Source organism: Yoonia sp. 2307UL14-13 (genome assembly GCF_037572755.1).
GTDB lineage: Bacteria > Pseudomonadota > Alphaproteobacteria > Rhodobacterales > Rhodobacteraceae > Yoonia.
Genome location: NZ_JBBIFZ010000004.1, coordinates 115,139 through 227,833, shown reverse-complemented (window position 1 = coordinate 227,833; position 112,695 = coordinate 115,139). Strand labels below are relative to the sequence as shown.

The 112,695-nt window shown below is 58.8% G+C and carries 113 protein-coding genes, 1 tRNA gene, 1 pseudogene and 1 riboswitch (1 of these 116 running past the window's edge); of the genes and pseudogenes, 62 read left to right on the top strand and 53 right to left on the bottom strand.

Annotation, left to right across the window (positions count from 1 at the left end; all coding sequences use genetic code 11):
- The 6 genes in view from V8J85_RS12395 to V8J85_RS12370 are tightly spaced (each overlapping or abutting the next) and all read left to right on the top strand, a layout consistent with a single transcriptional unit that may run on beyond the window.
- Positions 1-845, top strand: partial view of an oligosaccharide repeat unit polymerase gene (locus V8J85_RS12395; protein ID WP_339954061.1) — the 3' portion only. 493 nt of this gene lie to the left of the window's left edge; the window shows 845 of its 1,338 coding nt (coding positions 494-1,338); its start codon lies beyond the left edge, outside the window; its stop codon occupies positions 843-845.
- Positions 835-1,419, top strand: a complete 585-nt coding sequence (locus tag V8J85_RS12390) for an acyltransferase (protein WP_339954060.1) — start codon at positions 835-837, stop codon at positions 1,417-1,419. Before V8J85_RS12395 ends, V8J85_RS12390 begins: the two co-directional genes overlap by 11 nt.
- Positions 1,416-2,546 (top strand): glycosyltransferase, encoded by a 1,131-nt coding sequence (locus V8J85_RS12385; protein WP_339954059.1) that lies wholly within the window; start codon positions 1,416-1,418, stop codon positions 2,544-2,546. Before V8J85_RS12390 ends, V8J85_RS12385 begins: the two co-directional genes overlap by 4 nt.
- On the top strand, positions 2,543-3,079 hold the full coding sequence (locus tag V8J85_RS12380) for an acetyltransferase (protein ID WP_339954058.1): 537 nt from the start codon (positions 2,543-2,545) through the stop codon (positions 3,077-3,079). The genes V8J85_RS12385 and V8J85_RS12380 overlap by 4 nt, the downstream gene beginning before the upstream one ends.
- Positions 3,076-3,987 (top strand): glycosyltransferase family 2 protein, encoded by a 912-nt coding sequence (locus V8J85_RS12375; protein ID WP_339954057.1) that lies wholly within the window; start codon positions 3,076-3,078, stop codon positions 3,985-3,987. Before V8J85_RS12380 ends, V8J85_RS12375 begins: the two co-directional genes overlap by 4 nt.
- Complete coding sequence (locus tag V8J85_RS12370) at positions 3,984-4,733, top strand: glycosyltransferase family 2 protein (protein WP_339954056.1); 750 nt, start codon at positions 3,984-3,986, stop codon at positions 4,731-4,733. The genes V8J85_RS12375 and V8J85_RS12370 overlap by 4 nt, the downstream gene beginning before the upstream one ends.
- On the opposite strand, the gene V8J85_RS12365 is transcribed toward V8J85_RS12370, so the two are convergent.
- The 5 genes from V8J85_RS12365 to V8J85_RS12345 form a co-directional block, all read right to left on the bottom strand.
- Entirely contained in the window at positions 4,730-5,671 is a 942-nt protein-coding gene (locus V8J85_RS12365) for a phosphatidate cytidylyltransferase (protein WP_339954055.1), read from the bottom strand. The genes V8J85_RS12370 and V8J85_RS12365 overlap by 4 nt on opposite strands.
- Complete coding sequence (locus V8J85_RS12360) at positions 5,671-6,309, bottom strand: lysophospholipid acyltransferase family protein (protein WP_339954054.1); 639 nt, start codon at positions 6,307-6,309, stop codon at positions 5,671-5,673. Before V8J85_RS12360 ends, V8J85_RS12365 begins: the two co-directional genes overlap by 1 nt.
- Positions 6,310-6,426: 117 nt before the next feature.
- Complete coding sequence (locus V8J85_RS12355; RefSeq protein ID WP_339954053.1) at positions 6,427-6,711, bottom strand: hypothetical protein; 285 nt, start codon at positions 6,709-6,711, stop codon at positions 6,427-6,429.
- 36 nt (positions 6,712-6,747) lie between these two features.
- Entirely contained in the window at positions 6,748-7,425 is a 678-nt protein-coding gene (locus V8J85_RS12350) for a PspA/IM30 family protein (protein ID WP_339954052.1), read from the bottom strand.
- Between the two features lie 103 nt (positions 7,426-7,528).
- Complete coding sequence (locus tag V8J85_RS12345; RefSeq protein WP_339954051.1) at positions 7,529-8,125, bottom strand: TetR/AcrR family transcriptional regulator; 597 nt, start codon at positions 8,123-8,125, stop codon at positions 7,529-7,531.
- A 131-nt stretch (positions 8,126-8,256) separates the two neighbouring features.
- On the opposite strand from V8J85_RS12345, the gene V8J85_RS12340 reads away from it, so the two are divergent.
- Positions 8,257-8,529, top strand: coding sequence for a hypothetical protein (locus tag V8J85_RS12340; RefSeq protein ID WP_339954050.1), 273 nt, complete (start codon positions 8,257-8,259; stop codon positions 8,527-8,529).
- 83 nt (positions 8,530-8,612) lie between these two features.
- Here V8J85_RS12340 and V8J85_RS12335 read toward each other — a convergent pair whose 3' ends face one another.
- A complete protein-coding gene (locus tag V8J85_RS12335; protein WP_339954049.1) occupies positions 8,613-9,836 on the bottom strand; it encodes a mandelate racemase/muconate lactonizing enzyme family protein in 1,224 nt (407 codons plus the stop codon).
- Between the two features lie 27 nt (positions 9,837-9,863).
- On the opposite strand from V8J85_RS12335, the gene V8J85_RS12330 reads away from it, so the two are divergent.
- Positions 9,864-10,304: a GNAT family N-acetyltransferase gene (locus V8J85_RS12330; RefSeq protein ID WP_339954048.1), complete on the top strand. Its 441-nt coding sequence runs from the start codon at positions 9,864-9,866 to the stop codon at positions 10,302-10,304.
- A gap of 19 nt (positions 10,305-10,323) precedes the next feature.
- Here the strand turns inward: V8J85_RS12330 and V8J85_RS12325 are convergent, their stop codons facing one another.
- The 7 genes from V8J85_RS12325 to V8J85_RS12295 all read right to left on the bottom strand — a co-directional run bounded on the left by V8J85_RS12325 (position 10,324) and on the right by V8J85_RS12295 (position 17,396).
- Positions 10,324-11,400, bottom strand: a complete 1,077-nt coding sequence (locus V8J85_RS12325; RefSeq protein ID WP_339954047.1) for a zinc-binding dehydrogenase — start codon at positions 11,398-11,400, stop codon at positions 10,324-10,326.
- Between the two features lie 71 nt (positions 11,401-11,471).
- Entirely contained in the window at positions 11,472-12,683 is a 1,212-nt protein-coding gene (locus V8J85_RS12320; protein WP_339954046.1) for a TCR/Tet family MFS transporter, read from the bottom strand.
- Between the two features lie 38 nt (positions 12,684-12,721).
- Complete coding sequence (gene pcaD, locus V8J85_RS12315; protein ID WP_339954045.1) at positions 12,722-13,498, bottom strand: 3-oxoadipate enol-lactonase; 777 nt, start codon at positions 13,496-13,498, stop codon at positions 12,722-12,724.
- 241 nt (positions 13,499-13,739) lie between these two features.
- A complete protein-coding gene (locus tag V8J85_RS12310) occupies positions 13,740-14,939 on the bottom strand; it encodes an endonuclease/exonuclease/phosphatase family protein (RefSeq protein ID WP_339954044.1) in 1,200 nt (399 codons plus the stop codon).
- Entirely contained in the window at positions 14,936-15,904 is a 969-nt protein-coding gene (locus V8J85_RS12305; RefSeq protein WP_339954043.1) for a threonine ammonia-lyase, read from the bottom strand. Before V8J85_RS12305 ends, V8J85_RS12310 begins: the two co-directional genes overlap by 4 nt.
- On the bottom strand, positions 15,901-16,719 hold the full coding sequence (locus V8J85_RS12300; protein ID WP_339954042.1) for an alpha/beta fold hydrolase: 819 nt from the start codon (positions 16,717-16,719) through the stop codon (positions 15,901-15,903). The genes V8J85_RS12305 and V8J85_RS12300 overlap by 4 nt, the downstream gene beginning before the upstream one ends.
- Positions 16,719-17,396 (bottom strand): haloacid dehalogenase type II, encoded by a 678-nt coding sequence (locus V8J85_RS12295; protein ID WP_339954041.1) that lies wholly within the window; start codon positions 17,394-17,396, stop codon positions 16,719-16,721. The genes V8J85_RS12300 and V8J85_RS12295 overlap by 1 nt, the downstream gene beginning before the upstream one ends.
- Before the next feature lie 125 nt (positions 17,397-17,521).
- On the opposite strand from V8J85_RS12295, the gene V8J85_RS12290 reads away from it, so the two are divergent.
- Entirely contained in the window at positions 17,522-17,956 is a 435-nt protein-coding gene (locus tag V8J85_RS12290) for an FKBP-type peptidyl-prolyl cis-trans isomerase (RefSeq protein WP_339954040.1), read from the top strand.
- A gap of 140 nt (positions 17,957-18,096) precedes the next feature.
- Here the strand turns inward: V8J85_RS12290 and V8J85_RS12285 are convergent, their stop codons facing one another.
- The 3 genes from V8J85_RS12285 to fabA all read right to left on the bottom strand — a co-directional run bounded on the left by V8J85_RS12285 (position 18,097) and on the right by fabA (position 21,306).
- Entirely contained in the window at positions 18,097-18,888 is a 792-nt protein-coding gene (locus V8J85_RS12285) for an enoyl-ACP reductase FabI (RefSeq protein ID WP_339954039.1), read from the bottom strand.
- A gap of 4 nt (positions 18,889-18,892) precedes the next feature.
- Positions 18,893-20,122 (bottom strand): beta-ketoacyl synthase N-terminal-like domain-containing protein, encoded by a 1,230-nt coding sequence (locus V8J85_RS12280; protein ID WP_339954038.1) that lies wholly within the window; start codon positions 20,120-20,122, stop codon positions 18,893-18,895.
- Positions 20,123-20,796: 674 nt separating this feature from the next.
- Positions 20,797-21,306 carry a bifunctional 3-hydroxydecanoyl-ACP dehydratase/trans-2-decenoyl-ACP isomerase gene (fabA, locus tag V8J85_RS12275; RefSeq protein WP_339954037.1) on the bottom strand — a complete coding sequence of 170 codons (510 nt, stop codon included), beginning with the start codon at positions 21,304-21,306 and terminating at the stop codon, positions 20,797-20,799.
- Between the two features lie 163 nt (positions 21,307-21,469).
- Here fabA and irrA point away from each other — a divergent pair, with 163 nt between their 5' ends.
- The 3 genes from irrA (at position 21,470) to V8J85_RS12260 (ending at position 23,288) form a co-directional block, all read left to right on the top strand.
- Complete coding sequence (gene irrA, locus V8J85_RS12270) at positions 21,470-21,886, top strand: iron response transcriptional regulator IrrA (RefSeq protein ID WP_339954036.1); 417 nt, start codon at positions 21,470-21,472, stop codon at positions 21,884-21,886.
- Positions 21,887-21,988: 102 nt separating this feature from the next.
- Positions 21,989-22,714, top strand: a complete 726-nt coding sequence (locus V8J85_RS12265) for a hypothetical protein (protein WP_339954035.1) — start codon at positions 21,989-21,991, stop codon at positions 22,712-22,714.
- Between the two features lie 28 nt (positions 22,715-22,742).
- On the top strand, positions 22,743-23,288 hold the full coding sequence (locus V8J85_RS12260; RefSeq protein ID WP_339954034.1) for an REP-associated tyrosine transposase: 546 nt from the start codon (positions 22,743-22,745) through the stop codon (positions 23,286-23,288).
- Here the strand turns inward: V8J85_RS12260 and V8J85_RS12255 are convergent.
- Complete coding sequence (locus V8J85_RS12255) at positions 23,221-24,072, bottom strand: hypothetical protein (protein WP_339954033.1); 852 nt, start codon at positions 24,070-24,072, stop codon at positions 23,221-23,223. The two genes, V8J85_RS12260 and V8J85_RS12255, sit on opposite strands and share 68 nt — an antisense overlap.
- A 109-nt stretch (positions 24,073-24,181) precedes the next feature.
- Here V8J85_RS12255 and miaB point away from each other — a divergent pair, with 109 nt between their 5' ends.
- From miaB to aroA, 10 genes are all read left to right on the top strand, one after another.
- Positions 24,182-25,495: a tRNA (N6-isopentenyl adenosine(37)-C2)-methylthiotransferase MiaB gene (gene miaB / locus V8J85_RS12250; RefSeq protein ID WP_339954032.1), complete on the top strand. Its 1,314-nt coding sequence runs from the start codon at positions 24,182-24,184 to the stop codon at positions 25,493-25,495.
- Between the two features lie 179 nt (positions 25,496-25,674).
- Positions 25,675-27,720, top strand: a complete 2,046-nt coding sequence (locus tag V8J85_RS12245; protein WP_339954031.1) for an Ig-like domain-containing protein — start codon at positions 25,675-25,677, stop codon at positions 27,718-27,720.
- A 129-nt stretch (positions 27,721-27,849) separates the two neighbouring features.
- Positions 27,850-28,857: a PhoH family protein gene (locus V8J85_RS12240; RefSeq protein ID WP_339954030.1), complete on the top strand. Its 1,008-nt coding sequence runs from the start codon at positions 27,850-27,852 to the stop codon at positions 28,855-28,857.
- 3 nt (positions 28,858-28,860) lie between these two features.
- Positions 28,861-29,343, top strand: coding sequence for an rRNA maturation RNase YbeY (gene ybeY, locus V8J85_RS12235; protein WP_339954029.1), 483 nt, complete (start codon positions 28,861-28,863; stop codon positions 29,341-29,343).
- 6 nt (positions 29,344-29,349) lie between these two features.
- Positions 29,350-30,264: a transporter associated domain-containing protein gene (locus V8J85_RS12230; RefSeq protein ID WP_445285900.1), complete on the top strand. Its 915-nt coding sequence runs from the start codon at positions 29,350-29,352 to the stop codon at positions 30,262-30,264.
- Positions 30,257-31,756 carry an apolipoprotein N-acyltransferase gene (gene lnt / locus V8J85_RS12225; RefSeq protein ID WP_339954028.1) on the top strand — a complete coding sequence of 500 codons (1,500 nt, stop codon included), beginning with the start codon at positions 30,257-30,259 and terminating at the stop codon, positions 31,754-31,756. The genes V8J85_RS12230 and lnt overlap by 8 nt, the downstream gene beginning before the upstream one ends.
- 33 nt (positions 31,757-31,789) lie before the next feature.
- Positions 31,790-31,839, top strand: a riboswitch (SAM-SAH riboswitch).
- A gap of 7 nt (positions 31,840-31,846) precedes the next feature.
- Positions 31,847-33,028 (top strand): methionine adenosyltransferase, encoded by a 1,182-nt coding sequence (gene metK / locus V8J85_RS12220; RefSeq protein WP_339954027.1) that lies wholly within the window; start codon positions 31,847-31,849, stop codon positions 33,026-33,028.
- A 55-nt stretch (positions 33,029-33,083) separates the two neighbouring features.
- Positions 33,084-33,737 carry a hypothetical protein gene (locus tag V8J85_RS12215; protein ID WP_339954026.1) on the top strand — a complete coding sequence of 218 codons (654 nt, stop codon included), beginning with the start codon at positions 33,084-33,086 and terminating at the stop codon, positions 33,735-33,737.
- 40 nt (positions 33,738-33,777) lie between these two features.
- Positions 33,778-34,491 (top strand): tRNA (guanine(46)-N(7))-methyltransferase TrmB, encoded by a 714-nt coding sequence (gene trmB / locus V8J85_RS12210; RefSeq protein WP_339954025.1) that lies wholly within the window; start codon positions 33,778-33,780, stop codon positions 34,489-34,491.
- 105 nt (positions 34,492-34,596) lie between these two features.
- Complete coding sequence (gene aroA / locus V8J85_RS12205) at positions 34,597-35,946, top strand: 3-phosphoshikimate 1-carboxyvinyltransferase (RefSeq protein ID WP_339954024.1); 1,350 nt, start codon at positions 34,597-34,599, stop codon at positions 35,944-35,946.
- 130 nt (positions 35,947-36,076) lie between these two features.
- On the opposite strand, the pseudogene bchE reads toward aroA, so the two are convergent.
- Positions 36,077-37,411: pseudogene (gene bchE / locus V8J85_RS12200) on the bottom strand (magnesium-protoporphyrin IX monomethyl ester anaerobic oxidative cyclase); the annotation flags it as partial.
- Positions 37,412-37,477: 66 nt separating this feature from the next.
- Here bchE and V8J85_RS12195 point away from each other — a divergent pair.
- Together V8J85_RS12195 and V8J85_RS12190 are read left to right on the top strand one after the other, a co-directional pair.
- Complete coding sequence (locus V8J85_RS12195) at positions 37,478-38,095, top strand: (d)CMP kinase (RefSeq protein ID WP_339954023.1); 618 nt, start codon at positions 37,478-37,480, stop codon at positions 38,093-38,095.
- A 123-nt stretch (positions 38,096-38,218) separates the two neighbouring features.
- The gene (locus tag V8J85_RS12190; protein WP_339954022.1) at positions 38,219-38,737 is read left to right on the top strand and encodes a hypothetical protein; all 519 of its coding nucleotides are present in this window, start codon (positions 38,219-38,221) and stop codon (positions 38,735-38,737) included.
- A 36-nt stretch (positions 38,738-38,773) separates the two neighbouring features.
- Here V8J85_RS12190 and V8J85_RS12185 read toward each other — a convergent pair whose 3' ends face one another.
- Positions 38,774-39,337, bottom strand: coding sequence for a hypothetical protein (locus tag V8J85_RS12185; protein ID WP_339954021.1), 564 nt, complete (start codon positions 39,335-39,337; stop codon positions 38,774-38,776).
- A 63-nt stretch (positions 39,338-39,400) separates the two neighbouring features.
- Between V8J85_RS12185 and V8J85_RS12180 the strand changes: the two genes are divergently transcribed.
- From V8J85_RS12180 to V8J85_RS12170, 3 genes are all read left to right on the top strand, one after another.
- Positions 39,401-40,018, top strand: coding sequence for a CatA-like O-acetyltransferase (locus V8J85_RS12180; RefSeq protein WP_339954020.1), 618 nt, complete (start codon positions 39,401-39,403; stop codon positions 40,016-40,018).
- A 76-nt stretch (positions 40,019-40,094) separates the two neighbouring features.
- Positions 40,095-40,424, top strand: a complete 330-nt coding sequence (locus V8J85_RS12175; RefSeq protein WP_339954019.1) for a hypothetical protein — start codon at positions 40,095-40,097, stop codon at positions 40,422-40,424.
- A gap of 12 nt (positions 40,425-40,436) precedes the next feature.
- A complete protein-coding gene (locus tag V8J85_RS12170) occupies positions 40,437-41,234 on the top strand; it encodes a DUF2145 domain-containing protein (RefSeq protein WP_339954018.1) in 798 nt (265 codons plus the stop codon).
- A gap of 33 nt (positions 41,235-41,267) precedes the next feature.
- Here the strand turns inward: V8J85_RS12170 and V8J85_RS12165 are convergent, their stop codons facing one another.
- Positions 41,268-42,188, bottom strand: coding sequence for a type IV pili methyl-accepting chemotaxis transducer N-terminal domain-containing protein (locus V8J85_RS12165; protein ID WP_339954017.1), 921 nt, complete (start codon positions 42,186-42,188; stop codon positions 41,268-41,270).
- 72 nt (positions 42,189-42,260) lie between these two features.
- Positions 42,261-43,841, bottom strand: coding sequence for a phosphate ABC transporter substrate-binding/OmpA family protein (locus V8J85_RS12160; protein ID WP_339954016.1), 1,581 nt, complete (start codon positions 43,839-43,841; stop codon positions 42,261-42,263).
- 443 nt (positions 43,842-44,284) lie between these two features.
- On the opposite strand from V8J85_RS12160, the gene V8J85_RS12155 reads away from it, so the two are divergent.
- The 3 genes from V8J85_RS12155 to V8J85_RS12145 all read left to right on the top strand — a co-directional run bounded on the left by V8J85_RS12155 (position 44,285) and on the right by V8J85_RS12145 (position 47,330).
- Complete coding sequence (locus tag V8J85_RS12155) at positions 44,285-45,349, top strand: DoxX family protein (protein WP_339954015.1); 1,065 nt, start codon at positions 44,285-44,287, stop codon at positions 45,347-45,349.
- Positions 45,346-45,792: a hypothetical protein gene (locus V8J85_RS12150; protein ID WP_339954014.1), complete on the top strand. Its 447-nt coding sequence runs from the start codon at positions 45,346-45,348 to the stop codon at positions 45,790-45,792. Before V8J85_RS12155 ends, V8J85_RS12150 begins: the two co-directional genes overlap by 4 nt.
- Positions 45,793-45,911: 119 nt before the next feature.
- Entirely contained in the window at positions 45,912-47,330 is a 1,419-nt protein-coding gene (locus tag V8J85_RS12145) for a DUF1963 domain-containing protein (protein ID WP_339954013.1), read from the top strand.
- 63 nt (positions 47,331-47,393) lie between these two features.
- On the opposite strand, the gene rpsA is transcribed toward V8J85_RS12145, so the two are convergent.
- Positions 47,394-49,100: a 30S ribosomal protein S1 gene (gene rpsA, locus V8J85_RS12140; RefSeq protein ID WP_339954189.1), complete on the bottom strand. Its 1,707-nt coding sequence runs from the start codon at positions 49,098-49,100 to the stop codon at positions 47,394-47,396.
- A gap of 203 nt (positions 49,101-49,303) precedes the next feature.
- Entirely contained in the window at positions 49,304-49,999 is a 696-nt protein-coding gene (locus tag V8J85_RS12135; RefSeq protein WP_339954012.1) for a DUF6683 family protein, read from the bottom strand.
- A gap of 266 nt (positions 50,000-50,265) precedes the next feature.
- Here V8J85_RS12135 and V8J85_RS12130 point away from each other — a divergent pair, with 266 nt between their 5' ends.
- The 4 genes from V8J85_RS12130 (at position 50,266) to V8J85_RS12115 (ending at position 52,712) form a co-directional block, all read left to right on the top strand.
- Positions 50,266-51,120 carry a DUF2189 domain-containing protein gene (locus V8J85_RS12130; RefSeq protein WP_339954011.1) on the top strand — a complete coding sequence of 285 codons (855 nt, stop codon included), beginning with the start codon at positions 50,266-50,268 and terminating at the stop codon, positions 51,118-51,120.
- 219 nt (positions 51,121-51,339) lie between these two features.
- Positions 51,340-51,621 carry an integration host factor subunit beta gene (gene ihfB / locus V8J85_RS12125; protein WP_339954010.1) on the top strand — a complete coding sequence of 94 codons (282 nt, stop codon included), beginning with the start codon at positions 51,340-51,342 and terminating at the stop codon, positions 51,619-51,621.
- A 66-nt stretch (positions 51,622-51,687) separates the two neighbouring features.
- Positions 51,688-52,044: a LapA family protein gene (locus V8J85_RS12120; RefSeq protein ID WP_339954009.1), complete on the top strand. Its 357-nt coding sequence runs from the start codon at positions 51,688-51,690 to the stop codon at positions 52,042-52,044.
- On the top strand, positions 52,044-52,712 hold the full coding sequence (locus tag V8J85_RS12115; protein WP_339954008.1) for a phosphoribosylanthranilate isomerase: 669 nt from the start codon (positions 52,044-52,046) through the stop codon (positions 52,710-52,712). The genes V8J85_RS12120 and V8J85_RS12115 overlap by 1 nt, the downstream gene beginning before the upstream one ends.
- On the opposite strand, the gene V8J85_RS12110 is transcribed toward V8J85_RS12115, so the two are convergent.
- The 6 genes from V8J85_RS12110 to meaB form a co-directional block, all read right to left on the bottom strand.
- The gene (locus tag V8J85_RS12110; protein ID WP_339954007.1) at positions 52,709-53,137 is read right to left on the bottom strand and encodes an NUDIX hydrolase; all 429 of its coding nucleotides are present in this window, start codon (positions 53,135-53,137) and stop codon (positions 52,709-52,711) included. The two genes, V8J85_RS12115 and V8J85_RS12110, sit on opposite strands and share 4 nt — an antisense overlap.
- Positions 53,138-53,253: 116 nt before the next feature.
- Positions 53,254-55,659 carry an ATP-dependent helicase HrpB gene (hrpB, locus tag V8J85_RS12105; protein WP_339954006.1) on the bottom strand — a complete coding sequence of 802 codons (2,406 nt, stop codon included), beginning with the start codon at positions 55,657-55,659 and terminating at the stop codon, positions 53,254-53,256.
- Between the two features lie 31 nt (positions 55,660-55,690).
- Complete coding sequence (locus V8J85_RS12100) at positions 55,691-56,089, bottom strand: hypothetical protein (RefSeq protein ID WP_339954005.1); 399 nt, start codon at positions 56,087-56,089, stop codon at positions 55,691-55,693.
- 217 nt (positions 56,090-56,306) lie between these two features.
- Positions 56,307-56,591 (bottom strand): 50S ribosomal protein L28, encoded by a 285-nt coding sequence (rpmB, locus tag V8J85_RS12095; protein WP_339954004.1) that lies wholly within the window; start codon positions 56,589-56,591, stop codon positions 56,307-56,309.
- Between the two features lie 144 nt (positions 56,592-56,735).
- Positions 56,736-57,356, bottom strand: coding sequence for a phytanoyl-CoA dioxygenase family protein (locus tag V8J85_RS12090; protein ID WP_339954003.1), 621 nt, complete (start codon positions 57,354-57,356; stop codon positions 56,736-56,738).
- Positions 57,353-58,339, bottom strand: a complete 987-nt coding sequence (meaB, locus tag V8J85_RS12085; RefSeq protein WP_339954002.1) for a methylmalonyl Co-A mutase-associated GTPase MeaB — start codon at positions 58,337-58,339, stop codon at positions 57,353-57,355. The genes V8J85_RS12090 and meaB overlap by 4 nt, the downstream gene beginning before the upstream one ends.
- A 117-nt stretch (positions 58,340-58,456) precedes the next feature.
- On the opposite strand from meaB, the gene V8J85_RS12080 reads away from it, so the two are divergent.
- The gene (locus tag V8J85_RS12080; protein ID WP_339954001.1) at positions 58,457-59,134 is read left to right on the top strand and encodes a type 1 glutamine amidotransferase domain-containing protein; all 678 of its coding nucleotides are present in this window, start codon (positions 58,457-58,459) and stop codon (positions 59,132-59,134) included.
- A 1-nt stretch (position 59,135) separates the two neighbouring features.
- On the opposite strand, the gene V8J85_RS12075 is transcribed toward V8J85_RS12080, so the two are convergent.
- Positions 59,136-59,813 (bottom strand): NAD-dependent deacylase, encoded by a 678-nt coding sequence (locus tag V8J85_RS12075; RefSeq protein ID WP_339954000.1) that lies wholly within the window; start codon positions 59,811-59,813, stop codon positions 59,136-59,138.
- A gap of 139 nt (positions 59,814-59,952) precedes the next feature.
- Between V8J85_RS12075 and V8J85_RS12070 the strand changes: the two genes are divergently transcribed.
- Positions 59,953-60,636, top strand: coding sequence for a site-2 protease family protein (locus V8J85_RS12070; RefSeq protein WP_339953999.1), 684 nt, complete (start codon positions 59,953-59,955; stop codon positions 60,634-60,636).
- Positions 60,637-60,638: 2 nt separating this feature from the next.
- The gene (locus tag V8J85_RS12065; protein WP_339953998.1) at positions 60,639-61,067 is read left to right on the top strand and encodes a low molecular weight protein-tyrosine-phosphatase; all 429 of its coding nucleotides are present in this window, start codon (positions 60,639-60,641) and stop codon (positions 61,065-61,067) included.
- On the opposite strand, the gene V8J85_RS12060 is transcribed toward V8J85_RS12065, so the two are convergent.
- The gene (locus V8J85_RS12060; RefSeq protein ID WP_339953997.1) at positions 61,027-61,344 is read right to left on the bottom strand and encodes an arginine transporter; all 318 of its coding nucleotides are present in this window, start codon (positions 61,342-61,344) and stop codon (positions 61,027-61,029) included. The genes V8J85_RS12065 and V8J85_RS12060 overlap by 41 nt on opposite strands.
- A gap of 223 nt (positions 61,345-61,567) precedes the next feature.
- Here V8J85_RS12060 and V8J85_RS12055 point away from each other — a divergent pair, with 223 nt between their 5' ends.
- The 3 genes from V8J85_RS12055 (at position 61,568) to V8J85_RS12045 (ending at position 66,048) form a co-directional block, all read left to right on the top strand.
- Positions 61,568-63,151 carry a DUF4034 domain-containing protein gene (locus V8J85_RS12055; protein WP_339953996.1) on the top strand — a complete coding sequence of 528 codons (1,584 nt, stop codon included), beginning with the start codon at positions 61,568-61,570 and terminating at the stop codon, positions 63,149-63,151.
- Positions 63,152-63,315: 164 nt separating this feature from the next.
- Complete coding sequence (gene lepA, locus V8J85_RS12050; RefSeq protein WP_339953995.1) at positions 63,316-65,115, top strand: translation elongation factor 4; 1,800 nt, start codon at positions 63,316-63,318, stop codon at positions 65,113-65,115.
- 9 nt (positions 65,116-65,124) lie between these two features.
- Complete coding sequence (locus V8J85_RS12045; RefSeq protein ID WP_339953994.1) at positions 65,125-66,048, top strand: S1 family peptidase; 924 nt, start codon at positions 65,125-65,127, stop codon at positions 66,046-66,048.
- Between the two features lie 325 nt (positions 66,049-66,373).
- Here V8J85_RS12045 and V8J85_RS12040 read toward each other — a convergent pair whose 3' ends face one another.
- Positions 66,374-66,517: an entericidin A/B family lipoprotein gene (locus V8J85_RS12040; protein WP_339953993.1), complete on the bottom strand. Its 144-nt coding sequence runs from the start codon at positions 66,515-66,517 to the stop codon at positions 66,374-66,376.
- A gap of 156 nt (positions 66,518-66,673) precedes the next feature.
- A complete protein-coding gene (locus V8J85_RS12035; protein ID WP_339953992.1) occupies positions 66,674-67,411 on the bottom strand; it encodes an alpha/beta fold hydrolase in 738 nt (245 codons plus the stop codon).
- Positions 67,412-67,488: 77 nt separating this feature from the next.
- Here V8J85_RS12035 and V8J85_RS12030 point away from each other — a divergent pair, with 77 nt between their 5' ends.
- Positions 67,489-67,857 (top strand): hypothetical protein, encoded by a 369-nt coding sequence (locus tag V8J85_RS12030; RefSeq protein WP_339953991.1) that lies wholly within the window; start codon positions 67,489-67,491, stop codon positions 67,855-67,857.
- Here V8J85_RS12030 and V8J85_RS12025 read toward each other — a convergent pair.
- Positions 67,778-68,668, bottom strand: coding sequence for a DUF817 domain-containing protein (locus V8J85_RS12025; RefSeq protein WP_339953990.1), 891 nt, complete (start codon positions 68,666-68,668; stop codon positions 67,778-67,780). The genes V8J85_RS12030 and V8J85_RS12025 overlap by 80 nt on opposite strands.
- 125 nt (positions 68,669-68,793) lie before the next feature.
- On the opposite strand from V8J85_RS12025, the gene V8J85_RS12020 reads away from it, so the two are divergent.
- Positions 68,794-69,438 (top strand): LysE family translocator, encoded by a 645-nt coding sequence (locus V8J85_RS12020; protein ID WP_339953989.1) that lies wholly within the window; start codon positions 68,794-68,796, stop codon positions 69,436-69,438.
- An 18-nt stretch (positions 69,439-69,456) separates the two neighbouring features.
- Here V8J85_RS12020 and glyA read toward each other — a convergent pair whose 3' ends face one another.
- A complete protein-coding gene (gene glyA, locus V8J85_RS12015) occupies positions 69,457-70,752 on the bottom strand; it encodes a serine hydroxymethyltransferase (RefSeq protein WP_339953988.1) in 1,296 nt (431 codons plus the stop codon).
- A gap of 175 nt (positions 70,753-70,927) precedes the next feature.
- Between glyA and V8J85_RS12010 the strand changes: the two genes are divergently transcribed.
- On the top strand, positions 70,928-71,692 hold the full coding sequence (locus tag V8J85_RS12010) for an NAD kinase (RefSeq protein WP_339953987.1): 765 nt from the start codon (positions 70,928-70,930) through the stop codon (positions 71,690-71,692).
- A 47-nt stretch (positions 71,693-71,739) separates the two neighbouring features.
- On the opposite strand, the gene V8J85_RS12005 is transcribed toward V8J85_RS12010, so the two are convergent.
- The 3 genes from V8J85_RS12005 to V8J85_RS11995 form a co-directional block, all read right to left on the bottom strand.
- The gene (locus tag V8J85_RS12005) at positions 71,740-72,216 is read right to left on the bottom strand and encodes a YHS domain-containing (seleno)protein (RefSeq protein WP_339953986.1); all 477 of its coding nucleotides are present in this window, start codon (positions 72,214-72,216) and stop codon (positions 71,740-71,742) included.
- Positions 72,217-72,440: 224 nt separating this feature from the next.
- Complete coding sequence (locus V8J85_RS12000) at positions 72,441-74,720, bottom strand: NADP-dependent malic enzyme (RefSeq protein ID WP_339953985.1); 2,280 nt, start codon at positions 74,718-74,720, stop codon at positions 72,441-72,443.
- Between the two features lie 107 nt (positions 74,721-74,827).
- Complete coding sequence (locus V8J85_RS11995) at positions 74,828-75,037, bottom strand: DUF3072 domain-containing protein (RefSeq protein WP_339953984.1); 210 nt, start codon at positions 75,035-75,037, stop codon at positions 74,828-74,830.
- A gap of 114 nt (positions 75,038-75,151) precedes the next feature.
- Here V8J85_RS11995 and V8J85_RS11990 point away from each other — a divergent pair, with 114 nt between their 5' ends.
- The 5 genes from V8J85_RS11990 to upp are packed head-to-tail and all read left to right on the top strand — an operon-like array spanning position 75,152 to position 79,635.
- On the top strand, positions 75,152-75,544 hold the full coding sequence (locus V8J85_RS11990; RefSeq protein ID WP_339953983.1) for a cytidine deaminase: 393 nt from the start codon (positions 75,152-75,154) through the stop codon (positions 75,542-75,544).
- Positions 75,544-76,845 (top strand): thymidine phosphorylase, encoded by a 1,302-nt coding sequence (locus V8J85_RS11985; protein WP_339953982.1) that lies wholly within the window; start codon positions 75,544-75,546, stop codon positions 76,843-76,845. Before V8J85_RS11990 ends, V8J85_RS11985 begins: the two co-directional genes overlap by 1 nt.
- On the top strand, positions 76,845-78,020 hold the full coding sequence (locus V8J85_RS11980) for a phosphopentomutase (RefSeq protein ID WP_339953981.1): 1,176 nt from the start codon (positions 76,845-76,847) through the stop codon (positions 78,018-78,020). The genes V8J85_RS11985 and V8J85_RS11980 overlap by 1 nt, the downstream gene beginning before the upstream one ends.
- Positions 78,017-79,006 (top strand): adenosine deaminase, encoded by a 990-nt coding sequence (locus V8J85_RS11975; protein ID WP_339953980.1) that lies wholly within the window; start codon positions 78,017-78,019, stop codon positions 79,004-79,006. Before V8J85_RS11980 ends, V8J85_RS11975 begins: the two co-directional genes overlap by 4 nt.
- Positions 79,003-79,635 (top strand): uracil phosphoribosyltransferase, encoded by a 633-nt coding sequence (gene upp, locus V8J85_RS11970; RefSeq protein ID WP_339953979.1) that lies wholly within the window; start codon positions 79,003-79,005, stop codon positions 79,633-79,635. Before V8J85_RS11975 ends, upp begins: the two co-directional genes overlap by 4 nt.
- Here the strand turns inward: upp and V8J85_RS11965 are convergent, their stop codons facing one another.
- On the bottom strand, positions 79,636-80,619 hold the full coding sequence (locus V8J85_RS11965) for a hypothetical protein (protein ID WP_339953978.1): 984 nt from the start codon (positions 80,617-80,619) through the stop codon (positions 79,636-79,638).
- A 122-nt stretch (positions 80,620-80,741) separates the two neighbouring features.
- Between V8J85_RS11965 and V8J85_RS11960 the strand changes: the two genes are divergently transcribed.
- Positions 80,742-82,787, top strand: a complete 2,046-nt coding sequence (locus tag V8J85_RS11960) for an NADH:flavin oxidoreductase (RefSeq protein WP_339953977.1) — start codon at positions 80,742-80,744, stop codon at positions 82,785-82,787.
- Positions 82,788-82,868: 81 nt separating this feature from the next.
- On the opposite strand, the gene V8J85_RS11955 is transcribed toward V8J85_RS11960, so the two are convergent.
- The 9 genes from V8J85_RS11955 to V8J85_RS11915 form a co-directional block, all read right to left on the bottom strand.
- A complete protein-coding gene (locus V8J85_RS11955; RefSeq protein ID WP_339953976.1) occupies positions 82,869-84,482 on the bottom strand; it encodes an AMP-binding protein in 1,614 nt (537 codons plus the stop codon).
- Positions 84,483-84,542: 60 nt separating this feature from the next.
- On the bottom strand, positions 84,543-85,691 hold the full coding sequence (locus V8J85_RS11950) for an acyltransferase family protein (RefSeq protein WP_339953975.1): 1,149 nt from the start codon (positions 85,689-85,691) through the stop codon (positions 84,543-84,545).
- 202 nt (positions 85,692-85,893) lie between these two features.
- A complete protein-coding gene (locus V8J85_RS11945) occupies positions 85,894-88,089 on the bottom strand; it encodes a 3-hydroxyacyl-CoA dehydrogenase NAD-binding domain-containing protein (RefSeq protein WP_339953974.1) in 2,196 nt (731 codons plus the stop codon).
- Between the two features lie 52 nt (positions 88,090-88,141).
- Positions 88,142-88,591, bottom strand: a complete 450-nt coding sequence (locus V8J85_RS11940; RefSeq protein ID WP_339953973.1) for a hypothetical protein — start codon at positions 88,589-88,591, stop codon at positions 88,142-88,144.
- Positions 88,592-88,597: 6 nt separating this feature from the next.
- On the bottom strand, positions 88,598-89,809 hold the full coding sequence (locus tag V8J85_RS11935; protein WP_339953972.1) for an acetyl-CoA C-acetyltransferase: 1,212 nt from the start codon (positions 89,807-89,809) through the stop codon (positions 88,598-88,600).
- Positions 89,810-89,831: 22 nt separating this feature from the next.
- Positions 89,832-90,455: a glutathione S-transferase family protein gene (locus tag V8J85_RS11930; protein ID WP_339953971.1), complete on the bottom strand. Its 624-nt coding sequence runs from the start codon at positions 90,453-90,455 to the stop codon at positions 89,832-89,834.
- 246 nt (positions 90,456-90,701) lie between these two features.
- The gene (locus V8J85_RS11925; protein ID WP_339953970.1) at positions 90,702-92,480 is read right to left on the bottom strand and encodes an acyl-CoA dehydrogenase C-terminal domain-containing protein; all 1,779 of its coding nucleotides are present in this window, start codon (positions 92,478-92,480) and stop codon (positions 90,702-90,704) included.
- 40 nt (positions 92,481-92,520) lie between these two features.
- Positions 92,521-92,922 (bottom strand): MerR family transcriptional regulator, encoded by a 402-nt coding sequence (locus tag V8J85_RS11920; protein ID WP_339953969.1) that lies wholly within the window; start codon positions 92,920-92,922, stop codon positions 92,521-92,523.
- Positions 92,923-93,299: 377 nt separating this feature from the next.
- On the bottom strand, positions 93,300-93,668 hold the full coding sequence (locus V8J85_RS11915) for a MerR family transcriptional regulator (RefSeq protein ID WP_339953968.1): 369 nt from the start codon (positions 93,666-93,668) through the stop codon (positions 93,300-93,302).
- Between the two features lie 134 nt (positions 93,669-93,802).
- Here V8J85_RS11915 and V8J85_RS11910 point away from each other — a divergent pair, with 134 nt between their 5' ends.
- From V8J85_RS11910 to V8J85_RS11900, 3 genes are read left to right on the top strand one after another with little or no spacing between them, the layout of a single operon-like run.
- A complete protein-coding gene (locus V8J85_RS11910; RefSeq protein WP_339953967.1) occupies positions 93,803-94,243 on the top strand; it encodes a PaaI family thioesterase in 441 nt (146 codons plus the stop codon).
- Positions 94,240-94,734: a PaaI family thioesterase gene (locus tag V8J85_RS11905; protein ID WP_339953966.1), complete on the top strand. Its 495-nt coding sequence runs from the start codon at positions 94,240-94,242 to the stop codon at positions 94,732-94,734. Before V8J85_RS11910 ends, V8J85_RS11905 begins: the two co-directional genes overlap by 4 nt.
- The gene (locus V8J85_RS11900; protein ID WP_339953965.1) at positions 94,727-96,058 is read left to right on the top strand and encodes an MATE family efflux transporter; all 1,332 of its coding nucleotides are present in this window, start codon (positions 94,727-94,729) and stop codon (positions 96,056-96,058) included. Before V8J85_RS11905 ends, V8J85_RS11900 begins: the two co-directional genes overlap by 8 nt.
- Here V8J85_RS11900 and V8J85_RS11895 read toward each other — a convergent pair.
- A complete protein-coding gene (locus V8J85_RS11895) occupies positions 96,035-97,084 on the bottom strand; it encodes a quinone-dependent dihydroorotate dehydrogenase (protein WP_445285899.1) in 1,050 nt (349 codons plus the stop codon). The two genes, V8J85_RS11900 and V8J85_RS11895, sit on opposite strands and share 24 nt — an antisense overlap.
- A 2-nt stretch (positions 97,085-97,086) precedes the next feature.
- Positions 97,087-97,419, bottom strand: coding sequence for a DUF952 domain-containing protein (locus V8J85_RS11890; RefSeq protein WP_339953963.1), 333 nt, complete (start codon positions 97,417-97,419; stop codon positions 97,087-97,089).
- Positions 97,420-97,572: 153 nt separating this feature from the next.
- Here V8J85_RS11890 and V8J85_RS11885 point away from each other — a divergent pair, with 153 nt between their 5' ends.
- The 6 genes from V8J85_RS11885 (at position 97,573) to V8J85_RS11860 (ending at position 104,513) form a co-directional block, all read left to right on the top strand.
- On the top strand, positions 97,573-99,135 hold the full coding sequence (locus V8J85_RS11885) for a bifunctional metallophosphatase/5'-nucleotidase (RefSeq protein WP_339953962.1): 1,563 nt from the start codon (positions 97,573-97,575) through the stop codon (positions 99,133-99,135).
- Positions 99,136-99,247: 112 nt separating this feature from the next.
- A complete protein-coding gene (locus V8J85_RS11880; protein ID WP_339953961.1) occupies positions 99,248-99,562 on the top strand; it encodes a hypothetical protein in 315 nt (104 codons plus the stop codon).
- 88 nt (positions 99,563-99,650) lie between these two features.
- Positions 99,651-99,724 (top strand) — tRNA-Gly (locus V8J85_RS11875).
- Between the two features lie 91 nt (positions 99,725-99,815).
- A complete protein-coding gene (locus V8J85_RS11870) occupies positions 99,816-101,609 on the top strand; it encodes an ABC transporter transmembrane domain-containing protein (RefSeq protein WP_339953960.1) in 1,794 nt (597 codons plus the stop codon).
- A 112-nt stretch (positions 101,610-101,721) separates the two neighbouring features.
- On the top strand, positions 101,722-103,620 hold the full coding sequence (locus V8J85_RS11865; protein ID WP_339953959.1) for an acyl-CoA synthetase: 1,899 nt from the start codon (positions 101,722-101,724) through the stop codon (positions 103,618-103,620).
- A 20-nt stretch (positions 103,621-103,640) separates the two neighbouring features.
- Positions 103,641-104,513: an NAD(P)-dependent oxidoreductase gene (locus V8J85_RS11860; RefSeq protein WP_339953958.1), complete on the top strand. Its 873-nt coding sequence runs from the start codon at positions 103,641-103,643 to the stop codon at positions 104,511-104,513.
- A gap of 35 nt (positions 104,514-104,548) precedes the next feature.
- Here V8J85_RS11860 and V8J85_RS11855 read toward each other — a convergent pair whose 3' ends face one another.
- The 3 genes from V8J85_RS11855 to V8J85_RS11845 all read right to left on the bottom strand — a co-directional run bounded on the left by V8J85_RS11855 (position 104,549) and on the right by V8J85_RS11845 (position 108,385).
- Complete coding sequence (locus V8J85_RS11855) at positions 104,549-105,655, bottom strand: TRAP transporter substrate-binding protein (RefSeq protein WP_339953957.1); 1,107 nt, start codon at positions 105,653-105,655, stop codon at positions 104,549-104,551.
- 44 nt (positions 105,656-105,699) lie between these two features.
- Positions 105,700-106,725, bottom strand: a complete 1,026-nt coding sequence (locus V8J85_RS11850) for a hypothetical protein (protein ID WP_339953956.1) — start codon at positions 106,723-106,725, stop codon at positions 105,700-105,702.
- A gap of 103 nt (positions 106,726-106,828) precedes the next feature.
- A complete protein-coding gene (locus tag V8J85_RS11845; RefSeq protein ID WP_339953955.1) occupies positions 106,829-108,385 on the bottom strand; it encodes a phosphate ABC transporter substrate-binding/OmpA family protein in 1,557 nt (518 codons plus the stop codon).
- A gap of 380 nt (positions 108,386-108,765) precedes the next feature.
- Between V8J85_RS11845 and V8J85_RS11840 the strand changes: the two genes are divergently transcribed.
- From V8J85_RS11840 to V8J85_RS11825, 4 genes are read left to right on the top strand one after another with little or no spacing between them, the layout of a single operon-like run.
- Positions 108,766-109,440: a transglutaminase-like domain-containing protein gene (locus tag V8J85_RS11840; RefSeq protein WP_339953954.1), complete on the top strand. Its 675-nt coding sequence runs from the start codon at positions 108,766-108,768 to the stop codon at positions 109,438-109,440.
- A gap of 51 nt (positions 109,441-109,491) precedes the next feature.
- Positions 109,492-110,919, top strand: coding sequence for a circularly permuted type 2 ATP-grasp protein (locus V8J85_RS11835; protein ID WP_339953953.1), 1,428 nt, complete (start codon positions 109,492-109,494; stop codon positions 110,917-110,919).
- A 4-nt stretch (positions 110,920-110,923) separates the two neighbouring features.
- Complete coding sequence (locus V8J85_RS11830; RefSeq protein ID WP_339953952.1) at positions 110,924-111,865, top strand: alpha-E domain-containing protein; 942 nt, start codon at positions 110,924-110,926, stop codon at positions 111,863-111,865.
- Positions 111,866-111,873: 8 nt separating this feature from the next.
- On the top strand, positions 111,874-112,671 hold the full coding sequence (locus V8J85_RS11825; RefSeq protein ID WP_339953951.1) for a transglutaminase family protein: 798 nt from the start codon (positions 111,874-111,876) through the stop codon (positions 112,669-112,671).
- The last annotated feature ends 24 nt before the right edge of the window (positions 112,672-112,695 follow it).

Sequence of the window (112,695 nt, the reverse complement as noted above, 5' to 3'; positions counted from 1 at the left end):
TTGCGGGGCTTAAGACGCTGTTCATCGTCCCCAAATGCGCTTTTGTTCTGCTAATGGCTCATGCGATGGCAACCGGGCGATGCGCCGCGCGGGCGCAGGCCGTAACGCTAGGCCTCTTGCTGATCGCGATCGCCCTGATCTCGGGCGACCGGTTCGAACTAGTTGAGCTGGCGATCTATACGCTTGCGACCTTCGTGATCATGGGCGGGCGGATCGGGGCGAGATTCATCGTCAAGGGGGCGATTGGCCTTGTGATCCTCGGCACGCTCTCGGCCTACATGACGGCCCTTCGGCTTGAGGACAGCGCCGACGGTGACCTCTTCACGCAAATCGTGGGCTCCACTTATTTCCTCGATATCAACGCCGCGATCATGGTGGCCGACAGGGTGCAGACCACCGACATGCTCTGGGGTGAAAGCTATACGTGGTGGACCTTCGGCTGGGTGCCGCGCGCGTTTTGGGCGGACAAACCCGCCGTCGGTCTGGGGGTGTTCTTCAAGCGCGATATCATGGGCCTTTATACGGGCGGCGCATTCAACGTAACCGGCCCGGGTGAGGCGTTCATCAATTTCGGCTGGGGCGGCGTCGGGATCGGCATCATATTGGGCTGGCTTTACCGGCAGGGCGAGGTTCTGCTGCTCTCGCCCACCAACACGCTGCGACATGGCGCTTTCATCCTTTATCCGCTGATCTTCTACCCTTTCGTGCAGGCGACGCTGCAATCGTCGTTCAGTGCGTTCATCGTCGGTGCGGCGGCACAAATGCTGCTGCTGGCCTTGATGATCCCCGTCTTTCTGACCCGCTATCGACCCCACATGACACGAAGGCTTGTTCATGCTCACTAGACCCATTTTGAAATCCTTTTACTGGAGCCTCCGCGCCGCTGCGGCCCTCGCCCGACGCGCGGGCGGAGTATGGGCGACCGGGTTACACCGCGCGACGCTTGCGTCCGTCGGCAAAGGCACACGGTTTCAATCCAGCGTGCGTTTCGCCCAGCCCGGCATCGTCAGCGTCGGCGCGGGCTGCTACTTCTGGCGTGGCTGCGAAGCCTCGGCCGAGATCAAGGGCGCCCCCTTGATCATCGCCGACCACGTGCAAATCAACCGGGATGTGCAGCTCGATACGACCGGGGGACTGACGATCGGCGCGGGTACCATGATTTCGGAACGGGCGGTCATCTATACCCACGATCACGGGCATGATCCGCGTGCGGTACCGCGGATGATGCCCAAGACGATTGCACGGGATGTCTGGATCGGCGCGGGCGCGGTGATTCTGCCGCAATGCCAGTGGATCGGGCAGGGTGCCGTCATCGGGGCGGGGGCCGTGGTCACCGGGGATGTCCCAGCCGGTGCGATCGTCGGCGGAAACCCGGCGCGCATCCTCAACCACGCACCACGGACGCAGGTGGCGGCATGAAGGTTCTGCACGTCACGCCATCCTACTTCCCGGCCACAAAATGGGGTGGGCCGATCCGGTCGACCAAGGCGATCTGCGATGGGATCCACGCGACCCCCGGCATGAAAGTACAGGTCCTTACCACTGACGCGGCCAGCCCCGACCGGCACGATCGGGTCATTCCCGCCGCACTTCCCTATCCGGTGCATTTCGCGCGCCGTGTGGCCGGGCACAGCATCGCGCCCGGCCTGTTGGCGCGCCTGCCTGCGGCGATCACATGGGCGGACGTGGTGCATCTCACGGCGACCTACAGCTTTCCGACCTTGCCGACGCTGGCTATCGCCCGACTCCTCGGGCGACCGGTAATCTGGTCACCGCGTGGCGCGCTGCAGGCCACGGCAGAGTGGGACGACGCGCCGAATGCCCGCGCCAAACACCTGTTCGAGAAAGCGGCACAGGTCATCCGACCGGCCAATACGGTTCTGCACGTCACCTCCACCGTCGAAGCAAAGGGCAGCGTCGCCCGCCTGCCCGGCATCGCAACTACTGTCATTCCCAACTGCGTCGATATCCCGGCATTGCCGCCGAAAACATTGGGCGATGGGCTGCGGCTGATCTATCTCGGGCGTCTTCATCCGAAGAAGGGGATCGACCTTCTGCTGGACGCGATGGAAAGATTGCCTGCGACCACGACACTCGACATCTACGGCACCGGCACGCCCCGCTATGACGCGATGCTGCGCAGCCGTGCCGCCCGTTTTGCCGGGCGGGTGCGCTTGCACGGACATGTCGAGGGCCCGGCCAAATCGACCGCCTTCGCCAAGGCCGATCTGTTCGTCCTGCCCAGCCATTCCGAGAACTTCGGGATCGCCGTCGCCGAGGCGCTGGCGCATGCCATGCCGGTGATCACGACGACCGGTACTCCGTGGCAAGCACTCGATCACCAGGGTTGCGGGCGCTGTATCGACATGGTCAACGCCGACCTCGCCGCTGAAATCATCGGCTTGACCAACGGCGACCTGATCGCGATGGGCAGGCGGGGCAGGGCCTGGATGCAGCGTGATTTCTCGGCTGGCGCGATGAATGCCGCCTTCGCTGATCTGTACGAAGGCGTCACGGCCCCCGCTGGCGAAAGGGTGACCGTATGACGGTCCGACTGGACATCAGCGCGAACCGGCAAGCGCGAAAATGGAGCCACCGCACCCAGATCGCCCGTGTGCTCTGGGCGCTCTGCCGGCCGCTTTTCCGGCTCAGCCCGCGCCCGCTCTGGTTCTGGCGGGTGTGGCTACTACGGGCCTTCGGCGCGGAGGTTGGACGTGACGTGCATATCTACCCGACCGCCCGGATCACAATGCCCTGGAACCTGCAGATCCAGGATGACTCGGCGATCGGCGATGCCGCGATCCTTTATGCGCTGGGCCCGATTCATATCGGTGCCCGCGCCACGATTTCGCAATATGCGCATCTGTGCACCGGCACGCATGACCTGACCGATCCGGCCCGTGCCTTGATCCACGCGCCGATCCGTATCGGTGCCGATGCCTGGGTCTGTGCGGATGCTTTCGTCGGCCCCGGCATTCGGATAGGGCCGGGCGCGATCCTCGGCGCGCGGGCCGTCGCCATGAAGGATCTGCCCGCAGGCACCAAAGGGATCGGCAACCCCATGCAGGTGTGGCCATGACCGATCTGACCGTCATCATCCTGACAGGGGACGAGGCGTTGCATATCGCCCGCGCCATCGCATCAGTCCGTGCAATCGCAACGCGGATCATCGTCGTTGATAGCGGGTCCATCGACAGCACGGTCCGGCTAGCAAAGGAAGCCGGGGCCGAGGTCTTCCATCACACATGGACCAACTACGCGACCCAGTTCAACTGGGCGCTGTCCCAGATAACGGGTGATGGTTGGGTCCTGCGGCTGGACGCAGACGAGATCGTCACCCCCGCGCTCTCTCGCCAGATCAGCGCCGGTTTGCCCGATGTCGCGGGCGTCTATGTCGGGAGGCACATGCACTTCTTGGGCCAACCGGTGCGCCACGGTGGCCTCTTCCCCATCCGCGTCCTGCGCCTGTTTCGCAAAGACGCGGGTCGGTGCGAAAACCGTTGGATGGATGAACATATCATCGTGGACGGCCCCACTGCCGACCTGACGGGCGAAATCATCGACGACAACCGCAAAAGTCTCGATTGGTGGATCGGCAAACACAACAGCTATGCCAGCCGCGAGGTCATCGATATCCTGAACCGCACCCACCGCTTTATGCCGCAAGAGACGATCGGCGATATCCGTGCTGGCCAACAGGCCGCGATCAAACGTTGGATCAAAGAGCACCTTTACGCCCGCCTACCCGGTGGGCTACGGGCCGGGCTGTATTTCTTCTATCGCTACGTCCTCCGCCTCGGCGTTCTTGATGGGCGGCAGGCGCGAGCGTTTCACGTGCTGCAAGGCTTTTGGTATCGCTACCTCGTCGATGCGAAACTGGCCGAGGTCCAGCGCTACATGGCGGCCAGCGGTGCTCATCCGACCGAAGCCATCCGCGATGTCCTCGGCATCGACCTCAGCCCGGAAATCATAAGGAAAGCCGCATGAAAATCTCTGTCGTCACTGCCGTCATGAATGGGGGCAAGGCCCTGTCGCGCGCCGTCGAAAGCCTCAAGGCGCAGACGCATCCTGACATCGAACATGTCGTGCAGGATGGCGGATCGACCGATCGGACGCTGGACTACCTTGCTGATCACGGTCACCCGAACATGGCCCTCACCTCTACGCCCGACGGTGGCATCTACGATGCGATCAACAAGGGGATCGCGCGGGCGACAGGGGGTGTGATCGGGTTGCTGCATGCCGACGATATGCTCGCTTCGCCCGACGTGCTGGCGCAGGTTGCGCAGGCGATGGAGGACCCGGCGATCGACGGCGTCTATGGCGATCTCGAATACGTGTCGCGCGATGCGCCCGACCGTGTGATCCGCTATTGGCGCGCGGGGGAATACGCACCGTATCGGCTGAAACAAGGCTGGATGCCCCCGCATCCGACGCTTTATCTGCGAAGAGAGGTCTTTGCCGATGCCGGTATGTACGACACCAGCTATCGCATCTCGGGCGACTATGACGGCATGCTGCGCTGGCTGAGCAGTGGCCAAATCCGGTTGAAATACATCCCGCAAGTCATGGTCCGGATGCAGATGGGCGGCGCCAGCAATCGGTCCTTTGCGCAGATGATCCGCAAAAGCCGCGAGGATTATCGCGCCATCCGTCGGCACAAGGTCGGGGGCATGGGCACGCTGATCGCCAAGAACCTGTCAAAGCTGCAGCAGTTCGGCAAACGCGCCTAGGTGTAAAAGTACCGCGCAAAGTGATAGAAAATTGGCGCGGCAAAGATCACGCTGTCCAGTTGATCCACAAACCCGCCCTGACCCGGGATCAGATGCGACCAGTCCTTGACCCCCCGCTCGCGCTTGATCGCGGCGAAGACGAGGCTGCCCAGCATCCCAACAAATGACGCCAGCCCGGCCATCGCCATCGCGCCAAAGACGCCGAACGGGGTGATCCAGCTTAACAATGCACCGATCAGCATCGCGCTGACGACACCGCAGGCCACGCCTTCCCATGTTTTCGGTGACAGAACGGGCGCAATGCAGGTCTTGCCGATCCGGCGGCCAAAGAAGTATTCCAGCAGATCGCCCAACTGCACGACCATGACCAAAAAAGCGATCAACAGAACCGCACGGTGTTCATAGCCCGCGATCTCCAGATTGATCAGGGCGGGCACATGGCTAACGCAGAACACGGCAATCATCAGGCCCCATTGGGTTTCTGCCACGCGGGCCAGAAACCGTTCGGAGTTGCCACGCAAGGCGGACACGATGGGCAGCAGCAAGAACGCATAGACCGGGATGAACACGGTGTAGAGGCCTTGCCAGCCCATCCCGACAAACAAATATTGAAACGGCAGAACAACAAAGAAACCAAGCGCCAGCGCGATGTGATCGGCCTGCGTCTTGGTCGTTAGCGTCAGAAATTCGCGCAAGGCCGCGAAAGAGGCGAACGCAAACAGGGTCATGACCCCGATCTCGCCCAGTAACAAGGCCACGCCGATAAACGCGACCATCCCCCACCAGCTTTGCACCCGGGTCATGTAGGTATCGAGAACGGGGTTGATGTTGTCGACGCCCTGTTTGGCGCGCAGTACTTCGCCAAAGAAAGTCAGCGCCACAAGGATTCCGAAACTGCCGAAGGCCAGCAGCAGGATATCATTGGTCGTGCTATCCATCACCTCACCTCCGGCGCGAGTGCGGCCAGCGCATCTGATGCGCGCGCAAGAAAGTCATCCTTGCTCTCGCCCTCCTTCACATGGATCGGCTCGCCAAAGGTCACGGTGCAGATCAGCGGCAGCGGGATCACCTCGCCCTTGGGCATGATCGTGTTCAGGTTCGCGACCCAAGTCGGCACCAGATCAACCTCGGGCCGGGCGACGCCCATATTGTAAAGCCCCGCCTTGAACGGCAGCAGCAGGTCGTCTGTCATGTTGCGATTGCCTTCGGGAAAGATGATCAGCGATGATCCTTCGTCAAGGGCCGCGATGATCTTGTCCATCGGCTTGTCTTTCACCTCTGGCCTGCGGTCGACCAGCACGCAGTTGAACACCTCGGGGCCTACGAAAGCGCGCAGCTTGTTCTTCAGCCAGTAATCGGCGGCAGCCACGGGGCGGACCGAACGACGCAGGGCAGGGGGCAGACACGACCAGATCATCGGCATATCGCCATTGCTGGTGTGGTTTGCGAAATAGACCCGTTGTTTCGGGACCGGTTCGATCCCTTTCCAATCAGCCCGCACGGCGGTCACAGCACGGGCAAAGATGCGGATGGAATGGCCCACGATCCGGGCGGCGAACTGGCGAAGGAACTTCATGAGATAACTCTGGCGAAGGGAAGCGGTTTTGAAAAGGGGTGAGGCCCGCGCGGGAGAGGAAAGCGCGGGCCTCGGGGGATGCCTGCCGCGGGGACAAAGCGGCAGGCGGGGGACCTCTTAGATGTCCTTTTCGCTGCTCACATAATCCGACAGCAGCTTTTCGTTCTTGGCCTGTTCGAGGCGCATGATGCGGTCCTCGGAAATCCGGTCGTCAAAGCGGTATTTGACGAAGTTCACCAGAGCCAGGGTCAGAAGCAGGATACCGATACCCCAGTAACCTTTGGTCGACAGCGGCACCTCGTCTGTAAGGTAAAGCGACAGCCCCAGCATCCCGTAGGCCACCACAACAGCAGCACCGTTAAAGAACATGATCAGGGCGTTATCAGATTTCAGGTTTTCCATTGGTTTTCTCCTCATTCGTATTTGTGTTTGGGTTGGTTATTTTTTGGACGATTTCAGGCGGGTCAGAACATCGTCAGCGGTGGATCGGGTCGCGGCACCAAAGCCCGCATCCGCCATCCGGTCGGTGATCGTGTCGTGGTTCAGGTCGCGGTTGATATCGGCCAGAATCTCACTCCGTTCGAACGGGTCATCCTTGCCGATGACACGAGCGATCAGTTCTTCGGCCTCTTCGACGCTGCCGGTATCGCTGTGGATCGCCATGCGTGACTGCAACTGCTGTTCGCGGCGGACGGCGCGGGCCTGAATGGCGCCTTGTTTCAGGTCGATGATCCGGCGATGACCACTTTCAATGGAGGATCGCAGGCGCATCACTTTCTGTTCCAACCGATCCAGCGTGGCTTCGCGGACCGAGAGTTCATTTTCCATCGACGCGATCGCGCGGGCGGCTTCGGCAGCCATATCCTCGCGATCATTGTCCAGCGCTTCCTTCGCGCGCTTGGTCAGATCATTGATGCGCGATTTCAGTGTGCCGTGCTGGCGTTCTTCGGCGCGCTGACGCTGGATCAGGCTGGCAAGTGTCGCTTTCGCGGCGCGCAGGCTGTTTTCGCTTTCGCGGATTTTCTGGTCGATCAATTCGATGGCGAAGGCATCGCGCACGCGGTCTTCGGCCCGTGCATTCTGCCCGTTGATCAGCGTGGCAAGTGTCTTGAACATCTCTTATCTCCGTTTCGTTTCGATATGTGAACATCGTTCATGAAATAGAGATAGCAATCCGGGCTTGGCCGTTCAAGAGAAAAATTGAACATTGTTCAAAAAATCAAGCGGAGGCCGTCATCTGTCGTAAAACAAGGGCGATCATACGGTCCACATCCTCGGGCGGGACGCCCGCACTGGCCTCATCAAGGCCCAAAAGCACGATTCCATGCACCGAGGAGAACAGCGCGCGGGTTAAAAGCGCATGTTCATGCGGATCACGATTCGGAAAAATCACCGCCAACGGGTCCGAGATATAGGCGAACAGCCGCCCCATCTCTTCCAGATACCAATCGGGGGCGGCTTCTCCCGGCGCGCGGTCCACATCAAAGAGGGCCCGCCAGCTCAGGTGATTCTCCGCCGCAAAGCGATGATAGGCTTGCGCCATGATCACAAGTTGCTCCACCGGGTCCTGCGGCGCATCGGCGAGGGCTTCTGCCACATCCGCGCCCAGCCGATGGAAGGTGCGGGCATTCACGGTCAGGACCAGATCGGTCAGATCACCAAAGACATTGTAGATCGCGCCAACCGCACACCCGGCTTCCGAGGCCAGATCACGGGCCCGCAAAGCGGTCAGCCCTTTCTCGGCAATCGTGCGCTCGGCAATCAGAACCAAATTTTCCCGCAACGCCGCGCGGCGCTCAGCAACTTTCCCCGCCATGTAAACTCCCGATTGAACGTAGTTCAGTTGTAGGGGAGGTTTTGGGGGATGGGAAGGGGGCTAGACCAGTAGCGGTAGTCGCTCATTGTAAACGCGATCATTACTAAATTGTGGAAGAAGGGAACAGTAACTTGAGAAATTACTTCATTATTTTTTTGGTCATGCTTTCTTCGGTGGCCAACGCGGATGTTCGCATTCAATGTAATTCAAATGGCGCGGTCGTAACAGCTCCAGATGGCAACATATACTACCTTGGAAATGGCTGTGATGCTGCACGTGCCGGGGGTGGGGAAGGTAAATGGTGGTTTGCAGCCTCAGCGTTTATCGTTCAAATTGAAGGTGAGGATGGCATTCGGTTTTCTCGGGAGATGATCTGTGATGTCCCTTATTGCCTACCGAGCTAAAAATTATCGGCTCTTTTGGTTGAGATATTCGGCAACTTTGCAGGCCGCGTCACAAAACGTAGGGTTGCCGAATTCTTGGCACTCTACCGCGGCGCCCCACCCGCAAAGTTGTTCACCTGCGTGTAGCTGATCGCCTCCCCCTGCATCTCCAAATGCAGCCCATCCCCGTCATACGGATGCGCCCGCGCCAGTTCCTCATCAAAGTCGATCCCCAGCCCCGGCGCATCCGGCACCGGGATGTAGCCATCCTCCACCACAATCGACCCCTTAATCAGATCATGATGAAACGGCGTCTCAATCGTCTCGGCCATCAGGATATTCGGGATCGAGGCCGCGAACTGCACATTCGCCGCCCATTCCACCGGACCCGCATAAAGATGCGGGGCCATCTGCGCGCCATAGACCTCGGCGAGGGCGGCGATCTTCTTCGCCTCCCAAATCCCACCGGCACGGCCCAAAGCAGGCTGCAGGATCGACGCCGCCCCCTGCCGCAACACCTGCGCGAACTCGGCCTTGGTCGTCAGCCGCTCGCCCGTCGCGACCGGCACCCGCACGGCGCGCGCAACCTCTGCCATGGCGCTGACATCATCCGGCGGCATCGGTTCTTCATACCAAAGCGGATCATAGGCCTCCAACGCCCGGCCCATGCGGACCGCGCCCGCGACGCTGAACTGGCCATGGGTGCCAAAAAGCAAATCAGCCCGATCCCCAACCGCCTCGCGAATAGCCGCACAAAACGCCACCGACATCGCGATATCGCCCATCGCTGGCATATGCCCACCCCGTATTGTGTAAGGCCCCGCCGGATCAAACTTCACCGCCGTATATCCCTTTTCGACCATATCCAGCGCAACCTCAGCCGCCATATCAGATGAGGCCCAGAAGGCGGGCAGGGGATGGTCGTCGCGCGGATAGAGATACGTATAGGCGCGGATGCGATCATTCATCCGCCCCCCGATCAGCGCATGAACCGGGCGATCACGGTCTTTGCCCAAAATATCCCAACAGGCGATTTCCAGCCCCGACCAAGCCCCCATGACCGTCAGGTCCGGGCGCTGCGTGAACCCGGCAGAGTAAACCCGACGAAACATCAACTCGATATTCTCCGGGTTCTCCCCCACCATATGCCGTTCAAAGACATCTTTGATCACAGCGCGCATCGCCTCGGGCCCGACGGATGACGCATAGCATTCGCCGTACCCCACCACGCCGGTATTTGTCGTCACCTTCGGAATGATCCAATAGCGCCCACCCCAACCGGGCGCAGGGGGTGCCGTGACAATCACATCAAGATCGGCGAGTTTCATGGGTGGCACCTATGGGCGAGCAACAACATGACCGACACAATCAGCTTTCGGCATCTGGGTCCAGACGATCTGGACCTCCTGCTCAACATCAAAGAGGGGCTCTTCGACAACCCGATCCTGCCCACGCAGGCAAAGGCGTTCCTGAACGACCCGCTGCACGAAATGATCCTCGCCTTCGACGACACCAAAGCGGTCGGGATGGCCAGCGGCCAAATCCTTTTGCATCCGGACAAGATGCCCGCCTTCTTCATCGCCGAGGTCGGCGTGCGCGAAAGTCACCAAAAACGGGGCATCGCGAAACGGCTCTGCGCCGGCCTGCTGGACATCGCCCGCAAGCGCGGCTGCAAGGGCATCTGGCTGGCCACCGAAACCGACAACATCGCCGCCCGGGCGCTTTATCACGCGCTTGATGCGCGCGAGACGGATGGGATCGTCGTCTGCGATTGGGACGGCGCGATGGACACGTAAGGTGGGTCTCGACCCACCCTCACTCAAAGACGATCACGTTCCGCTTCGCTGACCCGGTTCGTGTGTCGGCAATCGCCTCGTTCACCTCATCCAGCGACCACCGGCCCGAGATCAGCTCATCCAGCTTCAGCCGCCCCTGCCGGTACAGGTCCACCATCCACGGAATATCCCGCGCGATCACCACATCGCCCATCTTCGACCCGATCATCCCCTGACCGGTCGCCGCCAAAATCACCGGCTCATAACTGGACAGCGCACCCGAATGCGGCATGCCCACGATGATCACCTTCCCGCCCGACGCCAGATAACGTGGCGCCTGATCATAAGCGGGGATCGCACCGACGGTCACAATCACCGCATCCGCACCACGTCCCGTCGCAGCTCGTGCGGCCTTCCACGGTTTGTCCTCGGTCGCCAGAACGCCGTCTGTCGCGCCGAACTCCCGTGCGATTGCCAGCTTCTCTTCCGACATATCCACCGCCACGATCCGCCGCGCCCCGGCAATCCGCGCACCCTGGATCGCGTTCAGCCCGACACCCCCCGCGCCGATCACGACAACATCCTGTCCGGCGCGCAGCCCGGCGGCATTCACCACAGCACCCACGCCCGTGATCACGCCACAGGCAAGCAGCGCCGCCGCCTCCATCCCCATATCATCGGGCAACTTCACCACCTGGCTTTGATCCACAACGACCCGCTCGGCAAAACCACCCGTATACATCGCCTGATTGATCGGCGCGCCGTCCGTCGTGCTCAGCGGACTACTGGCAAAGCCGGTCTCACACGCGACCGGGCGGCCCGTCGCACAAGAGGGGCAATGCCCACATGCGCGGATCAGGGTCACGACAACCGGATCACCCACCGTCAACCGCGCGCCATCGCCGACCGCAGACACCAGGCCCGCCGCCTCATGCCCGAAGACCGCCGGCAAGGCTCCACCCCATGCACCATCCATGAACGAGATATCGGAATGACAGATCGCACAGGCCTTCAACGTCACTTCGATTTCACCCGGGCCCGGCGCTGCCAGATCAACGTTTTCAATCGTCAGTTTTTCGCCAAAGGCATGGCACACGGCGGCTTTGATGTGGGGCATGTTGTATCCTGTCCGTCAACGTGGCCCAGCACTGCCATCCGGCTCAATGGCCCGGTGGTCCGATTGCGACATCATATGGCGCGGGCGCGCTTTGGACGCGGCGTTTGCATGAAAACCGCGATGCAAAAGATCGTCAGAACACCTGACAACAGGAACGGCGCGCCGGGCAGGTAATAGGGGTTCTCGGGCGCGGTGAAATACCAGAAGGTCTGCGTCACGACCAAAGGTGCCACGATCGTCGCCACCGCGTTGATCGACGTGACCGCGCCCTGCAACTCGCCCTGCTGATCGTCCGAGGCCGTGCGCGACATGATCCCTTGCAATGCGGGACCAGCGATTGACCCCAACGCCGTCAGCGGCGTCAGCGCCAGCGCGACCCAGCCATTCGTCACAAAGCCCAGCAGGACAAAGGCCAGCACATCGATCGCAAGCCCAAGGACCACCGCCTTCCGCTCTCCGATCCGGTTCAGGATCGGCTTGATCAACAGGCCCTGCACAATGGCTATGCCAATCCCAAAAATGCCGAGCGACAGGCCAATCATTCCCGGGCTCCACCCGAACCGCTCGGCCCCGAAATAGGCCCAGACGCCGGGATAGACGAAAAAGGCCACCGTATAGACAAAAGTGATCAGCATCAGCCGTTTCAGGCCGGGCAGGGCGCCGATATTCCTGAAGGCCCCCAACGGGTTCGCGCGGCGCCATTCAAACGGACGGCGAATGCGGTCGGTGACGGTCTCGGGCAGGACGAAATACCCAAAGATCGCATTGGCCGCCGCCAAAAAGGCCGCCGCCCAGAACGGCGCGCGTGTCCCATATTCAGCCAAGACACCGCCCAAAAGCGGCCCCAGCACAAAGCCAACGCCAAAGGCCGCCCCGATCAGCCCGAAATTCGCGGCCTTCTCCTCGGGTTTCGAGATATCGGCCATATACGCGGCCGAGGTCGATTGCGTCGCGGCCGTGATGCCGCCGATGATGCGCCCGATGATCAGCAGCCAAATGGTGCCGGCGACCGCCATCAGCACATAATCGAATGCCATGATCACCAGCGAAATCAGCAGGACAGGGCGGCGCCCGAAGCGGTCCGACAGATTGCCGACCGTCGGGCCGAAAAGGAACTGCATCGCCGCAAAGATCGTCGCCAGAACGCCACCCCAGACGGCCGCATTGGCCAGTCCGTCGCCCTCCACCTCTTGGATCAGGTCGGGCATGACCGGCATGATCAACCCGATCCCCATCGAGTCCATCACGACACTCAGCAAAATGAAAATGACCGGTAGATTCATCACCGCAGGATTAAACCGTTCGGTTCAGTTTGCAACCCTTACAAATGTCCGGTGTCGCGCATGAACTGAGTCAAATGTCGCGCATATCCATCCGGGTCCTCGACACAGGGTAAATGCCCAACCCCACGCATCAGCACGAACTGCGATCCCGGCACCAGATCGACCGTCTCGCGCACGAGGTCCGGCGGCGTCGCACCGTCCTCCGATCCGGCGATACCCAGTGTCGGAATACGCAACCTACTGGTCGAGGTATAAAAATCCGTGCCCGAAATTGCCGCGCATGTGCCGACATAGCCCTCGACCGATGTCGCCACCAACATCTCGCGCCACGGCGCGACATGGACGAAGCTGGGCGAAAACCACCGCTGCATCACTTCATCCGCGACACCATCCAGCCCAAGCCGTTCCACCGCCGCGATCCGATCCAGCCATAACTTCGGATGGCCGATCTTGGCGGCGGTATTCGACAGCACCATCGCGCGGATGATCTCGGGCCGTTTGACGGCCAAGCCCTGCGCGACCATCCCACCGACCGACAGACCAACGAACAAGGCATCGCGCACATCAAGCGCATCGCAAATGGTCTCGGCATCGCTGATCAGCTGGCCCATCGTGTAGGGTCCCGACGGCACCGAAGATTTCCCATGCCCGCGCATGTCATAGCGGACGATGCGCAGGCCATCGGGCAGATACCTCAAAACCTCATCCCACACATGCAAGTTGGTCCCAAGCGAATTGGCAAAGACGACCGGCACACCGTCGTCCGGCCCATCCACCTGTACATGCAGTCTGATATTGCCGCGTATGATCTGCATTCCATTCACCCGAAAAAGATCAAGCCGCGCATGGGCGTCCCACCCGGCGCGGCTCTCACTCGCTGCTGCGGCCGGAACATATCAGCCACCAGCAACCCTCCCACATAACAGAAACCTAAAATATGTGATTCCCCTCAACCTGTCCTTTTGGACAGGTTAGGCGGGGGTCAGATGTCGTCTTCGGGTCAGGCACGAAGACAACGGCGCAAGTTGGCGGGCGGCGTGATCCCACACACCGCTCCTAATCCTCCGCCTCCCCAATCAGCATATGCGCCATGATCTGCCCATGATCCGAGGCAAGTTTGTTATACGGCGCCTCCGGATGTGACCCGTCGGTCAGATGGTCGTTGAGTACGCTGAAATACTCCATCTCGCCGATGCGCAGCGCATAATCGGGGTGGAAATGGCGCGACACCAGGATCTGGTCTATGCTTTCGAACACGCCGCCAAAGGCGGACGTATAGACCATATCCCGCAGCGATTTCCGCACGAACAGCTTTTCCGCCGAATGCAGCCGCACGCGGTCGATCTTTTCCTGAATGACCTCGTTTTCTTCATCCGAGTACCGATCCCGCCGGTTCTCGGCATCATGCCTGCGCATCCAGGCATAGTTGCGGAAAGGGGCCTCGCCGGTGATGATCTCGGAACTGACCGCATGTTCGTTGTCGTTGAAATCACCCAGCACCATGACGGGGTTACCCGCCTCCAGCTCCTCAAGCACAGCTTGCCGCAGCACCCATGCCTCGGCCATCCGGCGTAGCCCCGCGCGTAAAGACCCCATCGCCCGCGCCGCCGGATCATAATTCACCAGATCGGCGGCAGGCGGGAAAGGGGCACCTTCGGGCCGCGGAAACTCACCCAGTTTCGATTTCAGGTGGCAGTTAAACACGGTCACAACCGTATCCCCGACCGGCACCCGCACCTTCAATACCGGGCGGCTCAGCCGTTTGATCCGGTAATGCCCGCCCTCATCTCCGTCCAGATCGGTGAAGGGAATGGCCAGCGGTTTGGGCAATTCCTGAATGATCTCGGGTGCGCCGACAAAGCCGAACCGCGACAGGATCGCGACACCGGGGCGGCGCTGGCCCGGCTCCCCGTCAAACAGGTTCGGCGCAAAGGCCAGCCCGGCCTCGGTATAGGGCTCATAAGCCAGCTTGCGAAAAATCGCCTTGCGGGCGTAACGTTTCGACCGGTCCGGGATATTCGCTTCATTTGCGGTCAACCCCATCTCATCGGTTTCGATGATCACGTCGCGCAGCGCGCTTTCGGTGAAAATCTCCTGAAAGCAGACGATATCGGCATTCATCGTCAGCAACTGATCCGCCAGCCAAACCCGTTTCCACGCATATTCCTCGGGCGTGTATTCCTCGAACCGGTAATATTCCTGCTCGGCCTCGATCAGGTTTTTGACGTTGAAACTGGCGATCGTGAAACGGGTCATAAAGTCTCCAATGCTTGGGCGAAAACCGCAGGGTCGACATTGCCACCCGTGGCGACGGCGACAACAGCGTCGCCTTTGAAAGTGTCCGGGTGGAAAAGCGCGGCAGCCAGTGCCGCCGCGCCGCCGGGCTCAACAACGATCTTCAACCGTTCGAACGCATGGGCCATGGCTTGCAGGCATTCCTCTTCGGTCACTACGATCCCCGGCCCGCAATGGGCTCGCATGATCGGAAACGTGATATCACCCGGTTGCGGGGTGATGATCGCATCACAGAGCGAACCCGACATGCGGTCATTCCGCTCAATCCGGCCATTGGCAAGCGACCGTGTGACATCGTCAAACCCCTCAGGCTCCACCGGCCTCACCCGCAATCCCGGCGCATCCGCCGCGAGCGCCAATGCAATGCCAGAGGTCAGCCCACCGCCACCGCAGCAGATCGCAACATCGGCCTCAGTCACACCAAGCGCGTTCATCTCAGCCGCAATCTCCAGCCCACAGGTCCCTTGCCCGGCAATCACCTCCGGCTCATCAAATGGCTTCACCAGCGTCAGACCACGTTCCGTTGCCAAATGCTCGCCGATCTCATCTCGGTCCTCATTCGCGCGATCGTACAGAACGACCTCGGCCCCAAGCGCCCGCGTATTCGCGATCTTGATCGCGGGCGCATCTGACGGCATCACGATCACCGCTGGCACGCCATGCTCTTTCGCCGCCAAAGCAACCCCCTGCGCATGGTTCCCGCTGGAGAACGCGATCACACCGGCTTTCAAAGCGTTGTCCGTCAGTGCCGACAACGCCGACCATCCGCCCCGAAACTTGAACGACCCGGTATGCTGCAAGCATTCGGCCTTCACGAACATACGCCGCCCCGCAATCTCATCCAGAAAAGGCGAGGTCAGGATTGGCGTCCGTCGCGCATGGCCGTCCAGCCGCTTTGCCGCCGCGCGGATCATGTCGATATTCATGTCATCCTATCCAACCATTCATGCAGCGCACCCAACGCCTCCGGCTCATCCAGAAACGGTACATGGCCGCGCCCCGGCACATCGACGCGGATCATATCGGGGCGGCGTTCTTCCATCCTGTCGGCGGTCGCGACGCTCAGCAGGTCGGAATTCGCACCACGGATCAGAGCCAGCGGTAAGCCGTGCAGTGCATCAAATAGCGGCCACAAATCAGGCGCAGGCTGCGCCCCGGCCTCTAGCACCGCATCGCGCAGCTTTGGATCATAGCGCAGAACCAACCCCTCTGGTGTCTCCTTATAGTGCGCCGTCACCTCGGCCAGCCAGCGTTCCATCGGGACATTCCTGAAATGGACCCAGTTCCGGTCCCGGAATTCCGCTGCCTCCGCATAGGTCTTCTGTGCCGGTGGCCGCCCGATATAGTTCTTGATGATGTTCAGCCCCGCCTCTGCGATCTCGGGCCCGATATCGTTCAGCGCCACCCCGATAAGCCGGTCCCGCGCCGTCGCCGCCAGCACCATCGCGATCAGCCCACCGCGTGAGGTTCCTAAAATCGCGGCTTTCTCAAGACCCAGATGATCCATCAGCGCCAGCACATCCTGCGCCTCGTTCGGGATCGTGTAGGTCCCGTGATCCGCCCAATCCGACCGCCCCCGCCCGCGATAATCCGGCCGGATCAGGCGCACCGGCAGATGCGGGGCCACATGGTCGAAGTCAGCGGCATTGCGGGTCAGGCCCGCAAGCGCAATCACTGGCAACCCCTCACCCTCATCCAGATAATGCAGGCGTGTGCCATCGGCGGTGTTGAAATAGGGCATCACACCAACTCCGGGATCGTGGTCAGGTCGGGCAGAATACTATCCGGCGCAGCGTAAAGCCGATCCTTAGGCTTGCCGCCACGGTTCACCCAAACGGTCTGGAAACCGTACCCGGCAGCCCCAGCCGCATCCCATCCATTTGAAGACACAAACAGCACCTCCTCCGGCGCGCAGCCAAAGCGCTGACAAACCATATCGTAAACCCGGACATGCGGCTTGAAGACCCCAACGTCCTCAACAGACAAGACGGCATCCAGCACATCACCAATCCCCGCCGAGGACACCGCGCCGTCCAGCATGGCGGGTGAGCCGTTCGACAAAATCGCTGTCGCCAGCCCACGCGCCTTCAACGCCTGCAGCATCGCAGGCACCTCCGGATAAGCGGCCAATTCCCAATAAAGCTCCAACAACCGCGCACGGGTCGCGTCATCGGACAAACCCTGCGCCTCCATCGCCCAATCCAACCCATCCTGCGTGACCTGCCAAAAGTCGCAGTGCTGATCGGCCACCGCCCGCAGCCATGTATATTGCAGCTGCTTCGACCGCCAATCGCGGGCAAGGGCGGGCCATACGGCAGCCAACGCGGCATGATCAGGCTCGGAAGCCGCCTGCGCCGCGGCGGCATTGACATCGAACAACGTGCCATAGGCATCAAAAACGCATGTGGTGATCGGCATCGGCCCCTCCATTCCGCGTCATGGTGTCACGGCCACAGGTGAACGAAAAGGGGCAAAGGCGTTTGCATCGCGCGGGTCACGCGCATAGCGTGACATAGGGACACGCATAGCGAAAGACGACCGCGATGAGCCAGGCAAAAAACGGCGATACCGTCCGTATCAACTATACCGGCACGCTCGATAACGGCGAAACCTTCGACAGCTCAGCGGGGCGAGAGCCGCTGGAATTCGTGCTGGGTTCTGGCCAGATCATTCCCGGCCTCGACGCGGCGATCCCCGGCATGGCGGTTGGCGACAAAAAGGTGGTCAACGTGCCCTGCGATCAGGCCTATGGCGCGGTCAACGAACAGGCGCGGCAGGCGGTCCCGCGGGGTGAGATACCGCCCAACATTCCTCTCGAACCCGGCACACGGCTGCAAATGCAGACGCCACAAGGACAGATGGTGCAGGTCACCGTGGCCGACGTCAGTGAGGATGAAGTCACGCTGGATGCCAACCATCCGCTCGCAGGGCAGAACCTGACATTCGACATCGAAATCATGGGGATCGACGCAGCCTAAAGCGATTTTACCGTTGCGCCGCCCGTTGCGTTAAACCGGGGTAGGGCGCCCGCAATAGTCCGATGGAATTCATATGCAATTCATATGATATTCCGATTGTTGAAAACGCTGCCAAAACAGGCGTTAACCAATGATTCGGATCAGATCAGGTGATCTGGCTGCGGCATTCCCAAAACATGGAAACCTCCATCGACCCGGATAATCTCACCACTCGTGCAGGCTCCGGCATCCGAGGCGAGGTATACGGCGGTACCGCCCACCGCCTCGAGCGTCGCATTCGCGCGCAACGGGGCGTTTTGTTCAGTGTGTTTATAGGTCTTCCGCGCCCCACCAATCGCCGCACCGGCCAGTGTTTTCATAGGGCCGGGGCTGATCGCGTTAACCCGAATACCCTGCGGGCCAAGGTCATTGGCCAGATAGCGCGTGGCACTTTCCAACGCCGCCTTGGCCACGCCCATGACGTTGTAAAACGGGGTCACGCGGTTGCTGCCCTGATAGGTCAGGGTCAGCAAAGCGCCGCCATCCGGCATCATCCGCGACGCCCGGTTCGCCACGTCAATGAATGAGTAGCACGAGATCGCTAGGGAATGTTTAAAGTTGTCGCGGGTCGTGTTGATGAACCGGCCCGTCAGTTCGTTTTTGTCTGAAAAAGCAATGGCATGCACTACGAAATCCAACGTTCCCCAACGCTCTTTCAGCAGCGCGAATGCGGCATCCATGCTGGCATCGTCGGTGACATCGACATCGACCATGATGTCCGACCCGACACTTTCCGCCAGCGGGGTCAGCCGTTTGCCAAACGCCTCACCCTGATAGGTGAACGCGAGTTCCGCACCCGCCGTATGCATCGCCTTCGCGATACCCCAGGCGATGGATCGTTCGTTCGCCACGCCCATGATCAGGCCACGTTTGCCCTGCAGCGAAATCGTCATCGGATTATCCTTGGTACTTCGACAAAAGCATGGACCCGTTGGTGCCACCAAACCCGAATGAGTTGGTCATGACGGTATCAAGCCCAGCATTTTCAACAAGTTGCGTGGCGATCTCTTCGGGCTTCAATGCCGGGTCCAGCGTTTCGACATTGATCGACGGTGCGATGAAATCGTCCTGCAGCATCAAAAGGCAATAGATCGCCTCTTGCGCGCCGGTCGCGCCTTGCGAATGGCCCGTCATCGACTTGGTCGAGCTGATCGGAGGGGTCGATCCTTCGCCAAAGACACGACGCACCGCTTCGACCTCACCCACGTCCCCGACGGGGGTCGAGGTGCCGTGCGCGTTGATATAATTGACGGATCGGCCGTCAGGCAAGGTCTTCAGCGCCCCGCGCATGGCCCGCTCGCCACCCTCACCAGAGGGCGCAACCATATCGGCGCCATCGGACGTCGCCGCGAAACCCGTGACCTCCGCGTAAACCTTCGCACCCCGCGCCACCGCGCTGTCGAGGCTTTCCAAAACCACGATCGCACCACCACCGGCAATGACAAACCCATCGCGGTTGGCATCGAAAGCCCGGCTCGCCCGTTCCGGTGTATCGTTATATTTCGATGACATCGCCCCCATCGCGTCGAACAGACAGGACAGGGTCCAATCCAGCTCCTCGCCGCCGCCGGCGAACATAATATCCTGATTTCCAAGCGCAATCTGACCCGCCGCCATGCCGATGCAGTGCAGTGACGTCGAACAGGCCGAGGTGATCGAAAAGTTCATCCCCTTGATCTTGAAAGCCGTCGACAGGTTCGCGCTGACCGTCGATGACATCGCCTTGGGCACGGCAAAAGGCCCGATCCGCTTGGTCGCGCCGGTGTCTTTCACCACGTTGTGGGCGGTCAGCAGGGCCGAGGTCGATGGCCCGCCGGACCCCGCGATCAGCCCGGTCATTGGATTGACGATCTGATCTTCGGTCAGCCCCGCATCCCCAATCGCCTGTTGCATCGCGATATGCGCATAGGCCGCGCCAGGCCCCATAAAACGCAAGGTGCGCTTGTCGATGTGATCCGCGATATCGATCTTGAGCGTGCCCGCGACACGACTGCGAAACCCGTGTTCCGTCATTTCGGGGCTGGCCTCGATCCCCGACGCGCCAGCTTTCAGCGCTGCGGTCACCTCATCAGCGCTATTGCCGATTGGGGACACGATCCCCAATCCCGAAACCACAACACGACGCATAGCTGCTCCCTCGACCTTGTTTGAGATTGTGTAGGGGACAGGACGCGAGGGGGCAAGTGTGGCTAGCAAGGGCGGCAGAGTAAGAGGGCCTTTCGCAATCTAAAAGATTATGCGCCTGCCGTTCTGCGCCGAGTGAGTTTTCTGTTCCTCAATCATTTCAGAAACTCTGCGAGGGTCGACACTATGAAAGCACTTAAGATCATTCCGGGTCATCAGAGCCTCAACCGCCCGGTATGCGACCTGTGCCAAAGGTCCCGGGCACCTGTTGTCGTACCATTCCCACTGCAACACATCACATGGATGTTCAAACTTGTCTTTTTTGTCGGTGCCTTGACGTTTCAGAGCGTTTACAAATATCTCAGCTTCCCGTGGATTATGAGCAAGGTACTTCATAATCATTCGCCCCGCCTGATGCATATCATGTTCGGATCGACATTCATCATTAACATTATCTGGATATGGGAGGTTTAAGGAATAAGCGAACCGTGCATAGTCATTCTGAAACAGTGGCTCTAGCAAAGCGGTCATAACATCGCTTTTCTGTGACGCATTACCACGGCGGTAGCCGCCGAAAATCGACCATCCGAGCCACACGAGTAATGATAGGCCATAGGTCGGCCAAGCCAAAAGCACCGCGAGCAATATCGATAAGTTCACCACAGTGAAAGTGAGCCTCAACTCTCGCTCAACGCCACCTTCATATCCCTAACCTGATAAATCACCTCGCCGTCCGCTTCAACGATCCCGTCGGCAACACCCATCGTCAGGCGGCGGGATTGAACGGCTTTCGTGAAATCCACCTTGTAGGTCAGCATCTTACGGTCGGGGCGGACCATGCCGGTCAGTTTGACCTCACCCACACCCAACGCATAACCGCGGCCTTGCCAGCCGCGCCAGCCAAGGTTGAAGCCGGTCAACTGCCAAAGACCGTCAAGGCCAAGGCAGCCGGGCATGATCGGATTGCCGGGAAAGTGGCAGTCGAAAAACCACAGGTCTGGGGTGATATCGAATTCGGCCAACACATGGCCCTTGCCGTGCGTGCCGCCGTCGCCGGAAACTTCGGTGATCCGGTCCATCATCAGCATCGGCGGCGCAGGAAGCTGGGCATTGCCCGGCCCGAAAAGCTCACCCCGGGCGCATTTCAACAACCCCTCCTTGTCAAAACTGCTCGGATAATCCGCCATGTGCTTGGTCTCGTTTTCTCTTTTGTCGGTCGAACGACCTCTAGCATCGGGCCGTTCGCAAGGGCAAGTGTATGGGCCTTGCGACGATTTGCGAACGAATAAGAATTGATCTGTAAGGGTCTTTTCCCATATGAAGAAACGTAGGCAGCAAAATGGGCAACCGATGTCGAGTACTGAGATCAAGCGCGGTTCTGATTGGCTTGCCGGGGCGGGGCTCCGGCCGACGCGGCAGCGTCTGGCTTTGGCGACGCTGCTTGTCGGCGACGGCAAAGACCGGCATGTGACGGCCGAAAGCCTGTTCGACGCCGCATCGGACGCGGATGAAAAGGTTTCGTTGGCTACCGTCTACAACACCCTGCGGGCGTTCTGCGATGCGGGCCTGATGCGTGAAATCACGGTGGATGGATCGAAAAGCTATTTCGACACCAACATGTCCGACCATCCGCATTTCTATTGGGAAGATACGGCGAAACTGACCGACGCGCCGGCGGAAGAACTGGAAATAAGCCGGGTTCCCGACGCGCCCAAGGGGGCCGAGATCGCGTCGGTCGACGTCGTCATTCGTCTGCGTCGCACCTAAGCCACAACGACAAAACATCCGAAAAACCTGACCTTGCGTCGCCTGCGCAGGGGTTCCATGCTGTGTCCGTCAGCTTACTTGGGATCTGGCGAGGCAAACGAAATGGGCGAACAGCAGCGGCAGGATATGGTCTTGTCCTATCACCGGGTGCGCACGGCGCTTGGGGTGTTGGGGATGTCTTTGCCGATGATCCTGGTGCTTGGTGGTATCCTCGATCACAAGGATATCGCGCCCACCATCAGCGATTTCTATCATACGACGTATCGTGACATCTTTGTCGGCACGCTGTGCGCGATCGGTGTCTTTCTGATCTGCTATCGCGGCTACAACCGCGCGCCGGGCGAGGTGATCGACGATGATTGGCTGGGCACCATCGCCGGTATCTCGGCCTTTGGCGTCGCACTTTTTCCGAATGAAAGCCCTACCGCGCAGATCGCCACGATGACGCAGAACATGGTGGGGATCGGGATCAGCCCGATTTTCCACTACAGTTCCGCGCTGGTCTTTTTTACCTGTCTGGCGGTGTTCTGCCTGTCGAAATTCGCGCGTTGCGTAAACCCGGTTCGGCGGCGGATTTACCGATTTTGCGGTACGGTGATCGTGCTGATGCTGGTCGGGATCGTGATCGCGTCGAGCATTCGTGTCTTCGGAGAGGGTCCGGCACGTGATCTGGTCATTCGCACCGACTTGATCTTTTGGCTCGAAGCGGTCGGGATTTGGGCCTTTGGCCTGTCATGGCTGGTCAAGGGTAAGGCCGATATCACACTGGTGCGTTTGACGAAGGACGGTGGATTGAAATCCACCTTACAGCAGCCTCGTTCAGAGTGAATTAACCCTAAGGGCCCAGATTGGGCCCATGGCAAACTGTACCCGACGCTATGTTCCCGGCGGCACCTACTTTTTCACCGTGCGACTGCAAAACCCGCAAGCAGACCTGCTGGTGACGCATATCGATTTGCTTCGCGATTCGACCCGGCTGTGTCGCAAGCGCTGGCCGTTCACGATCGATGCGGCGGTGATCCTGCCTAACAAACTGCATATGATCTGGACATTGCCACCGGGCGACGCGGACTTTTCCAAAAGGTGGCGGTTGATCAAATCCACCTTTTCGCGGCATTTACCCACCCCGCCGGACATCCCGGAAAACCACCGCAAACGGGGCGAAAAAGGCATCTGGCAGCGCCGATTTTGGGAACATGTGATCCGCGATGATCAGGATTTCGACCGGCACATGCACCTGATCGCAGCCGCGCCGGTGCAGGCAGGGCTGGTCAAAAAGTCTGGCGATTGGCCCTATTCTTCGTTGCGTAAGGTGGCTCTTGAGCCACCGACCCTCAAAACCACTGTCCCGGTTCCATCAGCCCCAAATCGAACAACTGCTGCGACTCCCATGCGAACTTGACCGAGTTCTGCCAGCGGAAATTGTCGATCACGTCGCGACTGCCGGGATTGCGCCGCAGTGCCTTGGCCGTGCGGAACGAACAGACCGCGGCGGTCATGTTATTATGCCATGGACAGGCATAGGTGTTGTATTCGGGGATGTTGAATAGCCGATCTGCCCGCATTTGCAGGCCCGGCGCGGCCCGAAACAGCGACACCCGGTCGATCCCGCGCCGCTTCCAGGGAACATGTTCCTCGAACCGCCAGCGCAGGCCGCCAAAGAAATCCATCTGTCGCTCGAGCGCGTTGCCCAGATCATCCTTGCGGGCCAGCGCATAATAGCCCGACCGATCAAGATACGCATCATCCCTGTCCACCGCGTCCGGCGCAGCCGACAGATCACCCGCGTAAAGATCGATGATATAGGTCAGAACAGAGTTCCGCCGCTCTTCCAGTGAAAAGGCGGTCATTTCAGCGATATTGCGGTGTTCACAGAACGGAAAGAATAGATATTCGGCGTTGTAGCAATAATGGATCCAAAGGCCAGGCGCTGCGTTGATCACCGCGTTGACGATTTCGACCAGATCGGCATCGCCCAGAACCGGGCGGTCCACCCTGTCAAAGGTCTCGGGCACCGCGATATCCGGCGCGGCAAAGGCGATTATGTTTGCAAAACCGCAGCGTTCAATGTGCGTCAATGTGCTGGCCACTTCGACGGTGTCTTCGATCATCACCAACGCGACCGGCCCTTTGGCAAGGGCGCGTTTGCGGTCGGTGATCAGGGCGGTAAGGTCTGGATAATGCATTGGTTCCGACGGTTTTGATCACCCATATGTCCGGCAACGCGACTTGCATTGCAAGCATTGGGTCAAACCGCTAGAAGGCGCTGTCTCATCCGATCTGAAAGCCCACCCGATGTCCGCGCCGAAAAAGCTGTTTATCAAAACCTATGGCTGTCAGATGAACGTCTATGACAGCGAACGGATGGCCGAGGCGCTGGGCGGGAAGGGGTATGTGGAAACGTCAAGCCCCGATGACGCCGACATGATCCTGCTGAACACCTGTCACATCAGGGAAAAGGCGGCGGAAAAGGTTTATTCCGAGCTGGGCCGGTTCAAGGGGCTGAAGGCCGCAAACCCCGACCTGAAGATCGGCGTTGCGGGCTGCGTCGCGCAGGCCGAAGGTGAAGAGATCATGCGCCGCCAACCGCTGGTCGATCTGGTGGTCGGACCCCAAAGCTATCACCGCTTGCCTGCGATGGAAGACGCGGTGCGATCGGGGGAAAAAGCGCTCGACACGGATTTCCCCGAGGACGACAAATTCGACACGCTAAAGACCCGCGCAAAGGTCAAGCGTGGCCCGACGGCGTTTCTGACCGTGCAGGAAGGTTGCGACAAATTCTGTGCGTTCTGCGTGGTGCCTTACACCCGCGGTGCCGAGGTGTCGCGTCCGGCAGAGCGTGTCATTCGCGAGGCGCGGGAATTGGTCGCGGCCGGTGTGAAGGAAATCACGTTGCTGGGACAGAACGTGAATGCCTATCACGGGCATGAAAAGGGGTTGGCGGGCCTGATCTGGGAATTGGATAACATCGATGGGTTGGAGCGTATCCGGTTCACCACCTCGCACCCCAACGATATGGACGATGCCCTGATCGACGCGCATGGCACCTGCGAAAAGCTGATGCCGTATCTGCATTTGCCCGTGCAGTCGGGCTCTGACCGTATCCTGAAGGCGATGAACCGCAAACACACCGCCGACAGCTATATCAAGTTGATCGACCGTATCCGCGCGGCCCGACCCGATCTGCTTTTGTCCGGTGACTTCATCGTCGGTTTCCCAGGTGAGACCGATCAGGATTTCGAGGACACGATGGATCTGGTCCGCAGCGTGAATTACGGGCAGGCGTATTCGTTCAAGTACTCGACCCGCCCCGGCACACCCGCCGCGGAAAAGCCGCAGCTGCCCGATGATGTGATGAACGACCGGTTGCAACGGCTACAGGCGCTTTTGCGTGAACAGCAGCAGGCAGCACAGGCGGCGATGGTCGGACGCGATGTGAAAGTGCTGTTCGAAAAGGCGGGGCGCGAGCCGGGGCAGATGATCGGGAAGTCCGAGTATCTGCATGCCGTCTACGCCGACGCCCCTGCGGATGTGCTGGGGCAGGTCGTGGCGATGCGGGTTGTGGAAGATAGCCCCAACTCTCTCAAAGGTGTCCTGCGCGATATCTGACGTTACGTCACAATCGACTTTCCCGGCGGATTCACGCCAGCGTATACATCGCGTGCAGCAGAAATCTGCTAGCTCTGATCGCCGTCCCCCACGCCAGTGGACAGAATTCCATTATCCTCCAGAACATTAGCACCACCATGCCGACGGGACCGGCAGGTGTTTTATGATTGGGGACGAAAATGGAACAAGATTTCAGCAATCACGATTGGAATACGTGCAACTGTTTTTCCGATCGGTTGGACCGCATGGCCAAAGAGGCGGAAACGCCTGTTCAAAAGCCCGCGGTCCAACAGGTCGAAGGCCCGCTACAGTTCTTTCTTGCGGATGTATCCGGCGGTGTCGGTCAACAGGAAATTGTTGCTGAATTGACGGATGGCGCCGTGATCGACCCCGCCTTGTTGGAAGGGCGCGAAGTGACGATCTTTGCGATCAACCCGGCGAAGGACGTCGGGTCGGTCAGGCTGTTTTTTCAGGAATTCGATGAGGCCGGCCGCCGCGTCGATGCCCGGTTCAAGGTCGAAAACGTCGAACCCTTTGCCCTGTTCGGGGACAACAACGGCGACTTCCGTAGCGGCCTTGATCTGGATGGCGGAACCTATTCTCTCTATTTCGATGCCTTTTCAGGCGATTTTGCCCGCGGGAATCTTCTGGATAGACAGACGATCAACTTTACCGTGGCCGAACCACCCGCGCCGGTGAACAACGCGCCCGTTGCAGTCGATGATGCGATCGCGCTTGCCAACGACGAAAGCGCCGTCTTCGACGCGCTCGCCAATGACCGGGATCCTGATGGCGATGCGCTGACCTTGACGCGCCTGATCGACGTGACACCCGGGTTGGTCGCGACAATTCGCGACGGACGGATCGCCATCGATCCGAACGCGGACTTTTCTGGCGACGCGACGATCCTGTACGAGGTATCGGATGGGAATGGCGGCACAAGTCAGGCAAATGTGTCGATCACCGTCGATGCGCCGCCACCCCCGCCGGACCCAGAGCCGGATCCTGTGCCGACACCCGATGCCGAACTGTCGTTCTTCCTTGTCGATATCCGCGGCGGGGTTGGCCAACAACGTATCCTCGCGGAATTGACCGATGGTGCCGTCATCGATGCCGATCTGCTTGGCAACGCGCCGGTTACGATCTTTGCGACCACCGACAATGCCGATCTTGAAAGTGTGCGCCTGTCGTTCTCTGGTCAAAGCGAAGAAGGGAACATCGCGTCGCTGGTGCGCGTGGAAAACTTCGATCCATACACCCTGTTCGGGGATAACAACGGTGACTTTACCCGTGGTATCGCGAACTTTGGGGAAGGCAGCTATACCGTCGGTTACGAGGCATTCGATGCCGACCGGGCCCAGGGGCAAAGCCTTGGGGGCGACACGATCAACTTTACGGTCGTCGATCGGACACCCGCGCCGGACCCTGATCCCGATCCGGCACCCGACCCCGATCCGACCCCGCCAAAGGGTGATCCGTTCGAAAACGGCGCGTTACGCACCTACACCAGCGGCGGTGAACGCGACACCAGCTTTAACATCGATTTGGTCTTTGACGGGCCGGGTTGGACCGTCGATATCCAGCGCGCATTTGTCCGGGCGAGCGAATTTCTGAGCTCGGTCATCATCGGCGATACGCAGGATACGGGCGCCCGCTTTGGCCGTGCCGCGGTTGACGACATTCAGATCAACGTCGATCTCGAAAACATCGATGGCCGGGGTGGGACGCTCGCCTTCGCAGGTCCACGCGCGACCGGACCCGAGGGCCTGACGAGCTACGGAGGCGCGACCTTCGACACCGCCGATCTGGCGGGCCTAAGCCGTTCGGGCGCATTGGATGATGTCATCGTGCACGAATTCTATCACGCGCTGGGCTTTGGGACGTTGTTCCGGAACAAGGGTCTATTGGAAAATAACCGCTTTACCGGCGAGTTTACGACCCAGCTCTACAATGATGAATTCCCCGAATTCTCCAACCGCGACGGCGGATCGCAATTCGGCCTGCCAACGCAGCGGGGCGGTGGCCATTTTGACGAGGGCATCTTTGGAGCGGAGCTGAACACGCCGTCACTGAACTTCCGCGACAACTTCATCTCGGGCCTGTCGATCGCAGCACTCGAAGATCTGGGATACGACACCTATCTGAACAATCCGTTCGATGCGAACGACCTGTTCGGTATCGCGCCCGAAAATACGATCACAGGTAACGATCTGTTCGTCGCCTAAAAAAACCGCCAAAGCAGTGTAAGGCCGGTCCCTCGTGACCGGCCTTTTTCGTCGCGAACACCTTTCCGTCCTTGCGCCGTCCAAGGGGACTTGCCACCATAGCCGTACATAGACTCAGAGGAGAGCTGTTTGGCCACAAGTGCCCTGACCCCGCCCGTTGACGACACATCGCAAGCGCTGTTGGAATTTCCCGACAACTTTCTGCTGATCGACCTGTGCGGCGAACATGACCGCAACCTTGCCACCATCGAAGAGAAACTTGGCGTGCAGATTATCCGGCGCGGCAATCAGCTTGCCTTGATCGGGGACGAGGATGCGCGGCAGGACGCGGCTTTGGTGCTGAATTCGCTCTACAGCCGCCTTGAGGCCGGGCGATCGCTGGAGCCCGGCGATCTGGATCGCGAATTGCGGATGGGTCCTGATCCGATGCGCGATGACGGCGACCAGATCGAGCTGTTCAAAGGCGAAACCACCCGGGTCGAGATCAAGACCCGCAAAAAGCTGATCGAACCACGGACGGATGCGCAGAAGGCCTATGTAAAGGCGCTGTTCGAAAACGAACTTGCCTTTGGCATCGGCCCTGCGGGGACGGGCAAGACCTATTTGGCGGTCGCCGTTGGCGTGAACATGCTGATCAGCGGCCATGTGGACAAGATCATCCTGTCGCGGCCCGCCGTCGAGGCAGGGGAAAAGCTGGGCTATCTGCCCGGTGACATGAAGGACAAGGTCGATCCTTACATGCAGCCGCTATATGACGCGCTGAACGATTTTCTGCCGGGTAAGCAATCGGCGAAGATGATCGAGGAAAAGGTCATTGAAATCGCGCCCTTGGCCTTTATGCGCGGTCGGACATTATCCAACGCCTTTGTCGTGCTGGATGAGGCGCAGAATGCCACGACCATGCAGATGAAGATGTTTCTGACCCGTCTGGGCGAAGGCTCGCGCATGGTGGTGACAGGCGACCGGACACAGATCGACCTGCCGCGCGGTGTCAGTTCCGGCCTGTGGGATGCTGAGCGGCTGCTGAAAGGGATCGACAAGATCGCGTTCAATTACTTCACCGCCAAGGATGTCGTGCGACACGCCTTGGTGGCGGCGATCATCGATGCATATGAGGCCGATGCCGAAAAAGGCTAGGCCATGAGCGTCGACGTCATCACCGAAGACGACCGCTGGACCGACATGGCAGCGCTTGCCCAAACCGCGACCGATGCCGCATTGGAGCGGCTTGGGCTGGAACCATCGGTTTTCGAAATCAGCATACTCGCCTGCGATGATGCGCGCATCGCGACGCTCAACGCCGACTTCCGTGGCAAGGCACGGGCGACCAATGTGCTAAGCTGGCCGTCGGACGAACGTGCAGCCGGGATCGACGGCGAAATGCCGCTGTTACCGGAACCGCAGACCGAATTGGGTGACATCGCCATCGCCTATGGTACTTGCGCACGCGAGGCGGCCGAGGCGGGTAAGTCAATGAAAGATCACACGATCCACCTACTGATCCACGGCACGCTGCATCTGCTTGGCTTCGATCATGAACGTGACCGCGACGCCGCGTTGATGGAGGGGTTGGAAACAGAGATACTTGGCAAACTGGGCATTTCTGACCCATATAGGGATTAGACGGGCGTGAATGCCCCCATAGGTAAGGAAACGATGGGCGATACCGGCGACGGTTCTTCTGTGGCAGCGCAAGGCGCGCCGCAGGACCAGACATCTCAGAAGCAGGGTCTTTTGGCCCGCCTTCGGAATACATTGCTTTCACAATCCAACGGCGACCTTGATGAACCCGCCCCGCTGAGCACCCAGAACGGCCCGGTGCCGATGCTGGGCATGCTTAACCTGCGGCGCATGCGGGTCGAGGACGTGGCCGTCCCCAAGACTGATATCGTCGCCGTTCCTGTCACGGTGACCAAGGATGAACTGGTCGAAACTTTCCGCGACAGCGGGCTGACTCGGTTGCCGGTTTACGATGGCACGCTCGATACGCCGATCGGGATCGCCAACCTCAAGGACTTTGCCCTGCGTCATGGTTTCGACAGCAACGGGGCCGACCTGGACCTGCGCGACATGCTGCGCCCGCTTCTGTTCGTGCCGCCGTCGATGCCGCTGGGTGTGCTTTTGCAAAAGATGCAGGCGGAACGGCTGCATATGGCGCTGGTCATCGACGAATATGGTGGCACCGATGGCCTTGTCACCATCGAGGACCTGATCGAACAGGTCGTGGGCGAGATCGAGGATGAACACGACATCGAAGAGGCCAAAAGCTGGGTCGAGGAAAAGCCCGGTGTCTTTATGGCCCAGGCTCGGACCGATCTGGATGATTTCGAGGCCGAGATCGGGATGGACCTGACCGCACACGACGATATCGACGAGGAAGAAGTCGATACGCTTGGTGGTCTTGTCACCATGCTGGCCGGGCACCTGCCGGCGCGGGGTGAGATCATCATGCACCCCGATGGCCCCGAATTCGAGGTTGTCGATGCCGATCCGCGCCGGATCAAACGGCTGCGGGTCTGTCTGAACCAGGGCAAAGATGGATAAGGTCCTGACGCGGGCCGCAGGCTGGTCGCGTTTCGCCCGGTTTGCCGTGCTGGCGGCATGTGGGGTGGTGGCCGGTCTTGGTCAGGCCCCCTTGGATATGTGGCCTGCAACAATAGTGGCAGTCGCTCTTGTGTTCATTGTCCATGACCGCAGCATCGACCCGCGCCAGGCCGCATTTCACATCTGGGCCTTTGGGGTCGGATATTTCGGTTTCAGCCTGCGCTGGATTGTCGAACCGTTTCTTGTGGACATCGCGCGCCATGGTTGGATGGCGCCTTTCGCGATCATGCTGATGGCCGGCGGTGCTGCGTTTTTCTGGGCCATGGCGGGCTATGCTGCCAAGCGCCTCGCGCCGCGGAACATGCTGTTTTTCGGGATGGCGATCGTCGCCGTCGAAGTCATCCGGTCACTGATCCTGACCGGCTTTCCATGGGCGCTGCTTGGTCATGTCTGGATCAGCACCCCAGTTGCGCAGATGGCGGCCTTTGGCGGGCCACACCTTTTGACACTTTTGACGATCATGACGGCATGGGCCGTGGTGCAGTTGGTGGTTGGTCGGCGGATCATCGGCGGGGCGTTTTTGGTGGGGCTGGTCGCCGCGGCGCTCATCCTCCGTCCCGGGTCGCCGCCCGAGCGGGTCGCAGATGCGCCGACGGTTCGTATTGTTCAACCAAACGCGCCACAACACCAGAAATGGGACCCGGTCTATCGCGATATCTTTGTTCAAAGGCTTTTGGACTATTCCGCCGCGGGGGAGGTTCCCGACCTTGTGGTTTGGCCCGAAACGGCCATGCCGACGCTGCTGAACTATATCGAGGACGAGTTGAGCATACTGGCTGACGCCGCCCGCGGCGCGCCATTGATTTTCGGAATCCAGCGGCAAAGCCCAGAAGGCGATTTTTTCAACAGCTTTGTCGTGCTGGATGGTGGCGGGCAGATCAGCGATCTTTACGACAAGACCCACCTTGTCCCGTTCGGTGAATATGTGCCCGGTGGCGATATCCCGGGGCGGTTGGGTTTTGCAGGGCTTGCGGACCGGTTTGGCGGTGGCTTCACCTCCGGCGACGAAACGGCGATGGTGCAGGTGCCTGGCATCGGGTGGGCCATCCCCCTGATCTGCTACGAAGGCATCTTTGCCGAGGAAATCAGCCGCCCCGGCGATCGCCCCAGGATGATGGTGTTGATCACAAATGATGCATGGTTCGGGCAGGCGGCGGGGCCATATCAGCACCTTGCGCAGGCGCGGCTGCGTGCGATCGAGCAGGGATTGCCGATGATCCGGGCGGCGAATACCGGTGTCAGCGCGATGATCGACGCGCAGGGGCGGGTGCTGCAATCCATCCCGCTGGGCCAAGAGGGGGCCATCGACATCGCGTTGCCACCGCAAGGGCCCCAGCCGCTATATGCCCGTACCGGCGAACTGCCGGTGATCGTATTGCTTTCGATCCTCGCCCTCAGCGTGTTTGCTGCCGGTCGTCGCGTTAGTGATTGACCTCTTCCATCGCAGCGCCTAGAGGGGATGATAGGCCTGTCACAACGGCTTCCTGGCGTGACAGCACAATCTCTAATGGAGCACATCCCCATGGCAAGAAAAGACTATATCTTCACCTCGGAATCCGTGTCCGAGGGGCACCCTGACAAGGTCTGTGACCGTATTTCCGATGCCGTTCTGGACGCATTTCTTGCCGAAGAGCCCGAGGCGCGCGTGGCCTGCGAGACTTTCGCGACGACCGATCGTGTGGTCATCGGGGGCGAGGTCGGATTGGCCGATCGGGCCAAGCTCAAGGATTACATGGGCAAGATCGACCAGATCGCCCGCGAATGCATCAAGGATATCGGTTACGAGCAGGACAAATTCCACCACGCGACCTGCGAAATCACCAACCTGCTGCATGAACAGTCCGCCCATATCGCGCAAGGTGTCGATGCAAGTGCCGACAAGGAAGAGGGCGCTGGCGACCAGGGCATCATGTTCGGTTATGCCACGACCGAAACGGACGCGCTGATGCCTGCGCCGATCCAATACGCGCATGCGATTCTACGCCGTCTGGCCGAGGCCCGCAAATCGGGCGCCGAACCAACGCTGCGCCCCGACGCGAAAAGCCAGATTTCGCTGCGTTACGTGGATGGGAAGCCGGTCGAGGCGACCTCGATCGTGCTATCGACTCAACACAGCGACGAGACCCAGACAAGCGACGATATCCGCGCGATCGTGGAACCTTACATCCACGAGGTCCTGCCCGACGGCTTCATCACCGACAAGACCGAATGGTGGGTTAACCCGACCGGCATTTTCGTGATCGGTGGCCCGGATGGCGATGCGGGCCTGACGGGGCGCAAGATCATCGTGGACACGTACGGCGGTGCCGCACCCCATGGTGGTGGCGCATTTTCGGGCAAGGACCCGACAAAGGTAGACCGGTCCGCGGCCTATGCCGCACGCTATCTTGCCAAGAACGTCGTGGCCGCTGGCATGGCCGACCGCTGCACGATCCAGCTGAGCTATGCGATCGGGGTGGCAAAACCGTTGTCGATCTATGCCGATACGCATGGGACAGGTGAGGTCAGACCGGCGGATATCGAAAAGGCGGTCGCACAGGTCATGGACCTGACCCCGCGCGGGATCCGCAGCCATCTGGGCTTGAACAAGCCGATTTATGAGCGCACGGCGGCCTATGGCCACTTTGGACGGATGCCGACCGAGGATGGCGGGTTCAGCTGGGAACGGACGGACCTTGTGGATGCGCTGAAGCGCGCTGTTTGATTGAGGGAAGGTGGGTTGAAACCCACCTGACGCGCTGACGCCGCGGGAGATCGGTATGAAACGTATTGTTCGACTGGCCGTCATCCTGATCGCCCTGGCGACCAATGCAGCCGCCCAAAAGCATAGCGCGGCCGAAGCGCCGCCGACCGGCAAATTCGCGCTGATGGGCGCAACCCTCATCTACAACAGCGACAATGCGACCGGCGATGCCCATCAAGAGATCGAAGGGCCCGATATCGATGAATTGCGCGCGCTGCTGCGCCGACATTCAAACATCCGGACCTTGCAACTGACCAGTTCCGGCGGGCGCGTCTGGGCCGGAAACGAAATGGCGCGGATCGTTCTGGACCATGCGCTCGACACCCGGGTCGAGGTCGAATGCAGCAGTTCCTGCGTGACGATCTTCCTGGCCGGAGATCGCCGCCAGATGACGAAAGGATCACGGATCGGTTTCCACCAGACCACCTGGTCGACCAACGGGCTAAGGTCCTACTACAAGAATTGGCGCGAAGACGAAAACTGGCGGACGCCGTTTGATTTCGGGTCGTGGATTTATCAGGACACGCAGCACGAAACGGCAGAGCATCTGCGGTACATGATCGATCGTGGCGTGGACCCGCTATTCGCGATCGAGACCAAGATGGCGCGGCCGGAAATGTGGTTTCCGACGCGGCAAGAGTTGGAAACGGCGGGCGTTCTGCGCGATTGAGGAATTGCGCCACCGCAAGCGCCTTGGTAATCCGCCGCCCATGAGCAAGGACAACCATCCCAGCGGCGCACCCTGGCGCAATTTCTATGGCCGTATTCACGGCAAGGGCCTGCGGCAAAGCCAGAAAGACTATATGGAAAATGATCTGGCGGATTTGTCGCCGGGGCCGGTGGGTTGGGATGAGAACCCGGAGCGGACACCGATCGATCTGGATGGGCTGTTCGATGGCAAAGAGGTCTGGCTTGAGATCGGGTTCGGTGCGGGCGAGCATCTGGTGCATGTGGCCGAAACCTACCCGGACATCGGTTTGATCGGGTGTGAGCCTTACATCAACGGCGTCGCGACCCTGCTCGGCAAAATTCGCAAGGCTGGCGTGCGTAACCTGGCCGTGCATCCCGGTGATGTGCGTGATCTGTTCGATGTCCTGCCCGATGGATCGGTCGCCAAGGTATTCCTCAACTACCCTGATCCCTGGCCGAAAAAGCGCCACCATCGGCGCCGGTTCGTGACACCCGAACATCTGGAACCGCTGTCACGGGTGATGGCGCATGGCGCGGAACTGCGTGTTGCCACGGATATCCCGGATTATGTCCGCCAGACACTGGAGCAGGTGCCGCGACATGGCTTTGACTGGCTGGCAGAGCGCCCTGCCGACTGGCGAGAGCCTTGGGCGGATTGGTTTTCGACCCGCTATGAGCAAAAGGCACTGCGGGAAGGGCGGGTGCCACATTATCTGACGTTTCGCAAGCGGTGAAGTTGCGCTGCCTCCGGCGGGGGTATTTTTGGCCAAAAGAGGGTGAGGCATGGACCCTGTTTCGGCGCTGCGTTAAGAGGCGAGCGCAACTGAAGGAAGCGCCCTATGTCCGGCCACGGCACACCGATCCCCATGACATCCCGCCCTTGTGGCCCACTCAGGGGAACGGCCAAGGTACCCGGGGACAAGTCGATTTCTCACCGGTCCTTGATCCTCGGCGCATTGACCGTAGGCGAGACCCGGATCACGGGGTTGCTGGAAGGCGAAGACGTGCTGGACACCGCCAAGGCGATGCGTGCGTTTGGAGCCACGGTGACGGATCATGGCGATGCTGAATGGTCGGTTCAGGGTGTCGGCGTCGGTGGTTTCGCCGAGCCGGATCAGGTGATCGATTGCGGCAATTCCGGCACGGGCGTCCGGTTGATCATGGGGGCGGCGGCGACCTCGCCGATTACGGTGACCTATACGGGCGATGCGTCGTTGAACGGGCGGCCAATGGCGCGTGTGACCGATCCGCTCACCTTGTTCGGGACGCAGTCTTATGGCCGCGAGGGTGGTCGCCTGCCGATGACCGTTGTCGGAGCGGCTGATCCGATCCCCGTGCGCTATACGGTGCCGGTGCCCTCGGCCCAGGTAAAATCGGCCGTGTTGCTGGCCGGGCTGAATGCACCGGGCCAAACGGTTGTGATCGAGAAAGAGGCGACCCGCGATCACACCGAACGGATGCTGCGCGGGTTTGGCGCGACCCTGACCGTCGAAGAGACCGAAGAAGGCCGGGTGATCACGCTTGAGGGTCAGCCGGAACTGACACCGCAGGATATCGTCGTTCCGCGCGATCCGTCCTCGGCCGCGTTTCCCGTTTGCGCGGCATTGATCGTGCCGGGTTCGGATGTGCTGGTGCCGAATATCGGCCTGAACCCGACACGGGCCGGTCTGTTCACCACGCTACAAGAGATGGGGGCTGATCTGACCTTTGAGAACCAGCGCGAAGAGGGTGGCGAACCTGTTGCTGACCTCCGCGCCCGGTTCTCGCCTCATCTGAAGGGCATCGCGATACCGCCGGAACGTGCGGCAAGCATGATTGATGAATATCCTGTCTTGTCCGTCGTCGCAGCGTTTGCCGAGGGTGTGACGGACATGCAGGGCGTCAAGGAATTGCGCGTCAAGGAAAGCGACCGGATCGATGCCATGGCCAAGGGGCTGCGTGCGGCGGGCGTCGCTGTCGATGAAGGTCCCGACTGGTGGAAAGTGACCGGGCTGGGCCACGGCAATGTGCCCGGCGGCGCGACCGTTTCAAGCGAATTGGACCACCGGATCGCGATGGCCTTCATGGTCATGGGGATGGCGACGCAGAAGCCGATGCGCGTTGATGACGGGTCCCCGATTGCGACGTCTTTCCCGATTTTCGAGACGCTGATGGCTGATCTAGGGGCGCAGATCGTACGGGCGAACTAAGCGCCTGTTCGGGGAGCTGTGCGGCGCCCAGAAAGGCCGCGACGCTCATGACGGGCCGCCTGCTGCGGCGCAGCCACTCCCATGTCTCACGCAGGACGACACGGCGGCCCATGTGGGTATACCATTGCATCGCGTGGCGGATATCTGGATCGGGGTGCAGGTAATTGCGCCAAAGCGCCTTGGGCCGCAGCTGCAAGCATATCTCGATCAGTTTGACCCAGAGAAAGACGCGCCACGCCGGGACGGCGGGGACCGCCATAACCTGATGTTTGTAGTCCCATTTGCGCTGGTCTGTTTCGATGACCTGTCGGTCCTTGACGGTTTCAAAGAACGGGGTCCAGCGGTGCGGGGTGGCATAGATCGACATGACCTGATCGGGATCATAAGCCAGTAGGTGCCTGAGAAGGCGCCAGTAATCGCGATCCGTTTCCTCAGCGAAGCCGATGGCGAAAGTGCAAAGCCCGATCATGCCATGCGCGCGCAGCAGATCGATCGCCTGCCGATCCTTCGCCCGGCTACCGCCCTTTTTGACCGTGCTCAGTGTCGTTTCGTCCGGGCCTTCGAGGCCCATAAGAAACCGCAGGCACCCGGCTTTCTTGTAGAGATGCAGGATATCGGCATCGCGCACGATATCATCGGCGCGGGTGCTGCCGATGATCTGGACGGGTACATTTTCGGCAATCATCGCCTCGAGAAACGCACGCCATGCTTTGGGCGAAGTTGTCGGATTTTCGTCGGCGAGATTGACCATTTCAACCCCGTATTCGCGATGAAGCCAGGCGATTTCCGCGGCGAATTTCACCGGGTCGCGATGCCGCCATTTCGTCCAGAACCCCCGCTGGCCGCAATAGGTGCACAGGTGCGGGCAACCACGCGAAAACTGCATGATCACGGCCCGCTTGCCGCCCCAATAGCTGTGTTTGGCTAAGTCGATCAATTCCCAACCGATACGGTAGGCGTCGAGATCGGCGATCATCGGGGCGTGAGCCGTGGCATGTGGTACACCATCGCGGCGATAAGCGATGCCATTGATGCCGCTCAGATTTCCGCCCAGGGCCGTGATCAGTTTTGGTGTGGTCGCCTCGCCCTCACCACGGACGATGACATCAATCGCGGGACAGTCTTTCAGGATATCCCGCCAATGATAGGTAGGGTAGACGCCGCCGTAGATAATGGTCACGTCGGGCATCGCCGTCTTGATCTTGCGCGCCAGCGTGACAACCGTGGGATGGGCCGAGGTGGACCCGGAATGCCCGATCAGAAGGACGTCAGGGCGGCTGTCGCGGACCGCCCGCAGGATCTGGGCAGGTGCCATCGGTTCAAGATCGGCATTCACCAACTGGACGGCGTGGCCTGCATCGATCAGCGGTCCGCCGACGCATAACAGGCCGTATGGCGGCAGATTTTCGCGTGGAACGCGGCTGCCGATCGATGTATGCGGGGGGTGCAGAAGGGTGATGCGCATGGGGCCTCCGTTTAGATGGATGGCCAGTAACTATCTGGCGGATCTGTAGTTTTTTGGGAGAGATAGGTGAGCTTTACGGTGGCGATCGATGGGCCGGCGGCGGCGGGGAAGGGGACAATTTCCAAGGCGGTCGCGGCGCATTTCGGGTTTGCGCATCTGGATACAGGCCTGCTTTATCGCGCCGTTGGCGCCAAGGTTTTAGCTGGGGCTGAGCCTATTGCAGCGGCCCGCGCGCTAGACCCGGTCGATCTGGAAAGCGACGATTTGCGCACACCTGCGGTCGCGCAGGCGGCGAGCGAAGTTGCCGTGAATGCGGGCGTTCGTGCGGAACTCATTGAATTTCAAAGAAAATTTTCTATGCGACCAGAGGGCGCCGTGTTGGATGGTCGCGATATCGGGACAGTAATCTGCCCGGACGCGGATGTGAAACTGTTCGTGACCGCTAGCGCGGAGTGCAGGGCGGAGCGGCGGTTCAAAGAGTTGAATGGTAAAGGCCATGACGTGCCTTATGAACAGGTCTTGGCGGACGTCAAAGCCCGCGATGCGCGCGACAGCGGGCGGGCCACGGCGCCTTTGATCGCGGCGTATGATGCGGTGACGATCGACACGTCGGACATGACGATCGATGCGGCCGTATCGGCGGCGATCGGGGCTGTCGAACGGGCGAAAAACGCGATCGGATAATCGTCGGAATTCTATCGGAATTCCATCGGACCCCGGCGCGCGTTGATTGTAGCAATTCTTCACCAAAGGTTGCCTAGGTGATTGGGCGCAATCGGGGCTAATGTGTCTGAAAGGAGTTTTGCCATGATCCGTATCCTCGCCCTTGTCACGCTGTTGATCCCCGCAAGCCTGCCCGCCCAAGAGGCAGAGCCGCATATGACCATCGGACGCATGGCCGAGATCGTCTTTGCGCTGGACCCTGAAGCACGGGTCGCTGGCCCCGGTTTCGAGTTCACCATTGACGATATCCCCGTCCTGATCGTTACCGACGTCCGCGCCAACCGGATGCGGGCGATGGTGCCTATCCGGTCGTCTGACGGGATGGATGCCGAAGAGCTGATGCGCGTGATGCAAGCCAATTTCGACAGTGCGCTCGACGCCCGCTATGCAGTGGCCAATGGACGGTTGTGGGGGGTGTTCATTCATCCTTTCGTCGAATTGGAAAAGGATCAGCTGATCTCGGGTCTGGCACAGACCGTCAATATCGCGAAGACTTATGGCACGCTTTACACGGGCGGTGCCGTGCAATTCGGCACCGGCGATAGCGACGATTTGCAAAGGCAGTTGATCGAGGACCTTCTGGAGAAGGGTCAGGACATCTGAATAATATTTAGCTTAAGTGCTAAGTTATTTGCATTGTCAACCACGTCGCGCATCTGGTTGAAAATGCAGCCAGAATGTGAATGGCCACACAGCCCAGAATCCGATACCGGCCAAATGATCTGACATCGATCCATCTGGTCCGATATGCACGATATGCCGGATGCGACCGGTATCGAAGGCCGTGTCGATCACCCATTGGGCTGGCAGATCGGGGATGATCAGCTGGTAGAATGCGTAGAATGCTTGTGGCGACAACGAATAGATCGCGCCGAACATCAGAAGACCTGTCGCGATATCTATGGGCAGCGCGATCATGCGTGGCCAGCCAAGGCTGAAGAGCGCGCGGGTTTTGGCGGATATCATCAGGAAAATCGCAAGGATGCCGGACGTGGCGATAGCGACGACACCGGCCCGGCCGGACGGGCCAAGGGTCCAGAAACTGTCCTTTGGATAGCCCGCCAAGGCGGCGTGCCAAAATGGTGGGGTGGCAAGCATGACCGCAAAAAGCGCCGCCGGGATCAGCCATAGGGTGTGATGGGATCCACGCCGGACCCAAACGACCCAAAGTGCGGCAGTCAGAAAAGCGAGGATATTGATCAATCGCGGCTACCTTTCCGGCATCTTCGCCCTAGACTGAGCGGGCCGATAGGGGATGATAAGTGCATGGCATATACGATCGTCGATCTGAAGACGTGGGCGCGGGCCGAACAGTTCCGGTTTTTCCGGACTTATGAAAAACCGCATTATGCGGTGACGTCGCGATTGGATGTCAGCCATATTCTGTCACGCAAGGCCGCCGGTGTGTCGACCTACCGTGCCTGCCTTTACGCGATCGGTGCGGGGATCCATGCGGTGCCTGAATTGTGCATGCGTTTTCGTAGTGATCAGGTTGTGCTGCATGATGGTGTGGAATTGTCGATGACCGTGCCGACCAAGGCGGGCAGTTTCAATTATGCCTATGTGCCGTTCGATCCGGATTTCGCGATGTTCGACGCGCGGGCTACGGATATGATCGCGCAAGCGGCCGAGAGTGGTGGCCTTGCCGCCAATAGCGGCGCGCGTGATGATGTGGCCTACCTGTCCTGCCTGCCATGGCTTGACTATACCGCGATCAATAATGCGTTGCCGGGACGGGACGATTGCATCCCGCGGGTGTCATGGGGAAAATTCACGGATCACGAGGATATGGCGATGACGCTGGAGGTGCACCATGCGCTGGTCGACGGGGCGCAGGTGGGGGCGTATTTCAACGCCGTTCAGGCTGCGCTCGACAGTATTTGAACAAAGTTCACAAAATCATTGACGGGAATCGATGAGCACGTTAATTCATGAGCATTGTTCATGAACGGAGATCATCATGCTTTTTCGCCCCATTCTATTAAGCCTTCTTGCCGTGGCTACCGTCACCCCTGCTTATGGCGGTCCCAGTGGCCGCCATTCAGCCAACGCAGTCGAATATAGCGGCCGCGCGGTCAGTGAAGGCGTCAGCGCGCTTGCAACGGGTGGTGCTGTCGTCAGTTCGGCGCCCATCATCGCATTCGGTTCGAGCGTCGCGATCACCGGATCGGCGCTGGAAGAGATCGGTAATGGTGCCCTTGATGTCGGCACGGCCCTATCCCGCGTAGGAACGGAAGGGTCGAACCCACAGCAGGATGCCGCCCCGAATGGCCCGCCGCGGTTGGACTAAAGGCGTGATCCGATGAGATATGTTTTCAGGTTTCTGGCTGTTCTTTGCCTCTGCCTGCCATTGACCGCCCGTGCGGGCAGTAGTGAGGCGGGAAACCCCGTTTTGCCGATCGATCAGGTCGCGACCTTTTCCAACCGGGTGCAACACGACCTTGCCTCGCGCGGGGTCCACGTGGCCATCGTCGGCCGGGTTGGGCGCGATCCGTCGCAGCTTCCGCGTGGCATTCGCTATACCCATATCGGCTTTTGGGTGTTTTCGAATGTGACCCGGGCCGATGGGAGCACGGGCACGGGGTATCGTGTCTATAACCTGTATCAGCGTGGCGACAACGCCAGCCGAAGCGAGCTGATCCAGGATAGCCCGGCCGATTTCTTTGCCGGTGCACATCGTTTCGATGCGGGTGTGATTATCCCCGACCGACGCTTGCAGGAAAAGCTGTTGCGTGTGATCGCGAGCCCGACCTACGCTGCGCTGCACAACCCCAGCTATTCCGTTTTGGCCAATCCCCGCGACGGGCGCTTCCAGAATTGTACCGAACATACGCTGGATGTGCTGATGGCGGCCGTCTATGGCACGTCCGATCGGTCGCAGATCAAGGCAAACATCGCCGCCCATTTCGCGCCGCAGGATATCCGGGTGGATGGGTTGCAGCGGTTGCTGGCACCTGCCGCATCGCGGGCGCTGACGACGGCGGACCACGGGGCGCAGGTTCGGACGGCGACATTCGGATCAATCGGACGCTTTATGCGGGCGCATGATCTGGCCGAGTCGGTTTACTACATCACGCCGGATCGCGTGATCAGCTATTGAAAAAAGGGGCGCCCGACCGGCGCCCCTTTTGCATCAGAGTTTGGAGTTCTTGTTGTACATGACCACCACGTTGTTCATCCGCGCCTCCATCCCGAGGAAGGCGAAGAACAGCTTTTGGCGGGTATCGTTATCAAGCGTCTCACCGGCAAGGGATTGGTCCAGATAGGGTTGGATCGCCGTCCATTCCTCGACCACGAATTGCAGACCGTCGGCGATCTGATCGGTCGGGGGCGGGCGGACGCCGACGCTGTCAAGACCGTTGCGCAGGGCCGAAAGCGTGTCGTCGAACAGCTTGATCGACGACTGCAGTTCTTCGCGCGCTTCGGTCGTGTTGATGCCGGATGCGATCAGGCAGACATCCTTGGACATCTTCGCCGAAAGCAGACGCTGCCGCGCGGCGAGATCGATCAGCAGTGCATCGGCATGCAGCAGGGCGACCGGATCGGCATATTGACCGGTGATTTCACTGACCAGAATGTTGGCGCTGCCCAAAAGCGGGTCGCTTTGATTGGCAAGTGTGGCGATCTGTGCGGCGTCTGCTGCGGCCACCTGCGTGTCGACCGCGCGGTCCAGAAGCGGGGTCCATGACGTATTCAGATCACCGATCACCTGCAGTGTCCGGGGTCGCGCCTCTTCACCCAGGATGCCGAAGCCGCGATTGCCGTACAGCAATGCTTCGCGGATGCGGCCGAATTGATCGGCCGAGATTTGCAGAACGGCATTGCTTTCGACGACCGAGATACCGGCGTCCAGATTGCAGGCCGATGCAATGATCCGCTGGCTCAGCGTGCCAAGCTGACCGGCAAGGTTGATACGTTCACTGCCGCCTACATCCTGACGGATGGTTTGGGCGGATGTACCGGTGGCCAGGGTCAGGCCAAGAACGAATGCCATTGTTGCTTTGGCAACGGTGGCAAAGCCCGTGCCGGGACGGGGGGAGCTATTATCAGACATACTCTTTCCTTTGAACGGAATGGCCCGGGCTTTGTGGCCCGGGCCAAGGATAATCTTCAGATATGGGTCAGCTTATGCTGGCGACTTGATCCAGACTTCGACGCGGCGGTTGATCCGGCGGCCGTTCTCGGTCGCGTTACACCCGGACGGGGCAATCTCACCGAAGCCGGCGGAAGAGAAACGGATGTTCGACAGGCGGTTGTCGGCAAACGCCAGCAACTGGTTCGTCACCTCTGCCGAACGGCGCTTGGACAGGTCCAGATTGCTTTCGAAGCGGCCGACCTCGTCGGTGAAGCCGACCAGTACGACCTCGGTGCCTGCAGGCTGTTGGGACAGATAGTCGACCAGACGGTCACGGTCCACGATGCCGCGCTCGTCAAGCTGGGCCGAGCCGGTGCGGAAACGGAATGTGGTCGACAGGCGATCATGTTCCAGCATCTGCGACAGCATTTCACGCTTGAGGTTGGTTTCGAAGTTGTCGATGCCCGGCTGCAAAAGCACCTGGGACCGCGGATCTTCGATGTTCTGTTCGCGACGGTCCACGTTGAAGCCGATGAAACCGGCCTTGCGGATCACGCCATCCGCTTCGGCGGATGCGGCATAGTTCACAAAGTCCTGCCCCGGTGCCGACAATGTGTCACCGCGGGTATAAAGGAACAGGCGACGCTGCAGGCTGTATTCTTCGGTCTTGGCCGAAAATGCGTCCGGCTCTTCCACCAATCCACATTGGTTGATCACCTTCACGGCGTTCGCGCCACGCTGGAACGCATAGCTGACCACACCGATGGCACCCGGATTGTTGTTCACGAATTGCGGCACCTGGTTGCTGCTTTCGACGACTTCCGCGTTGGGTGTGACCTGAATGTCGGCACTGCCGAAGAAGCTGCCTTCGAAAGAGTCCGAGCGGTCAGCGCTGATATTGGCGATCACCACCTGAACCGGCAGATCAGGACCACCGACCTGAGACCAGTTCGAGACCGCGCCACTGTAGATGCCGAACAGCTGGCGCACATCAAGCGCCGGGATCGGGTTGTCGGGGTGCGTGATGACCACAAGACTATCGACCGCGATGATGTGTTCCTGCTGCGGGTCGACCATGTTCCCGGCACCATCGGCGCTAAGCGCGCGCGCCTCTTCGGGCTGAATCCGGCGGGTGGCCATGACGATTTCGCTGTCACCGCTCAGAAGGTTTTGGAAACCCTGCGTGGCGCTGCTGCCCGTTACCTCGACCGTGGCCAGATCATCGCCAAAACCCTGATCGCCGATCAGTTTTGCAACCAGTTGACCGTTCTGACCTGTGTTCCCGATTTCGGCCGCTGCGTCCTTGGACCCGGCATAACCTTCCAGCAACAATGGCATCATGCCGGTGGCGATTTCGTCGGAACCGGAAATCTTGAAATCGGCATCGCCTTGCGACAGGGCGGGGCAGGCGGCGCCCTCACAGCTGACCCGGGCGGCCGATACGCGCAACTCACCAAGCGCGGTGGCGATGACGTAAGAGTTGTCTTCGAAGGCGACGAAATCGCCTGTCATGTTGACCGTGCCGTCGCTTGACGTCAGACGGATTTCCTGCGCTTGGCCGCTGCCCGCCATGGCCAGCAAGCCAGCCAGCGTCAATGCTCCAAGTCGTTTCGCTTTCCCCAATGTCTTCATACGATTATCTCCATTTTCATATCGGCCATTCGCCGAACGATACGCGACCCTCTGGCCGATATGTTCACCAATCAAAACTCAGCCGTGGCTTTTTCCACTACGCTGGAACAACAACACGGAAATTGTGGGCAAATTACGGCAGAATTGTCGTCACCCAGCGGAACTATTTTGTCTCGAAACCAACAGAAATAGGGCGGACCGCATCGCTTCACCCAGGGTCAGGATGTCCTGACTTCTGCTCTGCAGCATTTTTCGGTTAACCTCAATTTATTAGAATAAGATGTTTTTAACCAGTGCCGTCGAACGCCGGGTCGCCCATATTTCAGGGTGTAAGCGGTGATCGGAATTTTCCGGCGGCGGGGTGGATGACAATCTGCGTCGGACGCGCCGTCAATACAAAATTGAATCAAAATCCATTTCATCCAGTTTCTGGAGTATGACCAATGCCTTTTCCCGTTTTGCCGCCCGCGCTGCAGCGCGCGGGTCTGACCGCTATACCTTTTTGCATCGTCGCCGGCGGGGCCGGTGCCCATGAGGCCTGGCTACTGACGCCCAACGAAATCGCGGAGCTGTCGAAGACCCCGATGCCGCCCTTGTTCACCAGCCATGTCGCTTTGGGGTTCGCGGCTTTCCTCGGATGTGCCGCCACCGGGGTCGCGCTGCATCTTGAGCGGGTCGTCAGCGTGTATGAAGATCGCCTCGCACCGATTTTCCGGCAGATCGCCGCCCCCTTTGGCCCGCTATTGCTGCGCATGGGGCTTGCCCTGATGCTGGTGCTGGCGGGTTTGGGCGGCCTGCCACGGCACGGCACGGCACCATGGACCACGCCGACATTGCTGGTTCCGGATATGCAACTGCCGCTGATCCCCGGTTGGGCGTTTTTGGCGATCGTGCAGATGGCAATCGGGGCGGCTTTGCTGTTGGGCCTGGCCACCCGGTTCGCCGCGGTCGCATTGATCGGATTGTCCTGTCTGGGCCTTGCCCTGTTTGGGGCGAAGTTTCTGTCTTACGCGCCGCATTTCATCGCGCCTGCCTTGATGCTGTTGGTATGGGGCGGTGGGGCATGGTCGGTCGACCGGGCCCTTGGTCTGCGCAGCAGGCTGGCCGCGCCTGACGCATTGGCCCCTGCCATCTGGCGGATCGCGCAGGTTCTGGTCGGGGCCGGGTTCATCTATCTGGCCGTGGCCTTCAAACTGACCCAGCCGACCCTGCTGATCGCCATCCTGCAACATGGTGAAATGCCGACCTTTGGCATGTCTTACCCGCTGATCGCGCTGGTCATGACGGGGGTCGAGATCATCTGTGGCGCCTTGTTGGTCGCCGGTCGTCTGATCCGCCCGGTTTCGGCAGTCATCATCGGGGCGATTACGTTTCTGGCTGTGACATTGGGCGAAACGCCGTTGTTCCACGCGAACCTGTATGCCGCGATGCTGGGTTTTGTCCTGATCGGTCGGGATTGGGTCCGGTCCCCTTCCGGCGTGGCAGGGATGCAGAGGGCGCTGGCATGAGACGGATCATTGCGTCGCCCCTCACGCTGATCGCCGCCCTGCTCAGCGGGCTGGCGGTTGCCGCCCCGGCCTACAACGCCGTCCAGGTCGCGCCACGGTCGGTTTTTCTGATCCTGCCGCGTGCCCAGCCCGAACCGACCGTGAGCTTGCGTGCGGTGCGGCGCGCCTCGGGCAACTGGGTCCTGTGGATCGATACGACGGATTTCCAGTTCACGACGATCTGCGTCGCCGAGGCCGGGGCCGTGCCGGTGGGCCACGCACATGTCATTCGGAACGGGATCAAGATCACCTCGGCCTACCATCCCGTCGTCGATCTGGGGCCCTTGCCGCCCGGAGAGCACCGGATCAGCGCCACGCTGCGGGGTCAGGACCACCGGGCGCTGCTGGGGCAGGGCGGTTTGCTGCAGGGTGAGATCACGATCCGGGTGCCGCGGCGGTTGTGAAGAGAACTCGGGTTAAGATCAATTCTGATCCAATGCGCCGTGTTTTTGTGATGCGCCGGTCAAACTACTGACGAAATCATCATGGATAGGATCCGGGTAAATCTGAGGTATCGAGTCAAATGCCCGAAACTAAGACCGACATCGTTCGACCAGCGATCACACTGAAAACCGAAAGTCTATCAACTGATACTGATTGGTCTGCACTGGTATTCGGCGGCGCGCCTAATTTGTCTCCCGAAGTTAACTGGCCCAGAGGCGATGACCGCGTCCCGCTACACTTTTTTGCGCAGTTTGATCTAAGCGATCTTCCGACAACATTTCGACAAAAGGAACATTTGTTCGAAATGCCAACACGACCCAATGGTGGTACGGTCTTTGTGTTCCTGCCGTTGACCGAAGATGGCCTTATCGCGGGTAAGCCTCCGGTCTTCCTTTTCCATGCAGGCGACACGCGAGAATTACCTCTGCGGCAACCTCCCGCTGATACACCTGAACTGAACGAGTTCGCTCAGATCGTCGATCTCGCCTCGATTTCTCCCTGCAAAAAGATGTTGAAGCGGCGCAAGATGATTGCCGAGACGTGTCTCACACATTTTGACGTAAATCCTCTCTTATTGAACATGCGTCGTGTGCTCAGCCCAGATGAGATGTACGAGCATGAGCGAGCCTATGCAGACGAACTTGCCGCATATGGCATCAAGATAGATGTGCCACTTCCGCGACCGGACGCCGCCCGTGAAGCGCTATTTGATAAAATGCCCCGACTAATGGCCAAACACGTGGAGAAGGGGCATTTCCAGTGGAGTTGGGAGTACATCTTTGAGGTATCCCGACGCATCGTTTTGAACCTGTACGATATGCCGATCAGAGAGATCGAGCGGCAGGTTGAGCGCGGCAATGACTCACCTCGGTACTTCCGATTCATCGAAAGGAAGATTGGCAAAAGGCGGCAGCAGGCTGACGTGATGTTCAACACAAGATCGAGTCTCTGGCATTGGCTATTCTTTAGAGACTTTTACACGCCTCCATTCAATTTGGGTATTGACCACGCTGCACTTCGCTGGATGCGATACGCAAAAATGCAGCGCGATCGTCCGCTTACTGAAGAAGTGAAAGAGGCGTTTGTTAGTTTCATATCGAGCATAGATCGCGAGGAGGCATTTGACGAAATTGCGGACCTAAGCGCGTTCTTTATCGTCAGTAACAATCGCTTCACGGGCTGGGACGTCCGCATGAAGGTTCAGGATGTGTTTTATGAACTCGCTGAAGACCGAAAGGATATGCATCCTGATAGACCAATAGCCTACGGCGTTAACTTCGGCCGTGATGAAGCGCTGCCACCGCAGTTGTTTGGGTTCGGTCATCTCATGCAGCACGCTGCCGAGAAGCATCTGGACAAAGTTCTTCTATTACAGTGCGAAGCGGACTGCGGCTTGGACTTCCGTCAGGTTAGCGGAATACTACAGTTTTGGATTGACGCAGATGATCTGGCAAATGCGCGCTTTGACAATATCATCACAACCCTCGAATGCACCTAATAAACAAAAAACCCCGTCGCAATCGCTTGCGGCGGGGCCAAATCTCAAACGCGCGGGCGTGACTTATTCGTCGCCCTTCAGCGCCGCACCAAGGATGTCACCCAAGGACGCGCCGGAGTCGGAGGAGCCGTACTGCTCAACCGCTTCCTTCTCTTCGGCGATTTCGCGGGCCTTGATGGACAGACCCAGCTTGCGGGTCTTGCTGTCGATGTTGGTCACACGCACGTCGACCTTGTCGCCGACGCCGAAACGTTCGGGGCGCTGTTCGGCACGATCGCGGGACAGGTCGGAGCGACGGATGAAGGATTTCGCACCTTCATAATCGACCTCGATGCCGCCATCTTCGATCTTGGTCACTTCGACCGTGATGATCGAACCGCGCTTCACGCCGCCAACGGCTTCGGCAAATGGATCGCCATCCAGCGCCTTGATCGAAAGCGAGATCCGCTCTTTCTCGACGTCCACTTCGGCAACCTTGGCCTTGACCACGTCACCCTTGCGGAAGTCACCGATCACGTCTTCGCCACGGCCTTCCCATGTCAGGTCAGACAGGTGCACCATACCGTCGATGTCGCCTTCAAGACCGATGAACAGACCGAACTCGGTGATGTTCTTGACCTCGCCTTCCACCTCAGTCCCTTCAGGGAACTGCTCGGCAAAGACTTCCCATGGGTTGCGCTGGGTCTGCTTGAGGCCAAGGGAAACGCGGCGCTTGGCCGAGTCGATCTCCAAGACCATGACTTCGACTTCTTGCGAGGTCGAAACGATCTTGCCCGGATGCACGTTCTTCTTTGTCCATGACATTTCAGAGACGTGGACCAGACCTTCAACACCGGCTTCCAGTTCGACAAATGCACCGTAATCGGTGATGTTGGTCACACGGCCCTGATGGACCGAACCCAGTGCGAATTTGGCTTCTACCGCATCCCACGGATCGTCCTGCAGCTGCTTCATGCCCAAGCTGATACGGTGGGTTTCCTTGTTGATCTTGATGACCTGCACCTTGATCGTTTCGCCGATCGACAGGATCTCGGACGGGTGGTTAACCCGGCGCCATGCCATGTCAGTCACGTGCAGCAGACCGTCAACACCGCCCAGGTCAACAAACGCACCGTATTCGGTGATATTCTTGACGACGCCGTCGACTTCCTGGCCTTCGGTCAGGTTGCCGATAACCTCGGCGCGCTGTTCGGCGCGAGATTCTTCGAGGATCGCACGGCGCGACACAACGATGTTGCCACGGCGACGGTCCATCTTCAAAATCTGGAATGGCTGCTTGAGACCCATCAGCGGGCCGGCGTCACGCACGGGGCGGACATCAACCTGAGAGCCGGGCAGGAACGCAACCGCGCCGCCAAGGTCCACGGTAAATCCACCCTTCACACGGCCAAAGATCGCGCCATCGACACGTTCTTCGTCGGCATAGGCTTTTTCCAGGCGGTCCCAGGCTTCCTCGCGGCGGGCCATTTCGCGTGAAATGACGGCTTCGCCCTTGGCGTTTTCAACCTGACGCAAGAACACTTCGACCGTGTCGCCCACAGCCAGTTCAGCGTCTTCACCAGGATTTGCGAATTCTTTAAGCTCGACGCGGCCTTCCATCTTGTAACCGACGTCGATGATGGCTTGGCCCGCTTCGATTGCGATGACCTTGCCTTTGACGACAGACCCTTCTTCGGGCGTGTCCATTTCGAAGCTTTCGTTCAGGAGGGCTTCGAATTCCTCCATCATGTTATCAGCCATGTGGCGTCGTTTTCCTAACGTTTGGTTTATACGGGCCGTGCGGTTGTCTCCGCCGGTCTTTTGGGTTGCGGTTTGGTCTGACACCGATACGGACGAAAAACATCAGGGCCGGTTGTTACCGACCCTGCTACAGTCTCACGCCCGCGCCTGTCCCGGCACTTCGACAGGGCGGCGTATAGGGCGCATAGGCCTGCTTTGCAAGCGGATTTGCGATCTGCGCGCATGCGGACGGATCACCGCAGGACAAGCCCGTTTTCCGTCAGGTTGAACATGTCGAGATTCACGCCGGATGCAATCGCGCCCTGCCGGACGGCAGCCTTGAGCTGTTCCATATAGGCGGGATCTGATTTCGCGGCATCAACGGTGACGTCGATCATCAGAGCTTGGAGGTAATACGCCTCGGCCGTTTCCTGTTTGACCGCGTCGCTCGCAGCGGTAACCTCGGGCAATGTCAGAAATACCTCGGTCACCTGATCCCTGACCGCGTTCATTGTCCGCATCGATGGAGTATCGGTGCGTCCCTGCGCGGCCAACCAAGCGGTCATCAGCCAGGCGGAATAGGCATCGGCGACATTGTTGGGATCAAAGCCCAGATTGCGCAACGGACCATCTGCAAATGCCAGGATGTCGGTGCGCGACAGGTCGCTTTCCAACTGGGCCGCACCTGTAGGGTCCACGCGGCGTGATTTTTGGATGAAGTTGGCATAGTTCTGTCGCCGCCGCTCAATCGACGGCGAAAAGACGAGGGTGTCGCGCGGTGCGGTCGCCGGAGCCGCGGTGCCGCCCGACTGCGCATTGTCGGTGATGCCATTCATGATCGCCCCATGCACGCCAGCGCTGACGAAGCCGCCGCCGATATCGGTAAATTGCGCGGCCGCCTTTCCGGCAAAGGCGACCAAACACACGATGATAAACGCCCTGATTGGCATGAACCGGGGCAGATAGTCTGCAAATCGGTGTCTCGCTTGGCTTGGCGACGCATGAGGCATGAATACTATCCTTTGATGTGTGGCGAAGGCTATTTGTGATCATTCAAGAACAATGCAGCAAGAACACCCGTGACTGTCAACGGTTGCGCCGATTGATCATCCGCAAACACCTCTGCGTGACTATCCTGCAATGCAGCGCAATCGTTGCCGTTTTGTGATATGCTTGATTCATCAGACGACATCGACGCATCGGTAAGGAGCGTGCAATGGTCAAAACAATCGGAAACCCCCTGACATGGACAGCCCGCGCGCTCAGCGGTAGTGCGCAGCATATCGGCGAGGGCACGGGCGAACTGGGTGATAAGGACGAAGCCCCGATCGAGGTCAGGGATATCGACATGGAGGATCTGCGCGGCGCGCTGCGGGCGGGCGCAGACGATTTCACAGCGCTCAGGACGGATGTGATGTTCATCGTGCTGATCTATCCGATCGTCGGCGTCCTTTTGGCGGTGTTTGCGTTGAACCGCGATATGATCCCGCTATTGTTTCCGATGATTTCGGGTTTCGCCCTGCTTGGACCCGTTGCCGCGATCGGACTTTATGAGATGAGCCGCCGCCGCGAAAAGGGGATGAATGCAGGGTGGGGTGATGCATTCGGCATCATCGGATCACCGTCGTTCATCCCGATGGCCGTGCTGGGTCTGTATCTCGCCTTTATCTTCGCGATCTGGATGTTTGCAGCCTACGCACTCTACGGTGTCACGCTGGGGCCAGAGCCGCCGACCTCGCTCTGGTCATTTCTCGGCGATGTTCTTGGCACCGGTGCCGGTTGGTTGATGCTGGTCAGCGGAATGGCGATCGGGTTCGTTTTCGCCGCGATCGTGCTGGCGATCAGCTTTGTATCGTTCCCCTTGCTGATCGACCGCCATGTGGGTCTGCCCCGCGCCGTGTCCGCGTCGGTCAAGATTGCCAGACAGAACCCGCGCACTGTCGCGGCCTGGGGTTTGATCGTCGCGGCCTCGCTTACCGTCGGCATCGCGACCCTGTTCATCGGGTTGATCTTTGTGCTGCCAGTGCTGGGTCACGCGACGTGGCACCTATATCGAAGGGCCGTCGTCTGACCCGAATCGTCCACCCGGCGGTGTGGTTCAGCGCCGGGTGCTTGGGCCAAAAGCGACCTTGTGGATCGGCCAAAGACAGCCAAGTCCCCAATTTCATGTCGTTTTTGTCGTGAAATGACGGTGACCCGCTATTTCGCCAAGGCCACAAAATGCATATAGTCCTTGGAAACGCGGCCCAAACGTTCCGGGCCACGACAAGATGCTGGGGAGGCCGCCAATATGATCCGATCCGAACTGATCCAAAAACTCGCGGACGAAAACCCCCACCTTTACCAACGCGATGTCGAGAAAATCGTGAACACCGTCTTCGAGGAAATCACCGGGGCAATGTCGCGGGGTGATCGGGTCGAATTGCGGGGATTTGGCGCATTTTCGGTCAAGAAGCGGGATCAGCGGATCGGGCGGAACCCACGCACGGGTGAATCCGTCGAGGTCGAAGAAAAGCATGTGCCGTTCTTCAAAACGGGAAAACTGTTGCGGGATCGCCTGAACGGCGCTTGAACGGGGTGACATTCCCGTAAGGTCGCCTATCTTGTTACACGCTGCGCAATACGCGAAGAGGGGGCCATGAAAACCATCCGTTACGCATTCTGGGCGATTGTCGCCCTGATCCTGATTCTGGTTGGCCTGGCCAATCGCGGACCCGTCACCGTGCGTGCCATGCCCGAAGCGATGAGCGAATTGCTGGGCATTTCACCGGATATCTCGGTCCCGCTATTCATCGTCATTTTCGCCGGTGTGTTGGCTGGCCTGATGATCGGGTTTCTATGGGAATGGGTGCGCGAACATCGCATGCGGGTCGAGGCCCGTGCGAAATCGCGTGAGGCGGATGCGCTGCGCCGCGAGGTCGATCAGCTGCGCGGTGCCGCTGCGGGGGCCAAAAGCGATGATGACGTTTTGGCGCTGTTGGAAAAGACCGGCTGATGTCTGACATCCGTGTGAAAATCTGCGGTCTGAGGGATCGGACCATGATCGATGTCGCCGCTGCCGCTGACGCCGCATATGTCGGTTTGGTCTTCTTCGAGAAATCGCCACGGCATGTCGATATCGCCAATGCAGCGGCATTGGCCCAGGCCGTTCCGCCCGGCGTGGCGAAAGTGGCGCTTGTCGTCGATGCTGACAATGCGCAGCTGGATGCGATCACTGACGCCGTTCCGCTTGATATGCTCCAACTGCATGGGGATGAAAGCCCCGAACGGGTGGCCGCCATTCGCGCGCGTTACGGTCTGCCGGTGATGAAGGCGCTGGGCGTGGCGGATGCACCTGATCTTGACCGGATCGCGCCCTATGCGCAGGTGTCCGATCAACTGCTGATCGATGCAAAACCACCACGTGATGCGGTTCTGCCAGGTGGGAATGGTTTGGCCTTTGACTGGCGGCTGCTGGGCGGGCGGCGCTGGCCGGTGCCGTGGATGTTGGCCGGAGGGTTGACGCCCGATAATGTCGCCGACGCGATCCGTTTGACCGGCGCGCGCCAGGTCGATGTATCGACCGGTGTGGAATGCGCGCGGGGCATTAAGGATGCGGACAAGGTTGCCCGTTTCGTCGCCGCCGCGCAAGACGCACTTATCCCGTCAGAGCAAGTTGTCTAAGCGGCGAACGCTTTCAGAACGTTACGCAATGCGGGATCGTCCACCAGCTTGACCGCCTTCGGGATCGACATCCATCGTCGTTCCCGCTTGTGCGCTTCCGGGTAAACATCCGACACGTGCGTTGCGGCGATTGTGAAGACATCGATCGCACAGGGAACGACCGCCCCATTGTCGAACCGCTTTTCGGTTATGAAGCGAGCGAACGGTTCCTTGCGCATCACACCGTCCTTTATACCTGCCTCTTCCCACGCTTCTTGCTGAGCGGCCTCGGCATCGGACAATCCGGCCTCGGGCCAGCCTTTGGGCAGGATCCAGCGTCCGCTGGAACTGGTGATCAATAGAACCTCCACCCCCCTCGTGCCATTGCGATGGCATAGGGCAGCGACCTGCGTCGTCGCAGGCGCATCAAGAGACGAATTCATCATACCCGTCCGAGAGAACCGGTTTATCGAAGACATAATGACCTGCCAATATATTGGTTTTATTGCCCCTTTGTTAACACGACCTGATTCGGTTGGCAAATTTACCCAGCGTCATCATCCTAACGCCCCCTTGGTTTCGGGCGTAACGTCGGATCGGCGACGGTGGGATCCTCAGGCCATGGATGCCGCGGATAGCGCCCGCGCATATCACGGCGCACATCCGCATAAGACGTCGCCCAGAACCCCACGATATCCTGTGTCGTCTGCACCGGTTTCTGCCCGGGGGACAGCAGGGTAATTCGCAGGGGGACCTTCCCGACCATAGGGTGCCGGGTCGCGCCGAACATCTCTTGCAGCCGCAATGTGATTTCGGGCGCATCACCGCCATAGTCGATGGGTATTTTGCGCCCAAGGGGTGTTTCGAAATGCGCAGGCGCCACCCGATCCAGCATCTGCATCTGGTTCCAGTCCAGCATCGCGCGCAGGGCGGGCAGGATGTCGAATTTTTTCCAATCCGCGGCGCTGCGCACCCCCTGTAGATGCGGCAAAAGCCAGCCTTCCAGATCATCCAGCAACGTGGTGTGATCCATCGCAGGCAGTTCGGCGACCAGCGCGACACGGGCGCGGAACCGATCCGCAGCGGCGCTTGGGCGCAGGCCAAGTTGACGGATACCGTCCAGCATGGCCCGCGCGACGGCATCATCCGGCGCATCCGACCAGACGCGATCATCCAGGATCAAAGCACCGAACCGTTCCTGCCTGCGCGCGATCACCTGATTGTCGCGGCGAGACCAGGCGCAAACGTCCTGCCACGCGATCTGATCCGCAAAGAGGTCCCGCAATTCGCGTTCGGTGATCGCCGCGGCCTGCCTGACCCGTGCCTGGCGTGTGTCACCGTCAAGATCTGTCGCCACGATCAGTCGTTGCCCGGCAAGCGGGTCATCGGCGGGCAGAAACGCCCCTTTGCCACCCGACAGGACATAGCGCGGATCGTCACCCTTGCGGCGCAGCCCGATCCGGTCCGGATATGCAAGCGCGGCTTGCTGCGCCAACGGCATCGCCGGGTGATCTGGCAGGTTCCTGGCGAGCCGCTTGGCCTCGTCCCTGATCTGCTGGATTGCGGGATGGTGCACGCTGCCCGGTCCGTCATAGCGGCCCCTTACCGCGCTGATACGCAACTGCAAGTCAGACGGCGCCCCGCGCAAAGGATCGCGCGCAGCCAGCACCGCGGCAAGGGTCGCTGCCTGTTTCCCCGCCATCTGCAACATATGACCCAACCGCGGATGCAGGGGCAGGGCGGTGAGGGCGCGACCGTGATCGGTAATCCGCATGTTGTCATCCAGCGCGCCAAGGCTTTGTAGCAATGCCTGCGCCTCGGCCAGCGCACCTGCAGGCGGAGCCGTCAGAAACGCCAGATCGGCACTGCCCCAGACCGCCAGATCCAGCGCCAGCCCGGCAAGGTCGGCCGTTTCGATCTCGGCCGGGGCAAAACCAGGCAATGCGCCATGTTCGCCCTTCGTCCACAGCCGGTAAGCGTCACCAGGGGCGACCCGGCCTGCGCGGCCCGCCCGCTGATCAGCCTCGGCACGGCTGACCCTTTCGGTCACCAGCCGTGACATGCCCGATCCCGGATCGAACCGGGCCCGTCGCGCGCGGCCTGCATCGATGACGACGCGGATATCCTGAATGGTCAGCGAGGTTTCGGCGATGGCTGTCGATAAAACAATCTTGCGCCCCTGCGCGAGCGGCGTGATCGCGGCGCGCTGGTCCTTGAAGGAAAGCGCGCCATAAAGCGGCTGGATCACGCAATCGCCCGGCAAACGACCTTGCAAAGCCGCTGCGGTGCGTCGGATCTCGCCCTCGCCCGGCAGGAACACCAGAATGCCCCCCTCGGTCGCTGCGGCAACGGCTATGGTAAGGTCGGCTGTTGCCGCTTCGAGCCGCGTGCCTTTCGGAACGGCCCGGTCCAGATAATGTGTCGTGACCGGAAATGACCGCCCCTCGGACGTGATCACCGGCGCGTCGTCAAGCAGCGCGGCAACCGGGGCCGCATCCAGCGTCGCCGACATAACCAGGATCATCAGGTCCGGGCGCAGAACCTGGGCGACCTCCCAAGTCAGGGCAAGACCCAGATCGGCATTGAGCGAGCGTTCGTGGAATTCATCGAAAATGACCGCGCCGACACCTTTCAAATCGGGATCGGATTGCAGCATGCGGGTCAGGATGCCCTCGGTGACGACTTCGATCCGACGTCCCGGTTTGCTGTCACCGCGCATACGATAGCCGACGGTCTGGCCCACCTTCTCACTCAGTCCCTCGGCAAGGCGTTCCGCCGCCGCACGCGCAGCCAGCCGACGCGGTTCGAGCATGATGATCTTGCCATCGATCAAACCTGCCTCGCGCATCGCCAAAGGGACGCGCGTGGTCTTGCCCGCGCCCGGTGGGGCCTGCAGAACGGCGCGACGGGTATCGCGCAAGGCGGCCATCAGGTCGGGCAGGACAGGTTCAATGGGCAGCGTGGTCATCGCCCCTGTTTCCGGCAGGGTCGGGGGTCGGTCAAGGGCCGAGCGGCGCGATCCCGATGGGGACGCCTGCATCGGCATCCCAGATATGCAATTCGTTGAAATCGCCGATGTTCACGCTGGTCGGCGCCTGAAAGACCTGTAAACCGGTAATTTTTTGTAAAGCACCCAGATCGGCGGCGGGCGAGGCAACACCGTCACGGCCCAGCCTGACCCGCAATTCCGGTCGCATCCCCGAAGACAGTGCGGTTTCCAGAACGATCAGCGATGTTCCGTTGCCTTGGTCGATGACCGAAATCCCATGGGATTTTATATAATTAACTGCCTCGGACCATTGGCCCGTATCAGTTTCATTCGCGATCGCCGCAGAATTGGCGGCCAGCGCAATAATAAATGTTGTGGCGCGCAATATGCGCTTGGCGGCATGTTTCATAACCGGACCCTCAGCAGACCATCAGGGTCGTCATGTCGTGATGACGTAATAAATACGTAAGAACGAATAATACAAATTCAAAGCACAACGATGTGACGATGCTGAAAAATCGCAGATTCACACGGTATGTTCAAGTGGGCAAATCCTGACCCACAGGTACGAAAAAGCCCGGCTACCGAATGCGGGCCGGGCCAAGTCATCTTGATTTCACGATCGGTTAGGCTGCAGTCGCCTTTGCGATCTCTTTCTTCACCTTCAGCGCTGCGGCTGACAGCTCGGCCTCTTTCGCCTTGACCATGAAAGCATCCAGACCACCACGGTGATCGACGGTACGCAGGGCGGCACTGGAAATGCGGAATTTGAACGCACGGCCCAGCACGTCCGATTGCAGGGTCACGTCCTGCAGGTTGGGCAGAAAGCGGCGTTTGGTCTTGTTGTTGGCATGGCTGACATTGTTGCCCGACATCGGGCCTTTTCCGGTCAGTTCGCAGCGGCGCGACATGGGCGTTTTCCTTGTTCTGGCGGACCTCACCACCTGAATGGTGGGACATCCTGTCAAAGGGTTAAGCCCCGCATCTGCAGGGCTGTTCATAAGATCAGCGCCAGATAGGAGGATTCCAAACGCCCGTCAACCCGGCTCTTGCGATCAATCTATCCAAGCCAGCGGCGCGGGAAGCGCGAACGCCGCGTAATCGACCCGCAGCACCCGGCGGACCGCCGGTTTTGTGGCAGCAACCGACCGATGAAGCGTCAACATCGGCAGGATCAGAATGTCACCGCGTAAGGCAGTGCAGATGTGCGATGGATAGCTTGCGGCAAGCGTGGCGGCCCGATCCGTGGCGACCAGACCTGCCGCGTGGCTACCTTCGGCAAGTTCCATTGCACCCGCGGCCGCGTCCGCATCATCCAAATGGATCCGCACAAACAACATCTCGTTCAAAAGGCCGGCAGGCGGTTCACAATGCCAAACATCACCTTTGCGCGTCCAGTTGGTAAAGCCTGCCACATCCACCTTTTGTTTGACCGCGATCACACGGTCCTGATGCCACGGCAGGGCCCAGTTCGTCTCAGGGCTTTTGTCGAAGGCGACGGCGCGAACCGGGCGCATGTCCGGCACGCGCCGCCGGATCAGCCGATCGACGGGCGTCAATGCCCGCTGCAGCGTGGCGTTCAACGTCAACCGCGCACCCGGCTTGCCGCGCGTCGCGAAAACGGCATCCAGCGCCTGCAGCGCCGCATGTCCAAGCGCGCTGCGCTCCCACATCATCTTTTTTCCAAGGGTGCCAAGACCTGCACCGCCGCCGCCGCTGGTGACAATGACCCGTCTCGGACCTGAGCGGCGGCTTCGATCATTCGTGCATTGGTATCCGGGTCGTCCTGCAACCACCTAAGCAGCCCATGCCGCACATCTTCGGCGAACCAATGGCTGGCCTGTGCCTGCCGTGTTTGGTCCCAGATCGCATGCTCTTTGCGCCAATCGACAAGGGCCTGCATCTCATCCCAGGCTTCGCCCAGACCGGCGGCCTCGATCGCGGAAATCGTCAGCGCCTTGGGAAACCCGTCCGGATCCTGAGGCCGCTTGCGCAAAAGACGCAGGGCGCCTGCATAATCTGCGCACGTTCTGATCGCCTGTTCTTTCAACGCACCATCTGCCTTGTTGACGAAGATCAGGTCCGCGATCTCCATGATCCCGCGCTTGACCCCCTGCAATTCGTCGCCGCCTGCGGGGGCGAGCAACAGGACGAACAGGTCCGACATGTGGGCGACAACGGTTTCGGATTGGCCGACACCTACCGTCTCGATCAGGACGACGTCGAAACCCGCCGCCTCGCACAGCGCCACGGCCTCGCGGGTGCGGCGCGCGACACCGCCCAGTTCGGTCTGGCTGGGCGAGGGCCGGATGAACGCATTGGGATCACGGGCCAGATGATCCATCCGGGTCTTGTCGCCCAGGATCGACCCACCCGACCGGGCCGAGGACGGATCGACCGCCAGCACCGCCACCCGCTTGCCCATACCCGTCAACATAAGGCCGAAACTTTCGATGAACGTGGACTTGCCGACGCCCGGCGTCCCCGACAGACCGATACGCAAGGCCTGCCGGTCGGTGCCCAACGCCTCTTGCAGGGCCAAAGCATCGGCCCTGTGATCGGCGCGGCCACTTTCCACCAGCGTAATTGCCCTGGCGAGCGCGCGCCGGTCACCGGCGCGGATACGGTCGGCCAGGTTGCGTATGTCGATATTCGTCATAACCGCTTTCTGATCGGGTCGGTCGCGGCTGTCCAGTTGTGATCGGCATTTCAGGCGATGGACGGAACGATCACTTCAAGGGCGCGTTGAGCGCCGCAACATAAATAGAGGTCCGATATGAAAATCCTGATGGTTCTGACATCACATGATCAACTTGGCGACACGGGCGAGAAGACTGGCTTTTGGCTCGAAGAATTTGCGGCACCTTACTACACGCTAAAAGATGCCGGCGCCGAGATTGTCTTGGCATCACCGAAAGGTGGTCAGCCTCCTCTGGACCCAAAAAGCGATGAAGCGGATGCGCAAACCGACGCGACGAAGCGTTTCAAATCAGATGACGATGCGCAGGCCGCCTTGGCAAATACCAAGAAGCTGGCCGAGGTCAGCGCGGATGGATTTGATGCAGTATTCTACCCCGGCGGTCACGGCCCGCTTTGGGACCTGGCCGACGACAAAGACAGCGTGCGGCTTATCGAGGCTTTTGCCCAGTCGGGGCAACCTATCGGCGCCGTGTGCCATGCGCCTGCCATTTTCAAGAACACCAAATCCGTCGATGGTGCCCCTCTTGTTGCCGGAAGAAAGGTGACCGGTTTCACGAATACCGAGGAAAAGGCAGTTGGCCTGACGGATGTCGTGCCGTTTCTGGTCGAAGATATGTTGAAAGAGAAAAATGGCACCTACCAGCGCGGCGAAGACTGGGCGTCTTTCGTCGTCACTGACGGCAAGTTGATTACCGGCCAAAACCCGGCGTCGTCCGAGGCCGCAGCGGAGGCATTGCTGAAGGCACTAAGCTGAGTCAGTTCAACATCTCGCCAACCCATTCCGGCACCACCTCCGTCGCCGGGCCGAACCGCCGCGCGCCAAAGCTGTTCGCCCGCGCCGAAGGCTTCAGGTTCAACTCCAGCGTTTCGCCCTGCGCCATTTCGACCAGTCCGGCGGCCGGATAGACCTCTGCACTCGTGCCGATCGCGACGAACAGGTCCGACGCTGCAACCAGCGCGCTGATCTCATCCATCGCATAGGGGATTTCACCGAACCAGACGACGTCGGGGCGTGTCGCGGGCACGGCGCATGTCGGGCACGGGTCCGCCGGATGCATGACCGCAGGCGCGTCCCACCGCGCGCCACATGCCGCACAAAGGGCCCGCATCAGCTGCCCATGCATGTGGATCACCGCTTGCGATCCCGCGCGTTCATGCAGATCGTCGACGTTCTGTGTCACGATGGTCAGAACGTGTGCCTTGGACTTTTCCAATCTCGCAAGCGCATGATGGGCTGCATTCGGCCCGGATTCTTGACAATTTCTGCGTCTGGCATTGTAGAAGTCATGGACCAGCGCCGGGTCGCGGGCAAAACCCTCGGGCGTTGCCACGTCATTCAGATCATACTTGGTCCACAGCCCGTCGACATCGCGAAACGTGCCCAATCCGCTTTCGGCCGAAATGCCCGCACCTGTGAGAACCACTATCTTCATGGTCCGACCATGCGCGGACGGCTTGAAACATGGCAAGCGGCAGATCGGCCACAGCGCAGCCATCAAATGGTCGTATGACTGTCAAAGCACGGCTGTATGTGATCTGTCGACCGGACCGACTGCGACCAGGATCACGACCATGCTACGCGACGACAATGTCATCTTCCACTTCACCGGACCTATGGGCGTGCGGGTCGAGGTAGGGCAATCCTTGCTGATGCTGGTGGCCGTGCTGACCTTACTGGCCGGTGGCGATATCGTCAGTGGTCTGATCTTCTCGGGGCTATTGGTGCTGTCGATCTTCCTGCACGAGCTGGGGCATGCATGGGGCGCGTTGGTCCAAGGCGTGCCCGTCCGCCGGATCATGCTGCATGGGGGCGGCGGGTTCTGCGAAAGGGCGCGTTCGGCAAGCGCGCGCGAGGATGAGTTGATCGTGGCCATGGGGCCGATCGTCAACCTGACGCTCTGGGCTTTGGCCTCGCTCGCGCAATGGTGGATGATCAGCGGGGATCCTTTCATCCCATCGACGCTGACGGTTCAGATCTATTATTATCTGGGCGTCTTGGCCTTCCTCAATCTGGCCCTTTTCATCTTTAACATGATCCCGGTACAGCCGCTGGATGGGGGCAAACTATTCCATCTGATCCTGTTGCGTTTCCTGCCACCGGGTGCGGCCCATCGGATCACCGGGCAGGTTGGGTTGGTCCTTTCGGTTCTTTGGATCCCCGCGATGATCGCGGCTTACGTCCAATACGGGTGGCTTTTGCTTTTCATCCCGTCGATCCCGATGCATTACCGCATGGCGCGCGGCGAACTGGCCTAGGCATGCGCATCCTGTTCGTCTGTCTCGGCAATATCTGCAGGTCGCCCGCGGCAGAGGCTGTGATGCGCAAACTGGGACCCGAGATGACGCTGGACAGTGCCGGGACCGGCGGCTGGCATACGGGTGACGCGCCCTATGGCCCCATGCAAGAGGCCGCGAAAGCACGCGGGCTGGACCTGAGCGATCTGCGCGCGCGGCAATTCAACGTCGCCGACTTCCGGGCATTCGATTTAATCGTCGCGATGGATGACCAGAACTTCGCCGATATCAACGCGATGCGCCCGCCCGGCCTTGCCACCCCGGTGCGAAAGCTGGCAGACGATAACGTCCCCAATCCGTACTACACCCGCGACTTCAACGGCGCGCTCGACATGATCGAGGCGGCCTGCGTCAGCCTACGGGCCGACATTGCTGGCGCGCCCGATCGCTGAACATCTTGTAGCGGTCCCAGAACGCCTCATCATTGCGGCGGTCCGATTGGCGGGTATCCTGCGCCAGCTGCGGATCGGCGAAAAAGGCAGCTGCCCGCGCCTGATCGCGTGAAGACAGGGTCTGGTTGGCGACCTGCTGCACACAGGAACACAAGGCCGGCGACGCATTGCGGCGATCGGCGGCGATGCAAGCCTCTCCGACGGTGCCTGATACGCCACCCCCGCCGCCGCAAGCGGCCAAAACGGCCATCGCGCTCAATACTAGAATTCGTCGCATCAACAATGCCTCTGCTCGGCCCCTGTCTTACGCAGGTGGCCATGTCGTGCCCCACCGGGCAGAGTATGGCGGGGAGGGGGGCGGGATGCAATCGGGGAGTTCCGCAAGGTGTTTCCTGATATGAACAAAGTCGCCAAATGAAGTCACCCTCCTGCTGACACGTCTTGTGCCCCCCACCAAAACTGCGCAACCTTTATGTATACGTCCAATGAGGATTCGACCAATGCGTGTGCTTGTCTTTGTCATAAGCCTCTTTGTATCCAGCTTACCCGTTGATGCTGCAGTCACCGGTGACGACATCCGAGCATTAGCCTATCGAGGTGATGTTGACGGGCTCGAGCGCAGCTTTGCCGAGGCGCACCGCCAATCTCTGACGGGTGACTTGGCCTATGACGACCTGCGCGATCTGGTTATCGCATTGACGGTCAGTCATCCGACCATCTGGGATACTACCAGTGCCTGGATCGAGGCCTACCCCCAGTCGCCATACGCGCATGCGCTTCGCGCGTTTCAATACAACACGTTGTCTTGGAACATCCGCGGAAGCGGGCCGGCGCGGGGCAAGCGCCGCGAGGCACTTGCCGATTTCAGCAGATATCAAGAATGGGCGATGGACCATGCGCAGATGGCATTCGACGCCAGTCCAGATTATGTACCGGGCTCTGACGCAATCTTCCGTCTGCAGGCGACGACTAAGCGATATTCACGTCGCACGATCCTGTCGATGATATCCATCATCATGCAGGTGCAGCCAAATATCGGTTCGCTCAAAAGAGCGTCAACCATGACACAGCAGGGATGGGGCGGTCGCGGACAACGTGACATCATCCTTCTGTGTGAAGAGCATGCAGACAAGGTACCCGATGACAGCTATGACGCCGACATCTGCATATATCATCTGACCCGCCAATACTGGGCACGGGATGAGGAATACGCCTATGCGGATCAGCGACTGGGCGACAAGGCCCATCCCGCTATCGAACGGGTACAAGCGTTTGCGATCACCACCGGCCGTTCTGGTCGCCGCAGCGCCGAAGATGCCCGCATCGTCGAAAACTACCTCCGGGGTGCAGGCTACCGTGACTATGACATGGCCCAACGGTATCTTGCCACATTTCCCCAGAACAGGCTGAGCCAGCTGACGTTCATCTCGGATATCGCAAACGCCGCGATTGAACATGCGCGCGCCGAGATCGCGCATGATCCGCTCAACCCCGACCTTCTTGATGTTCTGGAACGGCGCAGCCGTTTCTTCGTATCGGTTGACCATGACTACCCATACGACTTCAAAAGCCCAAATGGCGATATAATAGACGCACGTCGCGCCGCGATCAGCCGTTACAACGCCGATGAATGGCTTGTCGTTGCAAGAAATCTGTCCGGCTCAAAAGAGCTGCTCATCTCGCGTGAAGCCGATCCCTACTTCACAAACGGTGTCTACTACAGCGATCATAGCTATTCCGCGATGCGAGACATGTTACATCACCATTACGACGCCTGGCGATTTGCACAGCATGATGGTGAGATCGGCCCATACCTTCACGAAGATCGACAGACGGTAGAATACTGGATGTGCCCGGTCGTCCGTCTGACGCGGCTACTTGATGCAAAATGCGAGGCGGATCACGACGCAGAACATTGCCCGGTGGCGATGCTTGGGTTTCGCGCGCCATATCGTGGCCTTTTAGACGAAGCTCGCAAAAATGACCTGTGTTCCTCGGAACTGCAGAGCACGATCGCGGACCTCCGATTTAGCCCCATGCCGGTCGCGATGGACTACGCTCTCGAGCCGCTCGTGTTCGAATGATCGTGAAGGCCGCCATCGAAAAGGACCCATCTGCGCAGAACAAGCTGGATCTTTAGCACAACGCAGTCGGGGACCTCACCATCCAGCCCAGTGACCTTGATCAAGTCCGGGGCTGCGGCACAATCGACATTGACCGGCGCGCATTTCGGCGACATATCCCTGTCATGACAGACCTTTCCCATATCCGCAATTTCTCGATCGTCGCCCATATCGACCATGGGAAATCGACGCTCGCTGACCGCCTGATCCAGTCCACCAACACGGTGGCGGATCGGGACATGAAGGAGCAACTGCTCGACGCCATGGATATCGAGCGTGAACGGGGGATTACGATCAAAGCGAACACCGTGCGGATCGATTACGTCGCGGAGAACGGTGAGAAATATGTCCTCAACCTGATCGACACGCCCGGTCACGTTGACTTTGCCTACGAGGTGTCACGCTCCATGCGCGCCGTCGAAGGCTCGCTGCTGGTCGTGGACAGCACCCAGGGGGTCGAGGCGCAGACGCTTGCCAATGTCTACCAGGCCATCGATGCGGATCACGAAATCGTCCCTGTCCTGAACAAGATCGACCTGCCCGCATCTGAATGCGACCGCGTGGCCGAACAGATCGAGGATGTGATCGGCATCGACGCGACCGACGCCATTCAGGTCAGCGCCAAGACCGGCGTTGGCATCAAGGACACACTCGAGGCGATCGTCCACAAACTCCCCGCGCCCAAGGGCGACCGAGATGCGCCGCTCAAGGCGATGCTGGTCGACAGCTGGTATGACAGCTATCTGGGCGTCATCGTGCTTGTCCGCGTCATCGACGGGCAGATGAAAAAGAACGACAGGGTCAAGTTCATGTCGAACGGGACCATCCACCAGATCGACAAGATCGGGGTGTTCCGGCCCAAGATGCAGGATGTCGAGGTTTTGGGCCCGGGCGAGATCGGGTTCATCACGGCCTCCATCAAGCAGGTGCGCGATACGCGGGTCGGCGACACGATCACGTCCGAGAAGAAGGGGGCGGAAACGCCTTTGCCCGGTTTCAAGCCATCGCAGCCCGTGGTCTTCTGCGGGCTGTTCCCCGTGGACAGCGCCGAATTCGAGGACCTGCGTGATGCGATTGAAAAACTCGCGCTCAACGATGCGTCGTTCAGTTTCGAGATGGAGACCTCAGCCGCCCTCGGGTTCGGCTTCCGCTGCGGTTTCCTTGGCCTCTTGCACCTTGAGGTCATCCGCGACCGGATCGAACGCGAATACGATATCGACCTGATCACCACCGCGCCGTCGGTGATCTATCACGTCTATATGCGCGACGGGACCAAGATCGACCTGCACAACCCCGCGGACATGCCCGACATGACCCATGTGGACCATATCGAGGAGCCGCGGATCAAGGCGACGATCCTTGTGCCCGATGAATATCTGGGCGACGTCCTGAAACTGTGCCAGGACCGGCGCGGCGTGCAGTTGGACCTGACCTATGCGGGCTCCCGCGCGATGGTGGTTTATGACCTCCCCCTCAATGAAGTTGTGTTCGATTTCTACGATCGGCTGAAATCGGTGACCAAGGGCTATGCGTCCTTTGATTACCAGATGACCGGTTACCAAACCGACAATCTGGTCAAGATGTCGGTGCTGGTGAATGATGAACCGGTCGACGCGCTGTCGATGATGGTCCACCGCGACCGGGCCGAGATGCGGGGCCGGGCGATGTGCGAAAAGCTGAAAGAGCTGATCCCGCGCCACATGTTCAAAATCCCAATTCAGGCGGCCATCGGCGGCAAAGTCATCGCACGCGAGACGCTATCGGCCCTACGCAAGGACGTGACGGCCAAATGCTACGGCGGCGACGCCACGCGGAAACGCAAGCTGCTGGACAAGCAGAAGGCGGGGAAGAAAAAGATGCGACAGTTCGGGAAAGTGGATATCCCGCAGGAGGCGTTTATTTCGGCGTTGAAAATGGATGGGTGAGGCGTGGCCGTGCCAAATGATAGAGGCCTAATTGAAGAACGAATCAGAAGGAAATTTAAGTGGCGGCGATTCAATCAAATAACCGACGCCATTTTTCCAATAACCCTTCGCCGTGTGTATGAGGATGGGTGCGAGCACGAGAAGACTAGTATTGGGACTGCCTTTTACATTCATTCCTATCAGCACCATTGCGGTCTATTGGTATCAAATTATCATTGTTTTGCTGGGCGCGATCCTATCTCAAAAAAGAGTATAGGTTCTTTCGTTCCAAACTTTGTTGATGTTGAGTTTCGATATTCGATGCCCTCACAAGAAGATGGGTTTGTGAAGATTGATGAAAGGACTGTGCGGTTTTCGCTTTTGAGCGATGACGAGACTCCCCTATTTTTTGATCTTTTGGAAGAAAAGGAGCCCGCTTACCAGGCCGACTTAGCGGCACTACCTATAGAAATTCCGGGGTCGATCCCGGACGTCGAAGGATCTGAAGTCTTGTTTGAGCACCAGGCCTTTTGGTCCTTAAATCTTGGGGCTAATTTGTCTGTAGGAGAGGACTGTTTTGTAGTAGGTTTTCCCCACGGTCTTCGTGGTGATGGTAGACTGCCAATTTGGAAGCGTGCCTCTATAGCTTCAGAGCCGGTAAATACCTATAATGGAAAATTGGCATTTCTGGTCGATACTGTTACCCGGAAAGGTATGTCTGGTTCCCCGGTCGTAGCGAGGAAGTTACGCGAAAAGCGAATTGATCATTTTCCTGTTGATTTTGAAGATTTGTTTGAAGACAGATTAGTCGGTGTTTACTCTGGGCGAGTTGGAGAAGGAGAGAAGGGGGTACAGCTCGGAATTGTCTGGTCGATAGAGTTGCTCGAACTATTGATTGCTTCTGTACCCAAAAATTTGGCTGTCGCAAAACCAACTTTCGTAGCGCCTGTGTAGGGTGGGTGAAACCCACGTGTCACCAAGTTATCCTCCCACCCGATCCATTCCGTCTCGCGCGTGGGTTTCACCCACCCTACGAAAGTTCGAATAGGGCCAATCTTCCTGCGCTTTGACCAATCCGTGCTTCACCGGATTCCACCAACAATACGCCACATGCGCGCGGTAATCATCGGCACCCCGCGAACCACCTCCGCCCATTCATCCCGGCCACATCTGCCACAAGCTGATCGATCTCGGGCGGGTCCACGCTGGGCTCTGCCCTTCGCTGATCCAAACAAAAAGGCGGCCCTGCCGGACCGCCCTTTTACAAAATGCGACCCCATCACAAATCGTTCTGGACCTCTTGGCTCTCTTCTGTCAGCGCGTCTCCAGCGTTCGAGATGTCTTGTCCGGCCCCTTGGACCGTCTCGCAGGCGGCGAGGGTGAAGGTGGCGGTGATCAGGCCGAGGATCGTTGCGATGCGCATGGTTTTTCCTTTCGATTTGATGTCGATGGGGGTTCAACGCACGGACTGCGCCAGACGTTCCGGCGCTTCATCATGATGAACAAAATCTTGCCACTGCGCGCGCAAAGTGTGTGTACGCTGTGTGTACGGCCTGTGCACACGCGGTGCACAGGATGCTCACGCCAGAAACGCCGCCACCGCCGCCGCGAACTCCCGCGGCTTCTCAGCATGGACCCAATGCCCCGCCCCAGGGATTTTCGCGAACTTCGCTGCCGGAAACAGGTCCTTGATCCGGTCGCGATCCGCGCGCCGAACATAATCGGAATTGCCCCCCGACAGGAACAGCGTGGGGCCGTCGAACTGGTCGACGATATCAGGAAAGCCAATGATCTTGTCCATCTCGGCGGCCAAAATGTCCAGGTTCAGCCGCCAGCGTTTCTCTTTCATATCAAGGCTTTGCAGCAGAAAGTCGGGCACCCCCGGCTCCAAGTCACTCAGCTGCGCCTTGGCGTCCGCCCGGTTCTCGACCTGTGACAGATCAACCCCCCGCATCGCCTCAATCGGCCCCATCTGCGTATGGGCGTAAGTGATGGGGGCAATATCGGCGACGATCAATTTGCCAACCTTTTCAGGATGTTGCAGCGCCAAGACCATCGCCGCTTTCCCTCCCATCGAATGCCCCAGAACATCCATGGGTTGGTCCATAACCTTCGCCAAATCCCGCGCCAGATCATCATAGGAATGCGTATCAAACCAAGGGCTTAGCCCATGGTTGCGCATGTCCACGGCCACAACAGGCCGCACCTCTGACAGCCGTTTGGCGATCACCCCCCAATTTCGGGCCGACCCGAAAAGCCCGTGCGCGATCAGCAGGGGCGTCCCGTCGGGGCCACCATAGGAAACCGTGTTCAACATGCATCTGTTCTAACCGTTCCGCGACCGGGAAGACCAGAAGGATTGAGGCGCGCCTGCAACCTCTCTAAACGCCTGCCATGGCCGACCAAATCCAGAAATATATCGCGGAAATCCAAGCGCTTATGGAAACAAAGCTATGGGTCAAAGGCCGTGACCTGAAGGCACAGACCCGCAAGGCCGGGCGGCGCCTGCCGCGTAAGGTACGCCGCGATCTGCGCTATTTGATCGACACGGCACCACTGGCCAACAACCCCAAACTGGGACGGATGATTAACCATTCGAAAGTGGATAAGGCCTATGCCAACGTCACAGCGCATTTGCGGGGGCTGAACCCGCGTGAGGCGATGTGGACGATGGTCCTGAACATCACGGCATCGATTGCGCTGGGGCTGATCGTGATCTTCGTGATCGTCCTCTACGTGCTGGTGCAAAGGGGCTATGTCTGACCGGGTCGCGGACGACGAGCGTGACAGTGGCGAAAGCGACGTACAGGAGCAGATACCATGAGCCGAGCTTGGCAAAGCTGACGAGTTCGAGCGGGTTCTGGCCGCTATAGATCCAGGTCCCGGTGAGCGTCCCGATGTTTTCGGCGATCCAAAGGAAAATGCTGGACAGGAACGCCGCAAGGGGGAGCGGCATCCAATACCAATTCGCCCCGATATGGAACCAGATGCGGGTGCGCAGATATAGGGCGAGGGTGGCCGCGAAAAGCAGATAGCGCGCGTCCCAGATAAAGTGGTGCGCGAAGAAATTGACATAGACGGCGATGGCGAGACCGAAATGCAGGATCATTGGCGGGAAAGGTGCGAATTGCATATCAAAAAGCCGGATGACCCGCGCCATATAGCTGCCGACGGCCGCGTACATGAAGCCCGAGAACAGGGGCACGCCGTAGAGTTTGAAGAACGCAGCCTCGGGGTAGCTCCATGAACCGGCGCTCACCTTGAACCACTCCATCGCGGTGCCGGTCAGGTGAAAGATCAGGATCACCCGTGCCTCGGCCCATGTTTCCAGCTTGAACCGCAGGAAGAGCGCTTGCAACGCGAGCGCAAGGACAAACAGCGCGTCATAGCGGGCGATGGGCCAGTCGGCCTGCCAGATCAGTTTCGTGCCGATAATCGCGGCAAGAAGTGCGCCGCCAAAGAGACAGGCCCAGCCTTGCTTCAAAACGAAGAGGATAAATTCACTAACCGAGGCAGGCAGGCGTTGCCGCATCCACCGGCCCATGCGCCGTTCAAGGTATCTGGTCTTGGTCATAGCGCTTGGATTAGGCGGCGGTCGTGCAGGATACAGCGCGGTTTTGTGCAGACGGCGTGCAGAACATTGCAAAGCGGCGGCAGATGGAACAATATGTGAACATTTAGGTGGCCGTGAAAGGAAACATGATGCAAGACATTCAGCTTTATCTACCCGGTATCCTGCTTGCCTATTCCGCGTTTCTGCTGGCGATTGCCAGTCCGGGTCCGAATATTCTGGCGGTCATGGGAACGTCGATGAGCGTCAATCGTGCGTCAGGCATGTCGCTGGCGATGGGTGTCGCGACCGGATCGTTTACTTGGGCGTTGCTGACGGTGTTTGGTCTGTCGGCAATCCTCGCGACCTATGCGCAGGCTTTGTTACTGATCAAGATTTTCGGTGGGCTTTATTTGCTGTGGCTTGCTTACAAGTCGTTTAAGGCTGCGGCAGCATCCCATGATATCGCAGCGAAAGAGTTGGCCGGTGGCAGGCGAACGCCGTGGGGTTACTTCTCGCGAGGTTACATCATCCAGATGACGAATCCGAAAGCTGCTTTGGCATGGATCGCGATTATCTCGCTAGGTCTGAAAGAGGGTGCACCGGTCTGGGTTGCCGCCGCCATTGTGTTGGGGACGTTCGCGATGTCGGTGGCCATACATCTGCTTTATGCAGTTGCCTTTTCGACACCGGGGATGGTGCGCCTCTATGGAAAAGCGCGCCGTGTGATACAGGGCGCGCTGGGGGCGTTCTTTGCTTTCGCTGGTCTGCGTCTTTTGACGAGCCGGACGTAGGGTGGGTTTCAACCCACCCTACATGTTCGGATAGATCGGGAACTTATCGCAGAGCGCTTCGACCTCGGCCTTCACCTTGGCCTCGACCGCGCCGTTGCCTTCTGCACCATTCGCGGCGAGCCCTTCGGTGACCTCAACGATCCAATCGGCGATCTGCCGGAATTCAGGTTCGCCAAAACCGCGGGTGGTTCCTGCGGGCGAGCCAAGGCGGATGCCTGACGTCACCATCGGCTTTTCCGGATCGAACGGGATACCGTTCTTGTTGCAGGTGATATGGGCACGACCCAGAGCCTTTTCCGTCGCGTTGCCCTTCACGCCTTTGGGCCGAAGGTCGACCAGCATCACATGGCTGTCGGTGCCGCCAGTGACGATATCGAGCCCACCTTTCATCAGTTGGTCGGCGAGCGCTTGTGCGTTCTTGATCACCTGTTCCTGGTAGGTTTTGAATTGAGGTCGCAGTGCCTCGCCAAATGCGACGGCTTTACCGGCGATCACATGCATCAGCGGTCCGCCCTGAATACCGGGGAAGATGGCAGAGTTGAACTTTTTCGCCATGGCTTCGTCATTGGTCAGGATCATCCCGCCACGTGGGCCGCGCAGGGTTTTGTGCGTCGTGGTCGTCGCCACATGCGCATGTGGGAAGGGTGAGGGGTAAAGGCCAGCCGCGACAAGTCCGGCGAAATGGGCCATATCGACCAGCAGGTACGCACCAACCGTATCCGCAATTTCGCGCATCTTGGCGAAGTCGATGATGCGCGGAATGGCCGAGCCACCGGCGATGATCATCTTGGGCTGATGCTCGGCGGTCAGGCGCGCCACCTCATCGTAATCAAGCAGGCTGTCCTGACGGCGGACCCCATATTGGATCGCATTGAACCACTTGCCTGATTGGTTGGGTTTCGCGCCGTGGGTCAGGTGGCCACCGGCATCGAGCGACATGCCAAGGATCGTGTCACCGGGCTGCAAGAGCGCCTGAAACACACCCTGATTGGCTTGCGAGCCGGAATTGGGCTGCACATTGGCGAAATCGCAATCAAAAAGCTGCTTGGCCCGGTCGATAGCGAGGTTTTCGGCCACATCCACATGCTCACACCCGCCATAATAACGGCGACCCGGATAGCCCTCGGCGTATTTGTTGGTCATCACGCCGCCTTGCGCCTCCATCACGGCGGCCGAGACGATGTTCTCGGACGCGATCAGCTCGATCTCTTTGCGTTGCCGTGTCAGCTCTGCCTGCATCGCGGCATGCAGTTCCGGGTCGCGGGTATCGAGTGTTTCGGTGAAAAAGCCGTTGTCGCGGACAGTGACGTTCATGGGTGCATCTCCCCTCAAGCGGTGCGATTGCCGCCTTCTACAGCATGGGTTGCCGGTGCTAAAGCACCAAAACGACCATGGTGATCATGAGGCCGTCACCGGCGTTTCCGATGGGTGCCTTGCGTTTCATCGGCGATCCCCCCACAACTTATCGGAACATAACGGATTTTCGCCAATGCCCCGCCCCAAGATCGCCTTTGTCGCCAGCCCTGTCCCCATCGCGCAAAACGCGCAGCGCGAATTGGCCGCAGCCTATGGGGACGTGGAAGCGCACGAGGCGGATGTGATCGTGGCCCTTGGTGGTGACGGGTTCATGCTGCAGACCCTGCATGCAACCCAAGGCCTGGACGTGCCTGTTTACGGGATGAACCGCGGGACGGTCGGCTTTCTGATGAACGAATTCGGCGCTGATGATTTACGCGCCAGATTAGACGCAGCCGAGGAAGAAATGATCAATCCTCTGACGATGACCGCGCTCGATGCGGACGGCGACATGCACGACGCGCTTGCCATCAATGAGGTCAGCCTGCTGCGTGCCGGGCCGCAAGCGGCGAAGCTGAAGATCACCGTCGATGGGCGATTGCGGATGGATGAACTCGTCTGCGATGGGGCACTTGTTTCGACCCCTGCCGGATCGACGGCCTATAACTATTCCGCGCATGGCCCCATCCTGCCCATCGGGTCTGATGTGCTGGCTCTGACGGCTGTTTCGGCCTATCGCCCCCGCCGTTGGCGTGGGGCGCTGCTGCCGAAAAAGGCGGTTGTGCGACTTGATGTCGTTAATCCACATAAACGGCCCGTTATGGCCGAGGCCGATGGTAAATCGGTGCGCAATGTCGTCAGCGTGGAAATCCGGTCAGAGCCGTCGGTCCGCCACCGCATCCTGTTCGACCCCGGACACGGGTTGGAAGAACGGCTGATCCGCGAGCAATTCGCCTAGAGATATGCGGTGGGGCCATGACAGCCCCACCCGTTCCTGGGTGGCCGTTAGGGGTTCAAATCAGCGGGCGCGACATCCTTCACCTCGGTCCAATGACCCTCGGCGGCCTGGATGAATTTCGGAATATCCTGTGTCCAGCGATCCTGCACGGCAGGCGACAGGTTCAGATACAGTTTGTCATCGACGATTTCCCAGATCTCTGGATCGCCGTCGAATTTGTAGCCGTTCGCCAGACCGAAGGCGCAGAATCCGCCGTATTGGGGCGCATAGCGTTCAGGCTCGGCCTCGAACAGCGCTTTGGTCTCTTCGCTGATAAAGCGATAGACCGCACCGTTATATTCCGACGTGATGTTCACCTGCCCGTCGAGCGGTTCTCCTTCGGTGAAGTAAGAGACGGGATCGACGCCGCGGAGGGCAAGATCGGTCGATGTGATGTTGACGTGGTTCGCATCAGCGAAAGCCGACGTCGCCATCGTGGCCGCAAAAGCAATGGCGGCGATACCGGTTTTGAGCATGGATGTCATTTCGTTCTCCAAAGTGTGTTGTCCGCGAAATGCGCGGCGGGGATTGGTAATGAATTGGTGCTAAAATCTGCTATCGACGCTATCCGGGCGGCGATACCGCGCTCAAATCACTTCGCGCTCACCCCAAAGTGCTTGGGTGGTGAGGCAGTGATATTTCGTGATTTTTCAAAGGTGTAACGGCATGAGGCGCATTTTGCGCAGATTATTGTGCGTTCATGCACATATTAACCGTAATGCGCGACAGGCGTGCCTGCGATCGCGGAAACGTTCAATAGCCCCCGCGCCGTAATCGAGGGCGTCACGATATGGCAGCGATTGCCCATACCCATGAGGATCGGGCCGACCTCGAGCCCACTGGCTTTCATCTTGAGTGCGTTACGCACGCCGGACGCCGCATCGGTATTGGCGAAGATCAACGTATTGGCGGGACCGGGCAGGTTGGCGGCGGGGAAAACCCTTTCGCGAAGTTCAACATCCAGCGCGGTGTCGACATTCATCTCGCCCTCATAGGTGAAATGGCGCGGCGCGCTGTTCAGAATCTCCATCGCCGCACGCATCCGGTCGCCTGTGTCGCAGACAAGATTTCCGAATTGGCTATGGGTACAAAGTGCGATGACCGGGTCAACACCGAACCGCCGTACATGTCGGGCGGCGCCGATCGCGGTTTCAGCGATCTGTTGCGGCGTGGGTTCGGTGTGCACTTGTGTGTCCGCGATGAATAGAGGACCGTCTTCTAATATCATCAGGGACAACGCGGCGACTGGGCTTAGATCGGGCGTGCCGAGGATCTGGGTGACGTAATTCAGGTGCCAGCGGTACTGACCGAACGTGCCGCAGATCACGCTATCGGCCTCGCCGCGATGCACCATGACCGCGCCGATCGCGGTCGTATTCGTTCGCATCACCGCCTTGGCAAGATCCGGCGTGACGCCCCGCCGCGCCATAAGGTCGTGATATGTCTCCCAATAGTCGCGGTAGCGTGGATCGTTTTCGGGGTTCACGACGCTGAAGTCGGTTCCCGGACGGATCGTCAGACCCGCGCGCTCGCAACGCGCCGCGATCACTTCGGGTCTTCCGATCAGGATCGGCGTGTCGGTGGTTTCTTCGATCATGGCCTGAGAGGCACGCAATACCCGCTCATCCTCGCCTTCGGCGAAAACGATTTTGCGGGCGGCGGTGCGGGCGGCTTCGAACACTGGCCGCATGATCATCGAGGATTTGAAGACAGAGGCGTCGAGCTGGGCTTTGTAGGCTTTCATATCCGTGATAGGCCGTGTCGCGATGTCCGTTTCCATCGCCGCGCCCGCGACCGCGCTGGCCACGACGCCCATCAATCTTGGGTCGAATGGCTTTGGGATAAGGTAGTCGGGGCCGAACGTGAGTTCTTCACCGTGATAGGCCGCCGCAGCCTCGGCGCTGGTGGTTGCGCGGGCAAGCGCGGCGATGCCTTCGATACATGCGATCTTCATCGCATCGTTGATATCGGTCGCCCCGACATCGAGGGCACCACGGAAAATGAAAGGGAAGCACAGGACGTTGTTGACCTGATTGGGGAAATCGCTGCGGCCGGTAGCAATGATCGCGTTGGGATTGACCCTGCGCGCATCGTCGGGGCCGATTTCGGGCGTGGGGTTGGCGAGGGCAAAGATGATCGGGCGATCGGCCATTTTGGCGACCATCTCGGGTTTCAGAACGCCGGGGCCGGATAGACCGAGAAACAGGTCCGCATCACCGATCACGTCATCAAGTGTCGCTGGCGTCGTTCCTTGCGCATATTCCGCCTTTTGCGGTGTCATGTCTGTTTTACGGCCTTGGTACACCAGCCCTTCGATATCGCAAAGCCAGACATTTTCGCGTTTCACACCAAGCTTTAGCAGCATGTTGAGGCAGGCAATCCCCGCCGCGCCGCCCCCGGTCGAGACGATCTTGATATCTTCGAAATTCTTGCCCGCAACCCGCAGGGCGTTGGTCGCTGCAGCCCCCACGACAATCGCCGTACCGTGCTGGTCATCATGGAAAACAGGGATATTCATCCGCTCGCGACATAGCTGTTCAACGATGAAACAATCCGGCGCTTTGATGTCTTCGAGGTTGATCGCGCCAAATGTCGGTTCGAGCGCGCAAACGATATCGGCGATTTTTTCCGGGTCGGGCTCGTTCAGTTCGATATCAAAGCAGTCGATGTTTGCGAATTTCTTGAACAGGACCGCCTTGCCTTCCATGACCGGTTTCGACGCCAAGGCACCGATATTACCAAGGCCAAGGACAGCGGAGCCATTGGTCACGACAGCAACAAGGTTGCCGCGTGCGGTGTACATGCTGGCGCTGTTGTCATCCGCTTTTATCTCCAGACAGGCCTCTGCCACGCCGGGCGAATAGGCGCGCGCCAGATCGCGCCCGTTCGCCAGCGGTTTGGTCGCTCGGATTTCCAGCTTTCCGGGTTTCGGGAATTGGTGGTATTTGAGTGCCGCTTGTCGCAGCGTATCTTTTGAGTCGTCTTTCATACCACCTCTCTCCAATATAGTTTAACGTTAAACTATATCCCGATATCCGCGCAAGCTGTCCCTACGTTATGCATGGTTTGGGAGGGCTTGCAAACGGGCGGCACGGATCAGAGGTTCTGTCCCTCGTTCAGTTGCTTGCGCAACACTTCGATCCGGGCAAGCGCCTGCGCCTGCGTCAGGCTTGCGTCGAAAGGCTCGCCCGCGTTTTCGCAAAGCACGCGCAAAAGATCCGCCTGATCGCCGGTCATAGGGCCGTCCGGGTTGTGCGGCGTAGCAACGTCGGGGTCGTCAAGTACTGATTTTGGTGGTGTGGCCATGTCGTCCTCCATTCTATGCTTATACAACGCGGTATCATCGTCCGCGGTTCCGCGGCCCCTTGCATCGGCGCGGCGGTCGGAACACTCTTGGTGGAACCATAAGTAGGAGTTCCCATGTCGCTGATCGATACCGCAAGGGCGGTGCGCCGGAACGCACATGCGCCTTATTCCAAGTTCAAAGTTGGCGCGGCGATACGGGCTGCGTCCGGCACCATCTATGCGGGCTGCAATGTCGAAAACGTCGCCTATCCCGAAGGCACCTGCGCGGAGGCCGGAGCGATTGCCGCGATGATCGCGGGTGGTGATACACGCATCGCCGAGATTGCAGTGATCGCCGACAGTCCCAAACCCGTCAGCCCCTGTGGCGGCTGTCGTCAGAAAATTGCGGAATTTGCCGACGGTGATGTTGAGGTGATCCTGGCCACCACCGATAACGTCGTTCTCAAAACCACCGTGGCCGATCTGCTTCCGGGTGTTTTCGATGCGGATTACATGAGCAAAGTCTGATGGATGCCCGCGCTATCATCGCCGCGATCCGGCGTGAAGAAACACCGCCAGCTGACGATTTGGTATGGTTTGCGCGCGGGCTGGCCAATGGAGATGTAAGCGATGCGCAGGCGGGGGCCTTTGCCATGGCCGTTTGTCTGAACGGTTTCTCTGATGAAGGGCGCGTCGCCCTGACCGAAGGCATGCGCGACAGCGGTGACGTGCTGCAATGGGATCTGCCCGGACCCGTGCTGGACAAGCATTCGACGGGTGGGGTCGGGGATTGTGTTTCGCTGATCCTTGCCCCGGCTTTGGCAGCCTGTGACGTCTATGTACCTATGATCTCGGGCCGGGGGTTGGGTCACACAGGCGGCACGTTGGATAAGCTGGAGGCCATTCCAGGCCTTTCCATTGAAGTAGACGAACGGCGCTTGCGCCGCATCGTGGGCGAGGTCGGCTGCGCAGTCGTTGGTGCCACGGGTCGGATCGCCCCTGCGGACAAACGCCTATATGCGGTGCGTGACGTGACTGCGACGGTAGAAAGCGTCGATTTGATCACCGCGTCGATCCTGTCAAAAAAACTTGCGGCTGGTTTGCAGGGGCTGGTGCTGGACGTGAAGCTGGGCAGCGGCGCGTTCATGAAAACAGTGGGCGATGCCCGGGCCTTGGCCCGTGCTTTGGTCGAGACCGCCAACGGAGCGGGATGCAAGACCGCCGCGATGATTACCGACATGAACCAACCGCTTGCCCCCGCCTTGGGGAACGCTGTCGAGGTGGCCGCTTGCATGGAAGTTCTGGCAGGCAACCGCGCTGCGGCACCGCGGCTGCACGACCTTAGCATCGCTTTGGGCGCGCAGCTTTTGGCTCTGTGTGGGGGCACCGAAGAAGATGCCGCGAAACGCCTGAAGGACGCAATCGCCTCGGGCCGTGCGATGGAACGCTTCGCGCGCATGATCGCCGCACTTGGTGGTCCGCCAGATATGGCGGAGGATTGGCAGACCCATCTGCCGCGTGCGCCGATTGTTGGCGATGTCACGGCGCCGGCCGAAGGCCATGTGACGGCCATCGACGGGCAAGCATTGGGCCTTGCCGTTGCGGCATTGGGCGGTGGTCGACGGGTCGAGACCGATCAAGTCAATCCGGCCGTTGGGCTGACCGATGTGGTTGATCTTGGCACGCAGGTCAAAGCGGGTCAGCCATTATGCACTTTACACGCCGCCGACGAAGACGCGGCAGAGGCTGCGGCCCAAGCGGTGCGCGGGGCGTTCACCATAGGGCCCGTCCCATCACCCGGTCCGCTGATCATCGAAAGGATTTCCTGATGGCCCGTGCCTTTCTTGTAGTGATGGACAGCGTCGGGATCGGCGGTGCCCCGGACGCAGACAAGTTCTTCAACGGCGACATCCCCGATACCGGGGCCAATACAGTTGGCCATATCGCCGAAAAGATGGACCTGAGGCTACCGACACTCGATGCGCTGGGCCTGGGTGCGGCGGTCAAACTGGCGAGCGGCGATAGCGCGCCCGGTCTGAGTGCAAACCCAATGGGTGCCTGGGGAGCGGCGACGGAGATATCGCCTGGCAAGGATACCCCATCCGGTCACTGGGAATTGGCAGGTGTACCGGTGCCATGGGACTGGCATGTCTTTCCCGATACCGCCCCGGCCTTTCCAGAGACATTGACCGCGCAGATATGCGCCATGGCGCAGACCGAAGGGATATTGGGCAATCGCCACGCCTCGGGCACCACCATCATCACCGAGGAGGGGGCGGCGCATATCTCATCCGGTTGGCCGATCTGTTACACGTCGGCTGACAGCGTCTTGCAGATTGCCGCACATGAAGAGGCATTCGGTCTGGACCGCCTGTATCAGCTTTGTGCTGACCTGGCCCCGATGCTGCATGCGATGAAGGTCGGCCGCGTGATCGCGCGCCCGTTTGTCGGGCAGGTCGGTGATTTCAAACGCACCGCGAACCGCAAGGATTACGCGATCGCGCCGCCATCACCGACAATCTGCGACTATGTCCAACAGGCGGGGCGTCCTGTTCATGCGGTCGGCAAAATCGGCGACATCTTCTCAATGCGCGGGATTGACGATCTGCGCAAAGGACGCGATGCGGTGCTGATGGAACATCTGAATGATCTGGTGGACGGAGCGGAAGACGGCGCGTTTGTCTTTGCTAATTTCGTAGAATTCGACAGCGAATATGGGCATCGCCGCGAACCGGAGGGCTATGCTGGACATCTGGCATGGTTCGATGGTGCCCTAGGCCAATTACTGCCGCGCTTGCGCCGGGATGACATGATGATCATCACCGCCGATCACGGCAATGATCCTACCTGGCACGGCACAGATCATACACGCGAACGGGTGCCGGTGCTGGTTCATGGCCTGGGCACACGCAGCCTTGGCCATCTGGCCTTTTTCGATGTCGGCGCCACCATCGCTGACTATCTGCATGTGCCATATGGCGGTGCCGGAAAGAGCTTCTTATGACGTTCAAGAACATCCCAAAAATCGAACTGCACACGCATCTCGAAGGCTGCGCGCCGCCGACATTCATCCGTGGCCTTGCCCGTGAAAAGAACATGGATCTCAGTGGGATATTTACGGGCGATGGCGGCTATGCCTTCCGCGACTTCGATCATTTTCTGAGTGTCTACGAAGCGGCCTGCACTGTCTTGCAAAGCCCCGAGGATTTCCGTCGGCTGACGCTCGCAGTACTTGAGGAGACGGCGCAACATGGCGTGGTCTATATGGAAACCTTCGTCTCGCCCGACTTTTGCGGTGGCGGCGATCTGTCAGCCTGGCGCGACTATGTTGCCGCAATGAAAGACGCCGCGAATGAGGCTGATGCAAAGCTGGGCATCACCTTGCGCGGCATCGTGACAGGTATCCGCCATTTCGGCCCGGAGGCGTGTAAACCCGCGGCCCATTGCGCGGTTGAAACCTTTGGCGATTTCATCGTTGGTTACGGCATGGCAGGCGGTGAAATGGTCGGCCGACCCGCTGACTACACCTACAGTTTTGACATGGCGAGAGAGGCTGAAATGCCGCTCACATGTCATGCAGGCGAATGGGGCGGCCCAACGATGGTTGCCGAAACGCTGGATCACCTGCGGGTCAGCAGGATCGGACACGGGATCGGTGCGGTCAGCGATCCGGCTTTGGTCGATCGGCTTGCTGAAAACGGGACCGTGCTTGAGGTTTGTCCGGGTTCCAACGTCGTTCTAAACGCCGTCAAAGGCTGGGATAGTCATCCCATTGTGCAGCTGCGCGATGCCGGTGTGCCTGTCACCGTCTCGACCGATGACCCACCGTTTTTCCATACCAATATGACCTATGAATACGACATGCTTGCCAAAACGTTCGGTTGGGGGGAAGAGGATTTCGCGGCCATCAACGCGACCGCCCTCGATGCTGCCTTTTGTGACGACGAAACCCGTGCCCGCGCGGCCAAAAGACTGGAGCCTGCCGCATGACCGACCATGTCACCCACGTGACCCACCCGCTGGTGCAACACAAGCTGACGCTGATGCGGCAAAAGGATACCTCAACCGCCGTGTTTCGGCAGTTGCTGCGCGAAATCAGCCAGTTGCTTGCTTACGAGGTCACGCGCGGGCTACCGATGACGACACGGCGTATCGAAACGCCTCTTGAACCGATGGATGCGCCGGTGATCGCCGGCAAGAAACTGGCACTGGTGTCGATCCTGCGGGCGGGCAATGGGTTGCTTGACGGTGTGCTGGAACTGATTCCCTCGGCCCGGGTGGGGTTTGTGGGGCTCTACCGTGATGAGGAAACGCTGCAGCCGGTACAGTATTACTTCAAGGTACCCACCGAACTGGAAGACAGATTGGTGATCGCGGTCGACCCGATGCTGGCCACCGGAAATTCGTCTGCGGCTGCGATTGACCTTTTGAAGGGGGCGGGTGCCAAAAATATACGTTTTCTTTGCTTGTTGGCTGCGCCCGAAGGGATCGCCCGCATGAAAGAAGCCCATCCCGACGTCCCTATCGTAACCGCCGCAATCGACAGTCACCTGAACGATCATGGTTACATCGTTCCCGGTCTGGGCGATGCGGGGGATCGGATGTTCGGGACCAAGTAGTCAGGCATTGCATATGTTCTGCAGGCTGATCCAGTCGCTGTCGTTCAGGATAGGTGTCACTGGATCCGGTGTGACTGAAAAGTCCGGCGCATTCGCAGCTGCGACATAAGGCGCGCTTGGCACTTTGGCTGCTTCGAAGGTCAACGCCAGGTTTTCAGCATGGGGTGTGACGGGTGCGATTCTTGTGGCATAAGCTGCGAGGATATCGGTGGGGAGTTCGCCGGTGGTCAAAAGGCGCAATGTGGTCCCAAAGCCCGCATCCCTCAGGATTGACGCCAGTGGATCGTGATCGGTGCCCATCGCCCGTTGCGACAGTACATATCCCGCAGTCACCGCAGGGTCGTCAGAGGTCTGCACGACGCTTTTGTCCAGAACGTTGATGCCGCCAGGCAGAGCGACGGCCTTTGCATCGAGATCAGGCAAAATCACGATCTGCATCGGGGTCTGACCGCCGAACAGGCGTGCCGCCAATCGTTCTGCCGCGGCCACGCCATCGGGGGTACGGCAGGCTGGCCCCGCCTTTGCCTGCAGATGACCCAGAATTGCCGCCCCGATTTCGATCCGCTTGGGTGCCGGCACAACTGCCAGAGTCTGGCGCATCAACGCACCCGGTAGCCAGAAAATGGCCAATGCCAACACGATCAGTATACTGGCCGCCGTCACCCAGTGCCGCAGCTTGCCCGGCTTGGGGCGGGCCTTGGCCAGGGCCTTGCGCACCTCCTCGATCGCGGCCACCATCGTATCCTCTGCGATCTCCAGCGCTTCGCTCGCCTCGTCGTCGGGTATGTAAATCGCCGGTCGCTCGCCCGGGTTTTCGCGGATCAAGGCGGGTAAGGACCAATGGCTGAGCGGACGGCCTGCAGGGTCGCTGATCACCAGCGTCGCGTCGCCGAACGACACGACGACATCACGTCGCTGCGCATCCGGCCCGGCCCGCCAGAGCCCGCCGCTTTCCAGCCGCACATATTTGTCGAGTGCTGTCATCTGCCCCAAAATGCCTTTTGGCAGGCACGATACCGTTTGGTTCGCGCGATGTCATGTCGGAAACGGACTAGCGTCTCTGCGCCGCTACAGCCCTAATCAACCCACCCGAACTGGAGGCCGCAATGACATCTGATCCTTTGTTGCAACCTTACCAGCTTAAACATCTGACCCTGCGCAACCGCATCATGATCAGCAGCCACGAACCGGCGTATGCAGTCAATGGGATGCCGCAGGACCGCTACATCGCCTATCATGCTGAGCGGGCGAAGGCCGGTCTGGCGCTAACCATGACCGCAGGGTCGGCGGCGGTGTCACGCGACAGCCCGCCTGCCTTTAACAACATCCTGGCCTACCGGGATGAGGTCGTTCCCTGGATCAAACGCCTGACGGATGCCTGCCATGAACATGGTTGCGCAGTCATGATCCAGATCACCCATCTGGGGCGCCGGACGACATGGAACAAGGGCGATTGGCTGCCTTCATTGTCTGCCGGAATGCATCGCGAACCTGCCCACAGGGCCTTTCCCAAGGTGATGGAAGATTGGGACATCGCCCGCGTTATAGTCGATTTCGCCGATGCCGCAGAACGGATGCAAGCTGGCGGCATGGACGGGATCGAGATCGAGGGTTACGGTCATCTGATTGATCAGTTCTGGTCACCGCTGACGAACGACCTAGACGGGCGTTACGGCAACGCCACCCTGCAATCGCGAATGCAATTCGGCCTCGACGTCATCGCCGCGATCCGCAAACGGGTCGGTGATGATTTTATCATCGGACTGCGTTACACGGCCGACGAAACCAAGCCGGGCGGAATTGATGCGGCAACCGGGCTCCAGATGGCCCAGATATTCAAAGAGACGGGGCAGGTCGATTTTCTCAACATCATTCGTGGACGTGTCTCGACGGACCCCGACCTCACCGATGTGATCCCGGTTCAGGGCATGACATCGGCGCCCCATTTGGATTTCGCCGGGTCGGTGCGCGCGACCACCGGACTTCCCACTTTTCACGCTGCGCGCATTCCCGACGTCGCGACGGCGCGCCATGCGATCGCAAGCGGGCTCTTGGACATGGTGGGCATGACGCGGGCCCACATCGCTGACCCGCATATCGTCCGAAAGATCGTCGCGGGACACGAAGACAGGATCAGGCCTTGCGTGGGCGCGACCTACTGTCTCGACCGGATTTATCAAGGGGGTGAGGCGCTTTGCATACATAACGCCGCTACCGGGCGGGAACTGACGATACCGCATGACATCACGCCCGCGGCGAAACGCAAGAATATCGTCATCGTCGGTGCCGGTCCAGCGGGTTTAGAGGCGGCGCGAGTCTGCGGGGCGCGAGGGCATCGCGTCACCGTTTTCGAGGCCGCCGATCAACCCGGCGGCCAGATCCGTCTGACCGCACGCAGCAAACGCCGGGCCGAGATGATCGGAATCGTCGATTGGCGTATGGCCATGTGCGGGGACTATGACGTGACCTTTCATTTCAACACCTATGCCGCAGCGTCCGACATCACCGCCCACAACCCCGATATCGTCGTCATCGCCACAGGTGGCATCCCCAACCTGACGCTTTTGGAACAACAGGCCGAGGCCCACCATGTGATCAGCGCGTGGGATATCATCGCAGGCGATGTGAAGCCTGCGGACCATGTGCTGATCTATGACGAAGCCGGAGATCATCCGGCGATGCAAGCCGCCGAGATCGCAGCTGCCACGGGTGGAAAAGTCAATGTGATGACCCCCGACCGCAGCGTCGCGCCCGAGATCATGGCGATGAATCTTGTCCCCTACATGCGCGATCTGCAGGGCAAGAACGTCACGTTCACCGTGGCGCGGCGGTTTTTCGGGGTCAAAAAACACGGCAACAAACTGACGGCGAGGATTGGTACGGATTACAGCGATCTGACGACGTCCGAGGATTACGATCAGATCGTTGTAAACTATGGCACGACACCGTGCGATGATCTCTATTTTGAACTCCGTGAAGCGTCATCGAACCGAGGCGAGGTCGATCAGGCGGCGCTGATCGGGGGGCTGCCGCAGGATATCGTCTCAAATCCTGACGGCAGTTACCAACTTTTCCGCATCGGTGACGCGGTGTCGTCGCGAAATACGCATGCGGCGATCTATGACGCGCTGCGTTTATGTTATGTGATGTGAACCGAAGGGTACGTAGACCCGGTCCTCTGCATCGTTTCCAGCATGACGTCGCGGTTCAGGGCGGTGACTGCGGTGTCAGGACTACATATCCTTGGCTAGCTTTCGCAATTCGAACTTCTGGATTTTTCCGGTCGATGTCTTCGGCAATTCCTGGAACACGACTTTTTTCGGCGTCTTGAACCCCGCCAGTCGTTCGCGGGTGAAGGCGATCATTTCAGCCTCGTCCGCCTCTGCCCCGTCTTTTAACTCGATGAACGCGCAAGGCACCTCGCCCCACTTATCGTCAGGCTTGGCGACCACCGCGCAGAGATTGACGGCGGGGTGATGCATCAGCGCGCCTTCGACCTCGACGGAGCTGATGTTTTCCCCACCCGAAATGATGATATCCTTGGCGCGGTCGGAAATCTGGATCGACCCGTTTGGATGCTGGATGGCCAAATCCTCTGAATGAAAGTACCCGCCTGCAAAAGCTCTCTCGGTTGCCTCGGGGTTTTTGAGGTAGCCTTTCATCACCGTATTGCCGCGCATGACGATTTCGCCCTGTGTGGTGCCATCCATCGGCACCTGCGCCATCTGATCGTCAACGACCGTCACATCCTCCATCATCGGAAAGGCGACACCCTGCCGGGCCTTGATTGCTGCCTGTTCATCCGCGGGCAGGGTGTCCCATTCGTCGTCCCAGATGCATTCTGTCACATGTCCATAGGTTTCGGTCAGGCCATAGACCTGTTTGATATTGAACCCCAATTTCCCAATGGCTGCCAATGTCGCCGGGGCAGGGGGTGCGCCTGCGGTGAACACCTGTACGACATGATCGAACGGGCGGCGCTCTTCCTCTTTCGCGTTGACGATAAGGTTCAGCACGATCGGGGCGCCGCCAAAATGCGTCACGCCCTCATCACCGATCGCGTCATAGACGGCCTTGGCGCTGATATCGCGGCAGCACACGACCGTGCCGCCAAGGCTGGGCATCATCCATGTATGGTTCCAGCCGTTACAGTGAAACAGCGGCACGATCTGCAGATAGCGCATGAACAGCGGCAATTCCCACGAAATCGGCGTACCCATCGTCATCAGATAGGCCCCGCGATGATGGTAGACGACACCCTTGGGGCGACCCGTCGTGCCAGAGGTATAGTTCAGCGCCAGACTGTCCCATTCATCCTCTGGCATGATCCACTTGAAATCCGGATCACCCGTGGCGAGGAAGTCTTCGTAATCCTGCTGCTCGGCCATGGCGGGCACACCCGCCTGTTCGTCAGGCACTTCGATGATCAAGGGTGGCGCGCCCTCCATCATATCTATCGCAGCCATCACCAGTGGCAGGAACTGGCTGTCGACAAGGGCAACCTTCGCCTCTCCGTGATCGAAGATATAGGCGACCGTATCGACATCCAGCCGCGTGTTGATCGTGTTCAGAACCGCGCCGCAGGCCGGGATGCCAAATGCGGCCTCAGACTGGGCCGGCACATTCGGCAGGACCGTGGCCACCACATCCCCCGATTTGACGCCAGCCTTGACCAAGGCCGATGCCAGCCGCGACACCCGCGCGTGGTATTCAGCATAGCTGCGCCGGATCGTGCCATAGACCAGCGCCTCTCGGTCGCGGAAAACGCGCGCTGCGCGTTGTAGATGCGATAGTGGCGTCAACGGTACGAAGTTTGCGCTGTTCTTGCCCAAGCCGGTTTCGTTCATGGTGATACCCCCTTACGGCAATAAGAGGCGGTTCTTGGGGTGTTTGACAAGAGCGGCGGTTTAAACAGAGCGCGTTTTTTGGTCTAACGGTGTGCGGCAAGGCAAATCTGTTTCCGAGCGTTTCGACAGCCGTCCCGCAGTGACTTTTAGTCCTATCTCCTTGATCCGATCCGGCAAATGCTCAAAAACGCGCAACAGCAGGGTGTGGAATTTGACCCCCACATAAATCATGATCCCGCTCGCAAGGATCAATTCCGGAAAATAGAGGTCGCTGAGATGCGGTGCATCTGTGATGGCGATCAAGACCGGTGAATGCATGAAAAAAATGATCAGGCTGCGATCCGCGACCCAATCGATCAACGGCATACTTATCGTTTTCGTTTGATCGAAAAACGACAAGAGCAGCAATCCAAGCAAGATTTTTTGCACTGCGAACAGGTCGATCTGACCCAGATTTTGACCAAAACTGTGTAGATAGACCCCGGTCTGGCCGATCTGCATTTGCATCGCAACGATCGCGGCGACACCGAACGCAAGTAGGGCTTCTTTACCTTTCAGCCACACAAGAACCATGGGCAGGTTTTGCCCGATCATCAGCCCAAACCAGAATACCGGCAGGTAATATCCCAGCGCGTGGATTGGTCCGTAAATGTCATATGCGCCCGGCCGGTGTGTGATTGCGGAAAGGGCGAGGCCAACTGCGACCAGAACAGCCTGTATCGCCAATGGCCTGCGACTAAACCATAAGTGTAGTGGTGTCAGCGCCATCAGAAGAAGAAAGAACGGCACGAACCAATACGAATGTGCCATGCTACCGTTTATCATCATGCGCACGAAGTGGTAGACGGGGTTTATTCCGGCGCTTAGTCCTTCCTTTATACCCGTCGTCAGCGCAAGAAAGACCCCAATGGTCAGATAAATACCGCTGAATTGCGCCCATCGACGGCGTAAGATATCGCGGGTGCGTGTCCGGCCAGCGTTCAGTCGTGGGACGGCTTTTATCTGAAACAAAATCCCTGCGATCAGCACAAAGTACACGGTCGCGGACGCGATGAGCAAATAGATGGGGCCAAAGTGCAGCTGTGCAGGTCGAAGTGAGACAATGATAAATGCATGTCCGACGACGACGCAGATCGCCGCAAATCCACGTAGCCGGTTCAAGTTGGTGAGTTGCAGTTCTTTACTTTTAAGGGCCGGTAGCGCGATCATATAGTGCATTCTTGTGTTGATTGGTAAACCTATCAACTTGTCTACTTAGACGCGATCTTGAACACGAAATTTGATAGCCCAAAAAAACGGCCTCGAAAAGAGGCCGATTTCTAATGCGTGCTTTTTAACAAGCAGAGCGCTTTTCGTAACAGGGATTATCGGAGTGCGGCGCATCCCTTGATTGTGGGATGCGCCGGTTTCGTCAGGCGGCTTTTGCGTCCTGCCCGAAGCGGCCATAGAAGGTCTGGCCCTTTTCGGCCATCTCGCGCAGCAGTTCCGGTGTCTTGAACCGTTCGCCAAACTGTTCGGTCAGCTGATCACAACGCTCTGCTGCATAGGGCGCCCCGATGATGTCGAGCCAGCTGAAGGGACCGCCGGACCATGGGGCAAATCCCCAACCAAGGATCGCGCCGACGTCACCCTCGCGGATGTCTTCCAGTACGCCTTCTTCCAGCGCGCGGACGGCCTCGAGGACTTGTGCGAAGAGCAAACGATGCTGCACCGTCGTCAGGTCGGGTTGTTCATCGGCGACGGGGTACTTCGGTGCAAGACCGTCCCACAGTCCTTGCCGCTTTCCCTTGTCGTCATAGGCATAGAAGCCGCTTTTAGACTTGCGGCCCAACCGGTCCTGATCGAACATCCAGAATAACACCTCGTTCACGGCCTCATTCGGATAATCATCCCCCATCGCCGCCTTGGTCGCCTTGGCGATCTTGACGCCGAGATCGATCGAGGTCTCATCCGTTAGCTGCAGCGGACCCAACGGCATCCCAACCAGCTTGGCGGCGTTTTCGATCAGCGCAGGCTCAACACCTTCCTTCACCATTCGAATACCTTCGTTGATGTAAGGAATGATGCAGCGGTTGGCGTAGAAGAACCGTTCGTCATTGACGACAATCGGGGTCTTCTTGATCTGACGGACATAGTCGAGTGCCTTGGCCACGGCCACGGGACCCGTTTCCTTGCCCTTGATGATCTCGACCAGCAGCATCTTGTCCACTGGTGAGAAAAAGTGGATGCCGATGAATTTCTCTGGATCGGCAGATGCCTTTGCCAGCTCAGTGATCGGCAGGGTCGATGTATTGGTTGCAAAAACGCAGTCTGCGCCAGTCACAGCCTGCACATTTTTGGTGACCTCGGCCTTGACGCCCACATCTTCGAACACCGCCTCGACGATCAGATCGCAGCCTACGAGGGCCGCATAATCGGTCGTCGCGTTGATTAGCCCCAGCACGGCATCTTTCTTTTCTTCGGTTGCCTTCTTCCGTGCGATACCCTTGTCCATGTAGTCGGCGGTGTAGGATTTACCCTTGTCTGCCGCTTCCTGCTTGGCGTCGATCAGGACCACCTGAATACCTGCAAGTGCAGACACCAGCGCAATCCCCGCACCCATCATGCCAGCGCCGATGATGCCGACCTTGCTAACCTTCTGGTCCGGCGCGTCGGGACGGTTCGCGCCTTTTTCAAGGGCTTCCTTGTTGATGAATATGCTGCGGATCATCGCCGAGGATGATGGGTTCATCAGCACATTGGTGAACCAACGCGCCTCGATCTTCAGAGCTTGGTCAAAGGGTACCAAAGCACCTTCATAGACAGCCGAAAGCAGCGCTTTGGCAGCGGGATAGACACCTTGCGTCTTGCCATTCACCATGGCAGAGGCGCCGACAAAGGTCATGAAGCCTGCGGGGTGGTATGGCGCGCCGCCCGGCATTTTATAACCTTTTTCATCCCACGGTTTGACGATTTTGGGTTCTGACAGAACCCATTCCTTTGCCTTGGCCATCAGTTCATCTGCGGGTACGACCTCATCGATTACGCCAGCCGCCATCGCCTTCTTGGGATCGTTCAGCTTACCCTCTAGCAATAGCGGAGAGGCCGCCATCGCCCCCAGTTTGCGCACCAGCCGTGTGGTCCCGCCGCCACCAGGGAAGATACCGACCATGATCTCGGGCAGGCCGATCTTGGCCTTGGGGTTGTCGGCGGCAAAAATGCGGTGACAAGCCAGTGGCAATTCCAGACCGATTCCAAGGGCGGTGCCGGGCAGGGCGGCGGCAATCGGCTTGCCACCTTTGTTGGTTTTGGGATCCATGCCCGCGCGTTCCAGCTTGCGCAGCATGTGGTGGCCGTTCATCGTGAAATCGAACAGGCCCTGCGCAGGATTGTCGCCGCTTTCATCGCGGATGCTGGCCAGCACGTTCAGGTCCATGCCGCCAGCGAATGTGTCCTTGCCCGACGTAATTACAATGCCTTTCACGGCTTCGTCGGTCAAAGCATCGGATACCAAACCGTCCAGTTGCGCCATGGCATCACGGCTCATCACGTTCATGGATTTGCCGGGAGTGTCCCATGTGACGACCGCAACGCCATCGGCATCCTTGGTCATGGTGAAATCTGTCATTTTTTCTCTCCTATGTGGGAGTTGCATATCGTGCCGCGCAGGGGCGGCTTATCTATCGTCTTGTTTTTCCGTGGGAAAACGTGATCGCCTGCCATGACGTGTCGGAAAGCGCGTTCTGCGATCCCGTTACCTTCCACCGTCCATCAATCAGGTCCAGCGAAGACCAGACCTCGTATGGTTCGCGCGTGCGCGCGCCGTTGCGGATCAGGTCCGAAACATGGGCGCCCATGATCTTGTCCTCGCCAAGAAATGCAGCGCCAGTACAGGTGCGGATGAAATCTGTCACACCCAGACCGGCCAGATATTCCCGGAAATGATGGAACGAGGTTTCCAGATCTTCGGTGGTGTCGATCACAAAGTATTTTCCCTCGGTCGAGAAGTGGTGGGGTACATGGACCATCTGTCGAAAGCTGGCGAAATCATTGTCGAAATAGGAGGCACCGATCTTCTCCAGCAACCCCTGGTAAATGTCTTTCGCCGCGCTTTCCGTCAGTTGATCCAATGGCTCTTAAACCCTCTCGATGATCGTTGCCGCCCCCATACCGGATGCGATGCACAATGTTGCGAGGCCGGTACCCTTGCCAGTCCGTTCCAGTTCATCCAGCAGCGTGCCGATGATGATCGCGCCCGTTGCCCCCAGCGGGTGACCCATGGCGATCGAACCACCGTTCACATTGACCACGCTGTCATCGACATCAAACCGCTGCATAAAGCGTAGGACGACGGACGCAAACGCCTCGTTGACCTCAAACAGATCAATGTCACTGATGCTCATTCCGCTGTCGGCCATGATTTTTTCGGTCACGGGTACCGGGCCGGTCAGCATGATCGTCGGATCCGTACCGATTTTGGCGGTTGCCTTGATCCGTGCGCGTGGCTTGATCCCGTGTGCCTCGCCCCATTCCTTGTTGGCGATCAGGACGCCAGCTGCGCCGTCGACGATCCCCGAAGAGTTACCCGCATGGTGGATGTGATTGATCCGCTCCAGATGCGGATACTTCATCAGCGCGACCTTGTCGAAGCCAGGCATGACCTCACCCATTTGCTGGAACGACGCATTCAGTGCACCAAGACCCTGCATATCCGTGCCGGGGCGCATGTATTCGTCATTATCCAGGATGGTCAGTCCGTTGACGTCCTTGACCGGCACGATCGACTTGTCAAACCGCTTGTCCGCCCACGCCGCGGCGGCGCGTTTTTGGCTTTCGACAGCCAGCGCATCGGCATCGTCGCGGGTAAACCCGTACTCCGTGGCGATTATGTCGGCAGAAATCCCTTGCGGGACGAAATAGGTGTTCATGGCGATGGATGGATCAACCGCAATCGCCGCTCCGTCTGATCCCATGGCGACGCGACCCATCATTTCAACGCCACCGGCGATATAAGCCTGACCCGCTCCGCCTTTGACCTGATTGGCGGCCAGGTTCACGGCTTCCATGCCGGAGGCACAGAACCGGTTGATGGCAAGGCCGGGGATGCGTTCGTCAAGATCAGAGGCCAGCACGGCGGTCCGGGCAAGACACCCGCCCTGTTCGCCGACCTGCGTGACGTTTCCCCAGATCACGTCTTCCACGACATGACCTTCAAGATTATTGCGCGCTTTCAGCTCGTTCAGCACACCGGCGGACAGGCGTGCGGATGTCACCTCGTGCAGGCTGCCATCCTTGCGGCCCTTGCCACGCGGGGTACGCACGGCGTCGTAGATATAGGCTTCGGTCATTATTTCCTCCAATTAGGTCGCGTCACCCAAGGGCGCGCGGCATCAGTTCGTAAGGGTGTTTCCAGCCGGACTGCGCGGCGATGCCGCTAAGCCAGCGGTCGATATTTGGGTACTTGGCACGGTCAAAGGTGAAGTCTTCGTCATAGAAAAGGTAGCCGCAGCAAGCGATATCAGCGATTGTGATCTCCTCACCTGCCAACCAATCACGGCCGTCGAGATGAAATTCGATCACTTTCAGCGCAGAGGAAAGACGCATCGCCATAAAGGCATTTACGTCTGCATTGCGTTTCTCTTCAGGTAGGAAGTTCATGTTGAAACGCAATGGCCCGGCGACGCCCGACACTTTGTGATTGTCAAAGAACATCCAGCGCAGCACCTCGCGTCGTTCGGCGGCGGATTTCCCGCCGAGCTTGCCGGTCTTGGAACTGATGTAGTCCTGAATGACACCGGATTGGGTCAGCACCGTGTCGCCGTCTTCCAGCACAGGCACTTCGCCCATCACGTTCAAGGCGCGAAATTCGGGAGAGCGGGAGGCACCTTTGAAGAAGTCCACGAAAACGGGCTCCCACGCCTCACCAGCGAGGGTGAGCGTAAGCGCGGCTTTGTAAGCGTTTCCGCTTTCTCCAAAGCAATGCAATTTTATCATGATGCAGCTCCTCCCAGAGTGTCAGCCCGTGGTGGGCCTCATTTTACCTTTGCTGACGTACCAGCCAACAACACCAACCTCTGGCTGTCATTTTGTGGACTCATATCTATTGGCCTTAGCCACCCGGAGCCCCGCCCATGCTGCCGTACGTCGACGCCAGAGTCCAAAAGATAGCAAAACCTACGATTGCGATCACAACAAGTGTGATCGCAACCGCGACAGCTATTTTTGATTTGCGTGTATTCTTCAAAAGTTTGCCGCTTCCAGCGCCATCACAGTGTCGGCACCGGTATTGATCCGGGACAGATGCATGGATGTGGCTGGGAGTTGCCGGGCCATATAGTAGCGGCCGGTCGCAATCTTGGTCTCGTAAAATTCCTTGTCCGATGCACCGCCTTCAAGGGATTCCATCGCGGCCTTCGCCATCCGTGCCCACATCAGACCAAGGCAGACATGCCCCATCATGTGCATGAAATCGTAAGAGCCTGACAGCGCGTTGTTGGGATTCTTCATGCCGTTCTGCATGAAATACATGCCCGCGGCCTGAAGGTCCTTGGACGCGGCTTTCAGCGGGTCGAGGAAGTCAGCTTTCAGGGCTTCATTGCCTTCATTCTCTTTGATGAATGTTTTGATCATCTCGAAGAACGCCATGACGTGCTTGCCGCCATCCTGCGCCAGTTTCCGGCCCACAAGGTCAAGCGCCTGAATGCCGTTGGCGCCTTCGTAGATCATGGCGATCCGGGCGTCGCGGGCGTATTGGGACATGCCCCATTCTTCGATATAGCCGTGGCCGCCATAGACCTGCTGGGCGGCCGTCGCGTATTCAAAGCCCTTGTCGGTCAGGAAGCCTTTGATGACGGGTGTCATCAAAGAGATCAGGCCGTCCGCGTCTTTGTCTTCATTCTTATGCGCCCGGTCGATCAGCATCGCGCCCCAATAGGTAAACGCGCGCGCGCCTTCGACAAAGCTCTTCTGATCCATCAGGTTGCGACGGATGTCAGGGTGCACGATCAGAGGGTCTGCGGGGCCGTCGGGGTTCTTGGCCCCCGTCACATCACGCCCCTGCAGGCGATCGTTAGCATAAGCCACTGCGTTCTGATACGCGCTTTCGGCCTGGGCGTAGCCCTGCAGGCCGACCCCCAGACGCGCTTCGTTCATCATCGTGAACATGGCGCGCATGCCTTTGTGTTCTTCACCGATCAGGAAACCGGTGGCTTCGTCATAGTTCATCACACAGGTTGAGTTACCGTGAATGCCCATCTTTTCTTCGATCTTGCCGCAGGCGACGCTGTTGCGCTGACCAAGTGAACCATCATCGTTCACCATGAACTTCGGCACAATGAACAGCGACACGCCTTTGATCCCCTCGGGCCCGCCCTGAATCTTGGCAAGAACGAGGTGGATGATGTTGTCGGCCATGTCATGTTCACCAGCCGAGATGAAGATCTTTTGGCCAGAGATTTTATAGGAGCCGTCGCCGTTTGGCACCGCTTTCGTGCGCATCAGACCCAGATCGGTGCCACAATGCGGTTCGGTCAGGTTCATGGTGCCGGTCCATTCGCATGTGACCATCTTGGGCAGATATTTCTGTTTCTGCTCGTCCGATCCGTGGATATAGATCGCCGAATAGGCACCGTGGGTCAGGCCCTGATACATATTGAAGGCCATGTTGGCCGATACGAACGGCTCTTGCGCCGCGGTGTGCATGATGTAAGGCAGGCCTTGGCCGCCATATTCAGGATCGCAGTCCATGGCGGTCCAGCCGCCTTCCTTCATTTGCTCGAAGGCTTCTTTGAAACCGGTTGGCGTTCGAACGACACCGTTTTCCATAACACACCCTTCGGTATCACCGACGGCATTCAGCGGGTGAAGCACCTCAGTGGCGACTTTGCCGGCTTCTTCTACAACCGCATTGGTGAAATCAGGGTCCAGGTCTTCGAAACCCGGGATATTCTGTTCGCTGACTTTCAACAGGTCATGCAGAACGAATTGAATATCTTTGGTTGGTGCGTTGTAGATCGGCATGGACGTCTCTCCCTCAATCGTAGGTGGTGGTCGCGGCGGTTCAGGCCGCGACAGTTTTTCCGTTGGCCAATTCCTCGATGCGCTGTGCACCCCAGGCCATCTGTTCCTTCAACTCACCAATCGCGACTTCCAGTTCGGCCTTTTGAGCTTCCATATCAGCCAGATGTTTTTCGGCGAGTTCATATGTCTTTGCCAACTGCTCTTCCCGACCGTTATCCATGTGGTAAAGGTCCAGCAACTGGCGGATTTCTTCCAGACTGAAACCAAAACGCTTACCGCGCAGTATCAGTTTCAGCCGGGCGCGATCACGTTTCGTGAAAAGGCGCTTTTGCCCCTCGCGGATGGGGAACAGCAGTTCCTTTGCTTCGTAGAACCGAAGCGTACGAGGTGTAACATCAAAGGCGTCGCACATTTCACGGATAGTCATTGTATTCATCGTCATCAATCCACTCCTACAGTGCGTGTTTCGAATGCCATGCAGTTGCGGAGTCATTGTGCATCTTACAAGCAAAGCTGACGTTAACGTAAACGGAACGTCGCGTCATTTGAGGGGTGACGAAAGGTCAGCAAAAATTCGCGAAATTTCGAGCAATTAAAAAACGGGGAGAAATTTCAATATACTCCCCGTAAACGTTTAAAATAACGTTTCTCTGTCTTTGAATTCACTCTGGCTTGTTGCGCCTTTCGGTCTTTGAGCGCGGCTTCAGCCAGTACGCGGTGGCGTTTCAGTCAGCTTATCGCGGCTTTCCGTTACGACAAGCAGCGACGTTCAGTGGAAAATCCGTTGGGACCAAATGCTTTTGAGTGGGCTGAGCGCGATCAGCCAAGCGTCTCGGCCGTTTCGTCGCGCAACGCTCGAAGTTCTTCCATGGTTTCTTCCAACTGCGTCTTTTGCTCGGCCAATTCGGCCATTTGGGTATCCGCCAGCTTGATCCATTCGCGCATCTGCGCTTCTGTGCCTTCTTTTTCGTAGATCATCAACCATTGCCGGATGTCTTCCAGCGAAAAGCCGAACCGACGCCCGCGCAGGATCAAGGTCATCCTGGCCAGTTCCTTAGGGCCGTAGAAACGTGACCGGCCTTCTTTTTCAGGAGAGAGAAGTTCAATGTATTCGTAGTAGCGCAATGTGCGCGGGGTAACGTCGAATTCCGCGCACATCTCTTTGAATGACAGGCGTTTTTCTGACATAAGGATCCTCCGCCGTTTTACCGTAGCGTCAAGTCTGACGGTGGGCAACAGGTCGATCACAGACATATTAGCTTGCAGTTCGGGACCGACATGACAAGCATGTGTGCAAGATCCGAGTGCACGAGGGAAGCCATATGTCCGAAGCTCAAAAGACTCGTCGCGAGCTTTTGGCGCGCAAATTCATCGAGGCGATCCCACATGCAAGGGCGCTGGGCATGGAACTGACCGAGGTCGGGGATGGGCTCGCTGTTATCGGAATGTCATATGACGAGCGGTTGATAGGTGATCCGGAAACAGGGGTCATTCACGGGGGGGCGGTTTCGGCATTGATGGATACATGCGGCGGCGCTGCCGTCATGTCGCATCCTGCTGCGCCAATCGCCACAGCCACGCTGGATTTACGGATTGACTATATGCGCCCCGCCAAACCCGGTGACCGGATTACGGCCAAGGCTGAGTGTTATCATGTCACCCGATCCGTTGCTTTTGTCCGCGCGACCGCGCTGGATAGTGATGAAGACCGGCCTGTTGCTACCGCAACGGGCGCATTCACGATCGAGAGGCCCCCGACATGAACCGCAAGCCAGAACCGGTTCAGGCCGTCAAACAGCGCCGCGATGCCACGCTGGAAAAGCTGATTGCTGGGGTTCCTTATATTCAATTTCTTGGCATCCGATTTGACCGACGGGGCGATGAACTGACCGGCGTGCTGACCTATGACGACAAGTTGATCGGCAACCCCATGTTGCCCGCGCTGCATGGCGGTGTCACTGCTGCATTTCTCGAGGTGACCGCGATCATAGAGCTTAGCTGGTCGATGATCTGGGAAGATATGGAAAAGCAGCAGGTCGTCGGTGATTTGCCACGCCGCGCCTTGCCCAAGACGATCGACTTTACCGTGGATTACCTCCGCTCAGGTCTGCCGCGCGACGCTTACGCGCGGGCGCGGATCAATCGGTCGGGTCGCCGTTATGCATCTGTCCATGTCGAGGCGTGGCAGGACAATCGCAGTCGTCTTTTCGCGCAGGCTACGGGGCATTTCCTGATGCCTGCCCGCGATGGCTGAGACGCTGACCCACCGGCGGGTGCTGGCGATCGCACTGCCTATCGTGCTGTCCAATGCCACTGTCCCGATCCTTGGCGTTGTGGACACCGGCGTGGTTGGTCAGCTGGGCGAAGCGGCACCTATCGGTGCAGTCGGCATTGGTGCCGTCATTCTGTCGGCCATTTACTGGCTTTTCGGTTTTCTGCGGATGGGTACGACGGGATTGGCCGCGCAGGCAAGTGGTGCGGGCAATCGGGATGAAGTCAGTGCGCTTTTTGTTCGGGCTTTGCTGATCGGTGTGTCGGCTGGAGCCGTGATCATCTTTGCACAGGTCTTGATCTTTCGCGGTGCTTTCTGGGTATCACCGGCCAGCCCGGAGGTTGAAAACCTTGCCCGCGACTACATGACTATCCGAGTCTGGTCAGCCCCCGCGACAATCGCACTATACGGCATCACCGGTTGGCTCATCGCCTTGGAGCGGACGCGGTCCGTGCTGGTGGTTCAGGCTGGAATGAACGGGGCCAATATCCTGCTAAGCTATTATCTTGGGCTGACATTGGGGTGGGGTGTCGAAGGTGTGGCCTGGGCCACTTTTTTGGCGGAGTGGGGTGGATTGGTCTTGGGCCTTTGGCTGTGCCGCGATGCATTCAAGGGCGATGCGTGGCGCCGCGCCACACTGATCTTTGATTTTGTGCGCCTGCGGCATATGGCAATGGTCAATACCGACATCCTGATCCGGTCGGTACTTTTGCAGGCGATGTTCGTCAGCTTTTTGCTGTACAGTGCTGATTTCGGGGACGTGCCATTGGCTGCGAACCAGATCCTGATACAATTTCTGAACGTGACAGCCTTTGCGTTGGATGGTTTTGCGTTTTCGGCCGAGGCCTTGGTCGGGCGTGCGCTTGGTGCGCGAGATCGGGCAGCGTTGCGTCGGGCTGCGGTGTTGAGTAGCGTTTGGGGTCTGATCTCGTGTGCGCTGCTGGCGATGTCTTTCGCACTATTCGGGACAATGATCATCGCGATCTTGGCTAAATCAGTAGCTGTTCAAAGCGTGGCGGCAATCTACCTGCCTTATATGGTCGCTGCCCCATTGATCGGTTGTGCGGCCTGGATGCTTGACGGTATTTTCATCGGTGCGACCCGTACTGGTGACATGCGCAACATGATGATTATTTCGACTATCATCTACTTCGCGTCCGTCGTTCCGCTTATGGCGCAATTCGGGAATCACGGGCTGTGGTTGGGTCTATTGATCAGCTTTGTCGCGCGTGGTGTGACGCTGGCGCTGCGCTATCCAATGTTGGAGGCAGAAGCGGATCAATCAAAGCCAGTCACCGCGACCTGAACCGACTGCATCTGCGACGTTCTTAAAGCCGTCGCGCGCGAGCAATGTATCAAGACCTTGGGCGATCGTGGTGGCGAGCGACATTCCCTGAAACACCAGCGCTGTGTAAAGCTGGACTGCCGATGCACCGGCGCGAATTTTCTCGTAGGCTTGTTCGGCGCTGCCGACGCCGCCGACGCCGATAATCGGTTTATCAGTGAGCTGCGCCAACTGGGCCAAAACGCGCGTCGATTTCTCGAAAAGCGGTTGGCCCGACAGCCCGCCGGTCTCGTCCCGATGCGGCCCGCATAACATGTCGCGGTCCAATGTCGTATTTGTCGCGATGATCCCGTCGAGCGCGGGGAGGTCAGCGGCGACTGCCGCGATATCCAAAAGCTCTTGTGTCGACAAGTCAGGTGCGATTTTGACGAATATCGGGACGCTCAGGCGACATTCCTCTCGCTTGTCGACAACGGATTTGAGCAATGATTTCAGCGCATCTTTACCCTGCAGATCACGCAGCTTTTCAGTATTGGGGGAGGAAACATTCACCGTTGCAAAGTCGACATAAGTACCGCAATGGGCCAGCACCTTTGCGAAATCCGCCGCACGGTCCGTGCTGTCTTTGTTGGCTCCGAGGTTCAGCCCGATAACGCGGCCTTGAGGACGCTGGGACAGTCGCTGCGCAATCGCTTCCATCCCATTATTGTTGAAACCAAAGCGATTGATCACCGCCTGATCTTTCGTCAACCGAAACAAGCGCGGCTTTGGATTGCCCGGCTGCGCACGCGGCGTGGCCGCGCCGATCTCCAGAAAACCGAAAGCCGTCTTGCCAAGTGCGGTCAGTGCGGTCGCGTTCTTGTCAAAGCCTGCGGCGAGTCCGATCGGGTTGGGCAACTTCATCCCCGCGACTTCGGTTTGCAGTCTCGCGCTGCTCCATGCGCCGCCGCGCGGGCCAAGCCCGGCGTTCAATGCAGTCAGTGCCAGACCATGCGCGCGCTCTGGGTCGAGGACGCGCAGCGCGCGTAGACCGATCTGCTCCAACATGTTCAAGTTAGGTCCGGAAACTGGTGTGCCCCGCCTATCAGCGGCAGCGGAGCGTGCCACACGATATCCGACAGGCGTAGCTCACGATAAAGGTGCGGAAACAATACGCCGTTGCGTGATGGTTCCCATTTCAGCATGTCCAGCCCATCGGCCTGGACCGCCAGCAACAGCAGGTCTTCTTCATGCTTGAAATGAAGCGCAGCCGTTTCCTTTACCGTCTCGGCTGTCGAAAAGTGGACATAGCCATCCGCTACATCAATGGGCGCGCCGTTGGTTTGACCTGCGGCCCGAAGCTCTGCCCATTCATCGGTGCGAAAAATCTTGTAGATCAACATAGGTGCGTCATCGCGCGCGGATGCATCGAGGTCAAGGCATAGGCATCTCGCGAAACTGACGTAGGGTCCGCTTATCGCACTTGCAGCAAGCCGTTTGACTCTACCCAAGAGCACGGACAATCTGACGCCATAACAACAGGGGGAAATACGGAAATGCTTTCACGTATTCTGACAACAACATGCGCCTTGGCGCTTACAGCGGGGGCCGCGCAGGCGGAATACACGCTGCATATTATTCATATCAATGACCTGCACAGCAGAATCGAGCCGATCAACCGTTTCGATTCGACCTGCAATGCAGAGGACAATGCCGCTGGCGAGTGCTTTGGCGGCTATGCGCGTGTGATTACCAAGATCAATGAATTGCGCGCGGAATTGGCGGGCGAAAACGTCATCGTGCTGGATGCAGGCGATCAGTATCAGGGTAGCCTGATGTACACGACCTATAAGGGTGATGTCGAAGCCGAGTTCGCTGAGATCGTCGGATTTGACGCGATGGCGGTTGGCAACCACGAATTCGATGATGGCGACGAAGGGCTGCGCAAGCTGACCGATAACGTGTCGTTCCCGGTGATTTCGGGCAATATCGACGTATCGCAGTCAAATGTGCTGGCGGGTCAGGTTGAAAACCATACGGTGCTCGAAGTCGGTGGCGAAAAGATCGGGATCGTTTCTGCATTGGCCGTCGATACGGTCGAAACCTCCAGCCCGTCCGGTACGGTTGTGTTCACGGATGAGGCGGAAAGCCTTACCGCTGACGTCGCGACCCTCGAGGGAGAAGGCGTCAACAAGATCATCGCCTTGACCCATGTCGGTGTGAACCGAGATATGGCGATTGCGGAAAGTGTCGAGGGTCTTGACGCCGTTGTCGGTGGGCATTCGCATACACTGTTCTCGAACACCGAGGAAGGCGCGATGGCCTATCCAACCATGGTTGGTGATGTGCCTGTCGTTCAGGCTTATGCTTACTCGAAATATGTCGGTCACCTTGTTCTTGAGTTCGACGATGAAGGCAATGTGACCTCGGCCACGGGGGACACCATCCTGCTGGATGCCAGCGTGGCCGAAGACGAAGCCGCAGTCGCACGTATCGCCGAGTTGGCAGGTCCGATTGATGAAATGAAGAACCGCGTCGTGGCTGAGGCCGCTGAAGCGATCGAAGGCGACCGTTCTGTCTGTCGTGCGATGGAATGCCCCATGGGTAACCTTGTTGCCGATGCGATGCTGGACCGCGTAAAGGATCAAGGAATTCAGATCGCGATCCAGAATGGAGGCGGTCTGCGCGCTTCGATTGATTCCGGCGAAATCACCATGGGTGAAGTGCTGACGGTATTGCCATTCCAGAATACGCTTTCGACCTTTGAGGTCACCGGCGAGGCCATTGTCGCTGCGCTCGAAAACGGCGTGGGCCAGATCGAGGATGGCGCAGGGCGCTTTCCGCAAGTCGCTGGGATGAGCTTTACCGTTGATGCAGCGGCCGAGCCTGGTTCGCGTGTCTCGGATGTGATGGTCGGCGGTGAGCCTATTGATGTTGCCGCAACCTATGGCGTCGTGTCCAACAACTATGTGCGCAACGGTGGCGACGGCTATGCCATGTTCGAAGATGCGGCGAATGCCTACGACTTCGGGCCCGACCTTGCTGACGTAACGGCCGAGTATGTTGCGGCCAACGCGCCTTATCAGCCTTATACCGATGGGCGTATTACGATGAAGTAATGCATGGTAAAAATGTGATCAGGGCGCACGCAGGCAACTGCGGGCGCCTTTTTTGTTTGCCTGCATCGGTCTCAATCGCGCAGACTGGGTTGATAAAGAGGGAGGGCAAAAAGTGCCAAAATATCTGTTTGTCTATCATGGCGGTGGTGTACCCGAGACGCCTGAAGAGGGTGAAAAAGCGATGGCCGCGTGGGGTGCATGGTATGAAGGGATGGGTGCCGCGACGGTTGATCCCGGTGCCCCGGTTGGCCAGTCCCATACGGTGTCAAAAGACGGTCATATGGACAATGGTGGGTCAAATCCCGCTTCTGGCTATACGATCATCACCGCCGCCAATTATGAAGAAGCCTGCGCCCACGCGGCGAAGAACCCGATGGTCGTTGACGGTTCCGGGTCCGTTGAAGTTGCCGAGATGATGGAGATGTAGAAGGGCGCGGGTGGGGCGGAGTGCCTTGTCTTGGGTCCGACATAGCCTTGACCTTGCCTGCAACCTTCAATAGCTACCTCATCGTTGCGCGGGCGTTGTGTAATGGTAAGACCTCAGCCTTCCAAGCTGATGATACGGGTTCGATTCCCGTCGCCCGCTCCATAAATTATTGTATATTACCTGTGCACTTGGTCGCCTTGTCTTGGCGCGCGGGCCGTTTTATGTCCGACATTGCTGACAGGACGAGTGGCCAATGACCGATACATCCAACGCAACCGAAGAAGAGCGCGCACCGTCAAAGAAAATTGGCGCACTCAAGGCGCTATGGCCATTCCTGCAACCCTATTGGACGATGATGGCTGCTGCGCTATGTGCGTTGGTGTTGACGGCTCTTGTCTCATTGGCCTTACCACTCGCAGTGCGGCGCGTTATCGACAATTTCGACGCGGAAAGCGGAGAGATCCTGCAAAGTTACTTCCTCGCCGCCATTGGCATTGCCGCGCTGCTCGCGGTCGGTACTGCGATGCGCTATTATCTTGTGACACGCTTGGGTGAACGTGTTGTGGCCGACATCCGTAAGGCCGTCTTCGATAAGATGATCGGGATGAGCCCCGCTTTTTTCGAACGGATCATGACGGGTGAGGTGCTGAGCCGGATTACGACGGACACGACGCTGATCCTGTCGGTCATCGGCAGTTCGGTCTCAGTCGCTTTGCGCAATGTCCTGATCATGATCGGTGGTATCGCGCTGATGCTTTACACCTCTATCAAGATGTCGTTGCTGGTCCTGTGGCCGATCCCGGTCATTATACTGCCAATCATTTTGCTTGGCCGACGTGTGCGGAAACTTTCAAAGGAGAATCAGGATCTTATTGCGCAGTCGAGTGGTGACGCATCAGAACAGCTTTTGTCTGCGCAAACCGTGCAGGCCTTTTCCCACGAAATTCGCAGTCGCCTGAAATTCGGTGACGTGACCGAGCGGAGTTTCGAGGCCGCTCGAAAGCGCATACGGACTCGGGCTATTCTGACGGCAATCGTGATCTTCATCGCTTTTTCGGCCATTGTCGCGTTTCTTTGGATGGGGGCCAATGATGTCCGGTCGGGCGCGATCACCGAAGGTGAGTTGGTTCAGTTCTTGATCTACACGATCATGGTGGCCGGTTCGTTGGCGGCCCTGACTGAAATCTGGGGCGAGTTGCAGCGCGCTGCAGGCGCGACCGAGCGGTTGATCGAATTGCTGACCGCAGAGGACAGCGTGGCTGATCCCAAAGACGGCCTCTTGCCACCTGATCGCTTTACCGGTGCGATCAGCTTTGCCGATGTTGCGTTCAGCTACCCGTCGCGGCCCAATATCTCGGCCCTCGACAATGTCAGTCTGGATATCAAACCGGGTGAGACTGTGGCTCTTGTTGGTCCATCCGGCGCGGGGAAAACCACCGTGATCCAGCTTGTGCTGCGCTTCTATGATCCGCAAAGCGGTGCGATCCGGCTGGATGGTACGGATATCCGCGACTTCAATCGCAGTGCGTTTCGCGAGCAGATCGCACTCGTCCCTCAAGACCCGGTGATCTTTGCGGATACGGCTCGGGAAAACATCCGTTTCGGCAGGCCCGCTGCCACTGATGCAGAGGTCGAAGCGGCTGCCAAAGCCGCTGCGGCTCACGACTTCCTGACTGCCTTGCCTGATGGCTATGACAGCTATGTCGGTGAGCGTGGGGTGATGCTGTCTGGCGGTCAGAAACAGCGCATCGCCATCGCCCGCGCCATTCTGCGGGACGCACCCATCCTATTGCTGGACGAAGCGACGAGCGCATTGGATGCCGAAAGCGAAAACGCGGTGCAACAAGCGGTCGAGGCATTGGCAGAGGATCGCACGACGCTGATCGTCGCGCACAGGCTGGCCACGGTCAAAAAGGCCGATCGTATCGTCGTCTTTGATTCCGGACGCATTGTCGCCCAAGGCACCCATGATAGCCTGGTTGCACAGGGCGGCCTTTATGCGCGCCTTGCGCGGTTGCAATTCACGGCGGGTGTCGCTGCAGAATAAAACCGATTATCGTAGCGTTATACTTGCGCATTCTACACAGTTTGCTCAGGCTGCACGGCGGGAGAGCCGCCTAAGTCGGCAGGTGGCGGTTACAATAAGGGAGGTGACCTGCATGGTCTACGCAACGTTCGCGGATCGCAATGCTATCGAAAATGAAATGCCATGGGATGCGCGCAATCTGCCGCTGACGACCTATGCATTGCTGAGCGAGACAGCGCAGAAACATGGGTCACGTAACGCTGTATCCTATCGGTTGCTTTCCGATCCCAACAGCAAGTGCGAAACGCTGAGCTGGGACGCCCTGCGCGACAAGACCGGGCAGGCGGCTAACATGTTCCGGTCTCTTGGCGTCGGTGAAAACGACGTCGTTGCGTATCTTTTGCCAAACGCCACTGAAACCGTGCTGACCTATATCGGTGGTCAGGTCGCCGGCATCGTTAACCCGATCAACCCGTTGCTGGAGGCAGAGCAAATCTCGGCCATTCTGCGTGAAACGAATGCGAAGGTGCTTGTTACCCTCAAATCTTTTCCCAAGACTGACGTGGCCCAGAAGGCGGCAGAAGCGGTGCGCTTTGCCCCGAATGTAAAGACGGTTCTTGAGGTTGACTTGCACCGTTACCTCACCGGTCTGAAACGACTGATCGTTCCTTTGATCCGCCCCAAAAACCCTATCAATCATGATGCGCGGGTTCTCGACTTCAATACTGAGCTCAACAAGCAGCCCACGGAACTGGCCTTTGCCGACAGCACGGCTGATCGTGTTTGCGCCTATTTCCACACTGGTGGGACGACGGGCATGCCCAAGGTCGTCCAGCACCGCTATTCCGGCATCGTCTACAATGCATGGCTGGGCAGCCGACTATTGTTCACGGAAAAAGATGTTCAGATGTGCCCGCTGCCCCTGTTCCATGTCTTTGCAACGGTGGTGAGCCTTGGCGCTTCGCTTGGGTCGGGCGCCGAAATCGTCTTCCCCACACCGCAGGGCTATCGCGGTGACGGTGTTTTCGACAATTTCTGGAAGCTGATCGAAAAGCACAAAGTCACCTTCATGATTACGGTGCCCACGGCCATGTCCGCATTGATGCAGCGCAAGGTAGACGCCGACATCTCGACCTTGCGGCTGGCATTTTGCGGCTCAGCCCCCTTGCCGCTTGAGTTGTACAAACGGTTCGAGGCTGCGGCGGGCGTCACCATCTGCGAAGGTTATGGCCTGACCGAGGCAACTTGTCTGGTCTCGATCAACCCGCCGGATGGGGAAAAGCGTGTCGGATCAATCGGTATGCCGTTCCCTTACACAGATATCCGCATCATGTCGACGGCGGATGGGAAAGAGGTTGGCGTGGACGAGATCGGCGAAATCTGCGTGTCCAATCCCGGCGTTTATGGCGGCAAAACCTATACCGAGGCGGACAAGAACGTTGATCTTTTCTATCCGGGTACGATTTCGGATGCGCAATACTTGCGCACGGGTGATCTTGGTCGCAAGGACCCTGATGGCTATCTGTGGATCACGGGCCGCGCAAAAGACCTGATCATTCGCGGTGGTCACAACATCGACCCTGCCGAGATCGAAGAGGCGTTGGCTGGGCACGAAGCTGTAGCGTTTGCCGGTGCGATCGGGCAGCCTGACGCGCATGCGGGCGAGGTGCCGTGCGCCTATGTCGAACTGGTCGATGGCGCCACGATAGACCCCGAAGAACTGCGTGCCTATGCCAAGGAACACATCCACGAAAGGGCTGCCCACCCTAAACATCTGGAGATCCTGGATGAACTGCCCAAAACCGCAGTCGGCAAGATCTTCAAACCGGATTTGCGCAAGCGTGCCATTACCCGCATCTTCAATGGTGCCCTCGCCGATATCGGTGCCGAGGTGAGCGAAGTCACCGAAGACAAAAAACGCGGTCTTGTCGCGCATATCAAAAGTACCGGTGCCTCGGATGAGGACATCACCAAGGCGCTTGGGTCCTTCACAATTCCATGGGAGCCTGTCAAAGCTGAGGAGAAAGCATAGACAGGTAAGGGTAAATCACCATGGCAAAGCTGGCATTTCTCGGTCTGGGGGTTATGGGTTATCCCATGGCCGGGCATCTACAAAAAGCTGGTCATGACGTAACCGTCTACAACCGTACTGCTGAAAAAGCAGAGCGGTGGGTCTCTGAATTCGGCGGCACGATGGCGGATACACCTACCAAGGCCGTGGCCGGAGCAGACATTGTTATGGCCTGCGTCGGCAATGACGATGATCTGCGACAGGTCTGTCTTGGTGACGACGGTGCCTTTGCCGGAATGGTCGGTGATACGATCTTTGTCGACCATACCACTGTATCGGCTGCGGTGACGCATGAACTCTTTGCCGTTGCCCAAAGTAACGGGGTCGCATTTGTCGATGCGCCTGTTTCGGGCGGCCAGGCGGGCGCCGAAAATGGCGCGCTGTCCATTATGTGCGGTGGCCCGCAGGCAAGCTACGACGCTGCTGAAAAGGTATTGTCGGCTTATTCTCGCGTCTGTCGCCGCATCGGGGATAGCGGGGCGGGGCAGATCACCAAGATGTGCAACCAGATCGCGATCGCTGGTTTGGTGCAGGGTCTGTCAGAGGCACTGCATTTCGCCCAAAAGGCCGGCCTGGACGGACGTGATGTGGTTGAGGTGATCAGCCAGGGGGCGGCGGGCAGTTGGCAGATGTCCAATCGGTACAAGACGATGCTGGACGATCATTTCGATCATGGCTTTGCTGTTGACTGGATGCGGAAGGATCTCGGCATTTGCCTCGCAACGGCCAATGAAAACGGGGCGAGCCTGCCTGTCACGGCGTTGGTCGATCAGTTTTACAAAGATGTGCAAAAGATGGGCGGCGGTCGCTGGGATACGTCTTCCCTGCTCAAACGTCTTCAAGCGTTGGGATAAAGACAGGCCCCTCACATGGGGCCTGTCCATTTTTATCATACTTCTGCGAACAATTCTGCAGCGCCACGCTTGGCCAGATATTCTGCCTGACTCATCGGTTCGGCCTGGCCGACCAATGCCCGGTAGGCGTCATAGCTTTCGACGATACGACGTCCCATCTCATCATCATCGGCCACGCTGGCAGTTACCTCGAAAGACACGCGCGCCAACTCATTCCAGACATCATCTGGCAGGCGGGTCGGCTTGACACCGGCTTCGGTCAGCAGTTGCACCAAGGCCAAGCCGTTATTTCCGTAGTAATCTGCTGTATGGTTCGTCAGTTCTGCCTCTGTCACCGCGGTGATCAGGTTGCGGTCGACGTCTGACAGGTTGTTCCAGAAGTCGATGTTAAAGCCGCAGGAAGCCGTCGTGCCGGGTTCGTGAAAACCAGGGTAGATGTAGGTCGACAGCAGCTTCTGAAAGCCGAATTGCAGATCGTTGTAAGGGCCGACCCATTCGGTTGCGTCAATCGTGCCTTCGAACAAGGCTTCGACGATGCCGCCGCCGGGAAGAACGACGGCGTTCGCGCCCATCTTGCTGATCACCTGACCGCCAAGGCCGGGCATCCGCATGGTCAAACCAACGAAATCATCCTTGCTGGTGATTTCCTTGTTGAACCAGCCACCCATCTGGACGCCGGTGCCACCGACGGCCAGCGCCTTTACACCAAACCCAGCGTTCAGCTCGTCCCACAGCTCTTGCCCGCCTCCGAACTTCAGCCAGGCGGCCTGCTCCACGGATGTCAGGCCTAGCGGAACCGTAGTAAAAAAGTTCATCCCGCGATGCTTGCCTTGGAAATAGTACTCGGCCGAGTGATACATCTCGATCTCGCCTGTACTTGCAGCGTCATGGACCCCGAGCGGCGGCACTAATTGACCAGCAGGATAAAGCTCGACGTTCAGTCGTCCTTCGCTGCCGATGGTGATCCCTTCGGCGACGCGGGCCGCGCTATCGGCAAGGCCGCCCAGGCCCGACGGCCAAGAGGTTGCCATGCGGATGGTGATGGGCGCGCCCTGTGCGACGGCAGGTGCAGCCAGCGCTGCGGTTCCTGCCAGGGCTGCACTACCGCCCAGCATGACCCGACGGCGCGATAGTGTTTTCATCTTTGTGCGATCGTTCAACATGGGTTTGCTATCCAGTTCACTCATCATTGGGACAATGCCTGTTTGCGGCCCAGGAAGTAGGCGGTTTCGCCGATCTCGCTCCAACCAGCAACGTCACTAATGAAATAGAGGTAGGCGTCTGCCGTGTCGGCAGCGACGTCGCCAGCATCGAACATACCGGTCATCACTGCATTCGCAGCGGTGATTTGCGCATCCCAAATATCCTGCGGCATCGCTTGTGCTGTGACGGTGGCGTCTGCGATGGCGGTCACGTTCCTATGCAGAGCCAGTGCCCGCTGTGTGCTGTGCTCGGCCATGATACACCGCTCCAGGAGCATGCGATCGGACTCTGGCAGGTTTGACCATGTTGTGATGTTCACCCCAAGGTTCAGCATGGCCGACGGACGCCCTGCATTCGGCGTCGCCATGTGAGGGAAGGTTTCGAGCAGACCTGCAGCGGCCATTTGCGTGATGCTTAGCCCTTCGATTGCAGTCGCACCACCAAGGTCAGTGGCCGACATGACATCCACGGTGTTGCCGACACCCATCTCGGTCAGGACATTCAGGCCCAAACCAGCAGAGACCACGGTGCCGCCAATAAGATCGGACAAGCCCTGAAGTGGTGCGCGTGACCAAATAGGCATAGCGCCATCATCACCGGCGATAAAAGCCTTGATCCCAAATTCCTCGCCTAGAAGGTCCAGCATGAACCGGCCGTCGGCGACCAGAACCCAGCTTTCCAACTCGCTCGCGCTCATGCCGCCAGGCATTGCTGCAAACAGGCCGAAGGCCGGATTGCGTGCGACGAAAGCGTCAGAAGAGGTCAGGTACATGTCGGACCCACCGCCCGATACCCCATCGAGAAAGCCAGCGGCATCGGCAGCATCGGATGCCGCGACCTCGATCGTGATACGATCGCTGGATACTTTTGCAACGCGCTCGGCCAATGCATTGGCGGCGTCAGGGCGATCGGTTACCAGCGACAATGCTAGCCTGTTCTGTGCAGTCGCTGGTACGGCGAGTACTGATGCCGATGCAAGTCCCGCCCCCAGTAGTGTTCTGCGTTTCATATCAAACGTTTCCTTGTTTCAGGCAGGCTTCTGCCAAGAAATTGCGATCCGCAGGTATGACCAGTCTGCCATTTCTGGACTGACTATCATACCCTTTCGGTTGTTATTGCAGCCAGATTTCCACGCGCCGGTTGCTTTCGCGGCCATCGGCGGTGTCGTTACACCCTACGGGCGCAAGTGGACCGTAACTCGATACCGAAATCCTGCCGGCCAACGCATCGCCACCAAGGCTGCCAACAAGCGCGTCGCGGACGCTGGTTGCGCGCCGTAGCGCCAGCCTCTCGTTCAGGTCAAACCGGCCTACATCATCGGTAAAGCCGATGACGAGAATTTCACGATTGCGCGCCTCTTCGCCGCTCAGATAGGATACCATCCGTTGAACGTCGCCCTGCGATCTGCTGTCAAGACGGGCAGAGCCGGATGTGAAACGGAAAGTGGTCGACAGGCGATCTGCCGTGGCCAAATCCTGTGCAAAGCGCTGCACCAGATCAAGTGTGCCGCCGCTACCGGCGGACAGGATCGCAGACGTCATGCGTGTCCCTTGCAAGCTGATCGGCTGCGGTTCGATCGACAAATCGACATAACCCGCTTCTTCGATCAGCGGTTGTGCTGACGCAGATGCGACGAAGTCGAAGAAATTCGATTGCGGCGCGGTCATCTCAGCGTCGGCTGTATAGGCATATACCCGCTGGCTGAGAGGGTACTCTTCCGCTTTGATCGCAAAGTTGCTGGCATAGGCCAAGGGGCCGCAGGATTGACGAATAGGCAGAACATCGGCGTCACCACTTCCGGACAAAGATGTGACCGTTATCGCGGATTCATCCGCAGCGACAGTGGTCGCGGCTTGACTTTCGCTTTCCGCGCGCTCTGCGCTTCGGCGCAGGCGTACGCGGTTCGGGTCCAGAACCAATTCGGTGAATGCGTTGTCGAGCGCCGTGCCTTCAGCCGGGAGGAGCATTCTGATCGGCTCATTCTCGCCGCCGATTTCGGACCAGTTTCTGATCCGGCCAGCAGCGATTTGTGCAAGTTCCTCAAGCGAGACTGACCGTACCGGGTTGTCTGGATGGACGACCGGCACCAACGCATCCAGCGCAACAACACGTTCACGTTGCGGGTCGCGCAAGTCAACCTGCCCTGCCGATACGACCTGTTCGGCGACTGCGGCCGGAACAGCGGTGGTCGTCATGTTTACGTCAACCGTGCCGGCAACAAGTGTCTGGAATGCGGCGGCACCCGCCTGATAGGTCAGGGTGACCTCGCCTTCGACGTCGGTCATCGATGTGTCGCGCAATTCGACACGCGCGACGTTTCCCTGATCATCGGGGAAGGTCAGCCCTACCTGATTTTGTGTTTCGGCATAACCATTCGCCAGGCTGCGCAGCAGTGCACCTGTATCGGCATCGTTCACTGCAACCCGTATCTCAAGGCCTTCCAATCCACCAGGGCAAGCTTCACCCTCGCAAATGGTGGTTTGGCGCGATAGCTGAAGTTCGCCGATATCACTATTCAACACCAGCGTCGTTTCATCAAATGAAACCAGTTCTCCGGTGATGGTGATCGATCCATCAGGACTTGATACTGTGACCTGATCAGCGAATACATAAGCTGGCAAAGCGACCATGCAGGCAGACAAGGCCAAGTTTTTTCGAAAAGCATTCATGTGTGGTAACCCAATTCTAACTCCCATGACTCGAAAGAGGCAGTCATAAACTATAGGTTTTGATGCCGCGTCAGTTAGGCGACAATATGTTTGAATTAGGCCATATTATTGGTCGCATCTTTTTATGTCTCGTGCTTGACTGGTGTTTCATTTCACAATGAATGAACGCATAGTTTCCCGTCTAAGCCAGACAATTCTCAAAGCGAAATCAGCCCTGAACGAAATATGGAAACAACCCTGGTCTTTCACGACTGGAGAACTGGCAAAACATGTTGATCAAGGTTAACGCTTGTCTAGACTATCATGTCCCACAGGCTTGCAACATACTTCTGCAAATAACTGTCGCCGACTATCCCGGGCAAAGCGTCATTGCCCAGTCTTTGCTGATAAATGATGCCGCGGCGTCCCATCGGATTGCCGCAGAAGATGATGTCGGCCATCGCTATTGGACACTGCAAGTCGATGGCCTGCAGTGCGTCTATGACGCCCGCATTGAGATCTGGCGAGAGCGCATCGATCTGATGCTGCTTGAGGCTGTCCCGCTTCAGCGGATACCGGCCCCTGTCGTGAAGTATCTGATGCCCTCACGCTATTGCCACCCCGAGGTGTTTTTCGACTTTACGGCTCAGACCTTTGGCGCGCTTTCAGGCGGCGCGTTGATCCAAGCGATGAGTGACTGGATCGCCGGGAACTTCATCTACGATCCGCTGGCGACACATCCGACAACCACCGCAACGGATAGCTTTCGTGATCGCCGTGGTGTGTGTCGGGACTATGCGCAAACATTGATCGCGATGGTGCGTGCCGTCGGCATACCGGCACGGATCGTCAGCGCTTATGCACCCCACGCAGAGCCTCCGGACTTCCACGCGCTTGTCGAGGTCTATCTTGATGATACGTGGCACATGATCGACCCGACCGGCATGTCTCGACCCGATGAAGTTGCGCTGATCGGGGTTGGTCGCGACGCGGCTGATATCGCTTTCATGACGTCGTTCGGATTGGTCGAGATGAAAAATCAGGCGGTTTCGGTCGTTGAGCATCAGGGCAACTAAGCGTTTCGTCCAATAGCTTGCTCTTAGAGCAAGACTCGTTACGCTATCGAAATGACTGAGAATAAAAGCCATTTCGATGAAATGCATCAACCTGCCGATACTGTTCGGGAACCTTACAGCGAATACAAGCAGTGGTTCATGGGGCAAGACCCCGTCCGACTGACCAAGAAATCGAAGGAGGCCGAAGCGTTTTTTAGACGCACAGGCATCACCTTTAACGTCTACGGTCAATCGGAAGCGCAAGAGCGCCTGATCCCGTTTGATTTGATCCCACGGATCATATCCAACCGCGAATGGACACGTCTTTCTAGGGGGATTGAACAGCGCGTCAGGGCGATCAATGCCTTCCTGCATGATATCTATCACCGGCAGGAAATCTTGCGGGCGGGCGTCGTACCGCCGCACTTGATCGCGCAGAACGAGGCTTTTTTGCCGCAAATGATCGGTGTTTCTCCGCCCGGTAACGTTTATACCCATATTGTCGGTACTGACATTGTGCGCACGGGCGAAGATGACTTCTTTGTACTTGAGGATAATGCGCGGACGCCGTCGGGCGTATCCTACATGCTGGAAAACCGGGAAACGATGCTGCAGATGTTCCCCGAGCTGTTCAGCCAGGTCAAGGTTCAACCGGTCAGCGATTACCCCAAGAACCTGCGCCGGTCCCTCGCCGCCAGTGCGCCGCAGGGCTGCCACGGTAAACCCACAGTGGCCGTTCTGACGCCCGGTATTCATAACTCGGCCTATTTCGAGCATTCGTTCCTGGCAGACCAGATGGGTGTCGAACTGGTCGAAGGGCAGGATTTGCGCGTGGTCGATGGGCGTATCGCGATGCGCACCACCCAAGGATATCAGAATATCGATGTGATCTATCGTCGGGTCGATGACGAGTTCCTCGATCCGCTAAACTTCAAACCCGAATCCATGCTGGGTGTTCCGGGCATCATGGATGTCTATCGCGCCGGAAATATCACAATCGCAAATGCGCCAGGGACAGGTATCGCGGATGACAAGGCGATTTATTCCTACATGCCTGAAATCGTTGAGTTCTATACAGGTGAAAAAGCGATCCTCAAGAATGTGCAAACCTGGCGTTGTTCCGAGCCAGAGACGCTGAAATACGTTTTGGATAACCTTGCCGATCTGGTGGTGAAAGAGGTGCATGGTTCGGGCGGCTACGGGATGCTTGTCGGGCCTGCAGCCAGCAAGAAAGAGATTGCGACCTTTGCCACCAAGCTGAAGAAAAACCCGGCCAATTACATCGCTCAGCCCACGCTATCGCTCTCGACGGTTCCGATCTTCGTCAAAAAGGGCTTGGCACCGCGCCACGTGGATCTACGCCCCTTTGTTCTCGTCTCCCCCAATGGCGTGAATATCACACCCGGCGGCCTGACCCGGGTTGCGTTAAAAGCGGGGTCGCTTGTCGTTAATTCCAGTCAGGGCGGCGGCACCAAAGACACGTGGGTGCTGGAGGAGTAGGGCGATGCTGGGAAGAACTGCGGGCGGCGTCTACTGGATGTTTCGCTATCTCGAACGGGCCGAAAACACTGCACGTCTGGTCGAAGCGGGGTTTCGCATCGCGCTGACCCGATCGTCGGACAGCGCATCGGAATGGAAATCCGTCGTGACCACTGCTGGTGTACGACACAATTACATGGCCAAGCACGATGCCTTCACGGGACCGGACGTGATTGACTATCTTTTGCGGGATACCTCGAATCCGTCCAGCGTTCTGTCGGTGATAGACATGGCGCGGACCAACGCACGAATGGTCCGTACGGTTCTGACGACAGAGGTTTGGGAGGCCGTTAACGAAACTTGGATGGCGTTGAAGGACCTACTGAAGCGACCCATCCGAGAAACGGAATTGCCGACGATCCTAGGTATGATCCGGCGACAAAGCGCGCTGGTCCGCGGGGCGTTGCATGGCACGATGCTGCGGAACGATATCTTTGATTTCGCCCAGATCGGCACCGCGCTGGAACGCGCCGACAACACGGCGCGGATCATCGACGTTAAGTATTATACGCTGCTTCCCTCGGCGAGTTTTGTGGGCTCGCCGCTGGACAACGTCCAGTGGGAAACGATCTTGCGCTCCGTCTCGGCCCATCGGTCCTTCCGCTGGCTCAATCAGGACGATATGACATCATCAAACATCGCCGAATTCCTGATCCTTGACAGTCGTTTTCCCCGGTCGCTCTCTTTTTGTTGCCGGAATATCGATGAAAATCTGGGTTATCTGTCTAAGGATTATGGTGAGCCGCGTGATTGCAACGGCCTTGTGGAAAAGCTGCGTGACAAGTTGCGTGCCCACGACATTCACGCGATTTTCGAGGCTGGGCTTCACCAATTTATTGGCGACTTCATCCGCGACAGCAACGCGATCGGGCGGCAGATCGAACAAGACTACAGATTTAACGGATAGGCAGGTTGATGCGGCTGAAGATCAAACACACCACCAGCTATACTTACGATGCGCCGGTCTCGTATGGGCTTCAGCAGGTGCGGCTGACGCCCACTGACAATGCCATGCAGAGGGTGCTGAACTGGAAAGTCAGCATCACCGGCGGTCGCGAAGAACTTTCGTTTGCTGACCATTTCAAAAACCTGACTATCCTCCTGCAGGCTGACCCAGAGCAAACCGCTGTCGAAGTCACTGCCGAAGGCGAGATCGAAACGCGCGACACCAACGGTATTCTGGGCAAGGTCTACGACGCCGCGCCCCTTTGGCTGTTCCAGCAACCTACACCGCGGACAACTCCCGGTCGGGGTATTCGCAAGCTGACCAAGGTTGTGGGTGGCGGTGATGATCTGTTGTCCAGCCTGCATGATTTGTCCAAGGCAATCGTCGATGCGGTGCCTTACGGTCTTGGCGACACGGGCACCCGCACGACGGCGGAAGAGGCGTTGGGTGCTGGTCGTGGGGTCTGTCAAGATCACGCCCAAATCTTTATCACCGCTGCGCGCGAGGCGGGCGTGCCCGCGCGGTATGTCAGCGGTTACCTGATGTTGAACGACCGGGTGGATCAGGACGCGAGCCACGCCTGGGCCGAGGCGCATCTGGATGATTTGGGGTGGGTCGGTTTTGACGTTTCGAACGGAATATCACCGGATGAGCGCTACGTCAGGGTCGCCATTGGCCGCGACTCGCGCGATGCTGCGCCAATCTCGGGCATGCGACTGGGCAATGCGGATGAGGCGATGATTGTCGCCTTGCAAGTGCAACAGTAATATCGCCCGAACAATAATGATTCC

What these genes read in the sequence shown, in the direction of transcription:
- V8J85_RS12000 (WP_339953985.1), bottom strand. Translation starts at nt 74,720, where the DNA reads ATGAAAGACGACTCAAAAGATACGCTGCGACAAGCGGCACTCAAATAC.
- metK (WP_339954027.1), top strand. Translation starts at nt 31,847, where the DNA reads ATGGCAAGAAAAGACTATATCTTCACCTCGGAATCCGTGTCCGAGGGG.
- V8J85_RS11830 (WP_339953952.1), top strand. Translation starts at nt 110,924, where the DNA reads ATGCTGGGAAGAACTGCGGGCGGCGTCTACTGGATGTTTCGCTATCTC.
- V8J85_RS11955 (WP_339953976.1), bottom strand. Translation starts at nt 84,482, where the DNA reads ATGAACGAAACCGGCTTGGGCAAGAACAGCGCAAACTTCGTACCGTTG.
- V8J85_RS12035 (WP_339953992.1), bottom strand. Translation starts at nt 67,411, where the DNA reads ATGTTGAACACGGTTTCCTATGGTGGCCCCGACGGGACGCCCCTGCTG.
- V8J85_RS11845 (WP_339953955.1), bottom strand. Translation starts at nt 108,385, where the DNA reads ATGAATGCTTTTCGAAAAAACTTGGCCTTGTCTGCCTGCATGGTCGCT.
- V8J85_RS12110 (WP_339954007.1), bottom strand. Translation starts at nt 53,137, where the DNA reads ATGATGAATTCGTCTCTTGATGCGCCTGCGACGACGCAGGTCGCTGCC.
- aroA (WP_339954024.1), top strand. Translation starts at nt 34,597, where the DNA reads ATGTCCGGCCACGGCACACCGATCCCCATGACATCCCGCCCTTGTGGC.
- V8J85_RS12350 (WP_339954052.1), bottom strand. Translation starts at nt 7,425, where the DNA reads ATGTTCAAGACACTTGCCACGCTGATCAACGGGCAGAATGCACGGGCC.
- V8J85_RS11885 (WP_339953962.1), top strand. Translation starts at nt 97,573, where the DNA reads ATGCTTTCACGTATTCTGACAACAACATGCGCCTTGGCGCTTACAGCG.
- V8J85_RS11930 (WP_339953971.1), bottom strand. Translation starts at nt 90,455, where the DNA reads ATGATAAAATTGCATTGCTTTGGAGAAAGCGGAAACGCTTACAAAGCC.
- V8J85_RS12065 (WP_339953998.1), top strand. Translation starts at nt 60,639, where the DNA reads ATGCGCATCCTGTTCGTCTGTCTCGGCAATATCTGCAGGTCGCCCGCG.
- V8J85_RS12145 (WP_339954013.1), top strand. Translation starts at nt 45,912, where the DNA reads ATGCCCGAAACTAAGACCGACATCGTTCGACCAGCGATCACACTGAAA.
- V8J85_RS12005 (WP_339953986.1), bottom strand. Translation starts at nt 72,216, where the DNA reads ATGACATCCATGCTCAAAACCGGTATCGCCGCCATTGCTTTTGCGGCC.
- V8J85_RS11895 (WP_445285899.1), bottom strand. Translation starts at nt 97,084, where the DNA reads ATGTTGGAGCAGATCGGTCTACGCGCGCTGCGCGTCCTCGACCCAGAG.
- V8J85_RS12030 (WP_339953991.1), top strand. Translation starts at nt 67,489, where the DNA reads ATGGCCGACCAAATCCAGAAATATATCGCGGAAATCCAAGCGCTTATG.
- V8J85_RS12290 (WP_339954040.1), top strand. Translation starts at nt 17,522, where the DNA reads ATGAGCCAGGCAAAAAACGGCGATACCGTCCGTATCAACTATACCGGC.
- V8J85_RS12260 (WP_339954034.1), top strand. Translation starts at nt 22,743, where the DNA reads ATGGCAAACTGTACCCGACGCTATGTTCCCGGCGGCACCTACTTTTTC.
- V8J85_RS11905 (WP_339953966.1), top strand. Translation starts at nt 94,240, where the DNA reads ATGAACCGCAAGCCAGAACCGGTTCAGGCCGTCAAACAGCGCCGCGAT.
- V8J85_RS11990 (WP_339953983.1), top strand. Translation starts at nt 75,152, where the DNA reads ATGTCGCTGATCGATACCGCAAGGGCGGTGCGCCGGAACGCACATGCG.
- V8J85_RS11980 (WP_339953981.1), top strand. Translation starts at nt 76,845, where the DNA reads ATGGCCCGTGCCTTTCTTGTAGTGATGGACAGCGTCGGGATCGGCGGT.
- V8J85_RS12325 (WP_339954047.1), bottom strand. Translation starts at nt 11,400, where the DNA reads ATGCCCCACATCAAAGCCGCCGTGTGCCATGCCTTTGGCGAAAAACTG.
- V8J85_RS12165 (WP_339954017.1), bottom strand. Translation starts at nt 42,188, where the DNA reads ATGTCTGATAATAGCTCCCCCCGTCCCGGCACGGGCTTTGCCACCGTT.
- V8J85_RS12385 (WP_339954059.1), top strand. Translation starts at nt 1,416, where the DNA reads ATGAAGGTTCTGCACGTCACGCCATCCTACTTCCCGGCCACAAAATGG.
- V8J85_RS12025 (WP_339953990.1), bottom strand. Translation starts at nt 68,668, where the DNA reads ATGACCAAGACCAGATACCTTGAACGGCGCATGGGCCGGTGGATGCGG.
- V8J85_RS12175 (WP_339954019.1), top strand. Translation starts at nt 40,095, where the DNA reads ATGCTTTTTCGCCCCATTCTATTAAGCCTTCTTGCCGTGGCTACCGTC.
- rpmB (WP_339954004.1), bottom strand. Translation starts at nt 56,591, where the DNA reads ATGTCGCGCCGCTGCGAACTGACCGGAAAAGGCCCGATGTCGGGCAAC.
- V8J85_RS11985 (WP_339953982.1), top strand. Translation starts at nt 75,544, where the DNA reads ATGGATGCCCGCGCTATCATCGCCGCGATCCGGCGTGAAGAAACACCG.
- V8J85_RS12155 (WP_339954015.1), top strand. Translation starts at nt 44,285, where the DNA reads ATGCCTTTTCCCGTTTTGCCGCCCGCGCTGCAGCGCGCGGGTCTGACC.
- V8J85_RS11975 (WP_339953980.1), top strand. Translation starts at nt 78,017, where the DNA reads ATGACGTTCAAGAACATCCCAAAAATCGAACTGCACACGCATCTCGAA.
- V8J85_RS12150 (WP_339954014.1), top strand. Translation starts at nt 45,346, where the DNA reads ATGAGACGGATCATTGCGTCGCCCCTCACGCTGATCGCCGCCCTGCTC.
- V8J85_RS11870 (WP_339953960.1), top strand. Translation starts at nt 99,816, where the DNA reads ATGACCGATACATCCAACGCAACCGAAGAAGAGCGCGCACCGTCAAAG.
- V8J85_RS12285 (WP_339954039.1), bottom strand. Translation starts at nt 18,888, where the DNA reads ATGACGATTTCGCTGCAGGGCAAACGTGGCCTGATCATGGGCGTGGCG.
- V8J85_RS12070 (WP_339953999.1), top strand. Translation starts at nt 59,953, where the DNA reads ATGCTACGCGACGACAATGTCATCTTCCACTTCACCGGACCTATGGGC.
- V8J85_RS12345 (WP_339954051.1), bottom strand. Translation starts at nt 8,125, where the DNA reads ATGGCGGGGAAAGTTGCTGAGCGCCGCGCGGCGTTGCGGGAAAATTTG.
- V8J85_RS12375 (WP_339954057.1), top strand. Translation starts at nt 3,076, where the DNA reads ATGACCGATCTGACCGTCATCATCCTGACAGGGGACGAGGCGTTGCAT.
- hrpB (WP_339954006.1), bottom strand. Translation starts at nt 55,659, where the DNA reads ATGACCACGCTGCCCATTGAACCTGTCCTGCCCGACCTGATGGCCGCC.
- V8J85_RS12360 (WP_339954054.1), bottom strand. Translation starts at nt 6,309, where the DNA reads ATGAAGTTCCTTCGCCAGTTCGCCGCCCGGATCGTGGGCCATTCCATC.
- V8J85_RS12370 (WP_339954056.1), top strand. Translation starts at nt 3,984, where the DNA reads ATGAAAATCTCTGTCGTCACTGCCGTCATGAATGGGGGCAAGGCCCTG.
- V8J85_RS12320 (WP_339954046.1), bottom strand. Translation starts at nt 12,683, where the DNA reads ATGAATCTACCGGTCATTTTCATTTTGCTGAGTGTCGTGATGGACTCG.
- glyA (WP_339953988.1), bottom strand. Translation starts at nt 70,752, where the DNA reads ATGAACGTCACTGTCCGCGACAACGGCTTTTTCACCGAAACACTCGAT.
- V8J85_RS12135 (WP_339954012.1), bottom strand. Translation starts at nt 49,999, where the DNA reads ATGCCAATCAGGGCGTTTATCATCGTGTGTTTGGTCGCCTTTGCCGGA.
- V8J85_RS12190 (WP_339954022.1), top strand. Translation starts at nt 38,219, where the DNA reads ATGATCCGTATCCTCGCCCTTGTCACGCTGTTGATCCCCGCAAGCCTG.
- miaB (WP_339954032.1), top strand. Translation starts at nt 24,182, where the DNA reads ATGTCCGCGCCGAAAAAGCTGTTTATCAAAACCTATGGCTGTCAGATG.
- trmB (WP_339954025.1), top strand. Translation starts at nt 33,778, where the DNA reads ATGAGCAAGGACAACCATCCCAGCGGCGCACCCTGGCGCAATTTCTAT.
- V8J85_RS12170 (WP_339954018.1), top strand. Translation starts at nt 40,437, where the DNA reads ATGAGATATGTTTTCAGGTTTCTGGCTGTTCTTTGCCTCTGCCTGCCA.
- V8J85_RS12380 (WP_339954058.1), top strand. Translation starts at nt 2,543, where the DNA reads ATGACGGTCCGACTGGACATCAGCGCGAACCGGCAAGCGCGAAAATGG.
- irrA (WP_339954036.1), top strand. Translation starts at nt 21,470, where the DNA reads ATGTCGAGTACTGAGATCAAGCGCGGTTCTGATTGGCTTGCCGGGGCG.
- V8J85_RS12365 (WP_339954055.1), bottom strand. Translation starts at nt 5,671, where the DNA reads ATGGATAGCACGACCAATGATATCCTGCTGCTGGCCTTCGGCAGTTTC.
- V8J85_RS12335 (WP_339954049.1), bottom strand. Translation starts at nt 9,836, where the DNA reads ATGAAACTCGCCGATCTTGATGTGATTGTCACGGCACCCCCTGCGCCC.
- V8J85_RS11890 (WP_339953963.1), bottom strand. Translation starts at nt 97,419, where the DNA reads ATGTTGATCTACAAGATTTTTCGCACCGATGAATGGGCAGAGCTTCGG.
- V8J85_RS12080 (WP_339954001.1), top strand. Translation starts at nt 58,457, where the DNA reads ATGAAAATCCTGATGGTTCTGACATCACATGATCAACTTGGCGACACG.
- V8J85_RS12010 (WP_339953987.1), top strand. Translation starts at nt 70,928, where the DNA reads ATGCCCCGCCCCAAGATCGCCTTTGTCGCCAGCCCTGTCCCCATCGCG.
- V8J85_RS11825 (WP_339953951.1), top strand. Translation starts at nt 111,874, where the DNA reads ATGCGGCTGAAGATCAAACACACCACCAGCTATACTTACGATGCGCCG.
- V8J85_RS12265 (WP_339954035.1), top strand. Translation starts at nt 21,989, where the DNA reads ATGGGCGAACAGCAGCGGCAGGATATGGTCTTGTCCTATCACCGGGTG.
- V8J85_RS12115 (WP_339954008.1), top strand. Translation starts at nt 52,044, where the DNA reads ATGTCTGACATCCGTGTGAAAATCTGCGGTCTGAGGGATCGGACCATG.
- V8J85_RS11915 (WP_339953968.1), bottom strand. Translation starts at nt 93,668, where the DNA reads ATGTCAGAAAAACGCCTGTCATTCAAAGAGATGTGCGCGGAATTCGAC.
- V8J85_RS12120 (WP_339954009.1), top strand. Translation starts at nt 51,688, where the DNA reads ATGAAAACCATCCGTTACGCATTCTGGGCGATTGTCGCCCTGATCCTG.
- V8J85_RS12330 (WP_339954048.1), top strand. Translation starts at nt 9,864, where the DNA reads ATGACCGACACAATCAGCTTTCGGCATCTGGGTCCAGACGATCTGGAC.
- V8J85_RS11965 (WP_339953978.1), bottom strand. Translation starts at nt 80,619, where the DNA reads ATGACAGCACTCGACAAATATGTGCGGCTGGAAAGCGGCGGGCTCTGG.
- lepA (WP_339953995.1), top strand. Translation starts at nt 63,316, where the DNA reads ATGACAGACCTTTCCCATATCCGCAATTTCTCGATCGTCGCCCATATC.
- pcaD (WP_339954045.1), bottom strand. Translation starts at nt 13,498, where the DNA reads ATGCAGATCATACGCGGCAATATCAGACTGCATGTACAGGTGGATGGG.
- V8J85_RS12180 (WP_339954020.1), top strand. Translation starts at nt 39,401, where the DNA reads ATGGCATATACGATCGTCGATCTGAAGACGTGGGCGCGGGCCGAACAG.
- V8J85_RS12100 (WP_339954005.1), bottom strand. Translation starts at nt 56,089, where the DNA reads ATGAAACATGCCGCCAAGCGCATATTGCGCGCCACAACATTTATTATT.
- V8J85_RS12055 (WP_339953996.1), top strand. Translation starts at nt 61,568, where the DNA reads ATGCGTGTGCTTGTCTTTGTCATAAGCCTCTTTGTATCCAGCTTACCC.
- V8J85_RS11860 (WP_339953958.1), top strand. Translation starts at nt 103,641, where the DNA reads ATGGCAAAGCTGGCATTTCTCGGTCTGGGGGTTATGGGTTATCCCATG.
- V8J85_RS12090 (WP_339954003.1), bottom strand. Translation starts at nt 57,356, where the DNA reads ATGATGTGGGAGCGCAGCGCGCTTGGACATGCGGCGCTGCAGGCGCTG.
- V8J85_RS11865 (WP_339953959.1), top strand. Translation starts at nt 101,722, where the DNA reads ATGGTCTACGCAACGTTCGCGGATCGCAATGCTATCGAAAATGAAATG.
- V8J85_RS11935 (WP_339953972.1), bottom strand. Translation starts at nt 89,809, where the DNA reads ATGACCGAAGCCTATATCTACGACGCCGTGCGTACCCCGCGTGGCAAG.
- ihfB (WP_339954010.1), top strand. Translation starts at nt 51,340, where the DNA reads ATGATCCGATCCGAACTGATCCAAAAACTCGCGGACGAAAACCCCCAC.
- V8J85_RS12280 (WP_339954038.1), bottom strand. Translation starts at nt 20,122, where the DNA reads ATGCGTCGTGTTGTGGTTTCGGGATTGGGGATCGTGTCCCCAATCGGC.
- V8J85_RS12060 (WP_339953997.1), bottom strand. Translation starts at nt 61,344, where the DNA reads ATGCGACGAATTCTAGTATTGAGCGCGATGGCCGTTTTGGCCGCTTGC.
- V8J85_RS11900 (WP_339953965.1), top strand. Translation starts at nt 94,727, where the DNA reads ATGGCTGAGACGCTGACCCACCGGCGGGTGCTGGCGATCGCACTGCCT.
- V8J85_RS11925 (WP_339953970.1), bottom strand. Translation starts at nt 92,480, where the DNA reads ATGCCGATCTACAACGCACCAACCAAAGATATTCAATTCGTTCTGCAT.
- V8J85_RS11920 (WP_339953969.1), bottom strand. Translation starts at nt 92,922, where the DNA reads ATGACGATGAATACAATGACTATCCGTGAAATGTGCGACGCCTTTGAT.
- V8J85_RS11950 (WP_339953975.1), bottom strand. Translation starts at nt 85,691, where the DNA reads ATGATCGCGCTACCGGCCCTTAAAAGTAAAGAACTGCAACTCACCAAC.
- V8J85_RS12215 (WP_339954026.1), top strand. Translation starts at nt 33,084, where the DNA reads ATGAAACGTATTGTTCGACTGGCCGTCATCCTGATCGCCCTGGCGACC.
- V8J85_RS11960 (WP_339953977.1), top strand. Translation starts at nt 80,742, where the DNA reads ATGACATCTGATCCTTTGTTGCAACCTTACCAGCTTAAACATCTGACC.
- V8J85_RS12390 (WP_339954060.1), top strand. Translation starts at nt 835, where the DNA reads ATGCTCACTAGACCCATTTTGAAATCCTTTTACTGGAGCCTCCGCGCC.
- V8J85_RS11945 (WP_339953974.1), bottom strand. Translation starts at nt 88,089, where the DNA reads ATGACAGATTTCACCATGACCAAGGATGCCGATGGCGTTGCGGTCGTC.
- fabA (WP_339954037.1), bottom strand. Translation starts at nt 21,306, where the DNA reads ATGGCGGATTATCCGAGCAGTTTTGACAAGGAGGGGTTGTTGAAATGC.
- lnt (WP_339954028.1), top strand. Translation starts at nt 30,257, where the DNA reads ATGGATAAGGTCCTGACGCGGGCCGCAGGCTGGTCGCGTTTCGCCCGG.
- V8J85_RS12020 (WP_339953989.1), top strand. Translation starts at nt 68,794, where the DNA reads ATGATGCAAGACATTCAGCTTTATCTACCCGGTATCCTGCTTGCCTAT.
- V8J85_RS11835 (WP_339953953.1), top strand. Translation starts at nt 109,492, where the DNA reads ATGACTGAGAATAAAAGCCATTTCGATGAAATGCATCAACCTGCCGAT.
- V8J85_RS12130 (WP_339954011.1), top strand. Translation starts at nt 50,266, where the DNA reads ATGGTCAAAACAATCGGAAACCCCCTGACATGGACAGCCCGCGCGCTC.
- upp (WP_339953979.1), top strand. Translation starts at nt 79,003, where the DNA reads ATGACCGACCATGTCACCCACGTGACCCACCCGCTGGTGCAACACAAG.
- V8J85_RS12295 (WP_339954041.1), bottom strand. Translation starts at nt 17,396, where the DNA reads ATGCCGATCACCACATGCGTTTTTGATGCCTATGGCACGTTGTTCGAT.
- V8J85_RS11850 (WP_339953956.1), bottom strand. Translation starts at nt 106,725, where the DNA reads ATGAAACGCAGAACACTACTGGGGGCGGGACTTGCATCGGCATCAGTA.
- V8J85_RS12355 (WP_339954053.1), bottom strand. Translation starts at nt 6,711, where the DNA reads ATGGAAAACCTGAAATCTGATAACGCCCTGATCATGTTCTTTAACGGT.
- ybeY (WP_339954029.1), top strand. Translation starts at nt 28,861, where the DNA reads ATGAGCGTCGACGTCATCACCGAAGACGACCGCTGGACCGACATGGCA.
- V8J85_RS12255 (WP_339954033.1), bottom strand. Translation starts at nt 24,072, where the DNA reads ATGCATTATCCAGACCTTACCGCCCTGATCACCGACCGCAAACGCGCC.
- meaB (WP_339954002.1), bottom strand. Translation starts at nt 58,339, where the DNA reads ATGACGAATATCGACATACGCAACCTGGCCGACCGTATCCGCGCCGGT.
- V8J85_RS11910 (WP_339953967.1), top strand. Translation starts at nt 93,803, where the DNA reads ATGTCCGAAGCTCAAAAGACTCGTCGCGAGCTTTTGGCGCGCAAATTC.
- V8J85_RS11855 (WP_339953957.1), bottom strand. Translation starts at nt 105,655, where the DNA reads ATGAAAACACTATCGCGCCGTCGGGTCATGCTGGGCGGTAGTGCAGCC.
- V8J85_RS12075 (WP_339954000.1), bottom strand. Translation starts at nt 59,813, where the DNA reads ATGAAGATAGTGGTTCTCACAGGTGCGGGCATTTCGGCCGAAAGCGGA.
- V8J85_RS11995 (WP_339953984.1), bottom strand. Translation starts at nt 75,037, where the DNA reads ATGGCCACACCACCAAAATCAGTACTTGACGACCCCGACGTTGCTACG.
- V8J85_RS12300 (WP_339954042.1), bottom strand. Translation starts at nt 16,719, where the DNA reads ATGCCCTATTTCAACACCGCCGATGGCACACGCCTGCATTATCTGGAT.
- V8J85_RS12160 (WP_339954016.1), bottom strand. Translation starts at nt 43,841, where the DNA reads ATGAAGACATTGGGGAAAGCGAAACGACTTGGAGCATTGACGCTGGCT.
- V8J85_RS12310 (WP_339954044.1), bottom strand. Translation starts at nt 14,939, where the DNA reads ATGACCCGTTTCACGATCGCCAGTTTCAACGTCAAAAACCTGATCGAG.
- V8J85_RS12040 (WP_339953993.1), bottom strand. Translation starts at nt 66,517, where the DNA reads ATGCGCATCGCAACGATCCTCGGCCTGATCACCGCCACCTTCACCCTC.
- V8J85_RS12245 (WP_339954031.1), top strand. Translation starts at nt 25,675, where the DNA reads ATGGAACAAGATTTCAGCAATCACGATTGGAATACGTGCAACTGTTTT.
- V8J85_RS12305 (WP_339954043.1), bottom strand. Translation starts at nt 15,904, where the DNA reads ATGAATATCGACATGATCCGCGCGGCGGCAAAGCGGCTGGACGGCCAT.